General features: G+C 47.0%; 100 protein-coding genes (2 of these 100 only partly in view). 42 read left to right on the top strand and 58 right to left on the bottom strand.

All coding sequences use genetic code 11. The features are described from left to right. Positions 1 to 614, bottom strand: partial view of a tyrosine--tRNA ligase gene (tyrS, locus tag OCU74_RS12980; RefSeq protein WP_087481338.1) — the 5' portion only. 574 nt of this gene lie to the left of the window's left edge; only the first 614 of its 1,188 coding nucleotides appear in the window; it begins with the start codon at positions 612 to 614; its stop codon lies off the left edge, out of view. Positions 615 to 743: 129 nt separating this feature from the next. Between tyrS and OCU74_RS12985 the strand changes: the two genes are divergently transcribed. After that, positions 744 to 2,036 (top strand): peptidoglycan DD-metalloendopeptidase family protein, encoded by a 1,293-nt coding sequence (locus tag OCU74_RS12985; protein WP_087481337.1) that lies wholly within the window; start codon positions 744 to 746, stop codon positions 2,034 to 2,036. An 89-nt stretch (positions 2,037 to 2,125) separates the two neighbouring features. Here OCU74_RS12985 and erpA read toward each other — a convergent pair whose 3' ends face one another. After that, entirely contained in the window at positions 2,126 to 2,467 is a 342-nt protein-coding gene (gene erpA, locus OCU74_RS12990) for an iron-sulfur cluster insertion protein ErpA (RefSeq protein WP_087481434.1), read from the bottom strand. Between the two features lie 375 nt (positions 2,468 to 2,842). On the opposite strand from erpA, the gene hemL reads away from it, so the two are divergent. From hemL to rsmC, 3 genes are all read left to right on the top strand, one after another. Further along, a complete protein-coding gene (gene hemL / locus OCU74_RS12995; protein WP_087481336.1) occupies positions 2,843 to 4,132 on the top strand; it encodes a glutamate-1-semialdehyde 2,1-aminomutase in 1,290 nt (429 codons plus the stop codon). Positions 4,133 to 4,318: 186 nt separating this feature from the next. Next, complete coding sequence (locus tag OCU74_RS13000) at positions 4,319 to 5,392, top strand: AI-2E family transporter (RefSeq protein ID WP_087481335.1); 1,074 nt, start codon at positions 4,319 to 4,321, stop codon at positions 5,390 to 5,392. Between the two features lie 72 nt (positions 5,393 to 5,464). Continuing rightward, entirely contained in the window at positions 5,465 to 6,505 is a 1,041-nt protein-coding gene (gene rsmC / locus OCU74_RS13005; protein ID WP_087481334.1) for a 16S rRNA (guanine(1207)-N(2))-methyltransferase RsmC, read from the top strand. A 1-nt stretch (position 6,506) separates the two neighbouring features. On the opposite strand, the gene OCU74_RS13010 is transcribed toward rsmC, so the two are convergent. From OCU74_RS13010 to mrcB, 9 genes are all read right to left on the bottom strand, one after another. After that, positions 6,507 to 7,547, bottom strand: coding sequence for an ABC transporter ATP-binding protein (locus OCU74_RS13010; protein ID WP_087481333.1), 1,041 nt, complete (start codon positions 7,545 to 7,547; stop codon positions 6,507 to 6,509). Beyond that, complete coding sequence (locus tag OCU74_RS13015) at positions 7,547 to 9,172, bottom strand: ABC transporter permease (protein WP_087481332.1); 1,626 nt, start codon at positions 9,170 to 9,172, stop codon at positions 7,547 to 7,549. The genes OCU74_RS13010 and OCU74_RS13015 overlap by 1 nt, the downstream gene beginning before the upstream one ends. A gap of 58 nt (positions 9,173 to 9,230) precedes the next feature. After that, positions 9,231 to 10,244 (bottom strand): Fe(3+) ABC transporter substrate-binding protein, encoded by a 1,014-nt coding sequence (locus OCU74_RS13020; RefSeq protein WP_087481331.1) that lies wholly within the window; start codon positions 10,242 to 10,244, stop codon positions 9,231 to 9,233. 143 nt (positions 10,245 to 10,387) lie between these two features. Next, entirely contained in the window at positions 10,388 to 11,617 is a 1,230-nt protein-coding gene (locus OCU74_RS13025) for an ammonium transporter (protein WP_087481330.1), read from the bottom strand. Between the two features lie 27 nt (positions 11,618 to 11,644). Next, positions 11,645 to 11,983, bottom strand: coding sequence for a P-II family nitrogen regulator (gene glnK / locus OCU74_RS13030; RefSeq protein ID WP_087481329.1), 339 nt, complete (start codon positions 11,981 to 11,983; stop codon positions 11,645 to 11,647). A 199-nt stretch (positions 11,984 to 12,182) separates the two neighbouring features. After that, positions 12,183 to 12,551 (bottom strand): YacL family protein, encoded by a 369-nt coding sequence (locus OCU74_RS13035; RefSeq protein WP_087481328.1) that lies wholly within the window; start codon positions 12,549 to 12,551, stop codon positions 12,183 to 12,185. Positions 12,552 to 12,679: 128 nt separating this feature from the next. Further along, positions 12,680 to 15,277 carry a bifunctional aconitate hydratase 2/2-methylisocitrate dehydratase gene (acnB, locus tag OCU74_RS13040; RefSeq protein ID WP_087481327.1) on the bottom strand — a complete coding sequence of 866 codons (2,598 nt, stop codon included), beginning with the start codon at positions 15,275 to 15,277 and terminating at the stop codon, positions 12,680 to 12,682. 234 nt (positions 15,278 to 15,511) lie between these two features. Further along, entirely contained in the window at positions 15,512 to 17,797 is a 2,286-nt protein-coding gene (locus tag OCU74_RS13045) for a patatin-like phospholipase family protein (RefSeq protein WP_234993588.1), read from the bottom strand. 32 nt (positions 17,798 to 17,829) lie between these two features. Next, the gene (mrcB, locus tag OCU74_RS13050) at positions 17,830 to 20,184 is read right to left on the bottom strand and encodes a penicillin-binding protein 1B (protein WP_087481432.1); all 2,355 of its coding nucleotides are present in this window, start codon (positions 20,182 to 20,184) and stop codon (positions 17,830 to 17,832) included. Positions 20,185 to 20,677: 493 nt separating this feature from the next. Here mrcB and fes point away from each other — a divergent pair, with 493 nt between their 5' ends. The 7 genes from fes (at position 20,678) to dhbA (ending at position 31,819) form a co-directional block, all read left to right on the top strand. Then, entirely contained in the window at positions 20,678 to 21,955 is a 1,278-nt protein-coding gene (gene fes / locus OCU74_RS13055) for an enterochelin esterase (RefSeq protein ID WP_087481326.1), read from the top strand. Further along, positions 21,942 to 25,964: a non-ribosomal peptide synthetase gene (locus OCU74_RS13060; protein ID WP_087481325.1), complete on the top strand. Its 4,023-nt coding sequence runs from the start codon at positions 21,942 to 21,944 to the stop codon at positions 25,962 to 25,964. Before fes ends, OCU74_RS13060 begins: the two co-directional genes overlap by 14 nt. Positions 25,965 to 25,966: 2 nt before the next feature. Then, positions 25,967 to 27,232, top strand: a complete 1,266-nt coding sequence (gene entS, locus OCU74_RS13065) for an enterobactin transporter EntS (protein WP_087481324.1) — start codon at positions 25,967 to 25,969, stop codon at positions 27,230 to 27,232. Positions 27,233 to 27,337: 105 nt separating this feature from the next. Next, entirely contained in the window at positions 27,338 to 28,513 is a 1,176-nt protein-coding gene (locus tag OCU74_RS13070) for an isochorismate synthase (protein WP_087481323.1), read from the top strand. Beyond that, a complete protein-coding gene (locus tag OCU74_RS13075) occupies positions 28,510 to 30,159 on the top strand; it encodes a (2,3-dihydroxybenzoyl)adenylate synthase (protein WP_087481322.1) in 1,650 nt (549 codons plus the stop codon). Before OCU74_RS13070 ends, OCU74_RS13075 begins: the two co-directional genes overlap by 4 nt. After that, the gene (locus OCU74_RS13080; RefSeq protein ID WP_087481321.1) at positions 30,156 to 31,064 is read left to right on the top strand and encodes an isochorismatase family protein; all 909 of its coding nucleotides are present in this window, start codon (positions 30,156 to 30,158) and stop codon (positions 31,062 to 31,064) included. The genes OCU74_RS13075 and OCU74_RS13080 overlap by 4 nt, the downstream gene beginning before the upstream one ends. Then, on the top strand, positions 31,061 to 31,819 hold the full coding sequence (gene dhbA / locus OCU74_RS13085) for a 2,3-dihydro-2,3-dihydroxybenzoate dehydrogenase (protein ID WP_087481320.1): 759 nt from the start codon (positions 31,061 to 31,063) through the stop codon (positions 31,817 to 31,819). Before OCU74_RS13080 ends, dhbA begins: the two co-directional genes overlap by 4 nt. A gap of 38 nt (positions 31,820 to 31,857) precedes the next feature. Here the strand turns inward: dhbA and OCU74_RS13090 are convergent, their stop codons facing one another. The 5 genes from OCU74_RS13090 to hrpB form a co-directional block, all read right to left on the bottom strand. Next, positions 31,858 to 32,664 carry an ABC transporter ATP-binding protein gene (locus OCU74_RS13090; protein WP_087481319.1) on the bottom strand — a complete coding sequence of 269 codons (807 nt, stop codon included), beginning with the start codon at positions 32,662 to 32,664 and terminating at the stop codon, positions 31,858 to 31,860. Next, a complete protein-coding gene (locus OCU74_RS13095) occupies positions 32,664 to 33,668 on the bottom strand; it encodes a FecCD family ABC transporter permease (RefSeq protein WP_200807737.1) in 1,005 nt (334 codons plus the stop codon). Before OCU74_RS13095 ends, OCU74_RS13090 begins: the two co-directional genes overlap by 1 nt. 8 nt (positions 33,669 to 33,676) lie before the next feature. Further along, complete coding sequence (locus OCU74_RS13100) at positions 33,677 to 34,684, bottom strand: iron chelate uptake ABC transporter family permease subunit (RefSeq protein WP_087481318.1); 1,008 nt, start codon at positions 34,682 to 34,684, stop codon at positions 33,677 to 33,679. Next, on the bottom strand, positions 34,677 to 35,633 hold the full coding sequence (gene fepB / locus OCU74_RS13105) for a Fe2+-enterobactin ABC transporter substrate-binding protein (protein WP_087481430.1): 957 nt from the start codon (positions 35,631 to 35,633) through the stop codon (positions 34,677 to 34,679). Before fepB ends, OCU74_RS13100 begins: the two co-directional genes overlap by 8 nt. Before the next feature lie 176 nt (positions 35,634 to 35,809). Next, positions 35,810 to 38,230 carry an ATP-dependent helicase HrpB gene (gene hrpB / locus OCU74_RS13110; RefSeq protein ID WP_087481429.1) on the bottom strand — a complete coding sequence of 807 codons (2,421 nt, stop codon included), beginning with the start codon at positions 38,228 to 38,230 and terminating at the stop codon, positions 35,810 to 35,812. Between the two features lie 74 nt (positions 38,231 to 38,304). Between hrpB and sfsA the strand changes: the two genes are divergently transcribed. The 7 genes from sfsA (at position 38,305) to panC (ending at position 44,384) form a co-directional block, all read left to right on the top strand. After that, positions 38,305 to 39,048: a DNA/RNA nuclease SfsA gene (gene sfsA / locus OCU74_RS13115; RefSeq protein WP_087481317.1), complete on the top strand. Its 744-nt coding sequence runs from the start codon at positions 38,305 to 38,307 to the stop codon at positions 39,046 to 39,048. Positions 39,049 to 39,172: 124 nt separating this feature from the next. After that, positions 39,173 to 39,619, top strand: a complete 447-nt coding sequence (gene dksA, locus OCU74_RS13120) for an RNA polymerase-binding protein DksA (RefSeq protein ID WP_087481316.1) — start codon at positions 39,173 to 39,175, stop codon at positions 39,617 to 39,619. Positions 39,620 to 39,843: 224 nt separating this feature from the next. After that, positions 39,844 to 40,716 carry a tRNA glutamyl-Q(34) synthetase GluQRS gene (gene gluQRS / locus OCU74_RS13125; RefSeq protein ID WP_087481428.1) on the top strand — a complete coding sequence of 291 codons (873 nt, stop codon included), beginning with the start codon at positions 39,844 to 39,846 and terminating at the stop codon, positions 40,714 to 40,716. A 101-nt stretch (positions 40,717 to 40,817) separates the two neighbouring features. Then, positions 40,818 to 42,185: a polynucleotide adenylyltransferase PcnB gene (pcnB, locus tag OCU74_RS13130; RefSeq protein WP_087481315.1), complete on the top strand. Its 1,368-nt coding sequence runs from the start codon at positions 40,818 to 40,820 to the stop codon at positions 42,183 to 42,185. Next, positions 42,182 to 42,691, top strand: coding sequence for a 2-amino-4-hydroxy-6-hydroxymethyldihydropteridine diphosphokinase (gene folK / locus OCU74_RS13135; RefSeq protein ID WP_087481314.1), 510 nt, complete (start codon positions 42,182 to 42,184; stop codon positions 42,689 to 42,691). The genes pcnB and folK overlap by 4 nt, the downstream gene beginning before the upstream one ends. Then, positions 42,688 to 43,482 carry a 3-methyl-2-oxobutanoate hydroxymethyltransferase gene (gene panB / locus OCU74_RS13140; protein WP_087481313.1) on the top strand — a complete coding sequence of 265 codons (795 nt, stop codon included), beginning with the start codon at positions 42,688 to 42,690 and terminating at the stop codon, positions 43,480 to 43,482. The genes folK and panB overlap by 4 nt, the downstream gene beginning before the upstream one ends. An 11-nt stretch (positions 43,483 to 43,493) precedes the next feature. Then, positions 43,494 to 44,384: a pantoate--beta-alanine ligase gene (gene panC, locus OCU74_RS13145; protein ID WP_087481312.1), complete on the top strand. Its 891-nt coding sequence runs from the start codon at positions 43,494 to 43,496 to the stop codon at positions 44,382 to 44,384. A gap of 72 nt (positions 44,385 to 44,456) precedes the next feature. Here panC and OCU74_RS13150 read toward each other — a convergent pair whose 3' ends face one another. Further along, complete coding sequence (locus tag OCU74_RS13150; RefSeq protein WP_159457427.1) at positions 44,457 to 45,209, bottom strand: IclR family transcriptional regulator; 753 nt, start codon at positions 45,207 to 45,209, stop codon at positions 44,457 to 44,459. 105 nt (positions 45,210 to 45,314) lie between these two features. Continuing rightward, positions 45,315 to 45,806: a YhcH/YjgK/YiaL family protein gene (locus OCU74_RS13155; protein WP_087481310.1), complete on the bottom strand. Its 492-nt coding sequence runs from the start codon at positions 45,804 to 45,806 to the stop codon at positions 45,315 to 45,317. Positions 45,807 to 46,027: 221 nt separating this feature from the next. Here OCU74_RS13155 and OCU74_RS13160 point away from each other — a divergent pair, with 221 nt between their 5' ends. Further along, positions 46,028 to 46,699, top strand: coding sequence for a hypothetical protein (locus tag OCU74_RS13160; protein WP_143693216.1), 672 nt, complete (start codon positions 46,028 to 46,030; stop codon positions 46,697 to 46,699). A gap of 57 nt (positions 46,700 to 46,756) precedes the next feature. Here OCU74_RS13160 and OCU74_RS13165 read toward each other — a convergent pair whose 3' ends face one another. The 11 genes from OCU74_RS13165 to OCU74_RS13215 form a co-directional block, all read right to left on the bottom strand. Continuing rightward, entirely contained in the window at positions 46,757 to 47,626 is an 870-nt protein-coding gene (locus OCU74_RS13165; RefSeq protein WP_087481308.1) for an L-ribulose-5-phosphate 3-epimerase, read from the bottom strand. Positions 47,627 to 47,644: 18 nt separating this feature from the next. Beyond that, positions 47,645 to 48,409: an IclR family transcriptional regulator gene (locus OCU74_RS13170; RefSeq protein ID WP_087481307.1), complete on the bottom strand. Its 765-nt coding sequence runs from the start codon at positions 48,407 to 48,409 to the stop codon at positions 47,645 to 47,647. Between the two features lie 10 nt (positions 48,410 to 48,419). Beyond that, on the bottom strand, positions 48,420 to 49,070 hold the full coding sequence (locus tag OCU74_RS13175; protein ID WP_087481306.1) for a 3-keto-L-gulonate-6-phosphate decarboxylase UlaD: 651 nt from the start codon (positions 49,068 to 49,070) through the stop codon (positions 48,420 to 48,422). Further along, positions 49,067 to 50,557: an FGGY-family carbohydrate kinase gene (locus OCU74_RS13180; RefSeq protein WP_087481305.1), complete on the bottom strand. Its 1,491-nt coding sequence runs from the start codon at positions 50,555 to 50,557 to the stop codon at positions 49,067 to 49,069. Before OCU74_RS13180 ends, OCU74_RS13175 begins: the two co-directional genes overlap by 4 nt. Before the next feature lie 37 nt (positions 50,558 to 50,594). Continuing rightward, a complete protein-coding gene (locus OCU74_RS13185) occupies positions 50,595 to 51,308 on the bottom strand; it encodes an L-ribulose-5-phosphate 4-epimerase (RefSeq protein ID WP_087481304.1) in 714 nt (237 codons plus the stop codon). 84 nt (positions 51,309 to 51,392) lie between these two features. Next, positions 51,393 to 52,367, bottom strand: coding sequence for a TRAP transporter substrate-binding protein (locus tag OCU74_RS13190; RefSeq protein WP_087481303.1), 975 nt, complete (start codon positions 52,365 to 52,367; stop codon positions 51,393 to 51,395). Between the two features lie 12 nt (positions 52,368 to 52,379). Continuing rightward, complete coding sequence (locus tag OCU74_RS13195; protein WP_087481302.1) at positions 52,380 to 53,660, bottom strand: TRAP transporter large permease subunit; 1,281 nt, start codon at positions 53,658 to 53,660, stop codon at positions 52,380 to 52,382. Next, entirely contained in the window at positions 53,657 to 54,178 is a 522-nt protein-coding gene (locus OCU74_RS13200; RefSeq protein ID WP_087481301.1) for a TRAP transporter small permease, read from the bottom strand. Before OCU74_RS13200 ends, OCU74_RS13195 begins: the two co-directional genes overlap by 4 nt. Positions 54,179 to 54,208: 30 nt before the next feature. Next, a complete protein-coding gene (gene yiaK, locus OCU74_RS13205; protein ID WP_087481300.1) occupies positions 54,209 to 55,210 on the bottom strand; it encodes a 3-dehydro-L-gulonate 2-dehydrogenase in 1,002 nt (333 codons plus the stop codon). A gap of 572 nt (positions 55,211 to 55,782) precedes the next feature. Continuing rightward, positions 55,783 to 56,553, bottom strand: coding sequence for an ABC transporter permease (locus OCU74_RS13210; RefSeq protein ID WP_087481299.1), 771 nt, complete (start codon positions 56,551 to 56,553; stop codon positions 55,783 to 55,785). A gap of 13 nt (positions 56,554 to 56,566) precedes the next feature. Then, a complete protein-coding gene (locus tag OCU74_RS13215; RefSeq protein WP_087481298.1) occupies positions 56,567 to 57,541 on the bottom strand; it encodes an ABC transporter ATP-binding protein in 975 nt (324 codons plus the stop codon). Positions 57,542 to 57,983: 442 nt separating this feature from the next. Between OCU74_RS13215 and can the strand changes: the two genes are divergently transcribed. Then, a complete protein-coding gene (gene can / locus OCU74_RS13220) occupies positions 57,984 to 58,652 on the top strand; it encodes a carbonate dehydratase (protein ID WP_087481297.1) in 669 nt (222 codons plus the stop codon). Positions 58,653 to 58,740: 88 nt separating this feature from the next. Here can and hpt read toward each other — a convergent pair whose 3' ends face one another. Then, on the bottom strand, positions 58,741 to 59,271 hold the full coding sequence (gene hpt, locus OCU74_RS13225; RefSeq protein ID WP_087481296.1) for a hypoxanthine phosphoribosyltransferase: 531 nt from the start codon (positions 59,269 to 59,271) through the stop codon (positions 58,741 to 58,743). A 444-nt stretch (positions 59,272 to 59,715) separates the two neighbouring features. Between hpt and OCU74_RS13230 the strand changes: the two genes are divergently transcribed. Next, positions 59,716 to 60,336 carry a LuxR/HapR/OpaR family quorum-sensing transcriptional regulator gene (locus tag OCU74_RS13230; RefSeq protein ID WP_087481295.1) on the top strand — a complete coding sequence of 207 codons (621 nt, stop codon included), beginning with the start codon at positions 59,716 to 59,718 and terminating at the stop codon, positions 60,334 to 60,336. Between the two features lie 134 nt (positions 60,337 to 60,470). On the opposite strand, the gene lpdA is transcribed toward OCU74_RS13230, so the two are convergent. From lpdA to xerD, 8 genes are all read right to left on the bottom strand, one after another. Further along, positions 60,471 to 61,895: a dihydrolipoyl dehydrogenase gene (lpdA, locus tag OCU74_RS13235; protein WP_087481294.1), complete on the bottom strand. Its 1,425-nt coding sequence runs from the start codon at positions 61,893 to 61,895 to the stop codon at positions 60,471 to 60,473. Positions 61,896 to 62,139: 244 nt separating this feature from the next. After that, the gene (gene aceF, locus OCU74_RS13240) at positions 62,140 to 64,008 is read right to left on the bottom strand and encodes a pyruvate dehydrogenase complex dihydrolipoyllysine-residue acetyltransferase (RefSeq protein ID WP_087481293.1); all 1,869 of its coding nucleotides are present in this window, start codon (positions 64,006 to 64,008) and stop codon (positions 62,140 to 62,142) included. Between the two features lie 16 nt (positions 64,009 to 64,024). Then, complete coding sequence (gene aceE / locus OCU74_RS13245) at positions 64,025 to 66,685, bottom strand: pyruvate dehydrogenase (acetyl-transferring), homodimeric type (protein WP_087481292.1); 2,661 nt, start codon at positions 66,683 to 66,685, stop codon at positions 64,025 to 64,027. A gap of 66 nt (positions 66,686 to 66,751) precedes the next feature. Then, positions 66,752 to 67,522 carry a pyruvate dehydrogenase complex transcriptional repressor PdhR gene (gene pdhR / locus OCU74_RS13250; RefSeq protein WP_087481291.1) on the bottom strand — a complete coding sequence of 257 codons (771 nt, stop codon included), beginning with the start codon at positions 67,520 to 67,522 and terminating at the stop codon, positions 66,752 to 66,754. A gap of 323 nt (positions 67,523 to 67,845) precedes the next feature. Next, positions 67,846 to 68,736 (bottom strand): EamA family transporter, encoded by an 891-nt coding sequence (locus tag OCU74_RS13255; RefSeq protein ID WP_087481290.1) that lies wholly within the window; start codon positions 68,734 to 68,736, stop codon positions 67,846 to 67,848. A 108-nt stretch (positions 68,737 to 68,844) separates the two neighbouring features. Then, positions 68,845 to 70,584, bottom strand: coding sequence for a single-stranded-DNA-specific exonuclease RecJ (recJ, locus tag OCU74_RS13260; protein WP_087481289.1), 1,740 nt, complete (start codon positions 70,582 to 70,584; stop codon positions 68,845 to 68,847). Between the two features lie 138 nt (positions 70,585 to 70,722). After that, positions 70,723 to 71,457 (bottom strand): bifunctional protein-disulfide isomerase/oxidoreductase DsbC, encoded by a 735-nt coding sequence (gene dsbC / locus OCU74_RS13265; protein ID WP_087481288.1) that lies wholly within the window; start codon positions 71,455 to 71,457, stop codon positions 70,723 to 70,725. 14 nt (positions 71,458 to 71,471) lie between these two features. Next, positions 71,472 to 72,380: a site-specific tyrosine recombinase XerD gene (gene xerD / locus OCU74_RS13270; RefSeq protein WP_087481287.1), complete on the bottom strand. Its 909-nt coding sequence runs from the start codon at positions 72,378 to 72,380 to the stop codon at positions 71,472 to 71,474. Between the two features lie 182 nt (positions 72,381 to 72,562). Between xerD and fldB the strand changes: the two genes are divergently transcribed. Continuing rightward, on the top strand, positions 72,563 to 73,081 hold the full coding sequence (fldB, locus tag OCU74_RS13275; protein WP_087481286.1) for a flavodoxin FldB: 519 nt from the start codon (positions 72,563 to 72,565) through the stop codon (positions 73,079 to 73,081). A 17-nt stretch (positions 73,082 to 73,098) separates the two neighbouring features. Here fldB and ampD read toward each other — a convergent pair whose 3' ends face one another. Further along, complete coding sequence (gene ampD / locus OCU74_RS13280) at positions 73,099 to 73,644, bottom strand: 1,6-anhydro-N-acetylmuramyl-L-alanine amidase AmpD (RefSeq protein ID WP_087481285.1); 546 nt, start codon at positions 73,642 to 73,644, stop codon at positions 73,099 to 73,101. A gap of 148 nt (positions 73,645 to 73,792) precedes the next feature. Here ampD and nadC point away from each other — a divergent pair, with 148 nt between their 5' ends. From nadC to OCU74_RS13355, 15 genes are all read left to right on the top strand, one after another. Next, on the top strand, positions 73,793 to 74,683 hold the full coding sequence (gene nadC / locus OCU74_RS13285) for a carboxylating nicotinate-nucleotide diphosphorylase (RefSeq protein ID WP_087481284.1): 891 nt from the start codon (positions 73,793 to 73,795) through the stop codon (positions 74,681 to 74,683). 140 nt (positions 74,684 to 74,823) lie between these two features. After that, on the top strand, positions 74,824 to 75,390 hold the full coding sequence (locus tag OCU74_RS13290) for a hypothetical protein (protein ID WP_143693214.1): 567 nt from the start codon (positions 74,824 to 74,826) through the stop codon (positions 75,388 to 75,390). A 173-nt stretch (positions 75,391 to 75,563) separates the two neighbouring features. Next, positions 75,564 to 76,007, top strand: coding sequence for a pilin (locus tag OCU74_RS13295; RefSeq protein ID WP_087481282.1), 444 nt, complete (start codon positions 75,564 to 75,566; stop codon positions 76,005 to 76,007). A 26-nt stretch (positions 76,008 to 76,033) separates the two neighbouring features. After that, on the top strand, positions 76,034 to 77,773 hold the full coding sequence (locus OCU74_RS13300) for a GspE/PulE family protein (RefSeq protein ID WP_159457426.1): 1,740 nt from the start codon (positions 76,034 to 76,036) through the stop codon (positions 77,771 to 77,773). After that, positions 77,773 to 78,996, top strand: coding sequence for a type II secretion system F family protein (locus tag OCU74_RS13305; protein ID WP_087481280.1), 1,224 nt, complete (start codon positions 77,773 to 77,775; stop codon positions 78,994 to 78,996). Before OCU74_RS13300 ends, OCU74_RS13305 begins: the two co-directional genes overlap by 1 nt. A 70-nt stretch (positions 78,997 to 79,066) precedes the next feature. Next, positions 79,067 to 79,939 (top strand): prepilin peptidase, encoded by an 873-nt coding sequence (locus OCU74_RS13310; RefSeq protein ID WP_087481279.1) that lies wholly within the window; start codon positions 79,067 to 79,069, stop codon positions 79,937 to 79,939. Position 79,940: 1 nt separating this feature from the next. Next, positions 79,941 to 80,549 carry a dephospho-CoA kinase gene (coaE, locus tag OCU74_RS13315; protein WP_087481278.1) on the top strand — a complete coding sequence of 203 codons (609 nt, stop codon included), beginning with the start codon at positions 79,941 to 79,943 and terminating at the stop codon, positions 80,547 to 80,549. Between the two features lie 32 nt (positions 80,550 to 80,581). Next, positions 80,582 to 81,322 carry a cell division protein ZapD gene (zapD, locus tag OCU74_RS13320; protein ID WP_087481277.1) on the top strand — a complete coding sequence of 247 codons (741 nt, stop codon included), beginning with the start codon at positions 80,582 to 80,584 and terminating at the stop codon, positions 81,320 to 81,322. Positions 81,323 to 81,335: 13 nt separating this feature from the next. Further along, complete coding sequence (yacG, locus tag OCU74_RS13325) at positions 81,336 to 81,539, top strand: DNA gyrase inhibitor YacG (RefSeq protein ID WP_087481276.1); 204 nt, start codon at positions 81,336 to 81,338, stop codon at positions 81,537 to 81,539. A gap of 253 nt (positions 81,540 to 81,792) precedes the next feature. Further along, positions 81,793 to 82,422, top strand: coding sequence for an RNA polymerase factor sigma-70 (locus OCU74_RS13330; protein WP_087481275.1), 630 nt, complete (start codon positions 81,793 to 81,795; stop codon positions 82,420 to 82,422). Next, complete coding sequence (locus OCU74_RS13335) at positions 82,419 to 82,610, top strand: zf-HC2 domain-containing protein (RefSeq protein WP_200807734.1); 192 nt, start codon at positions 82,419 to 82,421, stop codon at positions 82,608 to 82,610. Before OCU74_RS13330 ends, OCU74_RS13335 begins: the two co-directional genes overlap by 4 nt. A gap of 85 nt (positions 82,611 to 82,695) precedes the next feature. Further along, positions 82,696 to 82,971 carry a BufA1 family periplasmic bufferin-type metallophore gene (locus OCU74_RS13340; RefSeq protein WP_087481274.1) on the top strand — a complete coding sequence of 92 codons (276 nt, stop codon included), beginning with the start codon at positions 82,696 to 82,698 and terminating at the stop codon, positions 82,969 to 82,971. A gap of 14 nt (positions 82,972 to 82,985) precedes the next feature. Beyond that, positions 82,986 to 83,903: an MNIO family bufferin maturase gene (gene bufB / locus OCU74_RS13345; RefSeq protein WP_087481273.1), complete on the top strand. Its 918-nt coding sequence runs from the start codon at positions 82,986 to 82,988 to the stop codon at positions 83,901 to 83,903. Then, positions 83,887 to 84,636: an HvfC/BufC family peptide modification chaperone gene (locus OCU74_RS13350; RefSeq protein WP_087481272.1), complete on the top strand. Its 750-nt coding sequence runs from the start codon at positions 83,887 to 83,889 to the stop codon at positions 84,634 to 84,636. The genes bufB and OCU74_RS13350 overlap by 17 nt, the downstream gene beginning before the upstream one ends. 9 nt (positions 84,637 to 84,645) lie before the next feature. Continuing rightward, positions 84,646 to 85,128: a DoxX family protein gene (locus OCU74_RS13355; RefSeq protein WP_087481271.1), complete on the top strand. Its 483-nt coding sequence runs from the start codon at positions 84,646 to 84,648 to the stop codon at positions 85,126 to 85,128. A 151-nt stretch (positions 85,129 to 85,279) separates the two neighbouring features. Here OCU74_RS13355 and OCU74_RS13360 read toward each other — a convergent pair whose 3' ends face one another. The 11 genes from OCU74_RS13360 to nudF all read right to left on the bottom strand — a co-directional run bounded on the left by OCU74_RS13360 (position 85,280) and on the right by nudF (position 97,181). Next, positions 85,280 to 86,293, bottom strand: coding sequence for a LacI family DNA-binding transcriptional regulator (locus tag OCU74_RS13360; protein ID WP_087481270.1), 1,014 nt, complete (start codon positions 86,291 to 86,293; stop codon positions 85,280 to 85,282). Positions 86,294 to 86,318: 25 nt separating this feature from the next. Further along, positions 86,319 to 87,743: a 6-phospho-beta-glucosidase gene (locus OCU74_RS13365; RefSeq protein ID WP_087481269.1), complete on the bottom strand. Its 1,425-nt coding sequence runs from the start codon at positions 87,741 to 87,743 to the stop codon at positions 86,319 to 86,321. Positions 87,744 to 87,819: 76 nt separating this feature from the next. After that, entirely contained in the window at positions 87,820 to 88,128 is a 309-nt protein-coding gene (locus OCU74_RS13370) for a PTS lactose/cellobiose transporter subunit IIA (RefSeq protein WP_087481268.1), read from the bottom strand. 78 nt (positions 88,129 to 88,206) lie between these two features. Next, positions 88,207 to 89,535, bottom strand: coding sequence for a PTS sugar transporter subunit IIC (locus tag OCU74_RS13375; RefSeq protein ID WP_390623656.1), 1,329 nt, complete (start codon positions 89,533 to 89,535; stop codon positions 88,207 to 88,209). A 7-nt stretch (positions 89,536 to 89,542) separates the two neighbouring features. Beyond that, on the bottom strand, positions 89,543 to 89,848 hold the full coding sequence (locus tag OCU74_RS13380; RefSeq protein ID WP_087481266.1) for a PTS sugar transporter subunit IIB: 306 nt from the start codon (positions 89,846 to 89,848) through the stop codon (positions 89,543 to 89,545). 374 nt (positions 89,849 to 90,222) lie between these two features. Then, positions 90,223 to 92,514, bottom strand: coding sequence for a DNA topoisomerase IV subunit A (gene parC, locus OCU74_RS13385; RefSeq protein ID WP_087481265.1), 2,292 nt, complete (start codon positions 92,512 to 92,514; stop codon positions 90,223 to 90,225). Positions 92,515 to 92,516: 2 nt separating this feature from the next. After that, positions 92,517 to 94,397, bottom strand: coding sequence for a DNA topoisomerase IV subunit B (gene parE, locus OCU74_RS13390; protein ID WP_087481264.1), 1,881 nt, complete (start codon positions 94,395 to 94,397; stop codon positions 92,517 to 92,519). A gap of 246 nt (positions 94,398 to 94,643) precedes the next feature. Further along, positions 94,644 to 95,228 (bottom strand): esterase YqiA, encoded by a 585-nt coding sequence (gene yqiA / locus OCU74_RS13395; protein WP_087481263.1) that lies wholly within the window; start codon positions 95,226 to 95,228, stop codon positions 94,644 to 94,646. A 43-nt stretch (positions 95,229 to 95,271) separates the two neighbouring features. Then, positions 95,272 to 96,093 (bottom strand): 3',5'-cyclic-AMP phosphodiesterase, encoded by an 822-nt coding sequence (gene cpdA, locus OCU74_RS13400; protein WP_087481262.1) that lies wholly within the window; start codon positions 96,091 to 96,093, stop codon positions 95,272 to 95,274. Positions 96,094 to 96,105: 12 nt separating this feature from the next. Beyond that, entirely contained in the window at positions 96,106 to 96,564 is a 459-nt protein-coding gene (locus OCU74_RS13405; RefSeq protein WP_087481261.1) for a DUF1249 family protein, read from the bottom strand. After that, on the bottom strand, positions 96,552 to 97,181 hold the full coding sequence (gene nudF, locus OCU74_RS13410; protein ID WP_087481260.1) for an ADP-ribose diphosphatase: 630 nt from the start codon (positions 97,179 to 97,181) through the stop codon (positions 96,552 to 96,554). Before nudF ends, OCU74_RS13405 begins: the two co-directional genes overlap by 13 nt. Positions 97,182 to 97,414: 233 nt before the next feature. Here nudF and tolC point away from each other — a divergent pair, with 233 nt between their 5' ends. Then, entirely contained in the window at positions 97,415 to 98,722 is a 1,308-nt protein-coding gene (gene tolC / locus OCU74_RS13415; RefSeq protein ID WP_087481259.1) for an outer membrane channel protein TolC, read from the top strand. Positions 98,723 to 98,823: 101 nt separating this feature from the next. On the opposite strand, the gene hldE is transcribed toward tolC, so the two are convergent. The 4 genes from hldE to OCU74_RS13435 all read right to left on the bottom strand — a co-directional run bounded on the left by hldE (position 98,824) and on the right by OCU74_RS13435 (position 106,572). Further along, positions 98,824 to 100,254 (bottom strand): bifunctional D-glycero-beta-D-manno-heptose-7-phosphate kinase/D-glycero-beta-D-manno-heptose 1-phosphate adenylyltransferase HldE, encoded by a 1,431-nt coding sequence (gene hldE, locus OCU74_RS13420; protein WP_087481258.1) that lies wholly within the window; start codon positions 100,252 to 100,254, stop codon positions 98,824 to 98,826. Positions 100,255 to 100,423: 169 nt separating this feature from the next. Continuing rightward, positions 100,424 to 103,270 (bottom strand): bifunctional [glutamate--ammonia ligase]-adenylyl-L-tyrosine phosphorylase/[glutamate--ammonia-ligase] adenylyltransferase, encoded by a 2,847-nt coding sequence (gene glnE / locus OCU74_RS13425; RefSeq protein ID WP_087481257.1) that lies wholly within the window; start codon positions 103,268 to 103,270, stop codon positions 100,424 to 100,426. 201 nt (positions 103,271 to 103,471) lie between these two features. After that, positions 103,472 to 104,728: a methyl-accepting chemotaxis protein gene (locus OCU74_RS13430; RefSeq protein ID WP_087481256.1), complete on the bottom strand. Its 1,257-nt coding sequence runs from the start codon at positions 104,726 to 104,728 to the stop codon at positions 103,472 to 103,474. A gap of 323 nt (positions 104,729 to 105,051) precedes the next feature. Further along, entirely contained in the window at positions 105,052 to 106,572 is a 1,521-nt protein-coding gene (locus OCU74_RS13435) for a CYTH and CHAD domain-containing protein (protein WP_087481255.1), read from the bottom strand. Positions 106,573 to 106,775: 203 nt separating this feature from the next. Here OCU74_RS13435 and OCU74_RS13440 point away from each other — a divergent pair, with 203 nt between their 5' ends. The 4 genes from OCU74_RS13440 to OCU74_RS13455 all read left to right on the top strand — a co-directional run bounded on the left by OCU74_RS13440 (position 106,776) and on the right by OCU74_RS13455 (position 110,916). Continuing rightward, positions 106,776 to 107,456, top strand: coding sequence for a TIGR00153 family protein (locus tag OCU74_RS13440; RefSeq protein WP_087481254.1), 681 nt, complete (start codon positions 106,776 to 106,778; stop codon positions 107,454 to 107,456). Positions 107,457 to 107,586: 130 nt separating this feature from the next. Continuing rightward, positions 107,587 to 108,846 carry an inorganic phosphate transporter gene (locus OCU74_RS13445; RefSeq protein ID WP_087481253.1) on the top strand — a complete coding sequence of 420 codons (1,260 nt, stop codon included), beginning with the start codon at positions 107,587 to 107,589 and terminating at the stop codon, positions 108,844 to 108,846. Between the two features lie 156 nt (positions 108,847 to 109,002). Then, positions 109,003 to 109,611 (top strand): TIGR04211 family SH3 domain-containing protein, encoded by a 609-nt coding sequence (locus tag OCU74_RS13450; protein WP_087481252.1) that lies wholly within the window; start codon positions 109,003 to 109,005, stop codon positions 109,609 to 109,611. 69 nt (positions 109,612 to 109,680) lie between these two features. Beyond that, a complete protein-coding gene (locus OCU74_RS13455; protein WP_087481251.1) occupies positions 109,681 to 110,916 on the top strand; it encodes a multifunctional CCA addition/repair protein in 1,236 nt (411 codons plus the stop codon). A 44-nt stretch (positions 110,917 to 110,960) separates the two neighbouring features. Here the strand turns inward: OCU74_RS13455 and eno are convergent, their stop codons facing one another. The 4 genes from eno to relA all read right to left on the bottom strand — a co-directional run. After that, positions 110,961 to 112,256, bottom strand: coding sequence for a phosphopyruvate hydratase (gene eno / locus OCU74_RS13460; protein WP_087481250.1), 1,296 nt, complete (start codon positions 112,254 to 112,256; stop codon positions 110,961 to 110,963). Positions 112,257 to 112,330: 74 nt separating this feature from the next. Further along, complete coding sequence (locus OCU74_RS13465) at positions 112,331 to 113,971, bottom strand: CTP synthase (RefSeq protein ID WP_087481249.1); 1,641 nt, start codon at positions 113,969 to 113,971, stop codon at positions 112,331 to 112,333. Between the two features lie 201 nt (positions 113,972 to 114,172). After that, positions 114,173 to 114,982: a nucleoside triphosphate pyrophosphohydrolase gene (gene mazG / locus OCU74_RS13470; protein ID WP_087481248.1), complete on the bottom strand. Its 810-nt coding sequence runs from the start codon at positions 114,980 to 114,982 to the stop codon at positions 114,173 to 114,175. 78 nt (positions 114,983 to 115,060) lie between these two features. Next, positions 115,061 to 115,343 carry the 3' end of a GTP diphosphokinase gene (gene relA / locus OCU74_RS13475; RefSeq protein ID WP_087481247.1) on the bottom strand. It continues 1,937 nt past the right edge of the window, so only the last 283 of its 2,220 coding nucleotides appear in the window; the start codon falls outside the window, past its right edge; the stop codon is at positions 115,061 to 115,063.

The following is a 115,343-nucleotide window of genomic DNA, read 5'->3' on the forward strand; positions in this document are numbered from 1 at the left end:
TGTGCTTTCTGCAACTCACGTCCCATCAGCAGATTAAACTTCTGATCCGTTCCGCCCAGCTCAACATCAGTTTCCATTGCGACGGAATCATATCCCTGTAGCAACGGATACATAAATTCATGAATCGCAATCGGCTGACCATTGTTGTAGCGCTTTTTAAAATCATCCCGCTCCAGCATTCGGGCAACTGTCTGATTCGCAGCCAGACGAATAAGACCCTCAGCACCTAATTCAGAAAGCCATTCCGAGTTAAACTGAATTTTTGTTTTTGCCGGGTCAAGAATTTTAAAGACCTGCTCTTTATATGTTTCAGCATTACGAATCACATCTTCCCGGGTCAGCGGCGGACGAGTGGTGTTTTTTCCGGTTGGATCACCAACCATACCGGTAAAATCACCAATCAGGAAAGTCACTTCATGACCAAGCTCCTGAAAGGCACGCAACTTATTCAGAATTACTGTATGGCCTAAATGGATATCCGGAGCCGTGGGATCTGCACCCAATTTAATTCTTAACGGACGGCCTTCTTTCAGTTTTGCGATCAATTCCTCTTCAGGAATCAACTCTTCAACACCGCGCTTAATTTCAGCTAATGCGGTTTCAATGCTTGCCATTCTTGTTCACTCCCACAGATTTGGCAGAAATTTGTTAGTTAGACATATTACTTGAATAGCGATGCTTTTTGAAACCAGTTAGACTATTGATCTAAGGATTTTATGAACAATCGGTAAAACGCAGTCTATATGTTGTCTATTTTTGCTCGCCTTCCACGATTACACCGTACACTGATCGGATGTTTTTCTGCTTTAATTGTGATTGCGGTTTTTTTTCTGCCCAACCCAAAAGATCTACAGGGGAAAGAAAAATTACTCGAGGTTGGCCGTCACTACCCACTCTCTATTAATGCAGAAGCTCTTTCCCCCGGAGTCGCAATTCCTCCGACAGCAATTCTGAGATGGGAACAATATCAGGTCAAATCGGGAGAAAGCGCGGCAATACTATTTCAGCGTATCGGCTTGTCGTCGCGTCTGTTATACGAACTGACCGCCAGTGATCCGGAAATAAAACAGCAACTGACCCGCCTCCGCCCCGGAGATGAACTCAATTTCGGCTTTGATGAAAATGATCAGTTAGTCCAGTTACGCCGAAGTATCTCGACTTACGAAACGTTCGTTATTACAAAGTCAGATCGTGGCTTTGTGGCCAAACTGGATAAAAAAGAAGTTCACTATCAATACAATTATGCCGAAGCAGAAATTACATCCAACTTCTGGAATGCAGCGCTCAATGCCGGATTAACTCCGAATCAGATTATGGAACTAGCTGGAATCTTCGGCTGGGATATAGACTTTGCTCTGGATATTCGCCAGGGAGATAAATTCAATCTGCTGTATCTGGAAGAGATTGTGGAAGGAGAAATTGTCGGTAAAGGCAATATTATCGCCGCAACATTTACCAATCAGGGCACGACATTTAAAGCCATTATCAATGACGATAACGGCAATTATTATGATGAAAATGGTCGGGCAATGAAAAAAGCGTTTTTACGCTCTCCACTCGATTTTCGTCGCGTATCATCAAACTTCAACCCGCGCAGACTTCATCCGGTCACAGGCAGAGTCAAGCCTCACAGAGGGACAGATTATGTTGCGCCGGTCGGCACACCGATCTGGGCTGCCGGTGATGGCGTGGTGGTCAAATCAAGCTATAACCGCTTCAACGGCAACTATGTGTTTATCAAACACAGCAATACTTATATGACCAAATATCTTCACCTGAAACGCAGGTTTGTCAAAACCGGCCAACGGGTGAAACAGGGACAAAAAATCGGTGCACTGGGTGGAACCGGACGGGTTACCGGACCGCATCTGCACTACGAATTTTTAGTTCATGGGGTACATAAAAACCCCAGAACAGTGAAGCTTCCGCAGTCTAAATCACTTCAGGGGCAAGCCAGACAAACCTTTATTGCCAATGCACAAATCAGACTTCAGAAGCTGGAACGCTTTAGTCATCTGATGTATGCAAAACGGTAAAACCGACTTCTGAACTCCGGTATGAATGATATGGCGCCTGACGATGGATATAACAGGATTCAGGCGCTTATTCAGGGCGAGAGACTATATCAGACACTAAACGATGCACCACAACCACAGGTTGTCGTTGCATTCGGGTTATTCACGAAAAAGCGGGCACCTTCCAATCCTTCGGTATAATCAACCTCACCGCCAATCAGATATTGCAGACTCATCGGGTCAACAACCAGAGTGACGCCACTATTCTCAATGGTCATATCTCCGTCATTCACATTTTCATCAAAAGTAAACCCATACTGAAAACCGCTACAGCCACCACCGGTAATATATACCCGTAGTTTCAAGTTCTGATTTTCTTCTTCGGCAATCAACGCTTTGACTCGCTTGGCTGCCGCATCAGAAAATGTCAGCGGTACATTTAAATCACTCACAACGACCTCTCTCATGCTTTTGATATCTCTTGCCAACATGGTTTCATGAGATATTCTGTATTGTCTGTCCTGATTATCTAATACCTGACTGACTCGTTCAAGTATTCACCTCATTCATCCAGCTATCTTTCTCTTTACGGGGAAACCAACCGTTCCGGCTGTCAACTTAACATTACATCGGTGTACGTCAGAAAAAACTTTTTAATCAAAACCTTAGTATAACACGGCAGATTTGCCGCACTTTCAGTTTCAACAAAAAGCAGTGTCAGAGGCTTGGAATTTCAGGAAAAAAACCGAAAAAAATATTTTTCTTCGAATGATGAATAGTACAATGCTTGCCAAGTTGGTCCAACCACTCAAAAGAGGATAATTCCCATGACCAAATCATCTGATCTATATCAGAAGGCACAAACCACAATTCCCGGTGGTGTAAATTCGCCAGTACGCGCCTTCAATGGCGTTGGCGGCACGCCGATTTTTATCGACAGAGCAGACGGTCCACTAGTATTTGATGTTGATGGTAAGGCTTACATTGATTACGTCGGTTCATGGGGACCAATGATTTTAGGTCATAATCATGCAGTCATTCGCGAAGCCGTGATTGACGCAGTCCAGAAAGGCTTGAGTTTCGGTGCTCCGACCGAACAGGAAATTGCGATTGCCGAACTGGTTTCTGAATTAGTCCCATCGATGGAACAACTCCGGATGGTAAATTCAGGTACAGAGGCAACAATGAGTGCCATTCGTCTGGCACGCGGATATACCGGCCGGGACAAAATCATTAAATTTGAAGGGTGCTACCACGGCCATGCCGACAGTCTGCTGGTAAAAGCCGGTTCAGGCGCACTCACTTTGGGTCAGCCCAGTTCTCCCGGCGTACCAGCCGATTTCGCCAAATACACTCTGACCGCTCGTTTTAATGATCTGGACTCAGTTAAAGCTCTGTTTGCTGCTAATAAAAACGAAATTGCCTGTATTATTGTCGAACCCGTTGCCGGAAACATGAACTGTATTCCGCCGGTTGAAGGATTCCTTGAAGGCCTGCGCACAATTTGTGATGCTGAAGGTGCATTATTGATTTTGGACGAAGTGATGACTGGTTTTCGGGTCGCTTTGGGTGGCGCTCAGGCACACTATAACATCAAGCCCGATTTAACGACGCTGGGTAAGGTTATCGGTGGCGGAATGCCTGTCGGTGCCTTTGGCGGACGTAAAGAAATTATGCAGTACATCGCACCAACCGGACCAGTTTATCAGGCTGGAACACTGTCCGGGAATCCGGTCGCCATGGCCGCCGGTTATGCCTGTCTTAGTCTGCTAAAAGAAGAAGGTAACGAAAAGCGCCTGCACGCAAAAACCAAACAACTTGCCGATGGGTTCAGATTTCTGGCTGAAAAGCATGGGGTTCCTCTCCTTGTTCATCAGGTCGGTGGGATGTTCGGCTTCTTCTTTACTGATCAGGAACAGGTGACCTGTTATGAAGATGTCACTCGCTGTGATGTTGAGAAATTCAAACGTTTCTTCCATTTGATGCTGGAACATGGCGTCTATCTGGCACCATCGGCATACGAAGCTAGTTTTGCCTCACTGGCTCACTCATCACAGGAAATTGAAGCCACATTAGAAGCTGTTGATCGCAGTTTTGCGATAATGACAGCCGAATAATTCATGATAAGACGCTCTGTAACAGAGCGTCTTTTTATTTTTCTGTCACACCCGGGAAAAACACTACGTTCGCCATTGATTTCTGCTGTAACCCAATTTCTACTGTAACGGTGATTGATAACTGCCTGAATAGTCGTCATGATACAGGCATATATCTGAAAAATGCGTCATCAAAGGTAAAACAACGTGAACACCTCGTCCAGCCACCGAGTGATTGTCATTGCATTATTAATTGCAGCTATTGCATGTTATTTGCTGATTGAGCCATATATAAACTCAATTGTGCTTGCTTTCATTATTTCCCTGCTGATTTATCCACTCCACCAGCACCTGGAGCATAAGCTGGCCCGCCATAAAAACTTTGCTTCATTTCTATCTTGTGTGATCCTGACATTCATTATTGTGATCCCATTATTGTTCGTTTTCGGAGCTATCGTTCAACAAGGCGCCCGCTTTTCTCAGAATCTCTATCAATGGGGAACCCACGGCGGTGTCCAGGAGATCTTTAACCATCCCTGGGCAGTGAAAGCCATGGCCTTTGCTAACACTTACCTGCCATTCAGTGAAATCAACCCGACAGAAATTGCCCAGAAAGTGGCACAAATGTCGAGTCAGTTCGGTTCACAACTCGTTGGAATGAGTGCCAGACTCGTTGGCGATGCCACCGCCTTTATTATGAACTTCTTCCTGATGCTCTTTGTGCTGTTTTTCCTGCTTCGGGATCACAATAAAATGATCAGAACTTTACGTCATGTTCTCCCACTCTCCCGTAGTCAGGAAGATAAGCTTCTGGAAGAGATAGAAAAAGTTTCCAAGTCAGCTGTTATGGGATCATTTCTGACCGCATTGGCACAGGGATTTGCCGGTGGAATAGGTATGTGGATCGCCGGATTTCCCGGATTATTCTGGGGAACAATGATGGGCTTTGCATCGTTTATTCCGGTGGTCGGCACCGCACTGATATGGATTCCGGCCAGTGCGTATCTGATCCTGACCAATGATACATCCTGGGGAATTTTTCTGGTGGTCTGGAGCATCGCAGTCGTCGGCTCAATTGACAACTTACTCCGGCCATTCCTGATGCAAGGCAGTGCTGGTATGAATACACTGATGATTTTTTTCTCACTACTTGGCGGGATTCACCTGTTCGGGCTGATGGGACTAATATACGGCCCTCTGATTTTTGCGATTACCATCGTTCTGTTCAATATTTATGAAGAAGAATTCCAGTCATTTCTTAACAGGCAGGATAAGAGTTAAATGACTTCAAGAGGTGCAAAGATTATGAGAAAATCGCGCCTCTTTTAGTCATACCAAATGTAGGGTGCAATGATGTCGAGCGAATACTTCTCAGCCCAGAATTCAGCGCCAAGTCAGATAGCTGAACGCCAACTGGCTTATTTTCAGGGCAAACACCTGCTGGTTGCCGGTGAAATAGAAGACCAGTTTCCCCTGCACCTTCAGCAGGAATGCCAGTCAGTCTCCGTATTTACGACACATTATGGTTACTATCGCCAGATCGCGGATAAACAAGAAATCACGGCTTATTTCGGTGCAACGCTAGATGATAACTGCCATGCTGATATGGTGTTGCTCTACTGGCCTAAAGCCAAACAGGAAGCAGAATATCTGCTGGCAATGCTGATGACGAAACTTGGTCCGGGAACCGAAATTGTTGTGGTCGGAGAAAATCGCTCCGGTGTCAAAAGTATCGAAAAGTTATTCCAGCCATACGGTATTATCCGAAAATACGATTCAGCACGTCGTTGCTCTTTCTACTGGGGTGAATGTCATCAGGCTCCGGATACTTTCAATATACAGGACTGGTTCAAAACTTATTCGGTTCATTACCGTCAACAAGAGATCATCGTTAAAAGTCTGCCCGGCGTTTTCAGTCATGGTGAATTCGATCTTGGCAGTCAGTTACTGTTAGATAACCTGCCTGAAATGCACGGAGAAGTGCTGGATTTCGGATGTGGTGCCGGTGTGATTGGCAGTGTAATCGCAGCACAACATCCATCAGTTACTATATCAATGTGCGATGTTAGTGCACTGGCTATCGAATCCAGTAAAGCAACCCTGGCAGCCAACGGACTTAAAGGTCTCGTTTTTCCGTCAGATATCTATTCTGATATCACAGGCACTTACGATCATATTATCAGCAATCCCCCGTTCCACTCAGGGCTGGACACCAGCTACCATGCAACGGAAACCTTACTGGCTCAGGCGCCACAATATCTGACCCCACGAGGAACACTTTCTATCGTTGCCAATGGTTTTCTGAAATATCCCCCGCTAATAGAACGGGCATTCGGCCATTGTCAGACTGTAGCAAAAACCAATAAATTTGCTATTTATCAGGCCTCCCGCTGATTCAGTTTTCCTGAGAAAAAGCAATAATCCCTTCAGGTTCCAGATGAACGGTCACCGGGTGACCGTTTTTCACCGCCTGCCGGGAAGTCGCAAGCAATCGGATACCATTGATCTCAACCAGATAACGGCAATGATCTCCCATGAACTGCTGTTCAAGAACATGAACTGCACCATGTTCAGCAGGCTCAATCCGGACATGTTGAGGCCGCAACAATAAATCACATCGGGTTCCGATACCAATCGGATGTTCAGTTATTGCGGCAACATTTCCCAGAATGGTTTCATATTCACGTTCAGAAATGCGTTTAGCTGGGAGATAACTACCTCCTCCCAGGAAATCTGCCACGAATTTACTTGAGGGACGGAAATAAAGTTCAGAAGCACTGCCATATTGTTCAATGATGCCATGGTTCATCACTGCCATCCGATCAGCGAATGCAAATGCCTCTTCCCGCGAATGCGTCACAAAAATTGCGGTAATTCCCTGCTTTTTAAAAATTTTTCTAATCTCGGCAATTAAGTCGTGGCGAACCTGAGTATCAATATTAGAAAATGGTTCATCCAGCAGTAGCAGATCCGGTTGATAAGCAAGAGAACGGGCAATCGCAACACGCTGTTGCTGACCACCGGATAACTGGTGGGGATAACGCGCTTCCAGCCCTTCAAGATGAACAAGCTTCAGCATCTCCTTCACCGTATGTTTCTTCTCTGCCGACGAATACCCCTTTAACCCAAAAGCAATGTTCTGACTGACATCCAGATGAGGGAATAGCGCATAATCCTGAAAAATCATCCCGATGTTACGTTTTTCCGGAGAAACCCACTGAACACCATCGTCAACAACCCGCCCGTTTAAAGCGATCATCCCATGAGTCAGCGGAAGCAGGCCGGCAATCGCTTTTAGCAAAGTGGTCTTGCCGCATCCACTGGCTCCCAGCAGACAAACAATTTCTCCCGGCTCTACGTCAAAAGATAAATCATCCAATACTGTGGATGTATCGTAGCAACAGGTCAATTGCTGGATGGACAATGCATGGCTCATCAGTGGGTATACTCCAGAGAACGGTTAATCAGAATTAAGGGAATCAACCCTACCAGGATCAGAATCAGAGCCGGGAGAGCAGCCAGCTCCAGTTGCTCCGTCGAGGCATAGTTATAAACATAGGTTGCCAGTGTTTCAAAATTAAATGGCCTGAGCAGTAATGCCGCATTCAACTCTTTCATCGATTCAATGAAAACAAGCAATCCGGCAATCAGGCATCCTCGCCGGATTAGTGGCAGATGAACCCAACGCAACATCTGGTTTGGCGTGTATCCCATCGTTCTTGAAGCCATATCCAGCGAAGGCGTGATTTTATTCAGACTGTTTTCCACACTCCCGATGGCAACCGCGGTAAAACGCACCAGAAGAGCCATGATCAGAGCAAAAACTGTCCCGGAAAATATTAATCCCGGTCGTGACCATGACATCCACTTAGCAATATCATTCACCAGATGGTCCATCATCAGAACAGGAACCATCACACCAATTGCCAGTACGGTTCCGGGAACAGCATAGCCCAGAGAAGCAGCTCTCATCGAGGCAACACCGATCCGGGCACCACTTAAACGGACATAGAAGTTCACCATAACAGCCAGTACAACCGCAATACATGCAGCAATCACAGAGACTTGCAGACTATTGAGAACATAACGATGAAATGATGCTGTCCAGCTTTGTGAAAAATAGATCCATGCATAATCACATAGCTGTATCACTGGTAGAATAAAGGCGATCAAAACTAATCCCCAGCACCAGAACAATGCCAGCCATTTACGCCACCCATGGAGCACATAGCGAATATCTTCATGACTTGAAAACTGTGCCTGAAACAGTTTTTGTTTACGCCGGCTATAACGCTCGGCACTCAGCAACAGAAAAATAATGATCAGCATCATCGCTGAAATTTTGGCGGCGGCATTGATATTCGAATAACCCAGCCAGGTATCATAAATAGCCGTTGTTAGCGTATTCACGGCAAAATAACTCACCGTACCAAAGTCGCCAACCGCTTCCATCGCCACCAGAGAAACACCGACGGCAATAGCCGGACGGGCAATCGGCAGAGAAATACGCAGAAAACTTTCCCAGCCGGAACATTTAAGCAGTCTTGCAGACTGAAGCAGAGATACACTTTGTTCCATGAAGGCTGCCCGGCACATCAGATAGACATACGGATAGAGCACCAATCCCAGAATCAGGCTGGCACCACCGAGACTACGGATATCCGGAAACCAGTAAGTATTGCCTTCCCATCCGGTCATGTGTCGGAGAAAAACCTGAATCGGACCGGCATAATCAAACCAGTCCGTAAAGATATAGCCAACAATGTAGCCCGGCATCGCCAAAGGGAGTACCAATGCCCATTGCAGCACTTTTTCTGAAGGTAACCGACACATCGCCATCAGCCATGCACAGGGAAGACCGAACAACAAAGCACACACCATAACGCCGACAGCGATAATGATGGTATTCCACACATAAGTGGACATCACAGTAGACATCAGGTGCAGAAAAACATCACCGGAAGCTCCGGCAGCCGTATAAAAAATAGCAACCACAGGTGCAACCAGAACAAGAGCAATCAGCAGACTGCCGGCTTTCCAGAAGAGATGTTTCTCTCTCATGAACAAACGAACTCCTGACGAACATCCAACTGAGATTTTCTTTTCAACTCAGTCAACGTCACAAATCAAACTTCACTTCATCAAGTAACTTCACCGCTTTTTCATGATTTGCCGCGATCTCAGCTAAAGGCAACGGATCGGCCTTAAAAGCACCCCAGGATGAAACCAACGCAGAACTCGGAACTCCGGGCTTCACCGGATATTCAAAGTTCACTTCTGCATACATTTGTTGTGCTTTATCGCCGGTTAAGAACTCCATAAGTCTGACGGCGTTATCCCGGTTTGGTGCATATTTGGCCAATGCCATACCACTCACATTAACGTGTGTCCCAAAGGATTTCTGTCCGGGAAAATTAATATAAACCGATTCAGCCCAGGCTTTTTGTTCCGGATCATTCAGCATTTTTCCTAAGTAGTAGCTATTCCCCAGAGAATAATCGCATAGACCTTCCCGGATCGCTTTTACCTGAGTCCGGTCATTACCTTGCGGACGACGCGCCAGATTAGACTTTAAACCGATAAGCCATGTTTTGGTTTTCGCTTCTCCGTAATGTGCAATCATTGAAGCGACCAAGGCAATATTATAAGGATGCTTACCACTACGGGTGCAAATCTTTCCTTTGTATTCAGGTTTTGCCAAATCCATATAGTCAAAATCATCAGCGAGTCGGCCAACCCGATCCCTGGACGAATAGACACTTCGGGTTCGCTGAGTCAGAGCAAACCACTCCTGTTGTGTATCTCTGAACTGAGCCGGAATATTTGCATCAATCACTTCACTATGCAGAGGCTGAACCAGACCTTTATCCGCCAGCTCGAATAGCCGGCTGAATTCAGAAGTCAACACAACATCCGCCGGACTGTATTCACCTTCCGCCGCTAGTTTTTCCGCAATACCTTTCTCAGCAAATTTGACATTGACCTGAATGCCGGTCTCCCGGGTAAACTCAGAAAACATCGGGTCAATCAAAAATGGCTGACGATAGGAATAAACATTCACTTCTTCAACCGCACCAGCCTGTGTTGCTATCGCTCCCAAAGCCATCACACAAATTGCGAAAAATTTACGCATTATTTCATCCTTCAAAGTGCTAATGATAATATTTATCAATTCATGTAATTATATAATGAGAATGATTCATTACAATTCACCCCACAAAAAAAACCTGCCGAAAGGCAGGTTTTATCAAAAGGAAGTGATGTGTCTGTTGAAACTTATTTTGCTGTGACGAATTCAGGATAAGCACCGACACCACAATCGTGCATGTCCATACCTTCCATCTCTTCTTCTTCTGTCACACGGATACCCATCGTTGCTTTGAGGATAGCCCAGACAATCAGGCTGGCAACAAATACCCAACCAAAGATAACCACAGCGCCCAACAATTGAGAACCAAATGATGCATCAGCGTTGCTGATTGGCACAGCCAGCAGACCAAACAGGCCACACACACCGTGAACAGAGATAGCACCGACTGGATCATCAATTTTCACTTTATCCAGAGCAACAATTGCAAAGACAACGATAACACCAGCGACAGCACCGATTGCAACGGAGTACATTGGTGAAGGAGAAAGCGGATCTGCAGTAATCGCAACCAGACCAGCCAGAGCACCATTCAGTACCATAGTTAAATCAGCTTTACCCCAGGTCGTTTTACAGACCAGCAACGCAGCCAGAGCACCTGCTGAAGCAGCAGCGTTAGTATTGAGGAAGATTTGACCAACGGCTGTTGCATTCGCCGCATCAGAAACCATCAACTGAGAACCACCGTTGAAACCAAACCAGCCGAACCACAGGATGAATGTTCCCAATGTTGCCAGCGGCATGTTTGAACCCGGAATAGGGTGAACTTCACCGTTTTTACCGTATTTACCTTTACGGGCACCCAGCAGCAAAACACCAGCCAGAGCAGCAGCGGCACCAGCCATATGTACGATACCTGAACCGGCAAAGTCGCTGAAACCAGCAGCAGAAAGGAAACCACCGCCCCATGTCCAGTAACCTTCAACAGGGTAGATAAAGCCTGTCAGAACAACAGAGAAAATCAAGAATGCCCACAGTTTCATCCGTTCGGCAACTGCACCTGAAACCACAGACATTGCTGTAGCAACGAACACAACCTGGAAGAAGAAATCCGATTCTAAAGAGTGGTCTGCATCACCGGCCTGAGAGCCGATCAACGCACCAAATGAAGGTAACCAACCGCCATCAGTGTTATCAACATACATGATGTTATAACCGACAATGAGGTACAACGTACAGGCAATGGCATACAATACAAAGTTTTTCGTCAGAATTTCAGTGGTATTCTTTGAACGAACCAGCCCGGACTCTAACATTGCAAATCCAGCAGCCATCCACATCACAAGTGCGCCCGAAATGAGGAAGTAAAAAGTATCCAGCGCGTAACGTAACTCCGTTACTGTTACTGATAATTCCATAATTGTCTCTCCAGTCCTTAGAATCTCTTAAAGTGCTTCAGAATCTGTTTCACCCGTGCGGATACGCACCGCATGGCTCAGATCATAAACAAAAATCTTACCGTCACCGATTTTGCCTGTATGTGCAGCTTTAATAATGGCTTCAACAACACGGTCAACATTATCTCCCTGTGTTGCGATTTCAAGTTTAACTTTCGGCAGAAAATCAACCTGATATTCGGCACCACGATAAAGTTCGGTATGGCCTTTCTGACGACCAAATCCCTTGACTTCTGATACGGTCATTCCTTCGATACCTACATCAGATAAAGCCTCACGGACATCGTCTAATTTAAAAGGTTTTATGATTGCGTTAATTAATTTCATGGCGTCCTCTCTCGAGCTGTACTCCGGTTACTGTTCTTAAATCCAAGGTACGTGCCAACTTTTTAACATGTTGATTTTAATCAATAAACCTAACAATAAGAGACAAAATAGAAAAAGCTTGCACAGATAAGGTGCAAGCTTTTCACAAAAATAATGCGTGTTTTCAAAACCTCACCACGGTTGTGCAAGGCAGAGATAACTAGTTCCGGGTAAACTGTTGCCACTGGATCAGCACAGATTCAAAATCATCCAGACCACAGGTTGCTATACTTTCACTTTCATACAACTCAAATTCTTCTTCAAAATCATTGTGATTCAAATGCATGAGGGTATTTTCAAAAACAGTAACTTCTCCATCCAGAATCTTCAGAGAAATTTCCCGCCCATGCCATACCTGCTCAGCCAGCTGATTCTGATATGCCGATTGCAGCAATTGTAAAATTTGCTCAATCATTGTGCGATCTGAACCCATTTCATCTTCAAGAAAGCGGGAAATCACGGCATGTTCCATATTAAATGAAGCGTAATATTCACCTAACAAGATATTTTTTCTGAATTCAAATTCCATAATGCCATTGATAGCCGTTTAAACCGGAGCTCAGTATAACCGACGGCATACCGAAATCGTGGGATTGATAATAAAAAAATCCCCCCGTTTCCGGAGGGATTTCATCTCAGAGAGTTTTAGAGCAGAGATCAGGCTGGTTCCTGAAAGATAACCGTATCGGCTTTCTCAGTATACTGACCCATTTTATGGAAGTTCAGATATCTGTATGTATCAGCAGCTGTCGCATCAAGACGTTCCGCATACTGTAAATATTCTTCCAGAGTCGGAATCCGGCCTAAAATCGCACCAACCGCAGACAGTTCTGCTGAAGCGAGGAATACATTAGCACCAGCTCCGAGACGGTTCGGGAAGTTACGGGTTGAGGTCGACATAACAGTCGCCTTATCCGCAACCCGAGCCTGGTTCCCCATACACAGAGAACATCCGGGAGTTTCGATACGAACTCCGGAACGGCCGAAGATACCGTAGTAACCTTCTTCCACAAGCTGATCGCGATCCATCTTCGTCGGCGGTGCAACCCACAAACGGGTTTCCAGCTGGCCATTGTAGTTTTCCAGCAACTTACCTGCTGCCCGGAAGTGACCGATATTGGTCATACATGAACCGATGAAGACTTCATCAATTTCAGTTCCCTGAACTTCAGACAGCAGACGGGCATCATCAGGATCATTTGGCGCACAAAGAATAGGTTCCTTGATTTCCGCCAGATCGATTTCGATAACATGCGCATATTCTGCATCTTTATCTGCTTCCATCAGTTGTGGCTCGGCCAGCCATGCTTCCATCGACTTAATACGGCGTTCGATCGTCCGGCGGTCGCCATAACCTTCAGAAATCATCCACTTCAGCATGGTGATATTCGACTGAAGATACTCTTCAATAGATGCCTGAGAGAGCTTCACTGTACAACCGGCAGCACTACGTTCTGCCGAAGCATCGGAAAGTTCGAAAGCCTGCTCAACCGTCAGATGCTCAACACCTTCGATTTCCAGAACCCGGCCAGAGAATTCATTGATCTTACCGGCTTTTTCAACCGTCAGCAGACCTTGTTTGATACCGTAGTAAGGAATCGCATGAACCAGGTCACGGAGTGTGATCCCCGGCTGCATTTTTCCTTTGAAACGAACCAGTACAGATTCAGGCATATCCAGTGGCATTACACCGGTTGCAGCGGCAAAAGCTACCAGACCAGAACCTGCCGGGAACGAAATTCCCAGAGGGAAACGGGTATGAGAGTCACCGCCTGTACCCACAGTATCAGGAAGCAACATCCGGTTCAGCCAGGAGTGAATAACACCATCTCCCGGACGTAGTGACACCCCGCCACGGTTCATAATAAAATCAGGCAGAGTATGGTGTGTCTGAACATCTACCGGTTTTGGATAGGCAGAGGTATGACAGAATGACTGCATCACCAAATCAGCCGAGAATCCCAGACAAGCCAAATCTTTCAGCTCATCACGGGTCATCGGTCCGGTTGTATCCTGTGAGCCGACAGTTGTCATCTTCGGTTCGCAGTAAGTTCCCGGTCTGATCCCTTCAACGCCACAGGCCTTACCAACCATTTTCTGTGCCAGCGTGTAACCTTTATTGCTTTCCGCAACCGGAGCCGGACGGCGGAATACTGTTGAAGATTCCAGTCCTAATGCCTGACGTGCTTTATCCGTCAAACCACGGCCGATAATCAGCGGGATACGTCCACCGGCACGGACTTCATCGATCAGTACATCAGTTTTCAGTTTGAACTCAGCCAGCACTTCACCTGTTTCATGGTTACAAACTTTGCCTTCATGAGGATAAACATCAATCACATCGCCCATGTTCAGTTTTGAAACATCAACTTCAATCGGCAGAGCACCCGCATCTTCCATAGTATTAAAGAAGATCGGTGCGATTTTACCGCCCAGAACATATCCGCCTGCTTTTTTATTCGGGACATTCGGAATGTCGTCGCCCATAAACCACAAGACTGAGTTTGTTGCTGATTTCCGGGATGATCCGGTGCCGACAACATCACCGACATAAGCAAGCGGATAGCCTTTGCTCTGTAGGGCTTCAATCTGACGAATCGGACCAATTTTGCCCGGTTCATCCGGTTCAATACCATCCCGTTCATTTTTCAGCATCGCCAGGGCATGAACCGGAATATCAGGACGCGACCATGCATCCGGTGCCGGAGACAAATCATCGGTATTGGTTTCTCCGGTCACTTTAAATACAGTGAGTGTGACCTTATCCGGTAATCCGGGTTTAGACAGAAACCACTCTGCATCAGCCCAGGACTGAAGCACTTGCTGTGCATGGGTATTTCCTGCTTTGGCTTTTTCTTCGACATCATAGAATGCATCAAACATCAGCAGCGTATGGGACAATACCTTCGCTGCCGTTGGTGCCAGAGACTCATCATCCAGGAAAGAAACCAACGGTTCGATATTATAGCCGCCCTGCATCGTTCCCAGCAGTTCAGCCGCTTTCACCCGGTCAACCAGCGGAGAGGTCACTTCTCCTTTAGCGACGGCAGCAAGAAAACCTGCTTTAACATAAGCAGCTTCATCAACACCGGGGGGAATACGATTTTCAAGCAGATCAAGAATGAATGCTTCTTCTCCTTGCGGAGGAGACTTTAGTAACTCTACCAAACCAGAAACTTGTTCAGCATCCAGAGGTTTGGCAACAACCCCTTCTGCTGCACGCTCTTCGACGTGTTTACGATAGGCTTCAAGCACGACTTTTTCCTCTCATTGCGGTTCATTCACTTTATTATAGATGTAGGGAACGAACGTCCTTGGAAACTTGGCACTCCGTTGCCGAGACAAACTCAGATTATCTTAGCCGGGGAGGCCAAACGGTGGATGAAGAATAGCAAACTTACGCATAAATGGGAATGTATACTCTTTGACCCAAGCAACATCTTACAACAAAAATTTTAACAAATGTTTCAAGGTTCCTTAAAAAGAACCCTAAAAAGCATATCCGACCGAGACATAAACAGAATCGTAGTTTTGTTGGGTCCGTCCATAGCCCACCATTACAGGTCCCAGAGGAGAATCAATCCCGGCAAACAGTGAACCGGCATGATACAAAGGTGCGTTCCTCAAATTTACCGACGGATCAGACCAGACACCGCCATATTCCAGCGAAACACCCAGATAAACCGGAGAGGTAAACAGGCCGAAATCATTATCAAACCAGCGATAACGGTAAACTAAACTGGTAAATGCTTTGTTCTGTCCGAGCAGACTATCCCGGGGAATACCAGAAAGATTCAGTAATCCACCGATCGTTTTCGGGCTGATGGGCGCAATCGACTCACTACTTTTGACCTCACCGTATTCAGCATTCCCAATCAGTGTGTGGCGCCCATACTGCGTCGCCCCTTTCAACGTGATCGAATATTCATAGACCGTCGTGTGATAATCATCCTGATCCAGAGCACCAGAAAAAGCGACCTGATCATCTGAAACCAGATAATCGAGATTCAGGAAAAATCCATGATTCGGTAACGTATAACTATCCAGCGTATCCACCCGATATCGGGCAAAAACGCCCCGTCTCTCGAAATCCATGTCACCATAGGAAGGTAACGTCGAATAACTGGCATCTCCATCGCCAAAGCGTAACCCGAACTTAAATTCATCCCATAACCGATACTGATAGCCTAACGCGACTTCACCTTCTGTCACGGTATAAGTTGCCGGCAGGTAATCTTTCGATGCGCCCAGCCCGATATTCTCAAAACCACTTTGCGGCACATTCAGATCATCTTTCCGGTAATTCACTGAGAGTGTTGAGAATACTTTTTGATCCTGCGTTATCGGCGCATAATATTCAGCAAAGATCTTTCGGTTACTTCCCATTTCCATGTCCACCCGGACTTCACTGCCAAGAGAATTCAGACCGGTAAAATTAGTCGAAACACCGACCGAGTAAAGGCTCTGACTGGCAAAATCATCTTCCAGCGCAAAGTGAAAGTTCACATAGTTGGGTCCCCAGGATTTTTCCCGGACACTGACGACCAGAATATCCTGTTTATCCTGTGATTCGATCCGGTAGCGGATTAACTCGAACCGATCCAGAGCATACAATGCTTCGATACGTGCTTCGATTTCCTCTTGACTGACCTGAGCTTCCGCCGGAATAGCCAGTAACTGTTTCAGGACCGAATCACGATAATGAGTCTGATTTTCCAGTTCAATCCGGGCGAAAACCCACTGTTTTTCAGCCTGAAGCTGTGCAGCTTTCTGCCTCTTCTGCGCGACGTAGCGCTGATAGTCCTCTTCCGGCAATGAAAGTGCAGCGAATGCCTGGCGCTGATCCATCACAGCCTGATACCCTTTCTGGTAGGCGTCAGCCATCCGGTCAAATTCTGTCGTCTCCATCTGACCGACATCCGGCTTCAGATAAATATCATGAGGCGTCAGACTATCTGCCTGTCTCTGAGTACTCTGGCGAACAAGATAATTGGACAGTTGATCGGTCACTGTCAGAAAATCAGTAAAATCAGTCTGTTGCTTGTAATCCGTACTGATATCAACCGCAATCACCGTATCAGCACCCATTTTTCTCGCAACATCGACCGGCATATTATCTGTAACACCACCATCGACCAGTAGCTGACCATCGACTTCATAAGGAGGTAAAGCGCCGGGCACAGACATGCTGGCCATCATCGCATCAATCAGTGAACCGCTTTTCAGTTCAACCGGCTTTAAATTAACAATATCGGTTGCTACTGCCCGGTAAGGAATCGGCAGTTGGGCAAAAGAAGGAATCCGTGGCAGATTACCTACAGTTTCCCGTAACAGGCGCAGCATATTCTGGCCCTGAATAACGCCTTTCGGTGCCCGGATTTCAATCCAGCGAATTCCCAGATCGGTATTGAGCTGATAGCGATCTTCAAACTCTTTATCCCGAACCCGACGTAAACTGCGGTCAACCCGATCCCGGTAGCCCTGATTCCAGTCAACCCTCATGACCTCATCATGAAGCTGCTGTGCCGGAATCCCGGTGGCATAAAATCCACCAATATAAGCCCCCATACTGGTTCCGGTAATATAATCAATCGGAACACGTAACTCCTCAAGAGCCTTTAAAACACCGATATGAGCGGCACCTTTCGCGCCGCCACCAGCAAGAACCACAGCAATACGCGGCCGCGATTGCTGAACCTGAGTCCGGCTTTTTGCGACAACATCCGGGGCAATTCCCCACCACAGCAGAATGACCATCATGATCAAGGGTTTCATTGATATTTTTCTTTCTGACATAGAACCAATACTTACCACTCAAAGATCTTTCTGAGCCAGCGTAACGGTTTACCCTGCTCTTCACACTGCTGTTTCCAGTATTTTTTCACATCCCATACCGGTAATTTGAATGAATTTTCACAGTCCAGACTGAGCGTACCATTGCGTTCTTTATCAAACCCAATCATGGTAATTCCCTGCGGCCATGGTAAATGCAAAACCTTCGGTGTCCGTTTTTGCAGATAATCGGCATAGACCCGCAAAGCACCGCTTGCTCCGGTCAGTCCAGTCGGTTTGTTATCATCCCGACCGACCCAGATAGTCGTCACTTCACGCCCATCGACACCGACAAACCAGCTGTCCCGTGAATCATTACTGGTTCCGGTTTTCCCTGCCAGCATCGCCCAGGAAAAACGACCGCTGAGATACCGGCCGGTTCCTTCAATCACACCACGCTTCATTGCATATGTCGTCAGCCATGCAGCCTGTTGTGTCACTGCCTGAGTACTTTTGGGAATCGACTGGTACAGAACATTACCGTCCAGATCAATCACTGAGCGCAGTGCTGACAATTTTGCTTTTCTGCCGGAGTTCGTAATGGTCTGATACATCTGTGCCACCTGAATCGGCGTGAGGGAAAAAGAGCCTAAAAACATAGAAGGCACCGGGCGGATCTCCTGCCCGTCGATGCCTAAAGCAATCAGAGTATCACTGACTTGCGGAATCCCCAGAGACATACCCAACTGGATTGTCGGAATATTAATGGATTTCGCCAAAGCCAGATAAAACGGCACTTCTCCCCGGAACTGATGATCAAAATTCTGCGGAGTCCAGACATCACCACGATCTGATTTCAACGCAATCGGTTTATCTTCAAGCGTAGTTGACAGATTATACTGAGCAGGATCGCTCAGAGCGGTCAGATAAATCGCTGGTTTCACCAGAGAACCGATTTGTCGGCTGGCACTGAGTACCCGGTTGAATCCATCAAACCCGGTCTGAACACCACCGACCATTGCCCTGATTTCACCGCTCTGACGATCCACGGCAATGGCAGCGGCTTCTAACGATTTACCAAGCTGCGGCACTTTCTTATGTACTGCATTTTCCAGCTCAGCCTGAGACACCGGATCAAGTGTGGTAAAAACCCTCAGACCTTTATCTGATTTAAACTGCTCACCCACTTTATCTTTCAGTTCAATCGCCAATTGCTGAAAATAAGCAGGCTGGCGTCTGGCAATATGTGGATTTTTCTGGACATCTAAAGGACGTTCAACCGCCTGAGCATACTGTCTTGCCGTCAGAATATCCTGTTGCAACATCAGCTTCAGCACGAGATCACGCCGCTCTCTGGCCCGTTCCGGATAACGAACCGGATTGTAATATGAAGGCCCTTTCACCATCCCGACCAGCAAAGCCAGTTGATCAATTCTCAGTTCCTGTAATGGCTGGCCGAAATACAAGCGGGATGCCAGTCCGAAGCCATGCACTTCTTCAGCACCATTCTGCCCCAGATAAACTTCATTCAGATAAGCTTCCAGAATCCGGTCTTTACTGAAACGGTGGTCGATGATGAGTGCCATATAGGCTTCCTGCAACTTTCTCACCAGCGTTTTCTGGCTGGACAGAAAAATATTCTTCGCCAGTTGTTGTGTCAGCGTACTGCCGCCCTGAACAGTGCGTCCGGCACGCAGGTTTGCTACCAAAGCCCGCAGAATGGCAAAAGGAGAAACACCATCATGATGGTAGAAATTCCGGTCTTCGGTCGCCAGCAGTGCATCGATCATCACTTCCGGAAACTGTTCCCGGCGCAGAAACAGACGTTGCTCGGTAATATTTTTTTCCAGCATTCCCAGCATTTTGGGTTCCAGACGCAAAAAACCGATGTCCTGATGCTTATCCAGAGACTGAATCCGGGTCAGTGTTTCACCATTAAAATAAAGCATCACATGCCGGTCAGGCTCCGGCCCGTCAGCAAATTCAAAAGGACGGCGGATCAATTCAATTTTTGTCGTAGATGCCGAATACTCTCCGGCATAGCGAGGCGTTGCGACTTTGCGATAATTCAGAATATCCAGCTCATGCCGCAATGCTTCGATACTCATATCATCTCCGGGAGAAAGTGACAGAATCCGTGCATAAACAACCGTCGGCAGATCAAAGAGCTGACCTTCAAATTTCTGGGTAACCAGATTGTTCAGGTAAACCCCATAGACCACAATGACGATGGCTAATGTCAATCCGACCTTCCAGCCGATCCGCCATAATTTCCTGAACCATCCTGATGATTTAGCAGCAGTTTTGGCCTCTTTCTTCTGCGCCTGATTTTTCCCGGATGCTCTCCGATCGGAAGTTCGTTTTTTCTGCTGATTTTTTTGACTACTCATTGAATTAATTATCGCTTCGTTGCTGTCGTCGCTATTGATCGGATGATCGGATACTTCCACAGAAGTCACCTCCGGTCATCTCACTGATATTCTTATACCCGGAAACACTCAAAGGAGCGTCAGGAATAATACCGTAGCCCAATGTTACCTTATGTATTTGTGTATTCGTATCCATAGGTACTGATATTCTTGTGTACTAAGGCCATGGTTTGATGTCAATTTGTACAATTCGGTTTGACACAATATTAACAGCCATAGGACTTTCACTGACATATACCGTCGCTGACAGCCAATTCGTCAGTTGAAAACAAATTCGTCAGTTGAAAACAAGTCCGTCAGTTGAAAACACACTGAGTCATGCATCTTGGAATAACTTGCAGATAAAATGCAAACAAAGATTCCAGATTAGTTAGGAAATGAACATTATTAACCATTGCAAACGATAATTATTATCAATATCATTCAATATTAAATCAGATATGAATGGTGTTTTATGTATTGCAACTGGCTTCATCAGGCTCATATCGGCTCTCCCGAATGGTGGTCGCGACTTGAACAACACGGCTCTCCCTGGATTACACCCGCAGAAGATGGCGGTTACTGGGCCAGTTTTTTCTGGCAAGACCCTCAGGGAAGTGAGCAACTTTCGAAAATTCAACGAGTCTGGCTCAATATCACTGGCGTCACTGATCATCATCAGGGAAAAGATCCGATTTCACTTCAACGTATCCTTCAAACCGATGTCTGGGTCGCAGAAATCAAACTGACACCGCAATGGCGTGGCAGCTATATGTTCATCCCCAGTATGCTGGATGATGACTTTCAGGGAAATGCTGAAGATATGTATACCCTGCGCAGATGGTGGCAAAACACCTTTGTAAACGGCACTGAACCAGCCGCTGACAAGCTGAACCCGGCCCGCCACTGGTTCGGAGGACGGGGACATTGCGTATCACCATTATCAATGCCGGATGCACCACCGCAAACAGCCTGGCAGAGTGTCGATCAGGGGCAGGAATCTTTGTCTCACAGTAGATTGCAAACATATCAATGGCATAGCCAGATATTGGGAAATAGCCGGGATATATGGACGCTCGGACTGGGTCAGCCAACACACACCAGACCGCTTGCAATCATACTGGACGGAAAATTCTGGACCCAACAAATGCCACTGCCGGTTGCGCTCGAATCCCTGACCCAACAACACCGCTTACCGCCTGCCGTTTACCTGTTTATCGATTCTCTGGACAACCAGCAACGTGCACATGAACTGCCTTGTAATATGCAATTCTGGGATGCAGTGGAAAACGAGCTGCTGCCGCAGTTGTCACAATGGGAAGCCTGCTCTTGCGCCGCAGAAACAACGATCATTGCCGGTCAGAGCTTCGGCGGACTATCTGCCGCCTTTGCAATTCTCAATAAACCACATCTTGCAACCAGTGCCATTTGCCAGTCCAGTTCTTTCTGGTGGCCAAACCGCCATCATGATGCATCTGACAGTTTCATGATCAATGCCTTGCAACAACAGCAATTCAGTCACGTTCCCCGGAAGTTTTTTATCGAGGCCGGGATCCGGGAAAAGCTGATCTATCGCGCCAATGAACAGGTTGTCTCCTTACTTAAACAGGCAAACCATCAGGTGATCTATCGTGATGTGGATGGCGGACATGATGCTTTGTGCTGGCGTGGCGGACTGACAGACGGACTACAGGCTATCTGGTCAGGTCACCATTTTCTTGAATCCGGAGCTTTATCTTATGAACAAATTTGATTCATCTTCCCTTGTGCAATATCCGCTGGTTGCCGCTCAGGCAGGGATCTGGATGGCAGACCAGCTCACCACAGAGGCGAATGCCTATGCGGTTGCCCATTATGTAGAAATCAATGATGCACTCAACACTGAGCTTTTCCTGCAAGCGATCGAACATGGCCTCAGTCAGGCCGATACGCTTCATATGATCGTCACAGAAAAGCAAGGAGTTCCCTATCAGAGCTTTGATCCGAAAAAGAACCTGACGCCACCACAATATCTGGATCTGCGCACCCGGCCTTCGCCGGTCAGGGCAGCTCTCAAGATGATGGAAGACGATCTCAGTCAGGATCTCCGCTATCAGCCGGATAAAGACAACTGTTGCCACCTGTTAATCCGGACCGGAGAAACACAGTACTTCTGGTATCAGCGCTATCACCATCTGCTGGTGGACGGCTTTGGTTTTGCCACACTCAGCAAATACATTGCTGAACTTTATACGGCCTTATGTCATGGACAACCTCTTCCGGCACATTCACCATTCACATCCATGGGTGATGTCGTTGCAGAGTATGAAGATTACCAGTGTGGAACCAAAGCAGCCAAAGACCGGCAATTCTGGCAGGATTACCTGCAAGATCTGCCGGAACCGGCCAGTCTGGCCGATCAACAGCTGGAAGTGTCACAACCATCATCTACCATCAATCGTCATCAGCTTCACTATTCCTCCCGGCAACTGACACCGATCTATCAGCTTGCCAGTCAGCACCGGCTGAACCCAAGTGACCTGCTGATTGCACTGGTCGCTTTATGGCTGGGCCGGTTAACTAACCGTTCAGCATTCAGTCTGGGGATGATTTGGATGAGACGGGTCGGTTCCGTAGCACTGAACGCCTGTGGACCGGTGATCAATGTCCTGCCGTTCGCCGTGCGCAGTCAGCCGGAAATGACCGTGATGGAACTGGCGAAATCACTGGCATCTGAGCAGAAATTGATCCGGCGCCACCAGCGCTATGATAGTGAACAAATCTGCCGGGATGCTGGATTCAGTGTCGATACACCATTATTCGGCCCGGTCATCAACTTTAAAATGTTTGACTACCACATCGACATTGCAGGAACAGCAGGAATCACTCACCAACTGGCATCAGGCCCGGTACGCGATATTGAAATTGCACTCTACCTCGATCCGGAGCAGGGTTTCACTCTGGAATTGCTGGTTAACCGTGCCCGGTACAAACACTCAGACATAACAACCCACCTGAACCGGTTCTCGTTACTGTTTGAGGCTTTCTGTCAGTCACCGGAACTGCCTCTGAAAGATTATCCGATCCGGCTTGATTCCGAGCAGAAACTTATCCGTCAGGTGAATAAAACTGAATATGAACTTCCCCCGGAAACACTGAAAACCGCCCTGCAGAATCAGGCCCGCCGCACCCCAAATCAGACAGCTCTGCTCGATGAAAATCATCAGCTCAACTATCATGAAGTACGCACTCAGGTAGAACGCCTTGCCGGAGAACTATACCGGCAAGGTGTACGTCGCGGAGACATTGTTGCGGTTGCACTTCCCCGCTCCGTTCATCTGACAATCGCTCTGATGGCAACGATTGAAATCGGAGCTGCATATCTGCCGCTGGATACGGATTATCCACAACAGCGACTGGCGATGATGCTGGAAGATGCAACACCATCACTCCTGATCACAACTGCTTCCCTACAGGATCAATTCACTACAGCACAACCCTGTTATCTGTTCGAACACTTGCTGGATCAATCCATCCTTCCGGCAACGGAAGCTGAGTTACAGTCTCCCGTCCCTGATGATCCGGCTTATGTCATCTTTACTTCCGGTTCAACAGGACGCCCCAAAGGTGTTGTGATTTCCCATCGTGCCATCATCAACCGGCTTCGCTGGATGCAGTACCAATATCCATTGGATAGCACCGATGTGGTGTTGCAGAAAACACCGTGTAGTTTTGATGTTTCCGTCTGGGAGTTTTTCTGGTCGATGATGGTTGGAGCCCGGCTGGTGATGGCTCCGCCTCAGGCACATAAAGACCCGGCAAAATTACGGGATCTGATCCAGTCTTACCGGATCACAACCTGTCACTTTGTTCCCTCGATGCTGGCTGCGTTTGTCACCGATCTCAACAATCCGGAGCAACGTCAGCAGTGCCGGAGCTTAACTCAGGTTTTCTGTAGCGGGGAAGCCCTGCCGACCGAACTCTGCCGACAATGGCAACATCTGCTGAAGACACCGCTGCACAATCTTTACGGTCCGACCGAGGCAGCCGTCGATGTGAGTTACTACCCGGCGTTTGGGAAGCATCTGGCAGAACTGACTGGCCAGCATGTTCCGATTGGTTTTCCGGTCTGGAATACCCGCTTACATATCTTAGATCAGAGTCTTTCTCCCGTACCGGTTGGTATTGCCGGTGATCTCTACCTTGCCGGAACTCAGTTAGCACAAGGTTATCTCAACCGGGATGATCTGACCCGGGAACGGTTTATCATCCACCCGGTTTCAGGGGAAAGACTATATTTTACCGGTGATGTGGCCCGCTACCGGGCCGATGGCAGTATTGATTATCTGGGACGCAGTGATGATCAGCTCAAACTGCGTGGACAACGAATAGAGCTGGCAGAAATTGATCATGCCATGCGTCTTCTGCCCGGAGTTCAGGATGCTGTCTGTCATGCCTGTGTGCTGAATCAGTCTGCGGTAGTTAACGGTAGCGATGCCCGCCAGCTGGTTGGTTATCTCATCACCGACGGAACCACTGAACCTAATCTGGACACCTTGCGGCAGCAATTGGCGGATACATTACCTGCCCATATGGTTCCGGTTACTTTAGTTACACTGGAACAATTCCCGCTCAGTGCCAATGGAAAACTAAACCGCAAAGCGCTGCCTCTGCCACAAATCATCCATGAAGGCGGGCAACGGCTGCCGGAAACCCCGACGGAACAACAGGTCGCAGCCTGCTTCCGCCAACTGCTCAGTCTGGAAACCGTCACAGCCACAGATGACTTTTTTGTGCTCGGCGGTCACTCGTTGCTGGCAATGCAACTGGTCGCCCGTTTACGTGATGACTATGGACTGCATACAACCATTGGTCAGGTTATGACGGCTTCAACAGTCGAGGCTCTTGCCCGGCAAATTGCCCACACACAAGAATCCCAGCAAACCGTAATTCAAGCCGGGTTTGAGCCCTTACTAATCTTCCGGGACAAACCTCTGGGACCGAAGCTTTTCTGTATTCACCCGGCCTCCGGTTTTGCCTGGCAGTTTAGTCTGCTACAGCGTTACCTCAGCCACCAGTGGTCAATTATCGGTGTTCAGTCTCCGTCATCTGATGGACCTCTGCATCAGGCCCGGGACATGGATGAAATCGGTGCGCAACATTATCAGTTAATTCGCAGGCATCAGCCACACGGTCCCTATTATCTGCTTGGCTACTCACTGGGTGGCACTCTTGCCCACCAGATTGCTGCCCGTTTAGAACGTGAGGAAGAACAGGTTGCCTTTCTCGGATTACTGGACACCTATCCGCCGGAAACCCAAAACTGGGATCGGCAGACAGATGAGCCAAAGCTCGATCCGGAAGTTCTGGCAGAAATCGACCGTGAACGGGCGCTTTTTCTGGCAGCCCAGCAACAAACAGGCAATCACACAGTCAGCGAAGAGCAGCATCGTCTGTTTACTCAGATTGAGGCCAACTACACCGATGCTATCCGGCTGCTGGCGACATCCTATAGCTGGCAGTTCAGCGGGCGGGCCACGATGTTTGTTGCCACCCGGACACTTGCGGAAAATCTGGATGTCAGGCACATCTGGCAACCCTATGTTGCAGAGCTGGATGCTCACCACTTCGATTGCAGTCATGTCGCCATGATGACTCCGGAACAGTTTGAGTCCATTGGTCCTAAACTCAATGAGCTGCTTCATCTCAGCCTTCAGCACGACAGCGCTGCATATGATTCATACCGGCTCAGTGAAATGATGCTTCCCGGAGGCAAAGACTGACCATGAGTACTCGCAAACCTTCTTTTCTGGTGGATACATCACTGCTCACAGAGAACCCGGCTTATCGTCATGTTTTTATTGCGCGTTTCATTTCAATTCTGGCACTGGGCATGCTGATGGTTGCTCTGCCGGTCCAGATAGAACATATGACCCATTCGCCGTTCTACATCGGTTTATCAGTCACGCTGGCAGGATCAGGAATGCTGGCAGGGCTGCTGCTTGGCGGTGTTCTGGCAGACCGGTATGCCCGCAAGCCGTTAATTCTATTTGCCCGGACAACCTGTGGGATCGGCTTTTTACTACTGGCATGGAACAGCACTCTTGAACAGCCGTCTCTGCTCATCATCTATCTGCTCTCCGTCTGGGATGGCTTTTTCGGCGCAATCGGTGTTACTGCATTACTGGCGGCGACCCCATCGATTGTCGGCCGGGATAAGCTGATGCAGGCTGGAGCGCTGACCATGCTGACTGTCCGTTTTGGTTCGATTCTCTCTCCGGTGATCGCCGGATTGATCATCGCCCGGTGGGATGTGACCGGCAACTATCTGCTGGCTGCATCAGGAACCGGAATCACGCTCCTTCCCCTGCTCAGGCTTCCCCGTCTGGAAGCATCTGCCGTACCGCAAGATCAAGCCCGGAAAGCTCATCCATGGAACGAAATGAGTAAAGGGATAAAGTTTGTCTTACATCAGCCGTTGATTCGCTCGATTACTTTAATCGGAGCACTGGTCACCATGATGAATGCGGTGCGGATATTGTATCCGGCTTTAGCGCAACACTGGCAACTCAGTGAATCACAACTAGGCCTCATGTATGCAGCCCTGCCTCTCGGTTCTGCTCTGGGAGCACTGACCTGCGGTCGTCTTATCCACGTATCCAGACCCGGACAGCTGTTGCTGTTAAGTGCTGTTATTACCTTTGCTGCAATCGCCGTGTTCAGTCTGATGTCCAATGTATGGCTGGCTTTACTGACACTGGTTGTTGCCGGTTATTGCAGTGGTCTCAATGCGCTGGTCCAGTACCCGTTACTACAGGCATGCACACCGGATCATCTGCTGGGACGAATGAATAGTCTGTGGACGGCACAAAACGTACTGGCTGATGCCCTCGGTGCAGTGGCTCTGGGAAGTCTGGGATCTTCCCTGAGCCCGGAACAGGGAGCAAGCGGATTTGGTATTATCATCTGCATCATTGGCCTGTTTATGTGGCTGAATTTTTCTCATATACGCCACTATCAGACAACATCACCGGTACATCCACCAACATAATTCATCAGCATGCCCTACCGATTTCCATTTTGTGAAGAGCTTTACCTTCACTTAAATATTGAATGATTTTAGTTATCGTTTTTATTTGTATTTTGGAGTTACGATATGACTCAACTTATTGCCCAACCAGATATTATTGATCAGTTTAATCCGGCAGATGACTTTGTTTTCCTCTCAGATCACCAAAGTCTGATCGCCCGGGGAAATCTGTTCCGTATCAGCACACCAGTCAGTGATGGATGCGACCCGACAGGGCATTTCCAGACAGAACTGAAGCGTGCTTTCACACATGCTCAATCGGCGGGAATCAAACATCCGATTATCGTCGGTGCGATTCCATTTGATACACGTCTTCCAAGTGCACTTTATGTACCGCAACAGGTCGACTGGTTATCACGTCAGCAGATCCGGATAAAACCTTCTTCTTCACCTCTTTCCGGACAGGCAACGCAGTATCCCGATAAAAATACATTTGAACAAATGGTCCGTGACGCGCTTACAGCCATGCAAACCAGGCAGGCTGATAAGATCGTTTTATCCCGTCTGATTCATGTGGACTGTCATACGACTCCGGACCGACAGTCACTATTTGCCAGCCTTAATGAGCAAAATCCATCAGGCTACAACTTTCATGTTCCTCTGCCGGATGGCGATTCCCTGATCGGTGCCAGTCCGGAACTGCTAGTCCGTAAACACGGTTCGGAATTTACGTCGATGCCACTCGCAGGCTCCGCCAAACGTGCCGCCGATAGTCTGGCTGATGAACAGATTGGCCGACAATTGATGTCATCAGAGAAAAACCGCCATGAACATCAACTCGTTATCGATGACATCCGTCGCTGTCTGGCTCCGCTCAGTCATGATCTCGATATTCCATCCACACCGGTTCTGAGCCAGACGCCGATACTGTGGCATCTGGCGACCCGGATACACGGTATTGCGCCTCCGGAGAGTAATGCACTGACCCTTGCCAGTGCATTACATCCCACGCCAGCACTGTGTGGTGTTCCGCAAGAGAATGCCAGACAACTGATCGAAGCAATTGAACCATTTGAACGGCAGTTATTCGGCGGCATTGTCGGATGGGCCGATGAAGAAGGGAATGGTGAATGGGTTATTGCGATTCGCTGCGGACGTGTCAGTCAGCAACAGATATCCCTGTTTGCCGGAGCAGGTATCGTCCCTGATTCCGACCCCGAACAAGAGTGGTATGAAACAGGCACCAAACTATCAACGATGCTCAATGTTCTGGGCTTAACCGGGGAAGGAGCAAAACAGTGACTATTCCTTTTACTCACTGGCCGGAAGAACTGGCCGCAGAATACCGCCAACAAGGATACTGGCTTGATCGTCACATCCATCAAATGATCACCGAACGCCGCCACGAAGAAACACCGGCAGTGATTAGCGATGAACAGCAGTTAAGTTACCGGCAACTGGCGGAAAAGTCAGACCGTCTGGCCGCGGTTCTGCAATCTTCGGGATATGGCCGGGGAGACACAGCACTGGTTCAGCTCGGAAATGTTGCCGAGTTTTACATCTGTTTTTTCGCACTGCTGAAAGCTGGCATTGCTCCTCTTAACGCTCTGTTCAGCCATCAGCGTAGCGAGCTGCTCGCTTACGCAGCTCAGATCAAACCACGAATTCTGATTGCCGATGTCAGTCATCCGCTGTTTGCCGGGAAACAATTCATCACAGAGCTCAGAGAGAATGTACCACAGTTGAAAACAGTCTTGCTGCGCGGCACGGATGATCCGATACAAAACCTGTCAGCACAGATAGAATTACCACTACCAGCGAGCTTTCAGCCAACCCCGACAGCCCCCGGTGACGTCGCCTTTTTCCAGCTTTCCGGAGGAAGCACCGGCACACCGAAGCTGATTCCCCGTACCCATAACGATTATGAATATAGTGTACGCCGAAGCGTTGAAATCTGTGAATTCACATCGCAGACCCGCTATCTATGCGCCTTACCTGCTGCACATAATTACCCGTTAAGTTCTCCGGGCGCACTTGGCGTATTTATCGCCGGTGGCAGTGTCTGTCTGGCTCCGGATCCCAGCCCCACCAGCTGCTTTGATCGTATCGGGCAACATCAGATCAATACGGTGGCGCTGGTTCCTCCGGCACTGAATGTCTGGTTACAGACACTGCACGATTATCCGGTACTCAAAGACAAACTGACCTCACTGTCCCTGTTACAGGTCGGCGGTGCCAAACTCAGTGAAAGCATTGCCCGCCGAGTCCCATCCGAACTTGGGTGCCAGTTGCAACAAGTCTTCGGTATGGCAGAAGGTCTGGTCAATTACACCCGCCTGAATGACCCGGCAGAAACCATTTTTACCACTCAGGGCAGACCAATGTCTGAAGGCGATGAACTCTGGGTAGCCGATGATTCTGGTCAGCAGCTACCGGCAGGACAAGTCGGCCGCCTGATGACGCGTGGCCCATATACTTTCCGGGGTTATTACAACTCGCAGGAACATAACATGACCAGCTTTGATTCTCAGGGATTTTACTGCTCGGGCGATCTCGTCAGTCTGGATGAACAGGGCAATGTTACCGTTCATGGCCGGGAAAAAGACCAAATCAACCGCGGCGGGGAAAAAATTGCAGCCGAAGAAGTTGAAAACCTGCTTCTGACGCATCCTGACATTATTCATGCAGCTCTGGTCTCATTTGATGACGACCATCTGGGAGAGAAAAGCTGTGCCTATCTGGTTACACAGACGCCACTTAAAGCAGTCGCAGTCCGGCGACATCTGCGTCAGCAGGGAATTGCCGACTATAAACTGCCGGACACGATCCATCAGGTCGACTCACTTCCACTAACCGCTGTCGGCAAAGTAGACAAACGTGCTTTACGCCAGCAACTCAGCCAAACGCAAACATTATCCACTCAACCGCAATCAGGGAGGCTCATATGACTATCGCCCGTTTAACCGATTACTCGCTACCGCAACTCAGTGAATTACCACTGGGAAAAGTCGACTGGAAACTGGATAACTCCCGGGCGGCGTTGCTGATCCACGACATGCAAGACTATTTTGTCAACTTCTGGCCACAAGACAGCCAGTTGATTACTCAGGTCATCCATAACCTTGTAACCATCAGAACTTACTGTAGAGCCAATGGCATCCCGGTGTTCTATACCGCTCAGCCCGCCCGGCAGCATGATGAAGAACGAGGCTTGCTTAATGATATGTGGGGACAAGGGTTGCCCAAAGCACCGGAGCAGAAAAACATTGTTGCCGCACTAACACCAGAGCATGACGATGTCGTCCTGACCAAATGGCGTTACAGCGCTTTTTTCCGTTCAGATCTGGCAGAACAGATGGCAGACCTGGGGCGTGATCAGCTCATCATTGGCGGCGTCTATGCCCATATCGGTTGCCTGACAACAGCCAATGAAGCATTTATGCGTAATATTCAGCCTTTCATGGTCAGCGATGCGCTGGCTGACTTCAGCCGTGATGAACATCTGATGGCGCTACATTACACACTGGGACGTTGCGGCCGGGTCGTTGATACTCAGGAAGTCGTCACAGCCATCACTACAGCGGAAGCTCAATCTGAAGGTTTACCTGCAAGTTTCGCAGCATTGCGCCATGAAATCTTACCGTTACTGGATGATGAAGACGCCGATGAAATCGAAAACGATGACAATCTGATCGACTACGGACTCGACTCCATTCATATCATGAACCTTGCCAGCCGCTGGAATCCACTGGCACCGCAAATCAACTTTATGGAACTGGCGAAAACACCGACATTGCATCATTGGTGGCAGCTGATGCAAAAGCAAGTAACCACAACCGGGGAAGCCGCATGAGTCAGGAACAGGAATTCACCGGTCAGAATGTCTGGGTGACCGGAGCCGGTCAGGGAATCGGAGCCGCTGTTGCTAAAGCATTTTCCTGTGCCGGTGCTACGGTCTTTGGTCTGGATAAAACCTTTGCAGCCGATGATTATCCTTACCGCTGCATCACTGTCGATCTGGCACAGAGCCACGAAGTCACCGACTGCTGTCACACTCTGCTCGAAAACTGTTCTGGACTGGATGTACTCGTCAACTGCGCAGGTATCTTACGCATGGGAGCAACAGATGAGTTGAGCCATAAGGACTGGCAGGACACGTTTGCCGTTAATGTCGGTGCTGCTTTCCATCTGTTTCAGCAGGCTATACCGGTATTTAAACAACAGCACTCGGGTGCCATTGTGACAATTGCTTCGAATGCAGCTCAGACGCCACGTATCGGTATGTCCGCCTACGGCGCTTCCAAAGCAGCACTGCGCAGTCTGACCATGACTGTCGGACTGGAACTGGCGGAATACGGCGTACGGGCTAACCTTGTCTCTCCGGGATCAACCGACACCCAGATGCAGCGTTCACTCTGGAACACTGCTGATGCGGAGCAGCAAACGATTCAGGGATTTCCACAGCAATACAAGCTGGGTATTCCACTCCGGAAAATTGCGACTCCGGCAGAAATCGCTCAAAGCGTCCTGTTTCTGGCCTCAAAACGGGCCAGCCATATTACTATGCAGGATCTGGTCATTGATGGCGGTGCGACATTAGGCCGTTAAATCCGGATCTGAGCCAGCTCTTTTATTCCTGAGCTGGTTCAGATCAATACTGGCGGTTGGTGCTTTCCCACCGGAACAATCATTGGAGTTCCGACAACCGGATCCGGATGAATCACACATTCCAAACCATAAACCTCATCTATCATGGTTTCAGTGATAATCTCCTGTGGGCTCCCCTGAGCCACAATCCGGCCATCACGCATGGCGACAATATGGCTGGCATAACGACAGGCCTGATTGAGATCATGCAACACAGCAACCAGTGTTCTTCCTTTACGGTGCAGTTGCCCGAGCAGTTCCATCAACTCGATCTGATGACGAATATCCAGCCATGTCGTCGGTTCATCCAGCATCAGAATATCTGTCTGCTGTGCCAGCACCATCGCAATCCATGCCCGTTGACGCTGGCCGCCGGATAGCTCATCAACGACCTGTCCGGCAAGTTCAGTTACACCGGTCGCCTGCATTGCTTCAGCCACAGCCAGTTCATCTTCAGATGTCCAGCGGGCAAGGAATCCCTGATGCGGATAGCGCCCACGGGCGACCAACTCCCTGACCCGGATATCTTCAGGCGTCCGGGATGTTTGCGGCAACACACCAATTGTCCGGGCAATCTGGCGGGTCGGCAGTTCAGAAATCATCCGTCCATCAAGCAGAACTTCTCCCTGCAAAGGTGGAGTGAGACGCGCCAGCGTCTTCATCAGGGTCGACTTACCACAACCATTCGGGCCGATGATCGCGGTGAATTCATGATCAGGAATGACAATCGATAAAGACTGAGCCACCACATGTTTGTCATAGCCAAGAGTAAGATTTCTCCCCTGTAACCGTCCGGTTCTGCTCATCAGCGCCTTGCCTCCTTCATCAAAATCATCAACAAATACAATCCACCGATACTGACCACAACAACCCCGATAGGCAGGCGGTAAGGGGAGAAAGCAAACTGGGCAATCAGATCACAGCCCAGTAATAACACAGCTCCCGTTAGTGCGCTGGTGCGGAGATGACATCGCTCCGTATTCAGCAGTTTTCTTGCCAGTTGCGGTGCCATCAGAGCAACAAATGAAATGGGGCCGGCAATCACAGTTACAACAGCGGTTAAACCGACCCCGACGGATAGTAAAGCACATCGGGTAAACTCAACCGACACTCCCAATCCACTGGCACTATGATCGCCCATTTCCAGAATACTCATTGCCTGACGCAACGGCAGTAATGCCAGCATCAACACGATGATGATCGGAAGTGCAATATAAACCTGTTCCCAGTTCAGGCCATTCAGCGAACCGGCACTCCACAGGCTGGCACTCATGGCATTTTCCAGTGAAGACTGCAATATGAACCACGTATTCAAAGCCATTAGCATCGCGCGTAAGCCAATGCCGATGATTAACAGCCTGAAGGTTGCCATACCACCCTGCCAGGCCAGCAGGTAAACCATTAACGCTGTGATTCCACTGCCCAGCATTGCTGCTCCCATCAGTCCGAGAGGAACAGCAACACCAAACGAGATCATCAACAACACACCGGTGTAGGCTCCGGTATTCAGACCGATAATATCAGGGCTTGCCAGCGGGTTACGTAATACTGACTGGAACACGGCCCCACTGACACCCAGAGCGGCTCCGAGCAGTAAAGCCAGTAGCAGATGAGGAACACGCCACTGCCCGATAATCTGTCCCCAGAATGCCGGCGTCTCTCCCCGAATAAAATCAAACCAGCCTGAAACAGTCATAAGCGGCTCACCCAGACTCAGACTCAGCCCACAAAGAAGCAAAACCAGAATGCTCAGAGAAGTCAGCATCAAGGAAACCCGGGACATTTCTGACCGGCATCTTGAAGAAGACATATAAAACATCATGCCCACCGCCTTTGTTGCCGTACCAGAACAATCAGGATCGGAGCACCAAAGAAAGCCAGCACCACAGAGACCCGTAGCTGTCCCGGCAGTAGTAACCGCCCGAGAATATCGGCCCAGAGAACCAGCATCGGAGTCACAATAAGTACAAAAGGAATCAGGCGCTGATGCTCACTTCCCACCAGCATCCGCCCGATATGTGGTGCCAGCAGGCCGACAAATACCAGCGGACCAACCGTTGCTGTCGCACTGGCACTCAGTAATGTCATCGCCAGTACCCCGAAAAGTTGAGTTCTCATCACATGGGTTCCCAGATTCAGAGCAACTTCCTGTCCCATTGCCAAAGCATTCAGTGAACGTAACAAAGTAAAGCAAAGCACAATACCACCAGCCACAGGCCAAAGCGCCGTCTGTAACACATCCATATTCTGAACATCCAGACTCCCGGCCTGCCAGAATCGCAACTGATCATAAACATCCGGATTCACCAGAGCCAGTCCGGCACCAATGCCTTCAAGTACCGCACCAAAGGCAACACCGGCCAACAGTAACCTTAGCGGCTCAAAACGATGTAAAGCATTGGCACACCACACCACCAGAATTGTGGTGACAACGGCTCCGATAAAGGCACAAGCAACATATCCGGAGGCCGACTGGATCTGGAAAAAGCTCACTCCGATAATTACCATGAACCCGGCTCCGGCATTCACGCCTAAAATACCGGGTTCTGCCAGAGGATTACGCGTCAGAGTCTGCATTAATACACCGGCAAGCCCCAGAGCCGCGCCAGCCAGAAGACCGGCGAATGTACGGGGAATGCGGGAACCCTGAATGATCAGGCAATCCAGACGAGTCGGAGGACACTGTCCGTCCAGCAGAGTTCGGATGACATCCACAGAGATATGATGCGCTCCCAGAGAAAGACTGGCGAAAACTGTCAGCAGCAATCCAGTCACTCCTAATCCAATCATCCACCAAAAACGGGAGAAATACGTCTTGTCATTCATGAGCAAAGTCGGCATGCAATCGGGTTAACAACTGACTGGCACTGTAATAATCGAGCCGGAAACTTTCCCGTCCCATCGCGAAAACCCGGTTCTGTTTCACGGCAGGCAGCATTCGCATAAAAAGATTGCCGGACAGGGTATGAATATCTCGCTGATCAGCCGCAAACAGGAGGAATGTCTCCCCATTCAATGCTTGCGGCAGTTGTTCCCCGGTCACCCGGATAATATCGTGACGTCCCGGCGCCAAAAGCCCGGTATCTGTCGGCAGAGCCAACTGAAATCCCAGCGCTTCTAACAATCGTCCCTGAGCAGAATTCCGTTGCCATAAGTGAGCTGCACGATCAGCGGCACTATAAACGAAAGCACTGACTGGCCGGGACGGCGGTTTTATCTGTTCCCGAATTTCGGCAAGCCGTTGGTTAAACGCATCGATCCTATTTTTGGCCTGTACTTCATGGCCGGTTGCTACACCTAATGTTTTCACCAGTTCCTGCCAGCTATGGCTGGTATAATCGAGCACAATGGTTGGGGCAATCTGTTGTAACTGGCTGACAATATTCAGTGCCGAATCACCACCAGAAGCACTCACGATAATTAAATCCGGGTTCATCGCCGCAACTTTTTCAGCACTCGCTTCACCAATATAGAGCCGGGTGAGCTGCCGCTGCCGGGCGACATCGCTCCATTGACGGAAGAATCCCTGCTCATCGGAAAAACGGTTATTCGGTGTTGTCGCCCCCGACGCCACCACCGGAGCATCGATCGCAAGCAGTGACCCGGTCAGAGTTACACTGGTGCTGACAATACGCTGTGGCATCTGATTCAGGGTTACCGAGCCCAGCTCAGTCTGAATCTGCCTCGGCCACGAAGCGGCTTGTCCATAAGAGGTTGAACACCAGATAACAATGCTCATCAGCACAAAGAAGCGGGGGAAATTTTGACATCGCATAACAAGCTCACAAATATAAATAAAAACAATTATCATTTATATTTGATATCAACTCAAGTGAATCATCTGCTGTACATATATCGCATGAGCAAACTTATTTTTCATTCTCTGCCAGAATCAGTCCATCTCAGATGAAAACATATCCGTAAGAAAAGGAGCACCGTCTCAACTGTGGTTTAATCAGGCAGTTCCCAGTTATGCTTGGGATAGCGTCCTTTCATCTCTTTTTTCACTTCGGCATAAGAACCAGCCCAGAAAGCAGCCAAGTCCTGAGTAATCTGAATCGGACGCTGAGCCGGAGACAGCAATTCCATCACCAGCCTTTTTTTCCCCTGAGCAATAACCGGTGAACTTTTCTCGCCAAATACTTCCTGAATCCGGACCGACAATACCGGTTCCTGTCCGGCCTGATAACGAATCCGCTTCCGACGGCCTGAAGGTAACTGGTGAAATTCGGGAAGCCATACGTCCAGAGACTGACTCAGAGACCAGCCAAGACGGCTTTTGAGCGCTTCCAGCACCGGAAGACGCTGTAAGTCTTTCACCGAACGGACATCGGTCATATAAGGAGACAACCACTGTTCGACATCGTCCAGTAAACTGAATTCATCCATGGCCGGCCATGCTTCTTCGGGAAGCCACGCGATGGCACAGCGAGCCCGCTCCAGCCACTGAACTGCCGCATCGCTCCAGTGAAGAACTTTCAGACCTTCCCGGCGGATGTAATTCAAAAGCGCCTGCGCCATCTTGTCACGATCCGGAGCTGCCAGTCGCTCACTGTTCACAACCAGCCGGCCACAACAATACTGTTTCTCAGCCGTCAGTCTTCCGGCCCGGTCATCCCAGTCAACCAGTTCCCGTGTTTGGAAAAGCTCCGGCGCCATCCCGCTCAGTTGATCAATATCCAGTGTAATCGCAGATAAAATCTGGCAACTCCCGGAAGAAAAACGCATTAAATCAAGCGCAATCAGATACGGTGTATCAGCCAGTATCTCTTCTTCCCGGATCAATGCTCCCTGTCCGTTTGCCAGTAAAAACTGACCATTACGATCGGGACGCTTCTGAGCAATCCGATCCGGAAAGGCCAGACTCAAAGCAAGAGCAAGCTGATGCTCGCTGACAGCATCCAGAGAAAAAGAGCAGGAAAGCAGCGAGGCCAGCCGGCGGGCCTGCTGCATCAGCCTCGTCTTGTGCTGGTTTTTCCCGTTTTGCCAGAGATGCAGAGCAAATGCTAAATCCAGTTGCCGGGCATCGTTTTCTTCAGTCAGAGCCGCACCGGCAATCGCAGCCTGAAGTAAGTCATCTCCCAGATCGCGACACTTGAGCAGCATACTGGCCAGACGGGGTTCGACACCCAGTCGGTACGCCTGAGTTCCTAAGCCGGAAAAACGACTGGTTTCATCCAGAATCCCCAACTGCCGGAGTAGTTCTTTTCCCTGCTCGAATGTCGCCTGTGGCGGTGGTGTCATCCACTGCAACATATCAGGCTCATTGGTTCCCCATTGCACCATTTCCAGAACCAGCGGTGACAGATCAGCCCGCATGATTTCCGGCAGCGGCACTTTAGCCTGCTGCCGGAGCTGGGACTCGCTGTACAGACGGACGCATAAGCCCGGCGCAAGACGCCCCGCCCGACCGGCACGCTGCTCAGCAGAAGACTGAGAGATCCGGCTCTGTTCTAAATGTGTTACGCCGGTTGCCGGGTCAAAGCGGGCAACCCGTTCCAGTCCGGAGTCGACAACCAGTGTAATACCATCAATGGTCAGAGATGTTTCGGCAAGGTTGGTTGCCAGCACGATTTTGCGTAGTCCCGGAGCTGCGGGTTGAATGGCTTGCTGTTGTGCTTTAAAAGAAAGTTTACCGTACAACGGATAAACATCGATATTATCGGCGAGATCTGTCAGTTGTCCGGCAACCTGCTGAATCATGCCCATACCCGGCAGAAAAGCCAACAGCGATCCTTCCTGTTGCTGCATGAGTAGCCGTATCTGTTTAACCATTGCAGCAACAGGTGATTCATTTGCTTTCAGAGGCTGATACTGATAAGAAACCGGATAACTTCGTCCTTCTGACTCAACATACCCTGCCTGAGGCAACAGATGCTGGATAGCTGAATGATCCAGCGTGGCAGACATAATCACCAGCTTCAGATCATCTCTCAGTGCCTGCTGAACTTCGAGACTCAGTGCCAGTGCCGTATCCGCGTGTAGACTTCTCTCGTGGAATTCATCAAAAATCAGCAGACTAACGCCATTCAGCTCCGGATCAGATTGAATCAGCCGGGTCAGAACACCTTCGGTAACAATTTCCAGCCGCGTAGCCGGAGAAACTTTGGTTTCTCCCCGAATCCTGTATCCCACCCGTTGTCCGACTGGTTCTTCAAGACAGGCTGCCAGATACTGGGCAATATTCTTCGCCGCCAGACGCCGGGGTTCAAGTAAGATAATTTTGCCGTCAATATCAGATGAGTTGAGAAGCCGCAATGGAAAAGCCGTTGATTTACCAGCCCCAGTCGGTGCTTTCAGGATCACCTGAGGATAATTCGCAATTGCCGTGAATAATTCTGCCATAACGGCTTCAATCGGTAACTGAGGCATCGCTGGTAACTGTGACAAAACATCATCCTTGTGATTAAATGAGAAAAATGATTGTACATAAAAACAGTAAATAAATGCAGTTTGATCCCTCATTAAGTGCCGCCGTTCTGCTGAAACGTTACAAACGTTTTCTGGCCGATATTCAATTTCCCGATGGTCATACCACCACCATCCACTGTGCCAATACCGGAGCTATGACCGGCTGTGCAACGCCCGGAGACACAGTGTGGTTTTCCCGTTCGGACAATCCGAAACGTAAGTATCCTTTGAGCTGGGAGCTCACCGAAACGGCAGACGGACATCAAATCTGCGTCAATACGATCCGAGCCAATACGCTGGCATGCGAAGCCATACAATCCGGTGTTATTGAAGAACTTCAGGGCTATGAGACGCTACGTACCGAAGTGAAATACGGTCAGGAGAACAGCCGGATCGATATTCTGCTGAGTTCTCCCTCCCGGCCGGACTGCTATGTCGAAGTCAAAAGCGTAACTTTGCTTGGCGGCCCGGAATCTGATACAAATCAGTCTGGTCAGGGATATTTCCCGGATGCTGTGACCACCCGGGGACAAAAACACCTGCGGGAGTTAATTGAGGTTGCCCGGAGCGGAAAACGGGCCATACTTTTATTTACTGTATTACACTCAGGGATTGAAAAAGTATCGCCCGCCCTCCATATAGACGCAACATATTCACTTTTGTTGGAAGACGCACAGAAGGAAGGCGTGGAAGTACTATGTTACAAGGCAAAACTCTCCAGATATGAAATGAAACTTGTATCAAAGATAGAATGGGTCAATGGATCGATAAAAAATTGATATTGTCTGCACATTGATAACAAGTTTACAACGAGTGTTTGCCACCCCCTTTTCTTTCTGGTATAGATACCCGCCTTAAGTAGACTGCTCTCGCAGTTGACTAGGTGTTAGTAGGAGATGCTGTATGACAGAATCCAAAAAGAAATCGCTAGGCATCCTAGCCATTGCAGGTGTTGAGCCGTATCAGGAACAACCGGGTGAAGAGTATATGTCACCGGGCCAGATCGCTCACTTTACAAAGATTTTACAAGCTTGGCGTAACCAACTCAGAGAAGAAGTTGAACGGACTGTCCACCATATGCAGGACGAAGCAGCCAACTTCCCGGATCCTGTCGATCGTGCATCTCAGGAAGAAGAGTTTAGCCTTGAGTTGCGGAACAGGGACAGAGAGCGTCGTTTAATCAAGAAAATCGAGAAGACGCTCAATAAGATTGAAGAAGATGATTTCGGTTTCTGCGAGTCTTGTGGTGTTGAAATCGGCATTCGTCGTCTTGAAGCCCGTCCGACTGCTGATTTGTGTATCGATTGTAAGACACTTGCAGAAATGAAAGAAAGACAGATGCAAGGTTAAGTAAAATTACGACCTCATGCTAAAAAGGGAGCTTCTGCTCCCTTTTTGTTATTATGAGTCTTAGTTATACCATTCTGACAAAGTATCTGATCATCTAAAAATGGGTATGCTGGAACAAACATACAAGGGTTGTTTAAGCGCACATGGATGTTTTAAGCAGTTTGTGGAACCATATCCATTCAGATTACATTTTTATCCAGATTGGTATTATTGCAGAACACAGAATGAATAACTATATCGGTCGCTTCGCCCCTTCTCCGTCAGGCCCGCTTCATTTCGGGTCACTGGTTGCTGCACTAGGCAGTTATTTTCAGGCCCGCGCCATGAACGGACAATGGCTGGTCAGAATTGAGGATCTCGATCCTCCACGGGAAATGCCCGGTGCCGCCGATCTGATTCTGAAAACACTCGAAGCCTATGGTCTTCACTGGGATCACAATATCTGGTATCAGAGCCGCCGTCATGATGCTTATCAGGCACAAATCGACACATGGCTTGCAAACGGTCAGGCATACTACTGCCGCTGTACACGCAAACAAATCAAAGCCGCCGGAGACTACTACAACGGCACTTGTCGTCATCTGCAACTCCCCTCAGACTCAGGGTATGCTGTCCGCTTACGTATGGACGTTCCGATTACCCGATTTTATGATGAGAAACATGGCGATATTGATATTCCTCATGATCTGGCTCAGGAAGACTTCATCATTAAACGCCGGGACGGGCTGTTTGCCTACAATCTGGCAGTCGTACTGGATGATATTGCACAAGGCGTTACTCAGGTCGTCCGGGGAGCAGATCTGATTGAGCCAACCGGACGCCAGATTAGCTTATATAACATTCTGGAGCATAAACCGGTCAGTTATCTGCATTTACCTCTGGCAGTTGATCAATCCGGCCATAAACTCTCCAAACAGAATCATGCCCCGGCAATCGATCTGAAAAATCCCCGCCCAACTCTGATTCAGGCGATGAAATTCCTCGGTTTTCAGCTCCCGGCCGGAATAGAAACCGCAGAACTGGCGGAAATTGTTGCCTGGGGAAGCCAAAACTGGCATATTCAGCAACTCCCTGACGCACTTGAAATCACGCGATGATTCTCAAATTGTGTCCAGTGAGCTATTATTAGCCGCAAATTGACCCACAAAGACATTCTGTCAACAAAAGACAACAAGGTAGAAACGCTTATCCTTGTCTGATGCTCATGAATAAAAACGATACTACAGTACAAACTCATCGCGTTTATCCGGATTTAACGCTAAACATCCTAACGCGACAAGAGCACAATATCTCTCGCAAGCAAATCAGCGAGAGCGCACTCAAAGTGCTTTACCGGCTGCAAAGTGCAGGCTACGACGCCTACCTTGTCGGTGGCGGTGTCCGTGATCTTTTACTGGGTGAATCCCCGAAAGATTTCGACATCACAACCAATGCGACTCCTGAACAGGTTCGCAAGCTTTTTCGTAACTGTCGTCTGATCGGACGCCGTTTCCGGCTTGCTCATGTCATGTTCGGACGTGAGATTGTCGAAGTCGCAACATTTCGTGGCCACCATCAGGAAAATGACCGCCAGAAAGCCAGTCAGTCGGAAGCCGGAATGCTCCTGCGGGATAACGTCTACGGTACTATCGATGAAGATGCAGAGCGCCGGGACTTCACCGTCAATGCAATGTATTACAACATTGCCGACTATACGATTCACGACTATGCCGGCGGTATCGAAGATATTGAAGACAGACTGGTCCGGCTGATCGGCGATCCGCAAACCCGTTACCGGGAAGATCCGGTCCGGATGTTGCGGGCGGTCCGTTTCGCCGTCAAACTCGATTTTGATATCGAGGAAGAAACTGCAGCACCAATTGAAGAACTGGCCCCACTGTTGCAGGATATTCCACCAGCCCGGCTGTACGAAGAATCGCTGAAAATGCTGCAAACCGGATATGGTCTGGAAACCTATCACCAGATGCGACAGTACAATCTGTTCCAGCAGCTTTTCCCGATGATCTCGGCCTATTTTACGGAAGACTACTCTTCCCCGACGGAAAAAATGCTCGATCTGGCTCTCGATTCAACCGACCAGCGTCTCGATGAAGGGAAAAGAATCAACCCGGCATTTATGTTTGCAGCGATTCTTTGGTATCCCATGGTTCATCTGGCAGAGACCTTTATGGAATCAAAAGATCTCTGCTATTACGATGCAGTGATGGAAGCCGGCAACAAGATCTTGGATCAACTGGTCAAAACGGTCGCGATTCCAAGACGCCATACCGCTACTATTCGTGATATCTGGCAGCTTCAGCTTCGTTTCCCCCGTCGCCACGGTAAGCGGGCTTTCCGTTTACTGGATATTAATAAGTTCCGGGCCGGGTTCGATTTTCTGATGATGAGAGGCATCGTCGAAGGCGGTGAGACTCAGGAACTGGCACAGTGGTGGGAAACCTTCCAGAATGCCGGTAAAAATATGCGCCAGGCGATGGTCAATGATGTTGGTCGGATCAACTCCAAGAGAGCCAAAGCCCGCCAGCGTCAGATGGGACAGAAGAACAAGAAACAGGAAGTGTCATGATCACGGTTTATATTGCGATCGGCAGTAACATGGCACAACCGGACCGTCAGGCATTGCAAGCTATTCAGGCACTACAGCAACTGCCTGAGTCAGAGTTTGTCCGGGCCTCACAGCTATATAGCAGTACACCGATGGGACCAGCGGATCAGCCAGATTATATTAATGCTGTCGCTGAGATCAGAACGCATTTAAAACCACTCGAATTATTAGACCATACTCAGGCCATTGAGCTGGCTCAGGGCCGGGTACGTAAAGAGGAACGCTGGGGTCCGAGAACATTGGATCTGGATATCCTCTTGTATGGCAGTGAGGTGATCAATTCCGAGCGTCTGACAATTCCCCACTATGGAATGAAAGAACGGGAGTTCGTTCTGTACCCGCTCGCTGAAATTGCACCAGATTTAACCCTCCCGGATGGGACTGAGCTGAATCAACTGCTACAGCAGATTGATAGAAACGGGCTCACAATTTGGCATCCGCCAACGTCTCGTAAGGATGAAGAATGAAAAAAATTACCATCAACGATCTGATGCGCTGGAAGCAGGAAGGTCGTAAATTTGCCACTGTAACGGCTTATGATGCCAGTTTTGCTCAACTTTTTGAAAGTCAGAATATGCCGGTTCTTCTGGTCGGTGATTCTTTAGGAATGGTATTACAGGGCCAGACAGATACTCTGCCGGTCACTATCGAAGATATGGCTTATCATACCCGCAGTGTAAGAGCCGGAAGTCCTCATTCGCTATTGATGACAGATATGCCGTTTATGAGTTATGCCACCCCGGCTCAGGCATGTGAAAATGCAGCAAAGCTTATGCGGGCCGGTGCAAATATGGTCAAGCTCGAAGGCGGAAGCTGGCTGGTTGAGACAGTCAGAATGCTGACCGAACGTGCAGTTCCGGTCTGTGCCCATCTGGGACTGACTCCTCAATCCGTGAACATCTTCGGTGGTTACAAAGTTCAGGGCCGGGAAGAAAAACAGGCAGAACAAATGTTACATGACGCACTGGCACTACAGAATGCCGGAGCTCAGTTAGTCATACTCGAATGCGTTCCGGCCAGACTGGCTGCCAAGATTACCCAGGCACTGGATATTCCGGTGATTGGTATTGGTGCAGGTGCAGATACCGATGGTCAGGTACTGGTCATGCACGATATGTTTGGGATTTCGGCAAACTACATGCCTAAATTCTCAAAGAACTTTTTAGCGGAGACTGGCGATATGCGTCAGGCTGTCGCCAAATACATGGAAGATGTAGAACGTGGTATTTTTCCTGATGAAGAACACACGATTGCCTGAAGGAGTAATTCATGCAGACTTATACTGATATCTCAGCGTTAAGAACGCAGATTAAACAGTACAAGCGTGAAGGCCGCACAATTGGTTTCGTCCCGACAATGGGAAATCTGCACGAAGGTCATCTGACACTGGTGCGAAAAGCCAAAGAACTGTCTGATATTGTAATTGTCAGCATTTTCGTCAACCCGATGCAGTTCGAAAAAGCAGATGATCTGACCAACTATCCCCGGACTTTAGATGAAGATCTGGCCAAGCTGACTCAGGAAGGTGTTGAGCTGGTTTTCACCCCGACACCAGAAATGATGTATCCGGAAGGACTGGATAAGCAGACGTTTGTTGAAGTTCCCGGCCTTTCCCATATGCTGGAAGGCAGCTCACGACCCGGTCATTTTCGTGGTGTTGCGACAATCGTCACTAAGCTCTTTCATATCGTACAACCCGATATTGCCTGTTTTGGTGAAAAAGATTACCAACAGCTGGCTCTGATTCGTCAGATGGTGATTGATCTCTGTTTCGATATTGAGATTGTCGGCGTTCCGACCATCCGGGAAGTTGATGGTTTAGCTATGAGTTCCCGTAATAACCTGCTAACTCTGGATGAACGCCAGCGCGCACCGGTTCTGGCCAGAACCATGCGGTGGATCAGCAGTGCAGTCCGGGGCGGTCGCACAGATTACGACAGCATCATCGAAGATGCGAATGATCAGCTCAGAGCCGCCGATCTGGAACCGGATGAAATATTTATCCGTGATGCCCGGACACTTCTGCCGATCAATGACAACAGCAAACAGGCTGTGATTCTGATGTCTGCCTTTATGGGGAAAGTTCGCCTGATTGATAATCAGGTACTCGATATTTCCCGTGAAGAAAAAGAGCACGACAATTCGGAAAACGACGCATAATCCTCATGGCGATCCCGAAATAACCGGATTCGGTATCGCCATCTACATATATCGTTACAACCTGACACCTGATTATAAAACTTTCCCACTCAATACGCTGGCAACGCCTTGCAACAACTCAAGCAATTGCATCTGACCGAAACGATGGATTTCAGGACTCAGCCCCGAAACGCTGATGGCATAGTTGGCAATCTGATCTTTTTCCAAAGGTACGGCAATACAGGTAATCCCAGATTCATTCCCTTCACCGTCAACCGCAAACCCCTGCTGTCTGATCAGCATCAGCTCCCGGTGAAAATCAGCTTCCGTATGGATAGCTGCAACACCAAAATGGCGGAAACTTTCCAAATCATGATGGTGACTTTGCCAGTACTGATGTTGTTCATCAGGAGAAAAATAGGACAAAACCACCTTGCCACAGGCAGACTGAAGCAGTGAAGAAGCCAGCCCGGCATGAGCATTGGTATGGAATACCGAGTTTTTCGGTTCTTCTTTTTTCAGCAAAATGACCTGATCAACATCCCGGCGCTGTAAATTGACGGTAAATCCGGTCTGATTCGCCAGTTCTGACATATAAGGGACAGATGCCGCGACCAGAGCATCACAGTGGATCACCGAATACCCCAGCGTAATCAGTTTGGTGGTTAAAAAATATTTCCCACTTTCTGCCTGTCTGAGATAACCACACTGGCACAGACATTTGCAAATTCTGTGCATGGTTGTTTTCGGATACTGTAACGACTTACACAGTGCATCAAGACTCATACCATCCGGAGTCTGGGCAACAATCTCCAGAACATCAAACGTTTTGTGTACTGATTGCATAATCATTCAATGGCGCAGGCGGCTTCCAGATAAAAGTTTCAATAAAGACAAATTCGTTCATCCATGATTCTGATCAGAGTAACTTTTTTGTCACTCAAAACCTCGTTAATCAAGAGGATATTTAAGCTTAATCACAACTTTTCGAACCTGCGACACCTCAGCCACAGATAAATTAGGCATATGTGCCGTCCTTGGTGCAAACAGATAGAACTGATCATGTGTCATTGTCTGATAAGACATTTCAACCAGCTGAGGATCAAAAAAGCAGATGTCTCTCCGATCATCGTAATGATAGTCCAAAGACAACTGACGATGCTGTTCATCACTCAACTCAGCCCAGCCAAAACGCTCTTCTCCCTGAACAATAAACTGAATATCGCAGTATTTATGATGAAACTCAGGTCCCACCGGACTTTCAGCAGTGGTCTGGTATTCCATCACCACGAAAAAAGCATCTTCTTCAGCGATATCCGGAATCGAATACCTTCCGGGCTCGATCCCGGTTAAATCCTGAGAACGAACATAGTCAATGGCCTGAACAAACAGTTCCGGCAACAGTGAGCGGTAATCAGATGCATGAAAATGACAAGAGAACATAAAAATTCCTTATAATTCTGCCGGTATCCGGCAACCAAGAATGATAGAAGTACACCGATGTGGAAACTGTCACATGCCGCGAGCTTTCATCCAGTCTCTTATCGATATTTTTATATTTTGCTATACACTGCTTTCACAGCGGATAACATTAAAATTCCACAATGCAGAATTTAAACATTGATTATTCCAGATGATGATACACAGCTAAAAAAGGTGAAAAAGTGAGCAAGATCTTTATTTCTGGCTTAATATGTTTGCTGTTCTCATCAGCAATTCAGGCTTCTTCTATTCATTCTATAGACAGTGTTCTAAGAACAAAACTCGACTGTAAAGACAGATATATTCAAGACCTATGCTACCTCTCAGTCGATCAACGAAACGATGAGCTCATCATCTTTATGAGTTCAGCCGTTTATAGAGCGAATAAATTCATTAAGAAACCCTCCTCCCATCAAGCAGCCAACTTATCGCATAAAATCTACTGGTCTGTACTCCAGTTGAATCCTGCCCTAACAAAACCGCATAAAGTCGTTCTGGTATTAGAAGTGATGTATAAAGACCGACGACTTATTGTCATTCATGATGATGACAATACAGCTCATGTTGAGCTGGATAAACGGATAGATATCTATCAGCTTTTAAAAGACCACCGAGAAAGAGTAAAACAGTTTACAAGTCATTCTCAGCAAAGAGAGACCCTCAAAAAAGGGGAAAGCATCACGATAAAGTATGATGTAACAAATACATACAATGTCATGTCGGCCGATGCAGTAAAAGATAACAAAACCGGTAAATTAACAATCTTGAGTGAGCAACATAAAACAGGTGAAAAGGTCTCTCACACAAAAACAATACATTATATGGTCTTGTATCCTGAAGATAGTAAACTGTAACCTCATCAGGCGCGTTATACGCGCCTGTATTTCAACGCTGAATTCCCAGCATACTTCTCACAACTCAAACCCGACACTTTTTGCCATTTCAGTCAGCCGCTGTTTAGCTGTGACAATATTATCACGCCAAAGATCATCATGAGCCCACATTTCAATAACAAAAGGTGCGCCATAGTGAATTTCTTTCAGAGCCGTGAAAATTGCCGGAAAATCAACTTCACCTTCACCAATGACCAGATCGCGGAATTTCCCCGGAAACCCGTTTTTGACTTTCAGTGTATCTTTGAGATGAATCTGCACCAGATGATCCCGGGCCAGTTTCAGTTCAGTACAGACATCGTGATTCCAGCCGGTGATATTGCCGACATCGGGATAAGCCATAAAATACGGAGATGGTACTTCCCGTTTCAATACTTCAAATTTAGATAACGAGTTCAGATACGGTGTATCCATGATTTCAACCGCCAGCATCACGCCAGCACGTTCCGCCAGCTTAGCTGCCCAGCGCATCCCTTCAATAAAACGCTGATGAGTCTCTACCGACTGAGATTCATAATAAACATCGTACCCCGCCAGTTGGATCGTCCGGATCCCCAACCGGTAAGCCAGAGAAATGGCCTTTTCCATAATCTCCCGGGCTTTATCACGAACCAGAGGATCGTCTGAACCAAACGGGTATTTACGATGCGCACTCAGACACATGCTTTGCAGTGGAATATCATACTGGAAACAGAGCTGACGAAGTCGATCAATTTCCTCATCTCCCCAGTCGAGGCGCTTTTGCCGCTCTTCGGTTTCATCAACAGAAATTTCGACAAAATCAAAGCCGAGTGATTTCGCTTCTCTGAGACGATCCTCCCAGGAAAACGTTGCCGGCATCGCCTTTTCGTATAAGCCGATGCGGGATTTCAGGGTATTGTTGTTCATCGCTGGTATCCTTTTCAATCACTGCTTAAACAGTTCTTGTTCTATCTTTTCTGTCGTTTGTTTGATTCTCTTAGCGAAGTTGTCCGGCCCGGCATTTCTCAAACGCGGTGTCAGTGTTGAGATACTGACGGCATAAGCCGGAGAGCCCGAACGGTCAAAGATCGGAACGGCCGTACAGGAAATACCGGCTTCGTTCTCTTCATTGTCCAGGGCATATCCCTGCGTTCTGATGGTTTCCAGTTCTTGCAGAAAACGTTCTTTGTCAGTAATGGTGTTTTCCGTCAGTTTCTGAATCAGCCCGGCATTACGCTGCCAGTAGTTCTCCTGATCTTCCCGGGTTGAGAAGGCCAGAAAGACCTTTCCGGCGGCTGTACAGTACATTTCGGAATACATCCCGACGAAAGTCCGGGTTCTGAACGGGGAATACTGAGGTTCCAGCTTGTCCCGAAAGACGATCTTATCTCCTTCACGGGAGATAAAGTTGATCGTTTCATTCAGGTCTTTCACCAGTTCATTCAGCTTCGGCCTTGTGGTCGCCAATACATCGGAACTTAACGCCGAATGCCCGATATGCAGCAGTTTCAGCGTCAGCCGATAGTTTTTAGAAGCCGAATGCTGGGCAACATATCCCAAAGCTTCAAAGGTGGTCAGCATACGATAAGCCGAGGTTTTGTTTATCCCCGTCTTCTGTGCGATTTCATGTAGCGCCACCCCATCGGGATGGTGGCTCAGAAACTCCAGCACAGCCATAGACTTCACCAGTGATTTAACCTGCTCACTCATAAAATGGACCTTACCAGTAGTGGTTGATCTGTTCGCGAAATTCACGGGCAATTGCTTTGCCATTGTGATTTGCCAGTGCTCGTCCAGCGATGAACGACTTTGCACGAATATCCTTAAATAGATGAATATCCTCCGGAACAATACCACCGGTAATCGAGAGTTCAAGACCCGTATCCGATAATTGTTTCATCAGCATCAGATCCTGTTCACTCCAGCCGACACCGGCCGCCTGCGCATCCCGTGAGCGGTGATAAATTGCCTGAGTTACACCACTTTCTACCCAGAGTTTCGCATCCTCAATCGTCCAGTGCCCGAAAAGCTCTATCTGCACTTCGCCGCCAAACTGCTCCGCAACCCGTTGTGCTGAACGCACCGTCTCGATATGTGCTGCTGCACCAACGGTAATCCAGTCAGCTCCGGCTGAAAATGCCATATGAGCCAGTGTTTCTCCGGCATCGAGTAATTTCATATCACACACCAGAATATGATTGGGATAGCGGCGGCGTAGCGCCCCAACAGCGCCCATGCCATCGGCAAATGCCAGTACTGTTCCGATTTCAATCACATCAACATCATCTGCAATATCACGGACACTGCCTAAAGCCGTGATGAGATCTGTCGCATCCAGAGCAACTTGCAGATACGGTTTTACTCGGTTCATACAATCTCCTCAAAAGCTCTGAGACTTTCCACATAACGCTGGTAACGTTCAAAACGGGTTTGATAAGCTGCATATAAATCCGGATTTGGCCGGACAGTTTCAATTTTTACATCCATCGCTGCCAGTGCCGTCGGCAGATCCGGATATGCCCCGCTACCGACCATTGCAACCAGTGCAGCGCCGAAAGCCCCGGTTTCTTCAACGGCTGGTATTTCCAGTGTCAGACCGGTTAAATCCGCCATCATCTGCATCCAGGTCGCGGATTGCGTCGTTCCGCCAGTGACACGCAAGGTTTGTATTTGTGGAAAACGGCGCAGCATTTTTTGCAAATGAACATTGTGGCAACACAGAATCCCCAGCCAGATTCCTTGGAGCAGATGGGCTTTGGTGTGGTATGCCTGTAAGCCATATAACGAAGCCTTCAGTCCCAGTCCGGCATTGGAACCGTAGAGAAAAGGGACAAATATCATGTCACTTTCCAGCGGTTTCAGTGCACTGACCAAACGTTCGTTCTCCGCATGATCAATGTTCTCCTTACCTCCCAGATAAGGTGCGAACCATTCATAGTTGCTGGCCGAAGTCGGACTGGCTTCGTGCACGATATAAGTACCGGGAATGGCATAGTGACCATAAACGAAGGCTTCATCAGGATGATCTTCAAATCTGGTCGTAATACCTGATGTTACCGACCAGGTGCCCATAACAGCATTCAGCATGATTTCATCACTACCAATACCGGAGCATATCGCTGTCGCCACAACATCGAACAACCCTCCATAAACCGGTGTTCCGGCAACTAATCCGGTTTCGTGTGCCGCTTCTTCACTGACAATACCGGAGAGATCAGAGGGATAGATCAGCTCAGGAAGTGCCGGAAAAACTTCTCCAATCCCAAACGTTGCCAGTAATGCCGGGTCATACTGTTTTTTTCCGGCATGGAACAGATTACTCTCCGACATATTGGTAATTTCTGCACTGATATTACCGGTAAGCCGGTAACGTAAATAATCATGTGACATAAGCACTGAACCGATCTGCTGATAAATATCCGGCTCATGAATTTTAATCCAGCGCAGGATGGAAACCGGGTGACCAGTCCATAACGTCTGCCGGGTTAGCGGGTAGATCATTTGTGGAATGCCATCCTGCTGCCACTGTCTGACGATATCGATGGAACGGGAATCGGAAGACAGGATGCCATGACGAAGCACTTCTCCCTGCTGGTCCAGCAGGCAGAGACCTTTTCCCTGTGCCGAAATACTCATCCCCCGAATCTGCTCAGGCTGGATGCCACTTTGTCCGAGCACACCACGTATCGCCCGGCAGGTTTCCTGCCAGTACAGCGCCAGATCCCGTTCGATCCAGCCTTGTTTCTCACAAATGACCTGTGTATTTTCCCGGTAAAGCGCAACCTGACGTCCACAGTGATCAAACAGGCTGGCTTTCAGGACTGTTCCACCGGAATCAATTCCCAGAAAATAATTCATCACGCCTCCGACACTTCATATTTCCAACCGAACGGGCTTACTTATGCTGACCGTAATAAGCATCTTGACCGTGTTTCCGGAAATAGTGCTTATCCGAAAGCTCCTGTTGCAACATGATCCCGGCATTCAGGCTCCGGGTTCCAAGTGCCATCGTGGCAACCTCTTCCAGCACAACAGCATTGTGTACGGCTTCAACGGCATCTTTTCCCCAGCAAAATGGTGCGTGACCAGAGATGATCGCACTGGGAACCGCAACCGGATCGATCTGACGCCGCTGAAGTTCTTCAATAATCACCAGACCGGTATTCTTTTCGTAATCGTGCTCGATCTCGCCCGGTGTTAAAGGGCGGGTACAGGGAATATTGCCGTAGAAATAATCGGCATGAGTGGTACCGAGTGCCGGAATATCCAGTCCGGCCTGAGCCCAAATCGTCGCATGACGTGAGTGGGTATGTACAATACCGCCAATCTCCGGGAATGCTTTATAGAGTTCGATATGAGTCTGGGTATCACTCGATGGATTCAGTGTGCCCTGTAAGATATTGCCACTCAGATCCACAACGACAATGTCATCAACCGTCATCGTATCGTATTCAACCCCGGATGGTTTGATCGCAATGACATTGTGCTGGCGATCGATCTCAGAGACATTTCCCCAGGTAAATGTCACCAGTCCGTATTTCGGCAAACTCAGATTGGCATCTAAAACGCGCTGTCTGATCTCAGAATACTGCCTGTTTTCAGAATTCATAGTCACTCCTGTCGGCACTGTCGTGCCGGGATCTCCTCCAGCTTCCGGTGTACTGTCTGCTCACAGCACACCGGATCGCTCACGTTATTTTTGTGCTGCCAGAATACGGTTGATCATGTCGTCACCATTTTCTTTGATGAACTCGTTCCAGACCGGTTTCACTACAGCCTGAAATGCAGCGCCATCTACATCCCGGTTGACTTTCATGCCATGCGACTCCAGTTCAGCAATCATCTGATCTTCTTTCTTGATACTCAGCTCACGCTGCATTTTTACAGCTTCAGCAGCCACATCTGTGATGATCTTTTGCTCACTGGCGCTGAGCTTATTGAATTTCTTCAGATTCATCGTTAATACCAGCGGAGAGTAAGCATGCTGTGTCATACTCAGGTATTTTTGCACTTCGTAGAACTTGAAAGAGAGCGTGACACCAATCGGGTGATCCTGAGCATCGACTACGCCGGTTTCCAGAGCGGTATACAGCTCCGCCACCGGGATCTGTTGTGGATTGGCATGCAGCCCATTGAACATATCGTTCAGCGCTTTTGAATTGTTCACTCGCATTCTCAGCCCGGCGACATCTGCCGGTTCACGAATAGGACCACGATTATTGGTCATATTACGGTAGCCGTTTTCAGGATATCCCAACCCTTTGATGCCATATTTTTCCATCGCTTTCAGGACACTTTGTCCGACTTCACCATCAAGTACCCGATAGGCCGTTTGCCGGGTCGGGAAGATGAATGGCAAAGTAAATGCCGCTGATTCAGGTAGTAACCCGGACCAGTTATTCAGCCCGACCATAGAAATATCGATGATCCCGGCACGTGTTCCGTCAATCATCTGTTTGTCATTTCCCAGTTGTCCCTGTGGGAAAATATTGACTTTGATCTTGCCATGAGAACGAACCTCTACTTCTTTTTTGAAGAAGAGAGACATGTCCTGCTGCAAATCCGATTCAGGGGCAGCGTGAGCAAGTTTCAGCGTTGTGGCATAAGACTGGGTCGTGAACAGAGCCAGTGCCGTCACCAGTCCTGCAACTTTCAGAATTGATTTCATGTTGTTTCTCCGTTATCCGATAATAAGTTTCATTGGTGTTGTTATCATTTCCGGGAAGATGACGAACAGCGCAAGCAGTACGGTGTACGCCAGAACAAATGGAAGGATGCCTCTGACCGCCGCCGACATCGGAACTCTCGCTACTCCACAAACAACGTTGAGGACGGTTCCGACCGGAGGCGTAATCAAACCGATCGAACAGTTGATCACAAACATCAGTCCAAAATAGGTTGGGTCGATTCCTGCCAGTTTGATCACCGGCATCAGCAGCGGTACCAGAATCAGAATCGTCGGACTCAGATCCATCACCATACCGACACATAAAACCAGCAGCATGATGACTGCCATCAGCAAACGCGGGCTATCGACCAGAGGAGCCAGCATTTGAGCCAGTTGCTGCGGCAACTGTGCCACGGTAATCAGCCAGGCTGCGACCATGGCGCAACCGACCAGAAACATCACCATGGCTGTTGAACGACCGGCATTCAACAGAATGTGATAAAAGCTGCGCAGATCGATTTCCCGGTAAACCACCGCTGCAACAAAGATTGCATAGACGGCAGCAACCACGGCAGCTTCTGTCGGTGTAAACACGCCAAACCGGATACCACCGATAATGATCACCGGTAACAGCAAAGCCCAGATACCATCTTTCAGTGCAGCCCTTCTTTCCGCCTTCGAAGCTTTTGGCTGAATATCCAGATCTTCACTACGCACAGTGAAGGCCCAGACCAGCATGAGAGTCATGCCCATCAAGATGCCGGGAATAATGCCACCGAGGAACAGGTTTTTGATTGAGATCCCACCCGCGACACCAACCAGAATCAGTGGCAGTGAAGGCGGAATCACCGGAGCGATAATGCCACCGGCAGCCAATAATCCCATTGACGGACTTTGCGGATATTTTGCGGCTTTCATCATTGGGTAGAGAATACTGACCAAAGCTGCGGCATCGGCAACCGCAGATCCGGAAAGACCAGCCAGCAGTACAGAAGTCATAATCGCAACATAACCCAGTCCACCTTTCCGGTGACCGACATAACTGGTTGCCAGCCGGACAATCCGGGTCGATAATCCTCCGGCAGACATCACCTCACCGGCAATCAGGAAGAAAGGAATTGCCAGTAAGGTGAAACTGTCCACACCATTGACCAACGACTGCGCCAGAATATCGGAACTGAACAGATCCATGTGAAACATCAGCGCTATTGAAGACAACAGCAATGCAAAAGCAACCGGAAGTCCCAAAAGGATCGAAACAATTAAAACCGTTAAGAAGATAAATAATGTCATTTCTTCTCCTCCGGTGTTGATTCTGAGGATGTGTTTTTCTCAGAGGGCTGTTCTTCTGATAACCAGTGTGGAAAGAAGATCCGCCCGGCAGCAACAATGGCCATCAAAGCTCCGGAAATTGAACCGGCCAGATAGAACAGAGCCGATGGCAGCCCGGTCAATGGTGAAATGTCCTGCCAGTTATCCATCATCTGACCAAATGCACCGTGGAATAGCATACCGACCGAGATCAGAATGATCAGCCAGCATAACCGGCGGAGAAATGGTACCCAGCGAGGCATCAGTTTCTCGGTAAACTCTTTGACGGCCAGATGCTCATCACGCTTGAGAACCACAACTGCACCTAACATGACAACCCACACCAGTCCCAGACGGGACAGTTCAACCGATGCCCTGAGTCCTGAAGAAAATCCATACCTGAGTACAACATTGGTAAATACCAGTACCAGCATCGCGACCAGTATCACAGCCATGATGATGTCAATACTGTCCCAAACCCATTTCAATACCGTACGCATATACAACTCTCCGGCCATTCCTGTCAGGTTCTAAAGTGCAATAATCTGTTGCCAGATTTCGTCGTGGATCTCAATCCCTCCCTGTTGCTGATGCTTTTCAATAAAGGACTGAATTTCAGAACCGGCAATCATAACTTTGCCGCTCTCAGCAGGCTCCGAAGCCAGCACATAATCCCGAATCCGCTTCATCTCATCAGCCAGACGGTTATTGTCCATCGTCTTGCTGATATCTATCGCAATCAGAAACTGGGAAACCCCGAACTCGGCTTTCATATCTTCAGTCAGTGCCGGAACAGAATAACCTCCGGTAACAGCCGTCAAGATCATGTCCAGAATGATCGCCATGGATGATCCTTTCCAGAATCCCATCGGCAACAGTCTTTTGTTTTCCCATAACACATGCGGATCCGTAGTCAGATTGCCTTCATCATCAAATCCGCCCACAACAGGAAGTTCCTTATCGGCCAGAACATAATTCTGTAGTTGTCCGTAGGAATACTGGCTCATCGAGCAGTCCACCAGCACCGGCGGATCACCGGCCACAGCCATGATCAGCGGATTCGTTCCGACCCGGTGATCTTTTCCACCCCAGGCGGGCATCACCGCAACCGAGTTCGTTGAAGCAATACCAGCCAGACCTGCCCGGGCCATCCTGAGTACATAAGTTCCGCCACGCATCCAATGGTTCGAGTTACGCATCGCAACCATGCCAATCCCATATTGTTTCGCCAGTTCGATCGCCCGTTCTGTGCAGATCAACCCGTTCAGCACTCCGGGCCCAAAATGACAGTCCCACTGCTCCAGAGCCCCCAGACTATTTATACATTCCGGAACCGCATTCAGCTTGATGTGCCCCTGATCAACCTGAGAGATAAAGACCGGAAAGCGGTTGATCCCGTGAGAGTAAGTTCCTTCGTTTGCCATTTCGACAAATCCCTGAGCCAGTTTGGTCGCTGAGTCAGCTTGCATGCCCCTTTTGAGCAAGGCACTTTCAAATTGATGTTGCAGTTCATTTAAGGATACGAGAGGCATTGCTTATCTCCAGTTCATTTCATATTACGTAACAAATCCTACGCTTTATTCCGTAATTTAAAATTTCAAAGTGCTCACTTTGTGAACCATTCACTTAAATTTGAAATATTTGGCAAATTTTGTTTCGCAATACGAAATAACAACATGGTGAAATAAATGAACAAATTAAGAGAAAAATATGAGTACCAAGCCTGAAAATCGAGGTAAACAAAGCAAAAATGCACCCAAATGAAAAAAAATTACAACAAAATATCCATACAACGAGCTAAATCAGGATAAAATAGAAAGATAAATACAGCGTAATGATCTGTATAATTGAGGAGTAGGCAATGCCAAATATTGAATCAGTTCTGTTTTTTGTCCGGATGAGTGTATTACTGACACTGAGTGTGCTGCTGACCTCATGGCCGTTTCTGTAAGATGGAGCGACTCAGCCCAAAATTCCGGGAATAGGTAGGTAATTATCACCGGGCCTCAACGACAAAAGGGAGTGCCAGTCGGCACTCCCTTTTTGATAAGCCAATCTATGTTGTCCCGGATATTTTATTCCAGCTATATTGTTCTGGGGAAAGTTAGGTTCTCAGACCGGTTCCTTTCTTCACCAGATAATGGGCAAGAGCATATAACACCACAATGAAGATCCCTAACACCGAAAAAGAAGCCTGAATACTAACATCGGAGAGCCCAAGAAATCCGTAGCGGAATGCGTTGACCATATAAACGATCGGGTTGATCTTTGACACATACTGCCAGAATTCAGGCAGCAGAGATAATGAGTAAAAAACGCCACCCAGATAGGTCAATGGAGTCAGCACAAAGGTCGGAACAATGGAAATATCATCAAAGGTTCTGGCATAGATTGCATTAATAAAGCCTCCCAGAGCGAACACCACCGAAGTCAGGAAGACCGTAATCACAATCACACCCCAGTGCTCAACCTGAAGATCCACAAAAAATAGTGAGACCAGCGTAACCATCGCCCCGACACACAATCCCCGGGCAACGCCACCCATGACATATCCGCAGATGATGACATAATTCGGTACCGGAGCAACCAGAAGCTCTTCAATATTCCGGTGCATTTTGGCACTAAAAAATGAAGACGCGACATTCGAGTACGAGTTGGTAATCACTGACATCATAATCAGACCGGGAACAATATATGCCATGTAACTGACACCATGCATTGTTCCGATACGCGAGCCGATCAGATTACCGAAAATAATAAAATAGAGTGTCATCGTAATCGCCGGCGGCACCAGGGTCTGAACCCAGATACGGGAAAAACGGACTACCTCTTTCCCTAACAGACTGCAAAACGCTGTCCAATAAAGCTTATACATGCTTCCTCTCATTTTAGTTCGTTGACGCCTCATGATGAGTCTCTACAGATTCATCATTTACTGTGGAATTTCCCGTCGAAGATTCTTTAACAATACTGACAAACAGCTCTTCCAGCCGGTTGGCTTTATTTCGCATCGACAACACACGGACATTATGATCGCTTAACTGACGGAACACATGATTGAGTCCCTGCGTTTTCTCGATTTCAATTTCCAGAGAACCGTCGACATTCTTCTGGCTGAGAACATCCGTTAATTGGGGTACTGAAGTTGCCGAAGGATGAATATCCAGAATAAAAGTCTCGACCTGAAGCTGACTCAGTAATGCCTTCATCGAGGTATTTTCAATGAGTTCTCCCCGGTGAATGATCCCGATATTCCGGCACAGCATCTCAGCCTCTTCCAGATAGTGTGTCGTGAGAATAATAGTAATTCCCTGCTGGTTCAGTTGCTTGAGGAAATCCCACATGGAACGCCGTAACTCAATATCCACTCCCGCTGTCGGTTCATCCAGAATCAACAACTGGGGTTCATGCATCAGCGCTCTGGCAATCATCAGACGACGCTTCATTCCTCCGGACAGGTTTCTCGAACGTTCTTTACGTTTTTCCCATAACTCCAACTGAGACAGATATTTCTTCGCCCGCTCTTTTGCCTGAGCGCGCGGGACACCATAATAACCGGCCTGTTGAATGACAATTTGTTCAACCGTTTCAAACTGGTTGAAATTGAATTCCTGCGGCACTAGTCCCAGAGAGAGTTTGGCCAGCTCCATTTCTTTATCCAGATCGTGTCCGAAGACGGCAACCTTTCCCGATGTTTTATTTACCAGAGATGAAATGATGCCGATCGTTGTTGACTTCCCGGCCCCGTTCGGTCCCAACAATGCGTAAAAATCGCCTTTCTTCACGGTCAGATCGATACCTTTCAAGGCTTCAAATCCACCGGCATAGATTTTACGCAAATCGGTTAGTTCTAATGCATTCATATTGAATAAGATCCTGTGTCAATGAGATCGCCTGCTGAAGAAGATGTCTGGTTATCTTATGCTAAGGAAGCGGTAGGCGAATATTCACCATATGGAGGTTCTGTTTATGGATTTCAATCTTACATCAGAAAAAAGTGAAATACCAAATAGCACTAAAATCTCAAATATCCCCATAAAAAAGAGGTTAATTAACGCGAAATCTCGAAATTTTGCTTAAAATCCTCATCAAGCATATCCAGGTTTTCAAATTTGCTAACAGTTCGTCGCTAATTTTTAGCAATCCAGTCATATCTCATCAGATGAGTGAAAAATAGCAACATCTTCGCCACTATATTGTGTATATTGGTTGGAAGCTAAGCGACACGGTATAGAAACCATTTTTTCTATCAGATTATCTTCTCGCTATGAAAAAATGAATGTCATAGCCAGTAAGGAAAGTAAGATGCCTAAGATCAAAACACTATTCGAAAATAATGCGAAATGGTCCGAATCGATCAAAGCAGAGAACCCTGAATATTTCAGCAAGCTGGCTGAAGGACAAAATCCTGATTTTCTGTGGATAGGCTGTTCTGACAGCCGGGTTCCGGCAGAGCGTCTGACGGGACTTTATGCCGGAGAACTGTTCGTTCACCGGAATGTAGCCAATCTGGTCATTCATACCGACCTGAATTGTCTCTCTGTCGTCCAGTATGCCGTTGACGTCCTCAAGGTTAAACATGTGATCATATGCGGTCACTATCATTGTGGCGGGGTAAATGCCGCTATCGACACGCCGAAGCTGGGGCTGATTAATAACTGGTTGCTCCATATTCACGATGTCTATTGCAAGCACAGAACTTACCTTGAAAAGATGTCCGATGAAGACAGAGCCGATAAACTGGCAGAAATTAATGTCGCTGAACAGGTATACAATCTGGGGAATTCCACCATCCTTCAGAGTGCCTGGGAGCGGGGACAGAAAATCGAGCTACACGGCGTTGTTTACGGGATTGAAGACGGTAAACTGGAGTATCTGGGGGTTCGTTGTCACTCTCCACAGACTGTCGAAGACAGTTATCATCAGGCAATGGAGAAAATACTGACTCCTGACTATAAACTACTCTGTCATTGATTGGCTTTCTCCCGCCAAAGCTGTCAGCCACAGAAAAAAGAAAAGCCCTTTTTCCGGGCTTTTCTTTTCACAACATTCACTCAGGAAATCATTCCTGCATCACAACCCGGCCAATATAAGGCAGATGGCGATACTTCTGCGCATAATCAATACCAACACCGACGACAAACTCATCCGGAATCTCAAAACCGATCCATGCTACATCAACCGGAACTTCCCGGCGCGAAGGCTTATCCAGTAAGGTACAGATACGGATCGAACGAGGCTCACGCAGCGACAGGATCTCTTTCACTTTATTCAGGGTATTCCCGGTATCGATAATATCTTCAACCAGCAGCACATCTTTCCCTTTAATATCATCATCCAGATCTTTCAGGATACGGACATCCCGGGAGCTTTCCATTGTATTGCCATAACTGGAAGCTGTCATAAAATCGACCTGATGCGTCAGTTGAATCGCTCGGGCCAGGTCAGCCATAAAGACAAATGATCCCCGGAGTAATCCGACCAGAACCAGTTCATCACTGTGCTGATAGTATTCGGTAATTTCCTTCCCTAGGACTTGTACACGTTTCTGAACTTCCTGCTCAGAAATCATGACTTCAACTGTATGCTTCATAAGAGTCTCATAGCTTGGGTTTGGCTTTATATCACGTCATTCAATATCAGCGGATAAGAAATCATCTGACCATTAAGCCCTATTATTGAAAGGGGCGTATGTTACCACCTCTGATAACAGAGTTAAACACGCCTCAAACCGCAGCAAAGACCATCACAGGAATTCAACTGCTTCTATAACAGGCAAAAGTATGAATTCAGTATTATAATTATCACTTTATGATGCTGAACAAAATTCAGCTATAAAAGAATGACATACCTTCAGGATAATTATCACTAATATAATTGATATGTATCATTTGTGATACTTGAGCCACTGCACAAAAACTTCATATAAAGAATTGACCTGAATCATATGCACCATTACACTCATATACCGAACACAAAATAATAAAATAATCATTAGAACACATATTCATTCAACGTAATTGGCAAGGAAAAAACTATGGACGCTTCAATAGAAAAACGCCCTCGTACACGATTATCACCTCAGAAACGTAAACTTCAGCTGATGGAAATTGCACTTGAAGTTTTTGCAAAACGAGGAATTGGTCGTGGCGGACATGCAGATATCGCAGAAATTGCTCAGGTATCTGTCGCTACTGTTTTCAATTATTTCCCAACCAGAGAAGATCTTGTAGATGATGTTCTGACTCATGTCGTTCATCAGTTTTCAAACTTCCTGGCAGATAACATCGATGTAGACAGCTACATCAAAGATAATCTCTATCACCTCACCCATAAAATGACAAAACTGGTCTTTGAAGATTGTCATTGGTTGAAAGTGTGGTTCGAATGGAGTGCATCAACCCGTGATGAAGTCTGGCCGCTGTTTGTGTCAACCAACCATACCAACCGCCTGCTGGTGAAAAATATGTTTGTGAATGCAATCGAACGTGGCGATGTCAGCGAGCATTATGATCCGGAGCATTTGGTCACTCTGTTCCTCGGAATCTTCTATTCCCTGTTTGTTCAGGTCAACCGCCTGCAGGATCCAAAAGAAATCGACGCTTTGGTCAATAGCTATCTGGATATGTTGTGTATTTATAACAACCGCCGGGCTTAAAATAGCTAATCACTGAAATTCTTTCTCTTCGTGTTCGGCTGAAAAGTGTGTTCGTTTCAGTAAAAAATGAGTCAGGATTTCAGAGATAAAAAAACCGCTGCCAGTGCAGCGGTTTTTTTGTGGATATCAATCCATTATTTCTTTTTCGCTTTTGCGTTTGGCAGATCCGTAATGGTTCCTTCAAAAACTTCAGCAGCCAGACCGACTGACTCATGCAATGTCGGGTGAGCGTGAATCGTCAACGCTAAATCTTCAGCATCACAACCCATTTCAATCGCCAGGCCGATTTCACCCAGCAATTCACCACCATTGGTACCGACAATCGCACCACCAATAACCCGGTGTGTATCTTTATCAAAGATCATCTTCGTCATACCATCTGAGCAGTCAGAAGCAATTGCACGACCAGAAGCGGCCCAAGGGAAAGTCGCAACTTCATAGTTGATGCCTTCAGCTTTTGCTTCTTTCTCTGTTTTACCAACCCATGCAACTTCTGGCTCAGTATAAGCAATCGATGGGATCACTTTCGGATCGAAGTAGTGTTTCTTACCGGCAATCACCTCTGCGGCAACGTGCCCTTCATGAACACCTTTGTGTGCCAGCATTGGCTGACCAACAATATCACCGATAGCAAAGATATGAGGAATATTGGTGCGCATCTGTTTATCAACATTGATAAAGCCGCGCTCATCAACTTCAACACCCGATTTCTCAGCATCGATTAACTTACCGTTCGGTGTACGACCGATAGCAACCAGAACAGCATCATAACGTTCTGCTTCGGCAGGTGCATTTTTACCTTCCATTGAAACATAGATGCCATCTTCTTTCGCTTCAACAGCGGTCACTTTGGTCTCCAGCATCAGACTGAACTTGTCTTTGATACGTTTAGTGAAGACTTTAACGATATCTTTATCTGCCGCAGGAATCACCTGATCAAACATTTCAACCACATCGATCTGTGATCCGAGCGCATGGTAAACAGTCCCCATTTCAAGACCGATAATACCACCACCCATAATCAGCATTTTCCCCGGAACTTCTTTTAGCTCCAGTGCATCGGTTGAATCCCAGATACGAGGATCTTCATGTGGGATAAACGGCAATTCAATCGGACGAGAACCTGCCGCAATGATAGCGTTATCGAAGTTGATGACTGTTTTGCCGTCGTCACCTTCAACTTCAATACTGTTCGGGCTGGTAAACTTACCAAAACCATTCACCACGTTGACTTTACGCATCTTTGCCATGCCGCTCAGGCCGCCAGTCAACTGATTGATAACTTTTTCTTTCCACAGGCGAATCTTGTCAATATCTGTTGATGGTTCACCAAAAACGATGCCGTGCTTTGCTAATGCTTTCGCTTCTTCAATCACTTTGGCAACGTGCAAAAGTGCTTTAGATGGAATACAGCCGACGTTCAGGCATACACCACCCAGAGTGCTGTAGCGCTCAATAATTACAGTATCCAGACCTAAGTCTGCACAACGGAAAGCAGCGGAGTAACCAGCAGGACCTGCACCCAGCACAACCACCTGGGCTTTGATTTCTTTGCTCATTTTGACCTCTTGTAGTCATTATCCCTTACAGGCTAACGGGGCTTCAAAAACATACGTCTAAAAACATGTGCGGAACGAATCCTAAAACTTGCTCAGTTTACAGAGATGTTAATGATATGAAAAGATAAACCCCAAAGCCTGTGAGCCAGTCAACAATTAAAACCCGAGAATAACATTTCAGGTTAAATTGCCCTTTGATTCTATCGATTAAGGCGGCTATCAAGCCGCCTTTCATTACACCAGATTACAGTACCAAACGACGGATGTCGCTCAGGCAACCATTCAGATAACTGATGAAACGTGCCCCTTCTGCCCCATCGATCACCCGGTGATCGTAAGACAGAGAAAGTGGAAGTTGCAGACGAGGAACAAAGTCCTTGCCATTCCATACAGGTTTCATTTCAGACTTAGAAACACCCAGAATTGCAACTTCAGGCGCATTCACAATCGGTGTAAATGCAGTTCCACCGATACCACCAAGACTGGAAATCGTGAAACAACCGCCTTGCATATCCGCAGCCGTCAGTTTACCTGCACGTGCTTTCTTGGAAACTGCCATCAATTCTTCAGAAAGCTCATAGATCCCTTTCGTGTTCACATCTTTAAAGACAGGAACCACCAGACCATTCGGCGTATCAACCGCAATTCCGATGTTGACATACTTCTTCATAATCAGGCTTTCACCGTCTTCAGACAGAGAAGCGTTGAATGAAGGGAAGGCTTCCAGTGCTTTCGCCGCAGCTTTCATAATGAAAACAAGAGGCGTAATCTTCATACCGTTATCTTTCTTCGCTTCGATAGCATTCTGTTCTTTACGGAATGCTTCCAGCTCAGTGATATCAGCATTATCCCACTGCGTCACGTGAGGGATCATGACCCAGTTACGGGCTAGGTTAGCACCAGAGATCTTCTTAATCCGCGATAATGGCTTAACTTCAGTTTCACCAAATTTGCTGAAGTCCACTTTCGGCCATGGCAACAGTCCCAAAGCACTACCGTCACCTTTACCGGAAGCTGCACCAGATTCCAGACGTTTCAGAGCTTCTTTTACAAAGTTCTGCACGTCTTCTTTCAGGATACGGCTCTTACGACCAGTTCCCTTCACTTTTGCCAGATTGACACCAAATTCACGTGCCAGACGACGAACAACCGGTGAAGCGTGGGCATACTCGTTATTTTCCTGGAAGTCACCCGTTGCAGCAGGCGCAGCTGCTGAAGCGGCTGGTTTTGCAGCTTCTGCTTTTGGTGCAGCGGTTTGTGCTTGTGCTGGCGCAGCTGCAGGCGCTGCTCCGGCAACTTCAAAGATCATGATCAAAGAGCTGGTTGACACTTTATCACCCACTTTCACTTTGATCTCTTTAACCGTACCGGCAAATGGTGCGGGAACTTCCATTGAAGCCTTATCACCTTCAACGGTGATCAGAGACTGCTCTTCGGTGACAGAGTCGCCGACAGCAACCATCACTTCGGTCACTTCAACTTCATCACCACCGATATCCGGTACGTTGACTTCCTGAAGTGCTGATGCTGCAGGAGCCGCTGGAGCTTCGGCAACAGGTGCTGCTGGAGCAGCGCCGGAGCCTGCAACTTCGAAAATCATGATCAGAGAGCTGGTTGACACCTTGTCACCCGCAGCAACTTTGATCTCTTTAACCGTACCGGCAAATGGTGCCGGAACTTCCATAGAAGCTTTGTCGCCTTCAACTGTCAGCAGAGACTGCTCTTCAGCAACAGAGTCACCTACAGCAACCATAATTTCGGTGACTTCAACTTCATCACCACCGATATCCGGTACGCAAACTTCTTTCAGTTCAGCAGCTACAGTTGCAGCCGGAGCTGGTGCAGCTTCTGCGGCAGGTGCCGGTGCAGCCGCTGCTGCACCTTCGCCTTCAAAGATCATAATCAGAGAGTCGGTAGAGACTTTATCTCCGACATTAATTTTAATCTCTTTCACAATCCCGCCCTGAGGTGCAGGCACTTCCATAGAAGCTTTGTCACCTTCAACGGTAATCAGGGATTGTTCTTCTTCAACTTTGTCACCAACGCTTACCAGAATCTCAGTGACTTCAACCTCATCCGCACCAATATCAGGTACATTAATTTCGATTGTCATTGTTTTCCTACCTCAATTAAGCGTATAGCGGGTTTGTTTTTTCTGTATCGATATCAAATTTCTTAATCGCTGCTGTCACAACTGATTTCTCGATATCACCACGTTTTGCCAGTTCATTCAGTGCAGCAACGACAACATAATCGGCATTCACTTCAAAGTGACGACGCAGGTTTTCACGGCTGTCAGAACGACCGAAACCATCGGTACCCAAAACTTTATAAGATTCAGCAGGAACAAATGCGCGAACCTGTTCGGCATAATTCTTCATGTAGTCTGTTGCTGCAATTGCAGGCTCAGAACCCATGACAGAACTGATATAAGGAACTTTTGCTTCCGCTTCAGGATGAAGCATGTTGTCACGATCACATGCCTGACCATCACGCGCCAGTTCATTAAATGAAGTGACAGAGAAGACGTCAGAAGCAATGCCGTACTCTTCGCTCAGAATGACAGCCGCTTTACGGACTTCATTCATGATAGTTCCGGAGCTCATCAACTGAACTTTACCTTTGCTGCCCGCATGAGTTTCCAGCTTGTAGATCCCTTTACGGATGCCTTCTTCTGCCCCTTCAGGCATCGCAGGCATTGCATAGTTTTCGTTCATCAGAGTGAGGTAGTAGTAAACATTTTCCTGTTCACCATACATCCGGCGGATACCGTCCTGAACGATGACAGCAACTTCATAAGCAAATGTCGGATCGTATGAAATACAGTTTGGAATGGTTCCTGCCTGAATATGGCTGTGACCATCTTCGTGTTGCAGACCTTCACCATTAAGCGTTGTACGACCGGCTGTACCACCCAGCAAGAAACCACGTGCCTGTTGATCACCCGCCATCCATGCCATATCACCGACACGTTGGAAACCGAACATCGAGTAATAGATGTAGAACGGAATCATCGGTAGATTGTTAGTGCTGTATGATGTCGCAGCAGCAACCCAGGATGACATTGCACCCAGCTCGTTGATCCCTTCTTGCAGAACCTGGCCGGAAGTGTCTTCTTTATAGTAAGAAACCACACCACGGTCTTCCGGTGTATATGTCTGACCATGTGGGTTATAGATACCGATTTGACGGAACAGACCTTCCATACCAAAGGTACGTGCTTCATCGGCAATGATTGGCACGATATTCTTACCGATATTCTTGTCTTTCAACAGAATGTTCAGTGTACGAACGAATGCCATCGTTGAAGAAATATCACGTTTCTGTTCTTCCAGAAGTGGTTTGAATTCTTCCAGTTCTGGGGTTACAAATTCCTGAGAAAACTTCGGTAAACGCTGAGGTGTGTAACCATGTAGAGCTTTACGGCGAGCATGCAGATACTCGTACTCTTTTGAACCTTCTTCAAGTTTCAGATAAGGCAGAGACTTCACATCTTCATCTGAAATCAGATCCTGCAGGCCTAAACGATCACGCATTTTCTGAACATGAGTCATGTCCATTTTCTTAACCTGGTGCGCAATGTTTTTACCTTCAGCCGCATCACCCATACCATAACCTTTTACGGTTTTGGCAAGAATGACGGTCGGACGATCTTTAGTGTCCTGAGCATTTTTAAATGCAGCAAACAATTTAGACGTATCATGACCACCACGCTTAAGCGCGAAGATTTCGTCATCGGTCATATCTGCAACCAGTGCTGCCGTTTCAGGATATTTACCGAAGAAATGCTCACGAACATAAGCACCGTCTTTTGACTTAAATGTCTGATAGTCACCGTCAACGGTTTCATTCATCAGTTGTAGCAGTTTGCCGGAAGTATCTTTTGCCAGCAGGGAATCCCAGTTGTTCCCCCAGATGACTTTGACTACATTCCAGCCAGCGCCTCTGAACAGGCCTTCAAGTTCCTGAATGATCTTACCGTTACCCATAACCGGTCCATCCAGACGTTGCAGGTTACAGTTGATCAGGAAACATAAGTTATTCAGTTTTTCACGGGCAGCAAAAGAGATTGCACCACGTGATTCCGGCTCATCCATTTCACCGTCACCCAGGAAGGCATAGACACGCTGCTCAGAGGTATCTTTTAATCCACGACCGTCAAGGTATTTCAGGAAACGGGCCTGATAAATAGCAGAAATAGGGCCAAGTCCCATTGATACGGTCGGGAATTGCCAGAATTCAGGCATGAGTTTCGGGTGAGGATAAGACGGGATGCCTTTTCCATCAACTTCCTGACGGAAGTTATCCAGTTGTTCTTCAGTTAAACGGCCTTCAACAAAAGCACGGGAATAAACCCCTGGAGAGATATGACCCTGATAGTAAACCAGATCGCCACCATCTTTCTCGTTTGGCGCACGGAAGAAATGGTTAAAGCATGTTTCATAAAACGCAGCAGAAGATTGGAATGAAGCCATGTGGCCACCCAATTCCAGATCTTTCTTCGAGGCCCGAAGAACGATCATAATTGCGTTCCAGCGAATGATTGACCGGATACGGCGCTCAAGTGTCGTGTCGCCCGGATAGGCTGGTTCTTGGTCGGCAGGGATCGTGTTGATATAATTAGTTGTAACACCTGTTGGCATATCGACGCCATCGAGACGTGCTTTCTCCAGAACTTCTTCTAAGAGGAACTGAGCACGTTCAACGCCTTCTTCACGGACAACTGATTCAAGAGCTTCCAACCACTCCTGGGTTTCCAGTGCATCTACGTCATGCTTCATGTCAGACATGCGATCTTTCCTTTTGTTGGTTTGATCAAAACAAATCAGTAATAAGGTCTATTCGATAAAAATAAATCAGTCAGGCTTATTACCCTGCTGAATCCGGCGTAACGAACGTTCTCGGCGAGTCTGTTCACGCGTCAAATCAAGCAGTGTTTCTTCAATATAGGCGAGATGAGAATGCGACATTTCACGAGCTTTTTCAGGTTCCCCGGAAACGATAGCATCTACGATACTTGCCCTATGTTTACTCACTTTCTCCACCACTTCAGGGCGGCGGTGTAATAGTTTGAAATTCTGTAATACATTTTGCTCAAGCAGCGGGGCCAGACTACGGACAATATGTAGCAGGACAACATTGTGGGCGGCCTCGGTCAGCGCTATTAAAAATTCAACGACACTGGATGATTCTTCAGCGATATTTTTTTCTGCTTGTTTTTCACTGATTTTTTCCAGACATGCCTGAATTCGGGCGAAATCTTCTTCTGTACCGCGCAGTGCTGCAAAATAAGCTGAAATCCCTTCCAGAGCATGACGGGCTTCAAGCAAATCTAATTGAGTTTCAGAATGGCTAGACAATAAATTCAGCAAAGGATCCGAAAAACTCGTCCCGATGTTTTCGGTGACGAATGTTCCTCCACCCTGACGGCGAGTCAGCAAACGCTTGGCTTCAAGGCGTTGAATGGCTTCACGAACTGATGGGCGGGATACATCAAACTGCCGGGCAAGTTCTCGCTCAGGAGGAAGTTGCTGCCCAGGAGCCAGTATTCCTTCGACAATCAGCCGTTCCAATTCCTGCTCTATTACATCGGCAAGTTTTGGCTGACGAATCCTTTGATAGGCCATACTTATTATTCTTCTATGTAATATTCTAATGTTTAGTTAATTGGTAATACCAATTTCCAACTGGTGCAGAAATTAACATACTAAAAACTTCGCTGTCCAGATAAAATTTGACCGAAATCATTGAACGCATCACAATTCAACATACTTGCAACAATATTTATTCATAATTGCTAATAAATACGGTGACATAAGATGATCATTTCATCACCTCCGACCAATACATTCGTAGTGCAATAGAAATGTGCTTCAGATATTTCTGAGGTAAAATTCGGCAAGAATTATCGGGGTTTGGGACAGCAACATAGCTGTCCCAAAAGTAGTCATTACAGAGCGCTGCGGTTATTCAAGGTAAGGAATCTAAACATCCGCTGACCAAACACAGAGGTAAATAGCCCCAGTAAAATAAAAATTGTCCCGAAAGTTTCCAGTGTTGTGAGCGTTTCATCCAGCAGAAGATTTGAACTGATAATGCCAACAATCGGAATCAGCAGTGCAAACGGAGTCACCGTTGCTGCATGATGACTTCTGAGCAGCCATCCCCATATAGCAAATGCGACCAGCGTGGAGATATAACCAACATAGATAACAGAAAGCCATGATTTTTCAGATGTTGCCATCAGTAAACCGATAGGATCCCGGTTTTCGAACAGGAAAGAGAGGATAAATAGTGGGATTGGTGGAATTAAACTCACCCAGACCATGAAATGAAGTAAATTAACATCTCCGGTCCTTTTCATAATCAGATTTGAAATCGCCCAGAATAACGCCGCAAACAAAAGCATTATCAGACCGTTAGATGTGATATTACCGTTCGATGTAATGATAAACAGACTAAAACCCAAACATGCCATCACAATACCGGCAAACTGGTATCTGTTTGTTTTCTCTTTAAAAAATAAAGCGCTAAACAAAATGGTAAAAATCACCTGAGCCTGCAATAGCAGAGAAGATATCCCGGCGGAAGCATCGGCCTTCATGGCAACAAACAGAAAGCTGAACTTAAGCACTCCCAGAAATACACCGACACCAATAACATTCCAGACGGAAGTCTTAGGGAAAGGAACAATAAACACTGCCGGGATGGCAACAATCAGAAAACGTAATCCGGAAAAAAGAATCGGAGGTAGCTCTTCTAATCCAAACTTAATGACAGAAAAGTTCAGCCCCCATATCAGGACAACAGATAGTGCACAAACAATACTTTTTAAGCCCATGAGTTCTCCAGAATTTGCAATAAGTCTTTAACAACTTATCAGCAAGTCTGAAAACAGTCACCCAAAATAATGAGAACTTTATCAAATTTGGCTATTACAGATTCTAATCTAACAAGCTTCAATATAATCCACGATCAGTTGCAGTGACTGATTACCACGAAACTCATTAATATCGAGCTTATAAGCAATATGGACCGTTTTAACCGAAAGATCAGGCCAGCGACGCACATCCACATTAAAGGCAATCGCATCGATCATTTTGTGGCTGGCGTGACCCTGATAAAGTGGCTCAAGCATCAACTTCAGGTGTTTTTCTCCTACCAGCTTCTGGTGTAACACTTTAAACTCGCCGTCAAAAAGTGGCTCCGGGAATGCCTGTCCCCAAGGACCTCCGGACCGGATCGTTTCTGCGGTATACATAGAAAACTCTTCCGGCAGCAGTTCTCCGTCAGACAAAAGAACACCTCTCAGCGCAGTCTCGTCAATCGTATCGCGTATAACCTGATCAAACTGACGGGAAAAATGCTCAAAATCACTTTCCCGGATCGATAATCCGGCAGCCATCGCATGTCCGCCAAATTTCAGGATCAGACCGGGATGCTGCGTATCAATCAGATCCAGCGTATCCCGCATATGTAAGCCGGGAATCGAACGGCAGGAACCTTTGAGCAAACCATCTCCGGCATCGGCAAAAGCAATGACTGGGCGGTGGTAAGATTCTTTGATCCGGGAAGCCAGAATACCAATAACCCCCTGATGCCAGTCCCGCTGAAACAATGAAATACCAAAAGGCAGCTCATGCCCTTCTCCCAGTTTCAGCCGCTCGCAAAATGCCACGGCTTCCTGCTTCATTCCCGATTCGATTTCTTTTCGGGTCTGATTCAGAGCATCCAGTTCACTGGCCATTCTCCGGGCTGCATGAATGTTGTTACACAACAGCAATTCAACACCAAAGGACATATCATCCAACCGGCCTGCAGCATTAATTCTCGGCCCTAGTGCAAAACCGAAATCAGCCGCAACCAGATTCCGCGCATCCCGTTTAGCGACTTCGATCAATGCCTGAATACCGGGACGAACCTGACCGGCCCGAATCCGCTGAAGCCCTTGATGAACCAGAACCCGGTTATTCTCATCCAACGGCACCACATCGGCGACAGTTCCCAGAGCCACCAAGTCCAGCAGTTCCATCAGTTTCGGCTCTGGCACACCGTGAAGTTCAAACCAGTTTTGACGGCGCATGTATACACAAAGCGCCATCATGATATAAAACGCAACCCCGACACCGGCCAGTGATTTTGAAGGGAAATTACAACTGGGCAAATTCGGATTAACCATCGCATCGGCTTCAGGTAATACATTTCCGGGCAAATGGTGATCAGTGACAATAACAGTCAATCCCTGCTGTTTGGCATAACGAACACCTTCAATCGAAGAAACGCCATTATCTACCGTCATGATCACTTCTGCATTCATCGCCAGTGCCTGATCAACCACTTCCGGGCTTAAACCATAACCATCATCAAAACGGTTCGGCACCAGATAATCGACTTGCTGGCTTCCCAGCATTCGCAGTGCCAGTACAGATAATGCCGAACTGGTTGCACCGTCTGCATCGAAGTCACCGACAACAATGATCCGCTGCTGACGCTGTATCGCATCAAACAGAAGCTCTATCGCCCGCTCAATCCCATCAAGTAGCTGGTAACTATGTAAAGCTTTGGCACTTTTTTCCAGTTGGTCGATGTGCCGAACACCACGGCCAATATACAGGCGTCTCAAAATAGGAGGAATACTGTCCGGGAGCAGGGAAATATCCGCTTCCGGTCTTCTTTTTATTTCAATCATCGTTTGGACACACTGGCCTTTGTGGTTTGCACTTACTTGTGAGAAACAAATAGTTGTAAGAAACAAATGGCCCGATATCTATCGGGCCAAGTCTGAATTTCCGGCGGCAGAATTACGTCAACTCTGCTGCGGCAGTCATTAAATTGCTTTTAAACGTTCCAGCAATTTTTCCGGCGGCAGATATCCGCCGACCATTTCTCCGTTTGGCAGGAAAATCGCCGGGGTACCGCTGACTCCCAGCTCTCTGCCAAGCTGATAATGATTGGCCACCTGCTTTTTGCACTTCCCGATATCGCCATCAGGCCGCACAATATCCCTTTGCATTTTAGCATCGCTGAGCGATTTAGCCGGATCATCGGAACACCAGATTGCCGCCATCTGCTCTGCAACCTGACCATTCGGTCCCTGACGTGGGAATGCCAGATAGCGGATCGTAATGCCCAGATCATTATATCCTTTCAACTGACTATGCAGACGAATACAGTAGCCACAGGTAATATCCGTAAATACCGTCACAACATATTTTTCATTGTCAGCTTTATACTCGATCATCTGATCTTTCAGCTGTTCAATTCGTTTGGCATTAATCGGTGCCTGACGCTTGGCAATGACATCTTCATACTGACCGTTGCCTTTCAGTTTATACAACGTTCCGGCAATAAAGTAGTCCCCTTTCGGAGAAGAAAACAATATCCCGTTAGAAGTCTGAATCTCCAGCAGACCGTCTACTTCAGAAGGGACAATATCCTTCACGGTCAAGCCCAGCGACTTAAACCGCTGCGTCAATTCCTGTTTATCAAATGAATCTGCAGCAGAGGCTGCCATAGAGAAAAATACCAAACCCAATAAAACTAATTCGCGAATTGCGCGCATCATTGTCACCTTACTTAAGCCCTTGGATGATGTTCGTTGTGGAGCTGTTTTAATCTTTCAGTCGCCACGTGAGTATAAATTTGCGTTGTCGATAAGTCACTATGTCCCAATAACATCTGTACGACTCTGAGATCTGCACCATAGTTCAGTAAATGAGTTGCAAATGCATGTCGTAGCACATGAGGAGACAACAGTTCCGTATCGATTCCAGCCTGAAGTGCGTAATATTTTATCCGGTGCCAGAATGTCTGACGGGTCATCTGACGGGATCTACGGCTGGGAAACAACACATCGGATGAATGCTCACCCAACAGAATACCTCTTCCCTGCTGCAAGAACGTCTGAATCCAGTCAATAGCATTTTCTCCCATTGGCACCAGTCTTTCTTTACCACCTTTTCCGAATACCCGGACAACCCCCTGCCTCAGACTGATATTCTCCATCGTCAGCGTCACCAGTTCCGTTACCCGTAATCCGGTCGCATACAGGAGTTCCAGCATTGCCTTATCACGTAACTCGACCGGATCTTCAGGATTTGGTGCATCCAGTAAGGCTTCAACCTGGGCTTCACTCAAATCTTTCGGTAAACGTTTGGGTAACTTCGGGGTCACCAGTAAAGCACTCGGATCATCCGCTCTGATCTTTTCACGATTCAGGTACTGAAATAAACGTCGAATCGCAGAAAGCATTCTGGCCCGGGAGGTCTGTTTATAATTTTGATCAACCAACCAGGACTGAAACGCCTGTAGTTCAGACGTCAGAACGGATTCCAGCCGACAGTTGTTTTCCAGCATCCAGCGCAACAGTTTTTCCAAATCATGACGATAGGAAACCAGCGTGTTTTCCGACAAACCACGCTCCATCCACATCGCATCTAAAAACTGTTCAACCCAGCGCTGATCGGCTGCAAAAATCTCTGTCACTCTCGGCCTCACTTTCGTTCAAGAGTTCTTAATATCACAGAATCATATGCAGACAGAAGCGCCAATGCCAAAAACTGATCAATTTTATCGCGCACCACTCATCTTGAGCTCATCAGGGGATAGCGTTAGAATCCGACAACCTTTGATACGATGGTAAGCATTGATTTGCTGGAATATTCCTTATGAAGATTGGTCTTTTCTACGGTTCAACCACCTGTTACACCGAAATGGCGGCAGAGAAAATACGGGCAGTGATTGGTGAAGATTTAGTAGACATATATAACGTGAAAGAAACACCACTATCACGGATGCAAGACTATGACTTGCTCATTCTGGGGATATCAACCTGGGATTTCGGTGAAATTCAGGAAGACTGGCAAGCCATCTGGGATCAAATCCAGCAACCTGATTTGCAGGGAAAATATGTTGCACTTTACGGGTTAGGTGATCAGGAAGGATACGGCGAGTGGTATCTCGACGCGATGGGACTTCTGCATGATGAGCTGAAAAGCTGTGGTGTTCATTTTATCGGATACTGGCCCAATGAAGGCTACCAGTTCGATGCATCCAAAGCACTCACTGAAGATGGTCGCTATTTTGTCGGTCTGGCTCTGGATGAAGACTCTCAATACGAACTGAGTGATGAGCGCATCGCAAACTGGTGCGAGCAAATTCTGATCGAATACCATGATGCGCTATAGGGCATACAGCTTTCAGATTATCCTTTCAGCATGTTCCGGTAGCGCCGCCAGTCGAACGTTAATCCGGGATCGGTTTTCCGGAGCGGCGCAATGAACTGATGCCCGGTAATACGTTCACGGGTAATATGTGGATAACGTTCTAGAATTTCCTGCGTTAAAGCAGCCAGAGACTGATACTGTTCATCGGTGTAAGCTGTAAATTCAGTCCCTTCCAGTTCAATACCAATCGCATAATCATTACACCGTTTCCGTCCGGCAAATGAAGAAACACCAGCGTGCCATGCCCGGTCCAGAAAAGAAACAAACTGAATCACATGACCATCACGCCGGATCAGACAATGAGCCGAAACCTGAAAATGAGCAATCACCTGAAAAAAAGGATGCTGTTCTGCCCGGAGTTGCCCCTGAAACAGCTGTTCAATATAAGGACCGCCGAACTGTCCCGGTGGCAGGCTGATGTTGTGAATCACCAGCAAAGAGATATCATCCGGGCTCTCCCGTGCATCATAATATGGAGAAATGACACGCTGAGCCTCACTATACCATCCATCCTGATCGATCATCACTTTCACCTTCTCGCTTCTTTTACCCGGAATTTTACCCTGATATACAGGAAATTCGAGATCAATGGCTGAATTTCGTTTTCGGTCAGCGTATCATGCCGCATCTGATTTACTTTTATAATATGTACTCAACAGCAAAAGACAGTCGATGAAAAACAGCCATAACAGTCAGGAACGCCTGAATTACCTCAAACAACAACTGCCTCTCGACATTACCCGGGCCGTCAGGGAAACCCTTCATGAAGATTTGGGTGGAACAGTTGATCCGGCCGCAGATATTACAGCCAGTCTCATTCCGGCTGAACAGCACAATACCGCGACAATCATTACCCGGGAAGCCGGCGTGTTCTGTGGTCAGGCGTGGGCTGATGAAGTGTTTCAGCAACTAGGTGGCACCGTCACCATCGAGTGGCATGTGCAGGACGGTGATGTCGTCGAACCAAACCAAACTTTGTGTACGCTTAGCGGGCCATCCCGGATTTTGCTGACCGGTGAACGGAATGCTATGAACTTCATTCAGACATTGTCCGGTTGTGCATCCAAAACAGCGCAGTATGTTGCCATGCTTCAGGGAACACAATGCCGCCTGTTAGATACACGCAAAACCGTTCCCGGCCTGCGTAACGCTCTGAAATATGCGGTCACATGCGGCGGTGGATTTAATCATCGTATCGGTGTTTTCGATGCCTATCTGATTAAAGAAAATCATATCATTGCCTGCGGCGGTATCGCAGCAGCGATCCGGACAGCAAAACAGCTGAACCCCGGCAAACCGGTCGAAGTTGAAACCGAATCTCTCGAAGAGCTACAACAGGCTATAGAAGCCGGTGCCGATATTATTATGCTGGATAATTTCAACTGTGACATGATGAGAGAAGCCGTTCGTATCAATGCCGGCAGAGCAGCACTGGAAACATCCGGGAATGTAACTCTGGAAACGATTCGTGACTATGCCATGACTGGTGTTGACTATATTTCTGTCGGTGCACTCACCAAGCATATTCAGGCACTTGATCTCTCAATGCGTTTTCAGGGGTAAAGCCCGCTTCGGGATAGTCGCTCCGGCGATGATCGTCATCTCAGAAAAGGAAGAAAAATTCTGAACGCTGACACACGGATTGTGTCTATTCAGTCAATGTGTTTATTCCGAACTGATGCCAGATAAAAATCAAAACCGATATGATAAATTTCAAATCTCTGTTTCGCTCTGTTAAAACGAAAGTTTTCCTGTTGTTCCTGCTTATTATCATCTCCGGCCTGTGGCTGACTTCCCATTACCTACTGACCTGGCTGAACAAAGAAATGGACTGGGAATGGTATGACATTGGCGGTGTACAGGTGACCCGGACCACTGATACTCATCAATTACTGTTTCGCAAAGTTTACCCTTTTCAGCAGGCCGTTATATTTACGTCTCTGACGCTGGATAACCGGTTTGATCTGTTCACGATATTCAAACAATCGTGCACACCACAGCAGTCATACACAGCAACCGTGAACGACGACAAAGAGCAAAAACAGTTTCCGCTCATCTGTAACGAAAATGGCCATGAACTGTCTTTTCGTCAGGTCATCTCTTCTCCTCCCCCTTTGACTATCACATTTAATCATCGGTCTGTGAATTTTCAGCCGAGTCACTGGGCACTGACATTTCTGAAAAAAGATCAGTTTATCCAGCAAAACAAACACTATTTCTGTACGAAAAAGCATTTCGATGCCTGTGAGTATGAGTGGTCCAGAGATTAAATATTAATCAGAGCATCTGACTCAACTGCTAACTCCGTCGAAATATTCTGAGATTTATTTGTCTGACAGAAATGAGGTTCCCGGAACTCTACCGTATTCAGGGTGAGCACCAATTTCCATAACTCTGTACCTGATTATGATGTTCTCCGTTCATCCAACAACGGAGATCTCTTATGCCCTCACGGACTGTTATTCCACAGCAAGGTTTTACCCTGGTTGAGTTGATGATTGTCGTCACAATCATCGGTGTACTGTCTTCCATTGCCGTACCGGCTTACCAGAACTACATCCAGAAATCAGAAGTGACCGCTGGTGTCAGTACAACCAGTGCTCTGACAACCAATATCGATCTATTCATTCAGGAAAACGGTAGGTTTCCTCCCGCAACGGGCCTGAGTGATATCGGAGCCAGCGCCACAATGAGTTCTCTCGGAACACTATCGCTTATTCCGGATACCGAGACAGCTGATCAGGGTGTACTGGAGTTCGAATTCAATACCACCACTTCTGTCTCCGGGAAGAAAGTACAGTGGCGTAAAAACCCGACAACCGGGTGGCAATGCGTTCAGAATGCCGCAGAACATATCAAAGGCTGCCTGAAAGGCATGATCGGATAACAAGCTTCAACCGCAGAGACTCAGATATGAGTGTATTACTTCAGCGCTTACAGTCAGAGCACCATCTGACACCAGAACAATTCACCATGATTGACGAGCGATGCAGGGATCATTCCGCTTCAGCGCTCCCGGTTCTGTTGGATTCTCAGTTAATAACAGCCCGGCAACTTGCAGATTTTATTGCCCAACATTTCAAGATGAGGCAGATCGATATCAATGATCATCCTTATACGGACACCTGCCGGCAACTGGATGTCAGTGATTTAATGATCCTCTACCTGGCTCTGCCGATAACCATTCAGAATGAATGGCTGACACTCGCAGTCGGCGATCCAACCATCCCTCATCTTCAGGAAGATTTTCAGTTTGCAACCGGACTCAATATTGATGTTGTTGTCGCTAACGCAGAACAGTTACAGGCGGCGATAAAACAATATGAGTCAGATTACAAAGCCGGTGCCAGCCTTCCCGCACAGAATCGTCTGGACGAATATGTCGTTCAGGAAGAAAGCGAATATCACCTGACAGAGAATGAGCAGCCGAACGACGCTCCCGTGACACAATTCATCCTGCAACTGATTCAGGAAGCGTACCAGAGAAACGCTTCCGATATTCACTTTGAGCCTTATGAGACAACCTATCGTATCCGGATGAGAATCAACGGATTACTACTCACCACTCATACGCCATCCAATAAGGTTAGTCGCAGACTTGCTTCACGGCTCAAAGTACTGGCAAATCTGAATATTGCAGAGCGCCGGTTACCACAGGATGGCCGGATAAAAATCAATCAGTTATTACCAACAGATTTAGATCTCAGAATATCCACACTACCGACCCAATGGGGAGAAAAAATTGTCCTTCGGCTACTCAACAGCCACCGCATGAAACTACATCCTGATCGGCTGGGCTTTTCTGAGCATCAGTATCATGCATTTATGCAGGCAATCCAGAACCCTCAAGGCATGATCCTGATTACCGGCCCAACCGGTAGCGGTAAAACAGTAACCCTTTATTCTGCACTGACCTGGCTCAATGACGATTCCCGCAATATCTCGACAGTAGAGGATCCGGTAGAAATTGTCCTCTCCGGTGTCAACCAAACCCAGATTAATGAAAAAATCGGACTCACATTCAGCCACATTCTCAGAGCGATGCTGAGACAAGATCCGGACATTCTGATGATTGGAGAGATACGCGATCCGGAGACAGCAGATATCGCCTTCCGGGCTGCCCAGACGGGGCATCTTGTTCTATCAACACTCCATACCAACTCAGCACGGGAAGCACTGACCAGACTATTACAGATGGGGCTGGAACCATACCATGTTCTGCCGACCATTCGCCTTATTGTGGCTCAGCGTCTGCTACGTAAACTTTGTCCCCGCTGCAAAATAGCAGCCGAACCAGCTCAGGAACTCGTCCATCACTGGCCCATTTTCAACAAAGGACATCTATATCAGGCTTCGGTTCAGGGCTGCCATGCCTGTGTTGCCGGATATCAGGGACGGTTCAGTATCTTCGAGTTGCTTCTCCCTGAACAATTGTCGGATCTTAAGCAAGTTCATTCATATAATCTGCCGGGTAGGGGGACGCAGTCGGCAGAATATCATGCTACAGATAGACTGTGGTATGAAGGACTCAATAGCGTTCATCTGGGAATCACTTCCTATGAAGAAGTTGTTCGGGTACTAGGATCACCATCCTCTCATTCCACAATGTCAGCAAGCGATGAACATCACACCAGTCAGGAGGGAAAAGCATAATGCCGCGCCCAGTACCGGAACTTCAGCGCTATTACTGGAAAGGAAACCGGACAGACCAACAACGCAGATCCGGACATGTTTGGGCTTTTTCTCAGGAAGAAGCTTTCCGACAGCTACAACAGAATCTAACCTCAATTCATCTCATTCGCCCGAATCCGCCAACACGATTGACCCGGTTCCTCAACCGGGCCCGATCTCAGGATATCACTCACATCATTCAACAACTGGCGATCATGCTGAACGCAGGTCTCCCGATCGTTCAGGCATTACTTCTGATTGCAACACAGTTTCCGCGTTTCGGAGGCAAAGTCATTCTGTTATATACCCACCATGCACTGATGAATGGCTCTTCTGTCACCGATGCTCTCAAACAAAGTTCATCAGCCTTCCATGGCCTGTATGGTGACATGCTTCATGCCGGAGAAATGTCCGGGAAGATAGCTGAAACACTAGCTCAAATCGCCGACTATCGGGAAAAAAAGGCACTTCTCCGGGCAAAGATACTGAAAGCAGCAACCTACCCGCTCATTGTTCTACTGAGTGCTGTTTCGCTCACTATTCTGATGCTGACTAAGGTTATCCCTGAATTTGCCGGGATGTTTCAGCACATGCACGCCGAGTTGCCCTGGCTGACCCGCCAAGTGTTGAATCTGGCCGGTCTGTTGCAGATCTGGGGAACACGGATTATCTGGTTCACGGCCACAAGCATATTCCTGCTAAAGACTTTCAGTCATCGTTTCATCCTCATCCCATCGGTCACAGATATTCTCCTGCTAAAAATCCCGCTATTCGGTACCTTGAGGACCAAAGCCATTATGATTCGCTGTTGTCGCACTCTGGCAACCTGCTATGATTGTGGTATTCCCTTGCTGGATAGTCTGAAAAGTGCCCGGAACATTGCTGGTTCTCTCGTGTATCAGACGGCACTGGAAAACATTCTGGAACAGGTTTCTGCGGGAAGCAGCTTACATGCAGCGATACAGAATAGTCACTGTTTCCCGGAGTTCGTGACACAAATGGTATTGATCGGAGAAGAATCCGGAACTTTAGGTCAGGTACTGACAAAAGTTGCAACACAGTACGAACACGATGTCGACCAGTTAATCGAACAGCTTGGTGAATTACTCGAACCCCTGCTTATCCTATTGCTTGGCGGGCTAGTCGGCGGATTAGTCATCGCAATGTATTTACCTGTCTTTAACTTAATGCAGGTGATGGGATAGTATAATAACAATCGCTATACCGAATAATCCCGCCATGGCCGGGCTACCGAATTAAATTGAGCGCAGTTGAATGGATGCATTTTTTACTTATCCCTGGTTATTTCCCGTTTTAGTCTCCCTGTTCGGGTTGATTATCGGTAGTTTTCTGAACGTCGTGATCTATCGTTTACCACAAATGATGATTGCCGGCTGGAAACAAGAGATTGCTGACACATTCCCGGAATACAATATCCCGCCACCGCCTCCGGAAGAAAATGTAACATTAAGTCTGCCGGCCTCGTTTTGTCCGCATTGCCACCATCCGATTCGTCCCTGGCATAACATTCCGTTATTCGGCTGGTTACTCCTCAGGGGTAAATGTGCCGACTGTAAAAACCGGATATCAGTTCAGTATCCTTTGGTGGAATTACTCACCGCCCTGACCAGTTGCACAATTGCAATTCATGGCGGTATCACGCTCTATACTGCCGCACTACTTCTCTTTACCTATGTAAGCATCGCCGCAGCTTTTATCGATTTGAACCGTATGCTGCTCCCGGATTCGCTGACCATTCCCCTGATTTGGCTTGGATTATTGCTGTCGTTGAGTCATATCAGTCCGGTAGATTTACAGGATGCCGTCATTGGCGCTGTAGCCGGTTATTTATCACTCTGGTCGGTCTATTGGGTGTTTAAACTGCTGACTAAAAAAGAAGGAATGGGCTATGGTGACTTTAAATATCTTTCAGCCCTTGGAGCCTGGATTGGCTGGCAGACTTTACCGATGGTCATTTTAATTTCCTCGGTGATTGGCGTTATTTTAGGTATCACACTACTACTGATAAAAAAAGAAGGAAACCGGACCTTTCCATTCGGTCCATCTTTAGCTATTGCCGGATGGGGTTGCCTGCTTTGGGGAGAACAGATTATGAGCTGGTATACATCAATCGTGTTAGGAGCATAATATGGCATTTGTTGTCGGTCTGACCGGAGGCATATCCAGTGGTAAAACAACTGTAGCGGATTTATTCCATCAGAATTTTTCTATCGATATTATTGATGCAGATGTGGTTGCCCGTCAGGTCGTTGAAAAAGGATCTCCGGGTTTAGCCGCTATTACAACCCACTTCGGTCAGGAAATACTCAATGATGACGGGACATTAAACCGCTCACGTCTGAGAGAGATTATCTTTGCCGATCAGCGTGAAAAATCATGGCTAAATCAGCTCCTTCACCCGATGATCCGGCAAAAAATGCAGACTGATCTGGCACAAACCTCCTCTCCCTACACTTTACTGGTTATTCCTTTGTTGGTTGAAAACCAGCTTCAGTCTATGACTGACAGGATATTAGTCGTCGATGTTGATGAAGAAACGCAAATCCAGCGAACCATGACCCGTGATGGAATCAGCCGTCAGCATGCCCAGAATATTCTTTCCGCCCAGGCGACAAGAGCAGAGCGTCTTGCAGTGGCTGATGATGTGATTAACAATAATGCAGTAAACCAGAAACTTTTGTCTCAAATCACAGAATTGCACCAAAAGTATCTAGCCATGAGCGGCAGAAATTTGTGAGAATAGAGCGGACTGAAATAAAGGCTGGCTAAATGACTACCCACCAATTCGAACATCCTCTGAATGAAAAGACTCGTATCTATCTGAGAGTTGAAGCACTGCTGGCCCAGCTTCACCGAGCCTCCCGGTTTCATGATAATGATCAGTATCAGCTTTTCTTCCGCGCGCTGTTCGACCTGCTGGATATATTTGAGCAAATTCAGCTCCGTAGCGAACTTGCCAAAGATATCGAGAAACAACGGATTATGTACCGGAATTGGTTAAATGTTGATGGTGTGGATCAAAACACATTGCTGGCATTACTCCGGGAGGTGGATGAAGTCCATTCAAACCTGATGAATGCTGAACGGTTCGGTGTGACATTGAAAGAAGACCGTTTTTTAATATCAGTTCGTCAACGCTTCAATCTGCCCGGTGGTTCATGCTGCTTTGATCTGCCCGCACTTCATTACTGGCTACACACACCAGCAGAGCAAAAGCAGCAGGACGCTCAGACATGGATGCAAACCCTGACACCACTCTCTTCCGCGCTGAATCTATGGCTGAAACTTGCCCGGGAAACCGGCCAGTACCGGGGTTACACGGCAAAGTCGGGCTTTTATCAGAGTGATGCTGAAGAAGCTAATATCCTGCGCCTGATGATCCCGTTAGAATATGGAGTTTATCCGATGATCTCAGGACACAAAAACCGTTTTGCGATCAAATTTATTGAATTTGAAACCAATCAGGCCTGCTCTCGCGATATTCAGTTCGAGTTGGCCGTCTGCTGCTAGAAGTACAGAAATTATGACGAATCAGAAAATCACTACCGTTCAATGCCCACAATGCGGTGCATCCGTTGTCTGGGGGGAACAGAGTCCTTTCCGGCCATTTTGTAGCAAAAAATGTCAGATGATCGATTTCGGCACTTGGGCAAATGAAGAAAATACCATCCCCGGTGCACCAGATATGTCCGATGCCGATGGCTGGTCTGAAGATTACGACAATTAATCTCCTCTCCGCTCTGAATAGAGCGGAACTCATATCAGGCCAACACTTTTTCTTCACTATCAACTCACCTCAACTGTTATCAATTTGCTTCAATTGCTGAAAATACCACCGAAGTCGGTTAGATTTTGCTCAGACATAATCCTAAGAATTGGATACAGGTCACATCACCCCGCCAATAAAACGTAAATACACAGTAAGGAATTGGCTTCGGTTTCGTCTAAAATGAAAAAAATACTTTTTACTGAGACATTGAATGACATTAGCCGATTCAGAAGTTCAACCGGATTCGTTTTCACAACATCTCTTTTATGACGAGAGCTTTATCCAACCGTTGAGACAACAGATGCTGAAATTTGCCATATTACAGGTTCAGGATGAACAACTGGCTGAGGATGCAGTTCAGGAAGCGATGATTTCAGCCTATCAACATATTGATAAATTTGAAAAACAGGCCGCCCTGAAAACCTGGATTTTTGCCATACTCAAGAACAAGCTTATCGATTTACTGAGAAAAGAAAAACGGACAACAGCCGCTAGTCAGCTTGAAACCGGTGAGTGTTCTCAGGGAGATGCGCTAATGGAAAAACTGTTTGATGATCATGGTCACTGGTATAAACATGAGCGTCCGGTGAAATGGCAACAGCCGGATAGCGGTATTGAAAACGAGCATTTCTGGCGGGTTTTCGATACTTGTCTGAATGCTCTGCCGGAACGCTACGGCCGATTGTTTATGATGCGGGAGTTTCTTGAGCTGGAAACACCTGAGATTTGCACCAATGAGGAAATCTCCGTCAGTCATCTGAATGTCACTCTCTATCGTGCCCGACTCAGACTCCGGGAATGCCTGGAAAACAACTGGTATTTATCGGAGGAGTTATCATGAACTGCAAACAGGCCACCCGCCTTCTCTCCGAACGAATGGATCGCTCGCTGACCACCAAAGAAAAATTAGCGCTTCGCATGCATGTTGCCATCTGTACAGGCTGTCGCCGATTCGGAACGCAGATGGATGATATTCGTTTATTATCAAAGCATTACATGAAAGCCGATCTCAAAGATAAAGAAGAATAAATTTTTTTTCATTTTTTGTGTAATAACCATCCCGGTTCGTCCGTCGAATAAGGGAAATTAAACAACACACTAGTGAGGAAACACTATGAATGCGTCAAAAACGTCTCTTGCTTTAGCTCTGACAACTGCCGTTGCACTTTCTGCTGCAACACTCCCGGCTCAGGCCGCCAGTAAAGAAAAATGCTTTGGTGTAGCACTTGCAGGGCAAAATGACTGCAAAGCAGGTCCGGGAACTTCCTGTGCCGGTACGTCAAAAACAGACTATCAGGGAAATGCCTGGAAGTTTGTTCCTAAAGGTACCTGTGCGGAGATGAAATCAGAAACATCACCGACAGGGCACGGGCAACTCGAAGCATTCTAAGTCGGACTTTATCTATGACTCAGCTTCGACCAACAACATCCACCGAAGACGTGCAAACGTCTTCGGGCTTTCCGCTCCTGAGTGGTATCAGCTTAAAACCCTGTTACTATCAGGCCATTCTGGAAGAAAAACCACCTGTCGGCTTTTTTGAAATCCATGCCGAAAACTATCTTTCAGCAGGAGGCCCAACCCGCCACTATCTGGAAAAAATCCGGGAACACTATCCAGTAACCGTCCACGGAGTCGGACTATCAATCGGTGGAGAGTCACCGCTGAATCTGACACATTTAGAGAAAGTGGCACAGTTAGTAGAGTGGATTGAACCGGTGTTTTTTTCCGAACACTTGGCCTGGTCCAGCCATTTCAGTCATTTTTTTAACGATTTGCTGCCGTTACCTTATACGCAAGAAACACTGCATCAGGTCTGTGAACATATTGAGCAGGTTCAGGAACGCCTGAAACGCCCAATGCTGCTGGAAAACCCATCTACCTATCTGCGCTTTAAAGAAAGTACGATGGATGAACTGGAATTTGTCTCAGCAATCGTACGACGCACCGGATGTCAGTTGTTACTGGATGTCAATAACGTTGCAGTCTCCTGTTTTAATCACCAGCAGGATCCTTACCACTATATTGAACACTTTCCGGGTCACTCTGTCAGGCAGATCCACCTGGCCGGATATGCAGTTGATCAAAACGGAACTGTGCCGCTCCGAATCGATGCTCATGATCGGGAGGTAACTGAGGATGTCTGGCAACTCTACCGCTATACATTGCAGCAATGGGGTGACACGCCAACTTTAATTGAATGGGACGGACAACTACCGGAACTGGCAGTCCTGCAACATCAGGCAGATATGGCCGATCAGATTCGCTCTCAACTTCGCCCCTATCAAAAACCGGAGGCACCGAATCATGCAGCAGCAATTTAGTCAGTCGATTCTGATGCACAGCGATGATGTACTGCCACAAATCGAAGCCACATCAGAAGCCGAAAAACAGGCACGTTTCGCGGTTTACAGAAATAATGTCTACCACTCGCTAACTGAAGCTCTGGAAGAGATCTATCCGGTTTGTAAGATGGTTGTCGGAGAGGATTTTTTCCGAATGCTGGCCGGACATTTTATCCAGAATCATCCGCCAGCTTCCCCAATATTGAGCGAGTATGGAGAAAACTTTGCCGGGTTTTCCCACCAGATTCCTCAACTCTCTTCATTACCTTATTTCGGTGAACTGGCTCAGCTTGAATATCAGTTACTGCAATTTACTCATGCCGCGGATATACCCGTGCTCTCTATTACCGAAATTCAGCAACGTCTGGAAAACATTGCCGATCCAACTCAATCATCCTGGCAACTGACCGAACCCTGTCGGCTATGGCAGACATCTTATGCTGTCGGTTCAATTTACGAAGCACATCAGCCAGACTCAGAACTGGCACTCAAGGATATTCAATGGGATGAGAGTGAATACCTGCTTCTGACCAAGAAAGATCACTATGGTCACTGCTACCGGCTCTCCGCTGATGAATTCCATCTGCTTTTGCAACTACAGCAAGGAGAAACTCTGGAGCAAGCCAGCCAACACGTTGAGGAATCTCAATTTCCGGCCTTATTTTCAACATTACTACAAAAACCCATCATCCGGGACATTCTGCCGCAATAGGAGCCTGTTATGTTATTTCAACTGCTGAAGAAAATATCCGACTCCCCGTGGACAGAATCGGTCATATTATTCCTGAGCCGTTTTGGTCTGGCTGCGATATTCTGGTTATCCGGGCAAACAAAAATTGAAGGGTTTGCTTTCAATTTTATTTCCGGCCCGATTCAACTGGGGTGGCCGGTCATTAAAGACAGCACATTTGTTCTATTTGAGTATGAATACAATCTGCCAATCATTTCTTACGTGTTAGCGGCTTACCTCGCCACAATTGCCGAACACCTGCTTTCTTTACTACTACTCACCGGATTCATGACTCGTTTAGCAGCTCTGGGAATATTTGGCATGACACTGGTCATTCAGATTTTTGTCTACCCCGATGCTTACCCAACTCATGCCACCTGGCTGGCATTGAGTGCCTGGATTCTCTATAGAGGTGCAGGGGCAATATCACTGGATCATTTACTACAGTCCCGGAAAACTGGAGCAGAGAAATAATACGGTAATACAATCCTATGAAACCACACGATATTTCAGGGGCTTAGGAGCCCCGATTCAGACCCATTTCTTTGAAATCTATTGATGAACAAATAAATATCGTTTGTCACGCTTTCAGAATTACTTTTCAAGCAACGGTACAACGTTGGGATTAGAACTCTTCTATAAGTGGGGCAGAAGAGCTGCGTTCAATTAACTCTCCAACGAAACGGGTTTCACCATGGATTGCATCGGGTGAATGAATCATATCCAGTGTTATTTCGACCACTTTACGCATCATCTCTTTGATCGGAATATCAATTGTTGTCAACGGCACATGCGCATAGTTCGACATACCCGAGTTATCAATACCAACCACAGATATCTGTTCAGGGATGGATAATCCACTTTCAAATAACGCTTTTTCTACACCGATAGCCATTTCATCACTACAAGAAAAAATCGCAGTAAATTTCACGTTCCGAGCCATGATCGTCTGACATGCCTGATATCCTCCTAAAAAATGATAATGGCCTGATTCAACAAGCTCCGGGCGATATGGTATACCAAATTCGGTTAATGCTTCCCGGTAGCCGGCCAAGCGTTCTTGTGCTGTTAGAGTATTCATGGTTCCAGTGATACAGGCAATATCACGATGACCAAGGCTTAATAGATGTTTAGTGATTGTATAACCCGCATTGAATTGATCAAATATCACACATGGAAGTCTCTCATCGGAAAAGTTTCGGCCGATAGTGACCAGAGGGACATCAATCGTTCGTTTCAGCTCTAGCATGGTCTCTTCTGATATCGTACGACTGTATAAAATAATGCCATCACAACGACGGCCAGACAGCATCAGGATGGCCTCTTTTTCCCGTCTGGAGTCATAACGTCCATCAGTCACAAAAATCTGCTTCCCCGCCTGTTCACACTGTTCCGCTGCTTGGTTTAGCATTGTCCCGTAATAAGATCCGTCATAACCAGGAACAATAAGACCAATAGTATTGGTCTTATTGGTTGCCAGCGCTCGGGCAAGAGTATTTGGTGTATATCCAAGTTTATTGATAGCTGTAAATACGCGATCTCTGGTCTTTGGAGATACCTGACCGGTACCATTGAGAACCCTCGATACTGTTGCTGAGGAAACTCCAGCCTCTTTACACACGTCAGCTATCGTTGCCATATACTCCCCTAACACTTATAACTAATTACAGTTTTTCACCATTTGAGCTAATCACATCTTTATACCACAAAAAACTCTTCTTACGGAGACGTTTCATCGTCCCTGTCCCGTCATCATGGCGGTCAACATAGATAAAACCGTAGCGCTTTCGGTACTCCCCGGTGCCGAAAGAAACACAGTCAATACAACCCCATGGCGTATACCCCATCAACTCAACGCCATCGAAACTGACAGCTTTCTTCATCTGTTCAATATGCTCCTTGAGGTAACGGATACGGTAATCGTCGTTTATTTCACCATTTTCGCCGAGGAGATCCTGAGCACCAAAACCATTCTCTACAATAAACAATGGCTTATTATAACGTTCATACAGTTCACCTAAAGAATAGCGCAGACCTACAGGGTCGATTTGCCATCCCCACTCAGATGCCTGGACATACGGATTTTTAATCACCCCGGTCAGCCCTTCCGAATCCTCTTGCTTATCTGCTTTAACAGCAATGGACATGTAGTAACTCAATCCAATATAGTCACAGACGCCTTCTTTGAGGACATCAAGATCATCAGCTTCCATCTCAATGTGGTAACCTTTACGTTCCCATTCTTTTAATACATATGCAGGATATTCACCACGCATGTGTACATCACTGAAAAAATAGCGGGTTCGCATGGCTTGTTGGGCGTGCATAATATCATCGGGATCACACGAATACGGATAGATCGGAACCCACGCAACCATACAGCCAATTTTAAAATCCGGATTAATTTTGTGGCCTATTTTAACCACTTTCGCACTGGCAACGAATTCATGATGAACCACCTGATACATACACTCTTCCGGACAAGCCTCAACCGTATAATCGACCCCCGAATTTGAGTACCCCATTAACTGAATATGTACATCACGCTGGTTATTGATCTCATTAAAGGTCATCCAGTATCTGACTTTATCTTTATAACGGTGCATTACTGTTTCTGCATAATGCACAAAAAAGTCAACTACCCGACGATTTTTAAAACCACCATACTCTTTTACAAGATGAAGAGGCATTTCAAAGTGAGACAATGTGATTACGGGTTCAATACCATGTTCTAACAGCTCATCAAACAGATCATCGTAATATTGAAGTCCTGACTCATTGGGTTCTACTTCATCTCCGTTAGGAAAAATTCGTGTCCAGTTAATTGAGGTCCGGAAACATTTGAATCCCATTTCGGCAAGCAGTGCAACATCATCTTTGTAATAGTCATAAAACGCGGTCGCTTCATGGTTTGGGTAATGATATCCGTCAAGAACCCCGTCCGTTATTTGACGGCTCGTATTCACGTCTCCCCCGGAGAGTACGTCAACAATACTTGGACCTTTACCGTCCCGGTCCCATGCCCCTTCGACCTGATGAGCAGCAACAGCTCCTCCCCAGAGGAAATCGTCTGGTAATGATTGAGTCATAATTTTCACTTACTTTTTGATTGTTAACATGGAAAAGCCGCACTAGAATTGTGCGCACTCTTCATCGAATAAAGAGTTAAGCCTGTAATGTGCGATGAATGTCGATGATTTCTTCGATAAGCTCACGTGCAAGCATTGATGTCATGATGTGATCCTGTGCATGAACCATGATAAGGTTGACCAGAATTTTTCCTTCCCCCTCATCCATACCAATAAGTTCAGTCTGAACTTTATGCGCACGTTTGGCCGCCTCTGTAGATTGAGCCAGAAGTTCATCGACCTCTTCCCACTGCCCCTGCTTAGCACATGCCAATGCACTCATCGCCCGACTTTTAGATTCACCAGCGTTGATAATGAGCTCCATAACAGTTGTTTCTAATTCCATAAATTATCTCCGGTAAAAGCAGGGGAACCCAACGGAGATCCCCTTGACTATGAATTAAAATGTAGCTATTCGCTTGGTTCAAACATTCGCAGTCTCTGCGTCAGATATTGTACGATGTGCTTCAATTTCAGCCTGTTCCTGAGTAATGAGCTGCTTCTCATAAATTTTGAAGAAGGGATAATAAATAACCAAATCAAGAGCAATAAGGGCAACCACTAAAACAGCATTGTTCATTTGCCAGCCTGCCCCCCATGCTGCCCCGATAGGTGCCGGAGCGGTCCATGGAACAAGAGAAACTACGTGTCCAACAACATCCATTTTGGTTAAAGCATAAGCAATTGTCGCATTTACCAAAGGTGCTCCTACAAATGGAATAAACATGATTGGATTCATCACCAATGGTGAGCCGAAGAGTACGGGTTCATTAATATTGAAAGCCGCAGGAATTACCCCTAAACGTCCAATTGTTTTCAAATGAACCGACTTACTCTTCAGATAAAGAAGCACAAGCGCAAACGTTGCACCGGAACCACCAATGACCACAAAAAACGACCAGAATGGCTCGATGAAGATTGCAGGAAGTGGTTGACCCGCTTCCAAAGCGGCTTGATTTAGCCCTAAATTATACAGATAAAACGGGGCCATAATACCGCCAACAATACTCGCACCATGGATCCCGGCAAACCACAGTAGTTGAGCTATAAGTGTTGCCAGTAAAATTGCCGGTAAGGAGTCCGATGCAGAAACTAATGGCTGGAACATCGCCATGATTGCCCCGGGAAGCAACATATCGAAATGGGCTTGGATAAACAGATTTAGTGGATAAATCGTCAGAATAATTACAACTGCCGGAACCAGTAAATTAAACGACTGGCGGATTTTATCCGGGACAGACTCTGGCAACCTGATACCAATATTCTTTTCTTTCAAGAATCTTGTCAGCTCAGGTACATAAATACCGACAACAATGGCAGTAAAAATACCGGTTCCTCCCATATACTGAGAAGCAAGAACACCATCTTTCATCGGTGCAGCAATGAGCAAGAACGTCATGAGAGACAACATTGCTGTCGGCAGAGTATCCAATTTATATGAATTTGCCAGATTATAAGCAATACAGGTCACAATATAGATCGACATGATGCCCATGCTCATATTAAACGGCAGCATTAGTTCATCAAAATATTCCTTCGATAAAGACAGCCATGCCTGACCAAAAACCGAAGTGGTATCCGGAGAAAAAGGAGGAAATGAAAAAATAAGCAGGAAAGAGCCAACAATCATAAATGGCATCGCTCCGATAAAACCATCACGAATCGCACCGATATGACGTTGAGATGCAAGTTTTCCTGCAATAGGCGTCAACCTATTCTCTAAAAACTGAAATAAAACATTCATTTGTCTGATCCTCCGATTATTCCATCATTGCAAGCGCGTCAGCTAAAATCTTGTCACCTTTCATCATGCCGTAATCCATAGCATTGATGACACTGATTGGTTTCCCGGCCGCATCCGCTTTTATTTTTAGATCTGCCAGCTTGTATTTAATTTGAGGACCAAGTAGATAACAGTCGTAATCGTTGTAATGTGAGTCAAAGTCTTCCATACCTACAGCATTGATTTCAGCCTCAATCCCTTGAGACTGAGCCGCCTGTTGCATTTTTTTAACAACCATACTCGTAGACATGCCAGCCGCACAGCAAAGTAATATCTTAACCATATAATTTATCCCTAATGTTTCACTCATCTATTTTTGTAGGGCGTTTTAGCGCTCAGGTATTATACTGCCACATAAATGTAAGCGCTTACAGTAAGCGCTTACATTTATGTGGCAAATTGTGATTAGTTACAATAAAAAGAGTAAAATTTGATCTTTTCCGTTAAATGGATCACGGTATTTATGAGGAAAAACTCAGGTAGAAATGTGGGGTTAATATCAGTTCAATCATTAAACGCAACACAGAAATAGTCAACTAGATGCTTACATAAAGCAATTCCATCTCCTGCATATCATCATAATCTCTGAAATATAAAAAAGCCGGGCTATATTCAGCCCGGCTTTAATCATTTTCGAATCAGTATCGTTTGGAGCAATTAAGCTTCATCACTATCAGTCACTGTTTCTTCATCATCACCGTTAGACTGTTCGATTTCAATCCGGGTGACACGTTGCAGGCCACGAGGTAACAGAGCACCTCTCCGGCCTCGTTCGCCACGGAAGTTATCCAGATCATCCGGTTTTAATCCCAGTTTCCGTTTCCCGGCGTAGAGCGTAATCATTGAGCCTTCAGGCAAAGCAATCAGGTGAGAAACAAATTCTTCCCGCGCTTTTGCCTTCGCTGACGGAATATTGATAATCTTATTCCCTTTTCCTTTACCTAACTGCGGCAAATCCTTAATTGGGAACAACAACATCCGCCCCTGATTGGTGATCGCCAGAATTTCATCGGATTCCAGACTACTCAATGGTTGAGGCGTCATGATCAAAGCATTCTCCGGCAAGTTCACCAGCGCTTTACCACTGCGGTTCTTGGACAGAAAATCGCTGCCTTTACAGACAAAGCCATATCCGGCATCCGAGCCCACCAGCCACAACTGATCCTCGTCTCCCATGACAACCTGACGAATCTGCGTCCCTTCCGCAACATTCAGACGCCCGGTAATCGGTTCTCCCTGAGAACGGGCCGATGGTAGTGTATGAGATTCCAGAGAGTAACTGCGCCCATCACTACCAAAGAACACAGCCTGTTGATTACTCTTACCACAGGCGTGAGTCAGATATTGATCGCCCGACTTGTAGCTCAGTCCCTGACAATCGATATCATGCCCCTTCGCATGACGAATCCAGCCTTTGTCCGACAGTATGACGGTAATCGCTTCACTCGGAACCAGCTCTCTTTCAGTCAGCGCTTTAGCTTCAGCCCGCTCGACTAACGGAGAACGGCGATCATCGCCATACTTTTCAGCGTCCGCTTTGATCTCTTTTTTTAGCAGTGTATTCAGACGACGCTCAGAGCCCAGCAATAATTCTAACTTCTCCCGCTCTTTTTCCAGTTCATCCTGTTCACCACGAAGCTTCATCTCTTCGAGTTTGGCTAAGTGACGGAGCCGTGTATCCAGAATCGCATCAGCCTGAATTTCCGTAATTCCAAACCGCTCCATCAGAACAGTTTTGGGGTCATCTTCTGTCCGGATGATCTCGATAACTTCATCAAGGTTCAGATACGCGACCAGTAAACCTTCCAGAATATGTAATCTGGCCAGAACCTTATCTAAACGGTACTGTAAACGACGCTTCACTGTCGTCCGGCGAAACTCAATCCACTCAGACAGAATTTGTGTAAGTCCTTTCACCTGAGGACGATTATCCAGACCAATCATATTCAGGTTGACCCGGAAACTTTTTTCCAGGTCAGTCGAGACAAACAAGTGATTCATCAAGACATCGCAATCAACTTTCTTCTTACTTGGTACGATCACGATTCGGGTCGGATTCTCATGATCAGATTCGTCCCGTAAATCTTCAACCATCGGCAATTTCTTCGCCCGCATCTGGTTGGCAATCTGCTCTAGTAATTTTGCGCCGGAAACCTGATGTGGAAGTGCCGTAATGACAATATCGCCGCCTTCTTTATGCCAGAGAGCCCGCATCTTGATGCTTCCCCGGCCAGTCCGGTACATTTTTTCAATATCTGCACGTGGAGAAACAATTTCCGCTTCTGTCGGATAATCCGGTCCCTGAACATATCCCATGATTTCATCCAGACCAGCCTGAGGCTGATCGATTAGATGAATCGCAGCATCCGCAATTTCCCGGACGTTATGGGGTGGAATATCCGTCGCCATACCGACAGCAATACCGGTTACGCCATTGAGCAGAATATGAGGTAAACGAGCCGGAAGCATCTGTGGTTCACGCATGGTACCGTCAAAGTTCGGTTGCCATTCAACCGTTCCCTGTCCCAGCTCACCCAGCAGAATTTCAGCAAAACGAGAAAGTTTGGCTTCGGTATAACGCATCGCCGCAAAAGATTTAGGATCATCCGGCGCTCCCCAGTTTCCCTGACCATCTACCAGCGGATAACGGTAAGAGAAGGGTTGAGCCATCAGAACCATAGCTTCATAACAGGCTGAATCCCCATGCGGGTGATATTTACCCAGTACGTCACCCACCGTCCGGGCAGATTTCTTGTACTTAGACGAAGCCGACAAACCAAGTTCTGACATCGCATAAATGATGCGACGCTGAACCGGCTTAAGACCGTCCCCGATGTAAGGCAGGGCACGGTCCATAATGACGTACATCGAGTAGTTCAGGTATGCGTCTTCCGTAAATTTACGTAACGGCAGCTGTTCTACCCCGTCAAAACTAATATCTGTTGCCATGTTTATACCTCTGCCAAATCACCGTTGCGTTGCAACCAGGTCCGTCGGTCGTCAGCTCTTTTTTTGCCCAGAAGCATGTCCATCATCTCATCGGTCGCTTCTACATCATCAATAGTAAGCTGGACAAGCCGACGGGTATTCGGGTCCATCGTTGTTTCGCGCAACTGAAGCGGGTTCATTTCACCCAAACCTTTAAAGCGCTGAACGTTGATTTTAGCTTTCTTCTGGCTCAGTCGTTCCAACACACCGTCTTTTTCCTGATCGTCCAACGCATAGTAAACCTCTTTACCACAATCGATCCGGTAAAGGGGCGGCATTGCAACATAAACGTGTCCGGCGCGAACCAAGGCAGGAAAATGACGGGTAAACAGGGCGCATAACAGAGTCGCAATATGTAGTCCGTCTGAATCCGCATCCGCCAGAATACACACTTTGCCATAACGCAGGCTTTCCAGATTATCGTTGTCCGGGTCAATGCCTAAAGCAACAGAAATATCATGGACTTCCTGAGAAGCCAGCACCTGATCCGCTGACACTTCCCAGGTATTTAAGATCTTACCCCGGAGCGGCATCACTGCCTGAAACTCACGATCTCTGGCCTGTTTTGCACTACCTCCGGCAGAATCCCCTTCCACTAAAAACAATTCAGTACGACTGAGGTCCTGAACAGTACAGTCGGTCAGTTTCCCCGGAAGGGCTGGCCCTGAAGCGATTTTCTTACGTACAACTTTCTTACTGGCTCGCATCCGGCGGTGTGCATTGGCAATACAGACTTCCGCCAGTTGTTCGGCAAGCTGCGGCTTTTCATTCAGCCACAGGCTGAATGCATCTTTCACGACACCGGAAACAAAAGCTGCGGTTTGGCGGGAGGACAGACGTTCTTTAGTCTGGCCGGCAAACTGAGGATCCTGCATTTTGACAGACAAAACATAGGAACAGCGTTCGAAAACATCTTCACCAGTCAGTTTCACACCTCGGGGGAGTAAATTACGGAATTCACAAAACTCCCGCATCGCGTCCAGTAATCCCTGACGCAGCCCGTTAACGTGAGTTCCACCCAACGCGGTCGGGATCAGGTTCACATAACTTTCAGTGATCATGTCCCCACCTTCGGGTTGCCAGATCACCGCCCAGGTTGCGGCTTCCGTTTCGGCTTTGAATTCCCCGGTAAAAGGCTCCTCAGGTAAAAGAGTGTATCCTTTGACACCTTCTGCGAGATAATCTTTCAGACCGTCTTCGTAGAACCAGCGATAGGAATTCCCATTCACTTTGTCTTCAAACGTAATCTCCAGCCCCGGACATAAAACAGCCTTGGCACGAAGATTATTGACCAGCCGGGTCACAGAAAAATTACCTGAGTCAAAATAAGCACTATCCGGCCAGAAATGGACACTCGTTCCGGTATTTCTGCGGCCACATGTGCCAGTGACATTCAGATCGACAACTTTATCGCCATGTTCAAAAGCAATTTCATAAATCTGCCCGTCACGACGAACGGTTACTTCTACACGCTTGGACAGTGCATTAACAACCGAAATACCAACCCCGTGTAATCCACCGGAGAACTGATAATTCTTATTTGAAAACTTACCCCCCGCATGGAGCTTACACATAATCAGCTCAACGCCAGAGACTTTCTCTTCCGGGTGAATATCAACAGGCATACCTCGCCCGTTGTCGGTCACTTCCAGAGATTGGTCAGAATGAAGAATAACCTGGACCTTCGATGCATAACCGGCTAACGCTTCATCAACACTATTATCGATGACTTCCTGCCCCAGATGGTTCGGACGTGCGGTATCGGTATACATCCCAGGCCGACGACGTACTGGTTCTAAGCCATTTAAAACTTCAATGGCACCAGCATTATATTGTTCAGTCATATTTCGGGATGCTTATATCAATCAATGATTCTAACTTTGCGCTCAAACTGTAAACATTTCGAGAAAAATTTACAGCTGTCACTGAAAACTTTTATACAGTATGACACTAGTCATACGTGGGAATAGATAGAGACTTCAATCCTCCGTTTCCCCACAAATACCTGAGGTATAGTCTGGAAGAGAAGGCTTTATGTCAAGAGTCAGTCTGGTTACCGAGCTGATTTCTGATATTTTTCTCAATGCGTGTCAAAGTTCCAGAAAATCGAGAATCGCAGCAGCATAACGTTCAAAACCAATAAAACTATGGTCACCATCCTGCTCCACGGTTTGCCGGGCGTGATGAAATTTTTCAACTGCCTGCCGATAATCAAGGACTTCATCCCCCATCTGTTGCAACAGCCAAAACTGGCTGGGATCAGCCAGCACTTCTACATCCAGAGCCCTTAGTTCATCGATATGAGATGATTCAAGTCTATATGTTTCATGTGTATACGGATTTACCTGTTCTCCCAGATAATCCTGTAGCAGCTCATAGGGACGAACAGCCGGATTCACTACAACAGCTCTCAGATGAAATACGGAATTCAGCCAGACTGACAGAAAACCACCGAGAGAACTACCTACCAGACCAATGCGATATGTCTGCTGGTGTTCCCTGACCAGTGTGGAGAGCATTTGAGCTGCATCTTCCGGGAAACAAGGGAGTTGCGGAACAATAACACGGATATCAGGGCGGTATTCCCGGCAGTATTGCTGCATCACCATCGCTTTATGTGATAAAGGGGAACTGTTAAAACCGTGGATATATATCAGTAAAGAAGGTTTACGCATTCATTACCTCTTGCTCCCGATACCCCATGTCCATGGTCATTTATTAATAACCATGCGCTGAAAAATCAGGCAGAAAAAGACCACTTTTTAAACGACCGACCTGCGTCGTAAGCTGTCCGTCAGGATGGAGTTCCAGTTCTCGCCAGCCTGGTGATACCGAATCCAGCGCAAAATCATCAGACTGTGGTTTGAACTGGACACATGTTGAAGGTGTCGACATCACCCGGACACCATGGTAATCACGCTCCATCACCTGATGAACATGACCACAGATCACACCTTTCACATGTGGATATTTCAATAAGACATCCCAGAATTGCTCACTATTTTTCAATGTATGCTGATCCAGCCACCGGCTACCGACCAGCAGCGGATGATGATGTAATAGTATCAATGTATGTCTGTCTTGTGTCTGGCACAAAATGTCGTCCATCTGTTGAAGCTGTTCCGGACTGACGTGACCATAAGGCACCCCAAAAACCTGAGAATCGAGCAGAATCATCTGCCAGTGGGCGCCGACAATCACATGATTAGGCTGCGTAATTTGCGGGCAGGCCAGAACTGTTTTCATAACAGGCTGATCATCATGATTCCCCGGAAGCCAGAGACAGGGCTTCTGTAAAGGCTGAATACCGTCAACAAAACGCTGATAAGAAACATCCGAATGATCCTGAGAAATATCTCCGGTCGCCAGAATCAGATGATATTCAACCTGCCGGGAAATAATCTCATCTACAACAGCATTGAAACTATCGGCAGTGTTAACACTGAGCAGACTCCCCTCATCGGAGGCAAACAGATGAGTATCGGTAATCTGAAGCAGTTTAACACTATCAAGATGTTCGGTGTGAAACGATACGTCCAAGTCTACTTAACCTTATGAAGATGATCGGTCACTGACATTAATCGGTGTCCGGCTAATGCCATGTTTTAAACAGAAGGTCAGCCAATCCCCTAAAAAACGGTTCGCCTGAGCCTTTTCGTCTTTCTGCACCATTCTATCGTTCGGATAATCGTAACGAGGCTTCAACCGGTGCATCTGTTCAGAGCTACAGACTTCTGCAACACGAGCATCGTGATACAGCCTGACAGACATCGTCGGTAATGGAAACACAGCAATATCATCACTTTGGCATATCTTAACCAGCGTTGTATATTTTGTGACTTCCATCACTTCCAATTGGTAGTTCATACGCAAGGCCTGGTAACAACGCACATCTTCAGCACTGTGCATTGACGGCAACAGTGCATTCAGTTTTGCATAGTTTGTTTCATAAACCCGCATCAGCTCAGGTAAATCAACGTGATACGGTTTCTTCATTGCTACTTCAGCCATTGTACTTTCAGCTCTTCCCGGTTTAACTCCAGCCATTGTAAGGCAATAATCGATGCCCCATTTTCAATTCGCCCCGTCTTCACCCAGTGATAAGCGTCTTCCCGGCTTACCACATGAACACGAATATCTTCGTCTTCCCCATCCAGCCCATGAACTCCCTGAGCTTTGGATGCATCAACTTCCCCGACATAGATATCAATCATTTCATTACATCCGCCAGAAGAAGGATAGTACGATGTTACCGGAACGGTACGCCCGATAGTCAATCCCGCTTCTTCGACAGCTTCACGACGTATCAGTTCTTCCGAAGACTCATTTTCTTCCAGAATACCGGCAACGATTTCAAACTGCCATGGATGAGGATGCTCAAGCGCTCCCACCCGGATCTGCTCAATCAGAATGACCTGATCATGAACAGGATCATAAGGAAGTACTGCCGCGGCTCGTCCCCGAACAAACATTTCCCGCTCAACAACCCGACTCCAGCCGCCTTCAAACTTCCTATATTTGAAATAATACTTTACCATTTTGAAAAAACCGTCAAAAAGAGTCTCTTTTTTGACGATCTGCAAATCTTGTGAAGAAAACTGTGTCGGCTCTTTTTGTGGTGATCGCATTCTTTCTACTCTCCGCTTGAACCTTTAAGTTTAACCATGTAAGTGTTTTCGGACCAAGGATACAGCTCAATTTTTTGTATAAAAATTACTAAAATAGTTAAATTAAGTAATTTGTTTACTATACAGATGGATAATTAACCAGAAAAATGACAAACTGCCAGAGCAAATCTTCCGAAATTTAAGTTAAACTATTGAGCGCAATCTCTCATGATAATATTGCAGGAATAGGAATAATGAAAAAACTGCTCCCACTATGCGTCAGTGTCACCCTGGGAAGTCTGTCCCCAATCGTCTGGGCAGATACCCTTGCGGAAATCTATGACCAAGCCAAACAAAACGATCCCCAGTTGCTCAGTGCAGCCGCACAGCGAGACTCAGCCTATGAAGCAATTAAATCGACCCGGGGAGAGCTGTTACCGCAAATCAATCTATCTACTGGTTACAACATCATCAACAGTAATAAAAATGTTGCGGATAGCAGCCAATGGACAGCGGACGTCGCACTCTCACAAAAACTTTATGATCGAAGCAGTTGGCTAAATCTGGGGATCGCAGAGAAATCAGCCCGGCAGGTTGATTCTCAGTATGCCCAAACTCAGCAGAACCTTATTTTGCGTGTTGCGCAGGCTTACTTTGAAGTCCTCAGAGCGAAAGACAATCTGGCCTTTGTCCGTGCTGAAAAGAATGCAGTTGCCCGCCAGTTGGAACAAACCAAACAACGCTTTGAAGTAGGATTGTCAGCGATTACGGATGTCCACGATGCTCAGGCACAATATGATAGCGTACTGGCGGATGAAGTTCTGGCAGAGAACAGTCTGACCAACAGCTACGAAGCCATTCGTGAAATTACCGGTCAGGAACATGATCACCTCAGCCCATTAGACACTAATCGTTTTTCTGCCAGTAAAATGGATAAGTCGATGAATGAACTGGTTGATGAAGCCCAGCAGAAAAATCTGTCCCTTCTGACCGCCAGAATCAGTCAGGATATTGCCCGAGAACAAATTTCACTGGCGAGTTCCGGACATCTGCCAAGTCTGAGCCTGAATGCAGGATACAATATGGCACATGAGTATGAAGAGTCGAGTCAGTATTACAATACTTATGACCCAATTAATAACTTCAGTGTTGGAGTCAACCTGTCGCTTCCGCTCTACACCGGTGGAAAAATCACTGCAGAGACAAAACGGGCCGAATATGGCTTAACTCAGGCCAGTCAGGATCTGGAAGCCAGTTATCGTAGTGTCGTTAAAAACGTTCGGGCCTACAACAACAACATTAATGCTTCAATCGGCGCTTTGCGTGCCTATCAACAAGCAGTTGTTTCGGCGAAATCGGCATTACAGGCAACCGAAGCCGGTTTTGATGTCGGCACCAGAACCATCGTTGATGTACTGGATTCAACCCGTCGTCTTTATGATGCGAACAGAAACTTATCTGATGCACGTTATGATTACATCCTCAACGTTCTTCAGCTAAAACAGGCCGTCGGAACCCTGAATGAACAGGATGTTCTGGATATTAATGCCGGTCTGAAATAGTCGGTTCACTATATAGATATCTGTTACAAAAAATGACAGCCTAAAAAAGCCAGCAATCATGCTGGCTTTTCTGTATACGATACCCATTGAATCGTTTAGGTTTAGCCACGCCCACCTTTAATGGCTTCAATAATTTCCGATGTTGAACAACCATCTTCAAAGTTCAGAACTCTGACTTCACCACCGGCAGCAATCACTTCCCGGCCTCCGGCAATATCTTCAGGACGATAATCCCCACCTTTCACCAGCAAATCAGGTAATACAGTGGCGATTAAACGCTGTGGTGTGTCTTCACTGAATGGAACAACCCAATCGACAGCGCCTAAACCGGCAAGAACAGCCATCCGGCGATCAGTTGGATTCACCGGACGGCCCGGACCTTTCAGACGTTTCACTGAGTCATCCGTATTAACTGCAACAATCAGACGATCGCCAAGCTCAGCAGCATGATTCAGATAAGAAACATGTCCGGCATGAAGAATATCGAAGCAACCGTTGGTCATTACGACTTTTTCTCCGCATGCCTGTGCTTTTCTGACCGCTTCAATCAATGTTTTTTCACTCACGACACCGAAATCAGTGTCCTGACTACCATGAACAGCTTCGGCCAGTTCAATAGTTGACACTGTTGACGTTCCCACTTTTCCGACCACAATACCAGCCGCTGCATTGGCCAGTGCACATGCTTCATCCAGCGGTTTACCAGCAGCAACCGAAGCAGCCAGAACAGAAATAACCGTATCTCCTGCACCAGTCACATCGTAAACTTCCTTCGCCTGAGTCGGTAAATGGAATGGTTCCTGACCCCGGCGTAGTAATGTCATCCCATGTTCGCTTCGGGTCACCAACAGGGCTTCAAAATCAAACTTTTCTATCAGTTCAAATCCCTTGGCAACAAGCTCATCTTCAGAATGGACCTTACCCACAACCTCTTCAAACTCGGCCATATTCGGAGTCAGTAGAGTCGCTCCACGATAACGCTCAAAATCGGCACCTTTCGGATCAATGAAGACAGGCACACCGAACTGTTTCGCTTTCTGAATAAACTGCTGTACATGCTCCAGAGCACCTTTGGCGTAATCGGAAAGAATCACCGACTGAACCTGAGGCAGTGTTTTTTCCATTCTCGATAACACCAGTTCCGGATCTGTATTCTCAAACTTGTCTTCAAAATCAAGACGGATCAACTGTTGCCCGCGGCTTAAAATTCGCAGTTTTGTAATCGTAGGGTAAGGAGGTAAAGCAACAAAATCACAATGAACATTTAATGAAGTCAGTTTTTCTTCTAAAACCGCCGCAGGCTCATCCTGCCCGGTTAATCCGACAATATGAGCATGTCCGCCAAGTGACGCGATATTCATAGCAACGTTCGCAGCACCTCCCGGACGTTCCTCATTGTTTTCCACTTTCACAACAGGAACCGGGGCTTCCGGTGAAATACGCCTGGTCGGACCGTACCAGTAACGATCCAGCATCACATCACCAACAATTAAAACACCTGCTTGATCATAGTCAGGTAGAATTGGCTTCATTAGAAATCTCCAGTTTTTCGATTTGATTCAGAGTTTAGCACAGCAGGATCTCAGGCTGAACATATCCGGTATAATCAAGAGGCTATTTCAGTTACTCATTCACAAGAAAACTGAAATTGGTTTAAGCTAACCATTGTTTAGGCTGACCATTGTTTAGACTAACCATTGTTTAGACTAACCATTGCTGCCACGCCTGAATCACGGCTTCCCGCTCTGCCGATAGTTTTTCCTGACTAACATCCGCATCCAGATTCAGCAGGTTACGACGATGAATTTGATCCCGCATGGTCGTATAGGCCCGGGTCAATGCTAACATCTGTTCCTGTGACATCAGGCCAACATGCATCAGTGACTCGAAGATTCTGACATTATCCGACCAACGCGCCAGCTCCGGATACCGATTGCTATAGCAAAGCACCAGATACTGTGCCAGAAATTCAATATCCGTAATCCCGCCGCGATCCTGTTTAATCATAAAACGTCCCGGCTTTTTCTCTGACAGATGCTGGCGCATTTTCTCCCGCATATCGATCACTTCCTGCTTCAGGACCGATTCATCTCTGGCAAGACTTAACACCTGATGACGAGTCTCCATAAATGCTTCGGCCAGCAGTTCATCGCCATAGATCATCCGAGCCCGAACCAATGCCTGATGTTCCCATGTCCAGGCTTCCTGATGCTGATACTCAGCAAAAGCACTGACAGGTGTGACCAACAACCCCGAGGCACCGGAAGGTCTTAAACGCATATCGACTTCATACAAAATTCCGGAAGGTGTCCGGGCTGAAAAAATGTGGATGATACGTTGTGCCAGTCGCAGGTAAAACTGGCGTCCATCAATTTCTTTCTGACCATCGGTATAAACATCTGCCGGACAGTCATGCATAAAGACCAAGTCTAAATCAGAGTTATATCCCAGCTCCCAGCCACCGACTTTGCCATAGCCTATGACAGCAAAACCTTTACCGTTACGCTGGCGCAAATGTGTCGGTTCACCATATTTTTCTTTCAACTGCTCCCATGCCTGGTTCACAACAGCCTCAACAATCGCTTCCGCCAGATAGGTCAGGTGATCACTCACTTTCATCACCGGTAAAACTTCAGCGATATCTGCCGCTGCAATCCGCAGCAGGCAAATCTGTTTAAACTGGCGCAGACCTTCCATTTGTTGTTCCATATCATCCTGAGGAATACGGGCGAGGAAGTCACGGAGCTCGACCCGATACTCATCCAGCGGAATCGGATGATAGAGCTGATGTGGATCTAATAGTTCATCCAGCAGAATAGGATAACGGGCCAGTTGCTCTGAAATCATCGGACTCGCAGTACACAGGCGAGTAAGTTGCGCCAGTGCGGCCGGATGTTCATCCAGCAGTTCCAGATAAGTGGTCCGGGTGGCAATGCGTTGCAGCAGATATAGAACACGGGGGAAACCAAACTGGGCATCAGGATGATTAAAAACGGTCTGAAACACTTTAGGCATCAAGTGATTCATCACTTCCCGCCCACGCGGTCCCAGAGTTTTCTTTGCCAGCTCAGATTTAAACTGCAGCAACGCATCAGCAATATTGCTTTCTGTTGCAAAGGAGAGGTCTTTCTGTAGGATATCAGCGACGACTTCCGGTCTGTCCGCCATATCCCAAAGTTCCTGATAAACTGGTTCTACCGGTGTTTCTTCATTCTCTTCTTCATGACCGATCAATGTTCCGAAAACCCGGTGTACCCGGTCCATATGAGAGTGAACAGTCTGAAGCAGTATCTCCCAGCTCTCCATCTCCAAAGCAGTCACCAGACGCTGCTGAGAAATCTCATCATCTGGTAACGTCTGGGTCTGTTTATCAGCCAGAGCCTGCAGCAAATTTTCCAGACGTCGCAAAAATAAATAGGCGTCTCTTAAATGATCAACCTCAGTTGTACCAAGCAGATCCAGTTCTAAAACAGCATCTAATGTTTCCAGTAATCCCCGCTTTCTTAAACTGGGTTCCCGCCCCCCACGAATCAGCTGAAATGATTGAACAATAAACTCGATCTCCCGGATACCACCGGCTCCCAGTTTAATATTATTCACCAGCCCTCGTCGGCGAACTTCACTTTGAATCATTGATTTCATCCGGCGCAGAGACTGGATAGCACTGAAATCGATATAACGACGGAACACAAAAGGACGGAGCATTTGTCTCAATTCCTGATAGCACGGGTACATTTCCCGCCCCATCACACGAGCTTTCACCATGGCATACCGTTCCCAGTCTCTTCCCTGTTCCTGGTAGTAGTCTTCTAATGCAGCGAAGCTCATCACAAGAGGACCACTGTCTCCAAATGGCCTTAAACGCATATCAACACGATAGCAAAAGCCCTCTGCTGTCTGCTGATCCAGACTTTTTATGATTCGTTGCCCTAAACGAGTGAAAAACTGAGCATTGGCGAGGCTTCTCCGTGTTCCCGCCGTTTCTCCGTTTTCCGGATAGGCAAAAATCAGATCGATATCCGAAGAAAAGTTCAGTTCTCCGCCGCCCAGTTTTCCCATCCCGATAATGAGCATTGGCTGGGCTTCTCCAGCCTGATTGACCGGAGTTCCCCACAATTGGCAGCAAAGCGAGTATTGCCATTGATAAGTCTCAAATATCAACGCCTCTGCCAATTCAGAAAGATGGGATAAACTCTCCTGAAGTGACCAATCCGCCAGAAAATCCCGCCAGGCAATATAGAACATTTCCCGGTTTCTCAGACGACGCAGCAACAGTTCTCCTAAAGTTTCATCGGTCTCGGCTGATAACGCCTGCTGAAGCTGCTGCCGATAGCCTGATTCTCTGCTCTTACTCTGAATCATTGATGGAAATGCTTCACATAACTGCTCATCACGCATCAACACTTCAAAGAGAAAATCACTCAGCCCCAGTACATATTCAAGCTGCTGTTTTAAAGAGGCTGGCCAGGATAAGATCACCGGATGCTTTTCTGTCAGCCGCTGGTAGTTTAGACGGGATAACTCTTTCAGTTCAGATGGTAATTGCATTGACAGTCTCTTCTTATTCTGTGTCGTCCGTGACAACCCGGAGAGCTTTCGGGCAAGGAACGATGGATTCGGTTCGCCTTCCTCAGGCACCATTTATCATAGTCAAACAAAAACGCCCACTTCGGAGAGCATTGACCTAACATGATTAAACCACGAAAGTTCAACTGCCTCTAAGCGGGCGCTATCAATTTCAAGACAGGATCATACTTTGAATGAAGTAATCTTCCGATCAAGCTCTTCAGCATTGCTTTGCATGATTTCTGATGTTTCCAGCAATTCACCAACAACGGAAACTGATGCTTCAACCAACTCACGGACATTGGTCAGGTTCTGATTCATTTCTTCAGCAACACCACTTTGCTGTCCGGCAGCACTGGCGATTTGGAAATTCATGTCGTTGATTTGCTGAATCTGCTCAACAATACCATCCAGTTCACTTCCGGCACTCGTTACCAATTCAACGCCATCGGCAGCTTCAACCACACTTTTTTCCATCAGTTCTACAGCTGAGTTTGCGCTGCTCTGAAGATGAGAGATCATGTCCTGAATCTCTACAGTTGCCTGTTGTGTTCTTTGTGCCAGATTGCGGACTTCGTCAGCAACGACAGCAAATCCTCTGCCGGCTTCCCCAGCCCGGGCAGCTTCAATTGCGGCATTCAGTGCCAGTAAGTTGGTCTGCTCAGAAATACTCTGAATGGTGCCAACCACACTACTGATGGCAACTACCCGTTCTTCAACCTGATTGACTGCCTGAGCCGATTCGGCAATATCTGTTGAGAGATCCCGCATTTTCAGAACAGTTCCTTGAACAAACTCCTGACCGGTTTTCGCCCGGGATGAAGCCTGTTCGGTCAGAGATGAAGCACTCTGAGCATGTTCAGCAACCGTATGAACCGTAGATGACATTTCACTCATGGCGGTTGCCAATTGGTCAATCTCATTAAACTCTTCCTGAGCCGATTCTTTGGTTTCTGACATGCTGATGGTCATAACCTCAGTCAGTCCTGCCAGTTCCTGAGAGCTGGATACCTGAAGTTTGATCATTTCCTGCAACTGAATCCGGGTTCTTTCAAGCTCTCTGGCAACATCACCATATTCATCTTTACAGTCCATAGAAATCGGCTCGGATAAATCCCGGCTGGCCATGGTTTTAATCGAGTCACTGATATACTGAGTCTGCCTTAACATAATTTTGGCAGTGAGTAACAACAATACGATAAATACAACAATTAACAACAGCGTCTGCCAAACCACCTGTGTGATGTACGCTTCATAGTGATGCTCTGCAATCTGAACATTCTTTGTGGCTTCCAAAAGTGCAGAATAAAAAGTACTGGCATCCCACAGCTGTTTTGCAACAATCAAAATGGTACTGAATACCATTAGAATAATCATTTTGGGAACAAGTCGAACGTCCGTTACAACGCGCTCCCAAGGCTTAAAAGCCAGTTTTGTCATGGTCCGTCTCCACTAATGCTGATTTAATAATTCCTGCCGAAATACCTGAGTCTTGTTTTTATTCTATTGATTCCGAAGTCAATAGGAAGAGCATACCAAAGTTCATCTTCAAACATTATGAAGAACATCAAGAACAACGGAATAGTCTCTGTATTTTTGAATAATTGCCGATAATCACCCGGTTTTGATTCCACCACAGATGTTATATCGACTCATCGGAGGAGATCTATAGTGTTTTCTTGCACTTAAAATAAAACATGGCAGGCAATAAAAATCAGCCGTGAACCGATTCACGGTTCACTATGCCATATCGATACAATTTATCAGGAATGTTTCCAGTAAGGAGCAACACCCATGCTGATATTCCGGGTCTGTTCCATCGCATGAAGGATTGAATTTTCCTGTCGGATAAGCCAGCGTTTTAACTGTTCCTGCTGCTCTCCTTCAAGCTTATCAACCAACAGCTCTAACGGCTGAAGCGTTAACAGATCATCAATTCCCTGTAGTAAATCAGCCCACGGTAACCGGAAAGCCTGACGCTCATCTTCATCAAACAGACTGGCAAATCCGATTCCGGTATATAAATTTCTCATCAGACAGTACTGCTGGGCCTGATAATCCTGCCGTGTCAGTGCTTCCTCTGCAGGAAAAGCGGCCAGTAACTCATCCCAGGTTCGATCAAGTTGCTCTGTTGAAAATGGCTGAACAGGCTGAGCCATTACTGAACGGGATTTATCATCAAGGAAAGGCTGCCAGCCTTTAGTCAGAATCCAGCGACTCAAATCCAGAATCAGCCCAACATAACGGGACGAATGGAACAACTTCAGCATATCCGGAGCTGACGGCAATGCTTCCTGCAATGTCCGAAGCTCTGCAAGTAAAAATTTCCGGGCATCCAGCTTGCGTAAGATATGGCCCTTGTCTTCACACAGATCTTCCAGATAATCAGACATTTTCAGCCATGCCAGCTCTTCTTCCAGCCATTTGAGTTCCTGGCGCAAAATTGCGCTCGCACGTCGGGGAACCACATCACTATATACAGACAGTGTCTGACGAATAAAACAGATTGCATGGCGAATTTCATGGAGAGCTTCGATATGTTCCTTCTCTACATAGATCTGCTCATGGTAATGCCAGTGCTCCAGAGCGTGTTCCAGAGAATGGATGAAGCATGACTCGACCGTATCATCTGAGGTTGTTTCAACCAACTCCAGCGGCTTGACCTCATCACCATTATAACCGGAGGCCAAACGATAACCTCTGGCAGCTTTACTCAGATTACCGAGACGAACACCACCTTCCTCACTCAATGTTCTTGCCAGAGAAAATAAAGCATCGGTCTGTCCGGATTTCAGTTCCAGTTCAACTTCACAAATGGGTTCTTCCGCCTCTCCTGCAAGCACTTTCCCCTGATCAAAAGCAACTTCAATCTGGCTACCATCCGGCATACCAATCAGCCATTGTTCACGGGTAAAGTCAGTTGAAAATAAAGGGAGAAGTTCGGATTCCAGTTGTTCTGTCGCTCGGCCTTCAGGCCAGATTTCTTCAGGATGGAGAGAAAGAGATGGGAAATTACTGTCATGTTCGGCATTGTATTCCGGTCGCTGATGAAGGCCAGCCACAACTCTGCCGGCTGTTTTTACCGTCTGCACATAGACATCATCACAATGTCGGATTCGAAGGCCTATATCATGTCGACGCAGCCAGTTATCACTCGTGTCAAAATAGGTGTTCCCCAATTCACGACAACGATGTTGAAATACTTTGGCTTCAGAAATCTTGCGGCACAAAACATCTGAATATTCAGGAGAAACGAAAAACTTCAGTTCTATCTCAGTTTCCATAACAATACCTTTCGTGGCAGATAGCGACAGGATATTGCCAATTTCAGACAGGAGCAAGAGAGAAATAACATATCATTCGTGATCTAAAATGGTTTTAAAGCACCGACGAATGAGTTACCATGCGCGCCTTTATAGCCAATGTTCAACATTTCACCATAAATGTTGTATGTTCTTTGTAAGGTTATATTTTTGGATTGAGTCACATGCCAGTGAATACAATTATGGGGTTATTTGCAAAGTCCCCGATTAAGCCTTTGCAGAAACACGTTGTCTGTGTCAATGAATGTTGTTCTCACCTGATCAGCTTCTTTGAAGTCACTTTCCAGAAAGATTGGGAAAAAGCCTCGGAAATCCGGGCTCAGATCTCTCATCTGGAAAAAGAAGCCGACGTGCTAAAACGTGAAATCCGCCTGAAACTTCCGCGTGGATTATTCCTTCCTGTTGATCGAACCGACATGCTCGAGCTTCTGACCCAACAAGACAAACTTGCCAATCTTGCAAAAGATATCGCAGGTCGGGTCTATGGCAGAGAGCTGATGATTCCAGAACCAATGCAAAAAGATTTCATCGCCTATGTTAAGCGTTGTCTTGATGCTGCCAGTCAGGCACAGAAAGTCATCGGTGAACTTGATGAATTACTTGAAACCGGCTTTAAAGGTCGGGAAGTAACATTGGTTGCGGAGATGATCCATCAGCTTGATGTTATTGAAGATGATACTGACACAATGCAAATTCACCTGCGTCAGCAGTTGATGGCTATTGAGTCACAGTATAATCCGATCGATATGATGTTCTTATACAAAATATTAGAGTGGGTGGGTGGTATCGCCGACCAGGCTCAACGTGTGGGAGCTCGCTTAGAGCTGATGCTCTCTCGTTCCTGATTTATAGATTTTCACAATAACTAAGGGCACCACACATTGCGTCACCCCAAACACAGATATTGTGGCATGATTTCGTGCCACAATAAGTGGTCGCGTGTGCTCCGCTAGTTATCAACAACTAGGTATTATGATGGATATCCTTGTAGATTACGGTTCTATCTTGATTCTTGTGGCAGCAGCCTTCGGTTTCTTGATGGCGATCGGCATCGGTGCGAATGATGTAGCAAATGCGATGGGAACATCGGTTGGCTCAAAAGCACTGACCGTAAAACAAGCTATCTTTATTGCGATGGTTTTTGAATTCGCCGGCGCCTACCTTGCCGGTGGTGAAGTAACAGACACAATTCGTAAAGGCGTGATCGAAACAAACCTTTTTGTATCACAGCCAGAAATTCTCGTTTATGGCATGATGTCGTCCCTGCTTGCAGCCGGCACATGGTTACTACTGGCCTCTTATATGGGATGGCCGGTATCGACAACCCACTCGATTATCGGAGCAATTATCGGTTTTGCCTGTATAACTCTGGGAACAGATGCTGTTGCCTGGAAGTCAGTACAGGGCATTGTCGGCAGTTGGATTATCACACCGATTATCTCCGGATTTTTCGCTTATGTTATCTTCGTCAGCGCCCAGCGCCTGATATTTGATACAGAAAATCCCCTGCAAAATGCAAAACGCTTTGTTCCGGTTTATATGTTCATCACAACCATGGTCATCGCACTGGTTACGATCAAGAAAGGACTGAAACACGTTGGTTTTCATCTGAGTACCGGCGAAGCGTGGATTTCAGCGGCTATCGTTTCCGCATTGGTGATGATCGGTGGTTACCTGTATATCCAAAGACGTTTTTCTAAACGGGAAGAAGATCATAGCTTCTCCGGTGTAGAAAGTATTTTCAGTGTCCTGATGGTTGTTACTGCATGTGCTATGGCGTTTGCGCATGGTTCTAACGATGTAGCCAACGCTATTGGTCCACTATCAGCTGTTGTGTCTACGGTCCAGAATCTGGGACAGATTACAGCCAAAAGCCAGATCGCATGGTGGATTCTGCCACTGGGTGGATTCGGTATTGTTGTTGGTCTGGCTACTCTGGGACATAAAGTTATGGCGACAGTCGGTACCGGAATTACAGAACTGACACCGAGCCGTGGTTTTGCAGCACAACTCGCAACAGCTTCAACTGTTGTTTTAGCTTCAGGTACCGGTTTGCCGATTTCTACGACTCAAACACTGGTTGGCGCGGTTCTGGGGGTTGGTTTTGCCCGCGGTATTGCAGCATTGAATCTGGGTGTAGTTCGTAACATTGTTGCTTCATGGATTGTCACACTACCGGCAGGTGCACTTCTTGCAGTTGTTTTCTATTACATGCTGGAAAAATTCTTCATTTAGCTTGTGTAACCGTCAGGTATTTGTAAGATCCATGTGATTATTGACTCAAATCTGCATAAAGGGAGGCTAGGCCTCCCTTCTTTGTTGCACCATATAAAGAAACTTTTTACTATTTGAAGAGATTTATTTTTCAATCTTATCGTTAAAGGATTTATCGTGAAAAAACTGATATTCATGTTGCTGCTTTCATTCCTGACCGCCCCTGTTTTTGCACAGGTACACTATATAGCAGATGACCTGTTTACTTATATGCACTCGGGACCGAGCAACCAGTATCGAATTGTCGGCAGTATCAATGCGGGTGAGAAAGTACAACTTCTGCAGGCCAACAAAGAGACTGGCTACAGTGAAGTTCTCGATAGCAAAGGACGTCAGGGTTGGGTACAGGATAAATTTATTACTACAACGGAAAGTATGGCATCACGCCTGCCTCGCTTAGAAAAAGAACTCACAGATGTCAAAGGACAACTATCCGACGCAGAGAAAAAGGCCAGTCAGGAAAAAGCCGGGCTGATCGAATCGCTTGAAGTCCGCAACAAGCAGATCTCTGAGCTGGAAGAGAATTACAGTGGCATCAGCCAGAAACTATCCACAGCTCAGAGCGAAATTCGTGAGCTCAGAGCAAAGCTGGATACCCAGAAAGAAGATTTGCTGATGAAATATTTCATGTACGGTGGTGGCGTAGCTCTCGGAGGAATTCTACTGGGAATCATTCTTCCTCATATCATTCCAAGACGGAAGAAGTCACGTTCAAACTGGCTCTGATCCCTTAAGAAGAAGACCTGTGAAGGTCTTCTTCACTCATTTTTATTTTACGGTTTCAAAAGGCAGGTTGTGCAAGTTTATCTCGTTGGTGGTTCCGTCCGGGACCAGTTACTCGGTCTCCCTGTGAAAGACAGAGATTGGGTCGTTGTCGGTACAACACCTTCTCTCATGCTTCAACAAGGCTTTACTGCCGTAGGAAAAGACTTCCCGGTTTTTCTCCATCCTCAAACCAAAGAAGAATACGCTCTGGCAAGAACCGAAAAGAAAAGTGGTTCAGGTTATCGTGGATTTGAATGCTTTTTCTCACCGGAAGTAACGCTGGAAGAAGATCTGATGCGCAGGGATTTAACCATCAATGCCATCGCTCAGGATCCCCAAGGCAATCTGATCGACCCTTATCATGGTCAGGCCGATCTGAAAAACCGAATACTTCGCCATGTATCAATCGCATTTGCTGAGGATCCAGTCCGAATCCTCAGGGTTGCGAGGTTTGCTGCCAGGCTTTCCCCACTCGGATTCAGTATTGCTCCGGAGACCATGGCATTAATGCGTGAGATGGTTCAATCCGGAGAAGTCAATCACCTGACGGCAGAACGTGTCTGGCAAGAATTCCATAAGGCACTGGCAACCGATAATCCAGATGTTTTTTTATCAGTCCTCAGAGGATGTGGTGCTCTGGCGGTGATTTTCCCTGAAATTGATTGTCTTTTTGGTATACCTCAGCCGCCACAATGGCACCCGGAAATTGATACGGGAGAGCACACTCTGATGGTCGCTCGTCAGGCCACCCGGCTTTCGAAGTCGCTTCCGGTCCGGTTTGCAGCCATCATGCATGACCTCGGGAAAGGAGAAACTCCGGAAAGTGAGTGGCCCAGCCACAAATTGCATACACATACTGGTCTGGTCTGTATCCAGGCACTTTGTGAACGGATTAGGGTTCCGGCTGAGTATCGGGATCTGGCGCTACTCGTTTGTGAGCATCACTCGAACATTCACAATGCTGCTGTATTGAAGCCAGCAACCTACCTGAAGATACTTAATAAGATGGATGTCTGGCGTAAGCCTGAACGCTTAAAAGATATTTTACTTTGCTGTCAGGCTGATCATCAGGGGAGATTAGGTTATGAAGAAAGTCCCTATCCGCAGAAATTAAGTTTTGAAACCGCCTATCAGGCAGCGCTGAAAATCAACGTACAGGATGTGATTACCGCAGGATTTAATGGGGCTCAGATTCGGGATGAACTGAACAAACGCAGAATTGAAGCCATCAAAGTGACTTTACAGCACGATAATAACAAGACATAAAAAAACGCCTCTTTCGAGGCGTTTTTCAAATAAAGAAGAAGTAATTAAGCCTGGCCTTTCACTTCTTTCAGACCGTTGAACGGAGCGCGCTCACCCAAAGCTTCTTCGATACGGATCAACTGGTTGTACTTAGCAACACGGTCAGAACGGCTCATAGAACCAGTTTTGATTTGACCTGCAGCAGTACCAACAGCCAGATCAGCAATAGTTGCATCTTCAGTTTCACCACTACGGTGAGAGATAACTGCAGTGTAACCTGCATCTTTAGCCATTTTGATCGCAGCCAGAGTTTCAGTCAGAGAACCGATCTGGTTGAATTTGATCAGGATAGAGTTAGCAACACCTTTCTCGATACCTTCAGCAAGGATCTTGGTGTTTGTTACAAACAGGTCGTCACCAACAAGCTGGATTTTGTCGCCCAGGATTTTAGTCTGGTATGCAAAACCATCCCAGTCAGACTCATCGCAACCATCTTCAATAGAAACGATTGGATATTGATTGGTCAGCTCAGCCAGGTAATCAGAGAACTCTTCAGAAGAGAAAGTTTTACCTTCACCCTTCATGTTGTATACGCCGTTCTCGTAGAACTCAGAAGAAGCACAGTCCATAGCCAGTGTTACGTCTTTACCTAACACATAGCCAGCAGCTTCAACTGCTTCTTTAATCGCAGCAAGTGCAGCAGCGTTAGATTCAAGGTTAGGAGCGAAACCACCTTCATCACCAACAGCAGTATTCAAACCTTTTGATTTCAGAACTTTTGCCAGGTTATGGAATACTTCAGCACCGATGCGCAGTGCTTCTTTCAGAGTGCTGGCACCAACAGGCTGAATCATAAACTCTTGAATATCAACGTTGTTGTCAGCGTGTTCACCACCATTGATGATGTTCATCATTGGCAGAGGCATTGAGAATACGCCAGGAGTACCGTTCAATTCTGCGATGTGCTCATACAGAGGCATACCTTTCGCAGCAGCTGCTGCTTTTGCGTTTGCCAGAGACACAGCCAGAATCGCGTTTGCACCGAACTTAGATTTGTTATCAGTACCATCCAGATCAATCATAACCTGGTCGATAGCAGCCTGATCTTTTGCATCTTTACCAATCAGCGCTTCAGCAATCGGGCCATTTACAGCTTCAACCGCTTTCAGAACCCCTTTACCCAGGAAACGAGACTTGTCGCCATCACGAAGCTCAAGTGCTTCACGAGAACCGGTAGATGCACCAGATGGCGCAGCAGCCATACCTACGAAACCGCCTTCTAGGTGAACTTCAGCTTCTACAGTTGGGTTTCCGCGAGAGTCGATGATTTCACGACCTAGAATTTTAACGATCTTAGACATTAATGTTTCCTCTCTTTGAATTTAAATGTCAAAACTATGGAGTAACCGTATTCCTTACAGTTACCCGTGTCCTTTTACTTCTCGATAGTTTGACGCTGGTACTCACCAGCGGCTTTCACAAACCCGGTAAACAGAGGGTGTCCATCACGAGGTGTTGAAGTAAATTCAGGATGGAACTGAGATGCGACAAACCATGGATGATCCGGGTTCTCAATAATCTCAACCAGTTTCTTATCCGCAGATAAACCAGAAACTTTCAATCCCGCCGCCTCAATCTGAGGACGAAGCACATTATTTACTTCATAACGGTGACGATGGCGCTCATAAATTGTCTTACTGCCATACAACTCATAAGCTTTACTCCCTTCTTCAAGATGGCACAATTGTGCGCCTAAACGCATCGTGCCACCCAGATCTGATTTTTCGGAACGCTCTTCAACGTTACCATCAGTATCAACCCACTCAGTAATCAGGCCAACAACCGGATATTGAGTTGATTGATTAAATTCTGTCGAATGGGCACCTTCCATCCCTGCTACGTGACGAGCATATTCGATGAGTGCAACCTGCATTCCCAGACAGATTCCCAGATAAGGAATTTTATTTTCACGCGCATACTGAGCAGCCAGGATTTTTCCTTCAACGCCACGGTCGCCAAAGCCACCCGGAACCAGAATTGCGTCCAGTCCATTGAGCATCTCGACACCTTTGGTTTCCAGATCCTGAGAGTCAACGTACTTAATCTGAACACTCAAGCGATTTTTCAGACCGGCGTGTTTTAAAGCTTCATTAACTGATTTATAAGCATCAGGCAGCTCGGTATATTTCCCAACCATCCCGATCACAACTTCGCTGGTCGGATTCGCTTCTTCATAAATAACCTGTTCCCATTCGGACAGATCGGCTTCCGGAGCCTGAATACCAAAGCGGGAACAAACCAAATCATCCAGTCCCTGAGACTTAATCAGTTGAGGAATCTTATAAATCGAATCGACATCTTTCATTGAAATCACTGCTTTTTCTGCAACGTTACAGAACAGAGCAATTTTCTTCCGCTCATTGGCAGGAATCATACGATCAGAACGACAGACCAGAATATCAGGCTGGATACCGATAGAAAGCAGCTCTTTCACCGAATGCTGGGTTGGTTTGGTTTTCACTTCACCGGCAGCAGCCAGATAAGGCACCAGTGTTAAATGCATGAACATTGCATTTTCACGGCCGATCTCAACAGCAAGCTGACGAATCGCTTCCATAAACGGTAGAGACTCAATATCACCAACGGTGCCACCGATTTCAACGATAGCAACCTCGTGCCCTTCAGCACCGGCAATAATGCGATCTTTAATGGAATTAGTAATATGTGGAATAACCTGAATGGTTGCACCAAGATAGTCACCACGACGCTCTTTACGCAAAACATCGGCATACACGCGACCTGCGGTAAAATTGTTCCGCTTGGTCATCTTGGTACGAATAAAGCGCTCATAATGCCCCAAATCCAAATCGGTTTCGGCTCCGTCTTCTGTGACGAAAACCTCACCGTGCTGAATCGGACTCATGGTGCCAGGATCCACGTTGATATACGGATCAAGCTTCATGATGGTCACTTTCAGACCACGCGCTTCTAAAATCGCTGCAAGAGATGCTGCTGCAATGCCTTTACCTAGAGAGGATACAACCCCGCCAGTCACAAAAATATACTTTGTCGTCATGTTTAACCTGAAATTGGTTGAATGAGGGAAATGAGTTTGTTCTGGACGGGATGCAAATATACCAGAACCCCATTACCGCCACAACGTGAAACTTATCACAGTCTCACTTTTTCTTTTTTGCTTCAAATCAAATCCAATCAGCACAAGTGTAGCTCAATCTGATTGAGCTACATAACAAGGACTTTCATATGCGGTCGGAGTTCAATCTGAACCGCTACTTTTTTCCCGCATTTTTACCTGTTCCCAGAAATGATCCAATTCATCGAGTGTGTAATCATCCAGTGTTTTCTCCCCTTCCGCGGCCAATGCTTCGACACCTTTAAAACGTCTGATAAATTTTTGGTTGGCACGTGTCAACGCAGATTCCGGGTGATGTTTCAGGTGACGGGTTAAATTCACAACAGCAAATAGCAGATCCCCCAGCTCATCTTCAATCAGAGCAGGATCAGGCTGCGGACAACGAACTTCCTGAATCACTTCATCCAACTCTTCCCGAACTTTCTCAACGACAGGTTCCAGAGTATCCCAGTCAAATCCGTGCTTGGCACATTTTACCTGTACCTTATAAGCCCGGCTCAATGCAGGCAGAGACTGGGGAACTCCGTCAAGAATACTATTACAGGACTGACCGACCTCTGCTTTTTCTTCTGATTTAATTTTATCCCAGTTGGCATGAATAGCCGCTTCATCGTGAAATACCTGATCAGAAAAAACATGTGGATGGCGACGAATCAGTTTCTCATTCACACAACGGATTACATCATCGAAATCAAACAATGACTGTTCCTGAGCCAACTGACTGTAAAAAATCGCCTGAAAAACAAAGTCTCCCAACTCCTCTTTAAGGTTTTCCCAGTCCTGAGCATAGATGGCATCGACAACTTCATAAGTCTCTTCCACAGTATGGGGAACAATACTCTCAAACGTCTGCTTCTTATCCCATGGACAACCAGATTCAGGATCTCTGAGCTGTGCCATGATTTGCTTTAACTGTTCAATGGGGTGAGACATAAATCCTCTCTATGATCCAAATAAGAAAGCGAGGAATACACCTCGCTTTTCTGAAGTTGGGATAGTGAAAAAACTGCTCTATCCCAGTCTCTTCACTGATAAAACATCTTTTGTCTGCTCAATACGTTTACACACACGAGTGAGCTCTTCTACACTGCCTAATTCCAAATCAAAATCCATATAAACAAGCTGACGTTTATAGTCGGTCCGGCTCTTCATACTGGTCACTTTGATCTTTTCATTTGCCAACAGCGTTGTGATATCTTTCAGTAAACCACCACGCTCCATTGCTTCAACCCGAACGGTCAGAACATAAGAGCCCAGAAGCCCTCGTCCCCAAACGGTATCAATGATCCGCTCC

Origin of the sequence: Vibrio mangrovi, from assembly GCF_024346955.1 — a bacterium.
Taxonomy (GTDB): Bacteria; Pseudomonadota; Gammaproteobacteria; order Enterobacterales; family Vibrionaceae; genus Vibrio; species Vibrio mangrovi.

What these genes read in the sequence shown, in the direction of transcription:
- OCU74_RS12985 (WP_087481337.1), top strand. Translation starts at nt 744, where the DNA reads ATGTTGTCTATTTTTGCTCGCCTTCCACGATTACACCGTACACTGATC.
- hemL (WP_087481336.1), top strand. Translation starts at nt 2,843, where the DNA reads ATGACCAAATCATCTGATCTATATCAGAAGGCACAAACCACAATTCCC.
- rsmC (WP_087481334.1), top strand. Translation starts at nt 5,465, where the DNA reads ATGTCGAGCGAATACTTCTCAGCCCAGAATTCAGCGCCAAGTCAGATA.
- OCU74_RS13010 (WP_087481333.1), bottom strand. Translation starts at nt 7,547, where the DNA reads ATGAGCCATGCATTGTCCATCCAGCAATTGACCTGTTGCTACGATACA.
- OCU74_RS13015 (WP_087481332.1), bottom strand. Translation starts at nt 9,172, where the DNA reads ATGAGAGAGAAACATCTCTTCTGGAAAGCCGGCAGTCTGCTGATTGCT.
- OCU74_RS13020 (WP_087481331.1), bottom strand. Translation starts at nt 10,244, where the DNA reads ATGCGTAAATTTTTCGCAATTTGTGTGATGGCTTTGGGAGCGATAGCA.
- OCU74_RS13025 (WP_087481330.1), bottom strand. Translation starts at nt 11,617, where the DNA reads ATGGAATTATCAGTAACAGTAACGGAGTTACGTTACGCGCTGGATACT.
- glnK (WP_087481329.1), bottom strand. Translation starts at nt 11,983, where the DNA reads ATGAAATTAATTAACGCAATCATAAAACCTTTTAAATTAGACGATGTC.
- OCU74_RS13035 (WP_087481328.1), bottom strand. Translation starts at nt 12,551, where the DNA reads ATGGAATTTGAATTCAGAAAAAATATCTTGTTAGGTGAATATTACGCT.
- OCU74_RS13045 (WP_234993588.1), bottom strand. Translation starts at nt 17,797, where the DNA reads ATGAAACCCTTGATCATGATGGTCATTCTGCTGTGGTGGGGAATTGCC.
- mrcB (WP_087481432.1), bottom strand. Translation starts at nt 20,184, where the DNA reads ATGAGTAGTCAAAAAAATCAGCAGAAAAAACGAACTTCCGATCGGAGA.
- fes (WP_087481326.1), top strand. Translation starts at nt 20,678, where the DNA reads ATGTATTGCAACTGGCTTCATCAGGCTCATATCGGCTCTCCCGAATGG.
- OCU74_RS13060 (WP_087481325.1), top strand. Translation starts at nt 21,942, where the DNA reads ATGAACAAATTTGATTCATCTTCCCTTGTGCAATATCCGCTGGTTGCC.
- entS (WP_087481324.1), top strand. Translation starts at nt 25,967, where the DNA reads ATGAGTACTCGCAAACCTTCTTTTCTGGTGGATACATCACTGCTCACA.
- OCU74_RS13070 (WP_087481323.1), top strand. Translation starts at nt 27,338, where the DNA reads ATGACTCAACTTATTGCCCAACCAGATATTATTGATCAGTTTAATCCG.
- OCU74_RS13080 (WP_087481321.1), top strand. Translation starts at nt 30,156, where the DNA reads ATGACTATCGCCCGTTTAACCGATTACTCGCTACCGCAACTCAGTGAA.
- dhbA (WP_087481320.1), top strand. Translation starts at nt 31,061, where the DNA reads ATGAGTCAGGAACAGGAATTCACCGGTCAGAATGTCTGGGTGACCGGA.
- OCU74_RS13090 (WP_087481319.1), bottom strand. Translation starts at nt 32,664, where the DNA reads ATGAGCAGAACCGGACGGTTACAGGGGAGAAATCTTACTCTTGGCTAT.
- OCU74_RS13095 (WP_200807737.1), bottom strand. Translation starts at nt 33,668, where the DNA reads ATGTCTTCTTCAAGATGCCGGTCAGAAATGTCCCGGGTTTCCTTGATG.
- OCU74_RS13100 (WP_087481318.1), bottom strand. Translation starts at nt 34,684, where the DNA reads ATGAATGACAAGACGTATTTCTCCCGTTTTTGGTGGATGATTGGATTA.
- fepB (WP_087481430.1), bottom strand. Translation starts at nt 35,633, where the DNA reads ATGCGATGTCAAAATTTCCCCCGCTTCTTTGTGCTGATGAGCATTGTT.
- hrpB (WP_087481429.1), bottom strand. Translation starts at nt 38,230, where the DNA reads ATGCCTCAGTTACCGATTGAAGCCGTTATGGCAGAATTATTCACGGCA.
- sfsA (WP_087481317.1), top strand. Translation starts at nt 38,305, where the DNA reads ATGCAGTTTGATCCCTCATTAAGTGCCGCCGTTCTGCTGAAACGTTAC.
- dksA (WP_087481316.1), top strand. Translation starts at nt 39,173, where the DNA reads ATGACAGAATCCAAAAAGAAATCGCTAGGCATCCTAGCCATTGCAGGT.
- gluQRS (WP_087481428.1), top strand. Translation starts at nt 39,844, where the DNA reads ATGAATAACTATATCGGTCGCTTCGCCCCTTCTCCGTCAGGCCCGCTT.
- pcnB (WP_087481315.1), top strand. Translation starts at nt 40,818, where the DNA reads ATGCTCATGAATAAAAACGATACTACAGTACAAACTCATCGCGTTTAT.
- folK (WP_087481314.1), top strand. Translation starts at nt 42,182, where the DNA reads ATGATCACGGTTTATATTGCGATCGGCAGTAACATGGCACAACCGGAC.
- panB (WP_087481313.1), top strand. Translation starts at nt 42,688, where the DNA reads ATGAAAAAAATTACCATCAACGATCTGATGCGCTGGAAGCAGGAAGGT.
- panC (WP_087481312.1), top strand. Translation starts at nt 43,494, where the DNA reads ATGCAGACTTATACTGATATCTCAGCGTTAAGAACGCAGATTAAACAG.
- OCU74_RS13150 (WP_159457427.1), bottom strand. Translation starts at nt 45,209, where the DNA reads ATGCAATCAGTACACAAAACGTTTGATGTTCTGGAGATTGTTGCCCAG.
- OCU74_RS13155 (WP_087481310.1), bottom strand. Translation starts at nt 45,806, where the DNA reads ATGTTCTCTTGTCATTTTCATGCATCTGATTACCGCTCACTGTTGCCG.
- OCU74_RS13165 (WP_087481308.1), bottom strand. Translation starts at nt 47,626, where the DNA reads ATGAACAACAATACCCTGAAATCCCGCATCGGCTTATACGAAAAGGCG.
- OCU74_RS13170 (WP_087481307.1), bottom strand. Translation starts at nt 48,409, where the DNA reads ATGAGTGAGCAGGTTAAATCACTGGTGAAGTCTATGGCTGTGCTGGAG.
- OCU74_RS13175 (WP_087481306.1), bottom strand. Translation starts at nt 49,070, where the DNA reads ATGAACCGAGTAAAACCGTATCTGCAAGTTGCTCTGGATGCGACAGAT.
- OCU74_RS13180 (WP_087481305.1), bottom strand. Translation starts at nt 50,557, where the DNA reads ATGAATTATTTTCTGGGAATTGATTCCGGTGGAACAGTCCTGAAAGCC.
- OCU74_RS13185 (WP_087481304.1), bottom strand. Translation starts at nt 51,308, where the DNA reads ATGAATTCTGAAAACAGGCAGTATTCTGAGATCAGACAGCGCGTTTTA.
- OCU74_RS13190 (WP_087481303.1), bottom strand. Translation starts at nt 52,367, where the DNA reads ATGAAATCAATTCTGAAAGTTGCAGGACTGGTGACGGCACTGGCTCTG.
- OCU74_RS13195 (WP_087481302.1), bottom strand. Translation starts at nt 53,660, where the DNA reads ATGACATTATTTATCTTCTTAACGGTTTTAATTGTTTCGATCCTTTTG.
- OCU74_RS13200 (WP_087481301.1), bottom strand. Translation starts at nt 54,178, where the DNA reads ATGCGTACGGTATTGAAATGGGTTTGGGACAGTATTGACATCATCATG.
- yiaK (WP_087481300.1), bottom strand. Translation starts at nt 55,210, where the DNA reads ATGCCTCTCGTATCCTTAAATGAACTGCAACATCAATTTGAAAGTGCC.
- OCU74_RS13210 (WP_087481299.1), bottom strand. Translation starts at nt 56,553, where the DNA reads ATGTATAAGCTTTATTGGACAGCGTTTTGCAGTCTGTTAGGGAAAGAG.
- OCU74_RS13215 (WP_087481298.1), bottom strand. Translation starts at nt 57,541, where the DNA reads ATGAATGCATTAGAACTAACCGATTTGCGTAAAATCTATGCCGGTGGA.
- can (WP_087481297.1), top strand. Translation starts at nt 57,984, where the DNA reads ATGCCTAAGATCAAAACACTATTCGAAAATAATGCGAAATGGTCCGAA.
- hpt (WP_087481296.1), bottom strand. Translation starts at nt 59,271, where the DNA reads ATGAAGCATACAGTTGAAGTCATGATTTCTGAGCAGGAAGTTCAGAAA.
- OCU74_RS13230 (WP_087481295.1), top strand. Translation starts at nt 59,716, where the DNA reads ATGGACGCTTCAATAGAAAAACGCCCTCGTACACGATTATCACCTCAG.
- lpdA (WP_087481294.1), bottom strand. Translation starts at nt 61,895, where the DNA reads ATGAGCAAAGAAATCAAAGCCCAGGTGGTTGTGCTGGGTGCAGGTCCT.
- aceF (WP_087481293.1), bottom strand. Translation starts at nt 64,008, where the DNA reads ATGACAATCGAAATTAATGTACCTGATATTGGTGCGGATGAGGTTGAA.
- aceE (WP_087481292.1), bottom strand. Translation starts at nt 66,685, where the DNA reads ATGTCTGACATGAAGCATGACGTAGATGCACTGGAAACCCAGGAGTGG.
- pdhR (WP_087481291.1), bottom strand. Translation starts at nt 67,522, where the DNA reads ATGGCCTATCAAAGGATTCGTCAGCCAAAACTTGCCGATGTAATAGAG.
- OCU74_RS13255 (WP_087481290.1), bottom strand. Translation starts at nt 68,736, where the DNA reads ATGGGCTTAAAAAGTATTGTTTGTGCACTATCTGTTGTCCTGATATGG.
- recJ (WP_087481289.1), bottom strand. Translation starts at nt 70,584, where the DNA reads ATGATTGAAATAAAAAGAAGACCGGAAGCGGATATTTCCCTGCTCCCG.
- dsbC (WP_087481288.1), bottom strand. Translation starts at nt 71,457, where the DNA reads ATGCGCGCAATTCGCGAATTAGTTTTATTGGGTTTGGTATTTTTCTCT.
- fldB (WP_087481286.1), top strand. Translation starts at nt 72,563, where the DNA reads ATGAAGATTGGTCTTTTCTACGGTTCAACCACCTGTTACACCGAAATG.
- ampD (WP_087481285.1), bottom strand. Translation starts at nt 73,644, where the DNA reads ATGATCGATCAGGATGGATGGTATAGTGAGGCTCAGCGTGTCATTTCT.
- nadC (WP_087481284.1), top strand. Translation starts at nt 73,793, where the DNA reads ATGAAAAACAGCCATAACAGTCAGGAACGCCTGAATTACCTCAAACAA.
- OCU74_RS13290 (WP_143693214.1), top strand. Translation starts at nt 74,824, where the DNA reads ATGATAAATTTCAAATCTCTGTTTCGCTCTGTTAAAACGAAAGTTTTC.
- OCU74_RS13295 (WP_087481282.1), top strand. Translation starts at nt 75,564, where the DNA reads ATGCCCTCACGGACTGTTATTCCACAGCAAGGTTTTACCCTGGTTGAG.
- OCU74_RS13300 (WP_159457426.1), top strand. Translation starts at nt 76,034, where the DNA reads ATGAGTGTATTACTTCAGCGCTTACAGTCAGAGCACCATCTGACACCA.
- OCU74_RS13305 (WP_087481280.1), top strand. Translation starts at nt 77,773, where the DNA reads ATGCCGCGCCCAGTACCGGAACTTCAGCGCTATTACTGGAAAGGAAAC.
- OCU74_RS13310 (WP_087481279.1), top strand. Translation starts at nt 79,067, where the DNA reads ATGGATGCATTTTTTACTTATCCCTGGTTATTTCCCGTTTTAGTCTCC.
- coaE (WP_087481278.1), top strand. Translation starts at nt 79,941, where the DNA reads ATGGCATTTGTTGTCGGTCTGACCGGAGGCATATCCAGTGGTAAAACA.
- zapD (WP_087481277.1), top strand. Translation starts at nt 80,582, where the DNA reads ATGACTACCCACCAATTCGAACATCCTCTGAATGAAAAGACTCGTATC.
- yacG (WP_087481276.1), top strand. Translation starts at nt 81,336, where the DNA reads ATGACGAATCAGAAAATCACTACCGTTCAATGCCCACAATGCGGTGCA.
- OCU74_RS13330 (WP_087481275.1), top strand. Translation starts at nt 81,793, where the DNA reads ATGACATTAGCCGATTCAGAAGTTCAACCGGATTCGTTTTCACAACAT.
- OCU74_RS13335 (WP_200807734.1), top strand. Translation starts at nt 82,419, where the DNA reads ATGAACTGCAAACAGGCCACCCGCCTTCTCTCCGAACGAATGGATCGC.
- OCU74_RS13340 (WP_087481274.1), top strand. Translation starts at nt 82,696, where the DNA reads ATGAATGCGTCAAAAACGTCTCTTGCTTTAGCTCTGACAACTGCCGTT.
- bufB (WP_087481273.1), top strand. Translation starts at nt 82,986, where the DNA reads ATGACTCAGCTTCGACCAACAACATCCACCGAAGACGTGCAAACGTCT.
- OCU74_RS13350 (WP_087481272.1), top strand. Translation starts at nt 83,887, where the DNA reads ATGCAGCAGCAATTTAGTCAGTCGATTCTGATGCACAGCGATGATGTA.
- OCU74_RS13355 (WP_087481271.1), top strand. Translation starts at nt 84,646, where the DNA reads ATGTTATTTCAACTGCTGAAGAAAATATCCGACTCCCCGTGGACAGAA.
- OCU74_RS13360 (WP_087481270.1), bottom strand. Translation starts at nt 86,293, where the DNA reads ATGGCAACGATAGCTGACGTGTGTAAAGAGGCTGGAGTTTCCTCAGCA.
- OCU74_RS13365 (WP_087481269.1), bottom strand. Translation starts at nt 87,743, where the DNA reads ATGACTCAATCATTACCAGACGATTTCCTCTGGGGAGGAGCTGTTGCT.
- OCU74_RS13370 (WP_087481268.1), bottom strand. Translation starts at nt 88,128, where the DNA reads ATGGAATTAGAAACAACTGTTATGGAGCTCATTATCAACGCTGGTGAA.
- OCU74_RS13380 (WP_087481266.1), bottom strand. Translation starts at nt 89,848, where the DNA reads ATGGTTAAGATATTACTTTGCTGTGCGGCTGGCATGTCTACGAGTATG.
- parC (WP_087481265.1), bottom strand. Translation starts at nt 92,514, where the DNA reads ATGGCAACAGATATTAGTTTTGACGGGGTAGAACAGCTGCCGTTACGT.
- parE (WP_087481264.1), bottom strand. Translation starts at nt 94,397, where the DNA reads ATGACTGAACAATATAATGCTGGTGCCATTGAAGTTTTAAATGGCTTA.
- yqiA (WP_087481263.1), bottom strand. Translation starts at nt 95,228, where the DNA reads ATGCGTAAACCTTCTTTACTGATATATATCCACGGTTTTAACAGTTCC.
- OCU74_RS13405 (WP_087481261.1), bottom strand. Translation starts at nt 96,564, where the DNA reads ATGGCTGAAGTAGCAATGAAGAAACCGTATCACGTTGATTTACCTGAG.
- nudF (WP_087481260.1), bottom strand. Translation starts at nt 97,181, where the DNA reads ATGCGATCACCACAAAAAGAGCCGACACAGTTTTCTTCACAAGATTTG.
- tolC (WP_087481259.1), top strand. Translation starts at nt 97,415, where the DNA reads ATGAAAAAACTGCTCCCACTATGCGTCAGTGTCACCCTGGGAAGTCTG.
- hldE (WP_087481258.1), bottom strand. Translation starts at nt 100,254, where the DNA reads ATGAAGCCAATTCTACCTGACTATGATCAAGCAGGTGTTTTAATTGTT.
- glnE (WP_087481257.1), bottom strand. Translation starts at nt 103,270, where the DNA reads ATGCAATTACCATCTGAACTGAAAGAGTTATCCCGTCTAAACTACCAG.
- OCU74_RS13430 (WP_087481256.1), bottom strand. Translation starts at nt 104,728, where the DNA reads ATGACAAAACTGGCTTTTAAGCCTTGGGAGCGCGTTGTAACGGACGTT.
- OCU74_RS13435 (WP_087481255.1), bottom strand. Translation starts at nt 106,572, where the DNA reads ATGGAAACTGAGATAGAACTGAAGTTTTTCGTTTCTCCTGAATATTCA.
- OCU74_RS13440 (WP_087481254.1), top strand. Translation starts at nt 106,776, where the DNA reads ATGCCAGTGAATACAATTATGGGGTTATTTGCAAAGTCCCCGATTAAG.
- OCU74_RS13445 (WP_087481253.1), top strand. Translation starts at nt 107,587, where the DNA reads ATGGATATCCTTGTAGATTACGGTTCTATCTTGATTCTTGTGGCAGCA.
- eno (WP_087481250.1), bottom strand. Translation starts at nt 112,256, where the DNA reads ATGTCTAAGATCGTTAAAATTCTAGGTCGTGAAATCATCGACTCTCGC.
- OCU74_RS13465 (WP_087481249.1), bottom strand. Translation starts at nt 113,971, where the DNA reads ATGACGACAAAGTATATTTTTGTGACTGGCGGGGTTGTATCCTCTCTA.
- mazG (WP_087481248.1), bottom strand. Translation starts at nt 114,982, where the DNA reads ATGTCTCACCCCATTGAACAGTTAAAGCAAATCATGGCACAGCTCAGA.